Below are 112,877 nucleotides of genomic sequence, written 5' to 3' on the forward strand. Positions count from 1 at the left end.
GCCCATCGCGCCGGCCCCCAGAGCAACGATGGAGTGAGGGAACCCGACGCAGTCGGGCCGGATGATGGGGCAAGTTTTTTGGTTCCTTTTCAACGATTGGAAAAGGGACTCGCCCGGGTGGGCGAAACCAGAAGCATCACCAGAACTCGGCAATCAGCTGGACTCAAATCCTCTAGCAACACTTAACGCAGACAGAGCGAATGAATTCGCCCCTACAGGTGCAACCAGCGACGGTGGCCTTGGTGCATGAACGGGATACGCCGCACACACAAAAACGCCGCCCGGACGCGGGGCCCGGGCGGCGTTTGTATGGCGCGCGAGTCAGTCCTGCAGCGATTCCACGCCCAGCTCGTCCCACACCGATTCGGCTAGGTGGAAGGTGGCATTGGCGGCTGGAATGCCGCAGTAGATGGCGCTCTGCATGATCACTTCCTTGATCTCGTCGCGGGTCACGCCGTTGTTCTTCGCCGCGCGCAGGTGCAGGCGCAGCTCGCCCTCGCGGTTCATGCCGATGAGCATGGCGATGGTCACCAGGCTGCGGGTGTGGCGCGGCAGGCCCGGGCGCGTCCAGATATCCCCCCAGGCGTGGCGGGTGATCATCTCCTGAAACTCTTCGTTGAAGGGCGTGAGGCTCTGCAGGCTGCGGTCGACATGGGCATCGCCCAGCACCGCGCGGCGCACCTGCATGCCGGCCTCGTAGCGTTCTTTTTCGTCCATCGGTGGTTCCTCGCTAACCCTGGGTCTTCAGGCGATCAGGAAGTCCAGCACCCGGCGGGTGAAGGCCTCGCCGGCCTGGACGTTGGACAGGTGCGCGACATGGAACTCCACAAGCTCCGCGCCAGCGATGTGCGCCTGCAGGAAACGGCCATGCTCGGGCGTGGTCACCGCATCGCCGCTGCCGCAGACGATCAGGGTCGGCGCGCGGATGGCGCCCAGTCGCTCGCGGAAGTCGGCGTCGCGCACCGCCGCGCAGTTGGCGGCGTAACCCTGGGGCGAGGTCTGCGCCAGCATGGCGATGATGGGCTCGACCTTGCCCGGTTGCGCCTCGGCGAAGTCCGCGGTGAACCAGCGGGCGATGGAAGCGTCACGCAGGGCCGCCATCGCCGCCGGGCCGTCGCGCAGCACCGTCTCGATACGCGGGTTCCATACATCCGGGGTGCCGATCTTGGCGGCGGTGTTGCACAGCACCAGGCGCTGGATGCGCTGCGGCGCCTCGATCGCCAGCCACTGGCCGATCAGCCCGCCCATGGACAGGCCGCAGAACGAAGCCTGGGCGATATCCAGCGCATCCAGCAAGGCCAGCACGTCGCGGCCGTTCTGCTCGATGCTGTAGGGGCCTTCGGTGACCAGGGACGCGCCATGGCCACGGGTGTCGTAGCGCAGCACGCAGACGTGTTCGGTGAAGGCCGGGATCTGCGCGTCCCACATGTGCAGGTCGGTGCCCAGGGAGTTGCTGAGTACCAGCACCGGCGCACCGGCCGGGCCTTCGAGCAGGTAATTCAGGTCGCCATCGGCGAGTCGTACGGCAGGCATGCAAAGGCTCCTAACGCGAGAAATTCTGATGCTCGGCCACGGCGCGGTCGACCCAGCGACGCGCCTGTCCGAGGTAATGAGCCGGGTCGAGCAGGCGGTCCAGCTCGTCGGCGGAGAGTTGCGCGGTGACCTCGGGGTTGGCGCCGAGCACGGCACGCAGGTGCGCGCCCTCCTTCACCGCCTGACGGCAGCATTGCTCAACCAGGTGGTGGGCGGCGTCGCGGCCGATGCGTTGGGCCAGGGCGATGCTCACCGCCTCGGCCAGCACCAGCCCCTGGGTCAGGTCCAGGTTGTGGCGCATGCGCGCAGCGTCCACCTCCAGGCCCGGCACCACCAGCAGCGCTTGCTGCAGGGCGCCGGACACCAGGCAGCAGAGCTCCGGCAGGGTTTCCCATTCGGCGTGCCACAGGCCCAGGCTGCGCTCGTGTTCCTGGGGCATGGCGGCCAGCAGGGTCGCCACCAGGCCCGGTGCGCGGGTGGCGGCGCCGATAAGCACGGCGGCGCTCACCGGGTTGCGCTTGTGCGGCATGGTGGACGAGCCGCCCTTGCCCGGCGCGGCGGGCTCGAAGACTTCGCCCGCCTCGGTCTGCATCAGCAGGCTGAGGTCGCGCCCCAGCTTGCCCAGGCTGCCGGCGACCAGCCCCAGCAGGCTGGCGAACTCCACCAGGCGGTCACGCTGGGTGTGCCAGGGCTGCTCGGGCAGGGTCAGGTCCAGTTCCTCCGCCAGGGCGCCGGCCACGGCGAAGGCCTTGTCGCCCAGTGCCGCGAGGCTGCCGGAGGCGCCACCGAACTGCAGGCACAGCAGGCGCGGTTTCAGCTCGGCCAGGCGCTGGCGGTGACGGGTCACCGCGCCCAGACAGCCGGCGATCTTCATGCCCAGGGTCACGGGCGTGGCGTGCTGCAGCCAGGTGCGCCCGGCCAACGGTGTATCGGCATGCAGGCGGGCCTGGCTAGCGAGTGCATCAGCCAGGGTGGCAAGGTCGTTTTCCAGCAGGGTGACGGCGGCGCGCAGCTGCAATACCAGGCCGCTGTCCATGGCGTCCTGGCTGGTGGCGCCCAGGTGCACATGGCGCTCGGCCTCGGCGTCGCTGGCGGCGATGCGCTTGCCCAGCGCCTTGACCAGCGGAATCGCCGAATTGCCGGCGCTGCCGATGGCCACGGCCAGGGCGGAGAAGTCATAGAGCTCGGCCTTGCAGGCCGCCTCGATGGCAGCCACCGCCTCGGCAGGGATCACCCCGACACGGGCCTCGGCGCGGGCCAGTGCGGCCTCGAAATCCAGCATGCCCTGCACCCGGCCGTGATCGCAGAAGATCGCGCGCATGGCCGGCGCGGTGAAATAGGCATCGAAGAGTTGGTTGCTCGGGCTGTTCAAGCCAGTGCTCCGGAAATCAGGAAGGTGAATCGTTTTATAGCAGCCGGCCCGTCACGACCAGCCTTTACGCACTCAACAGGCATAGTGAGCACAAACCGCTTCGCAGGATGGGTCATGGTGGGCTGAAGCCCACCCTACGACTGCATCACACCGACCAGCCGTAGGATGGGTAGAGCGGAGCGAAACCCATCATGTGCCTCGCAGCTCCACGGAACGTCCCTACAGCTGCGCCGCGCACAGCAGACGTAGCGAGCGCAGTAGCCTGTCACACCCGTTCTATGACGAGGGCGAGCCCTTGCCCTACCCCCACACACATCGTGGCCAAACCCAGCTTGCCGCCGGACTTTTCCAACTGGTGCAACGCGGTCTGCACCAGGCGCGCGCCGCTGGCGCCCAGGGGGTGGCCGAGGGCGATGGCGCCGCCGTTGGGATTGACCCGGGCGTCGTCGTCAGCGAGGCCGAGGTCACGGGTGACTGCCAGCCCTTGGGCGGCGAAGGCTTCGTTGAGCTCAATGACGTCGAACTGGTCGATGCCCAGGTTGAGGCGCTCCAGCAGCTTGCGCACCGCCGGCACCGGGCCAATGCCCATGACACGGGGTGCCACGCCGGCACTGGCCATGCCCAGCACCCTGGCGCGCGGGGTCAGGCCGTGTTTCTTCACCGCCTCGGCGCTGGCGAGGATCAGCGCCACGGCACCGTCGTTGACGCCCGAGGCGTTGCCAGCGGTGACGGTCTTGCCTTCCCCGTTGACCGGCTTCAGCTTGGCCAGGGCCTCTAGGGTGGTGTCCGGGCGCAGGTGCTCGTCCTGGTCGATCACCGTGTCGCCCTTCTTGCCCTTGATCACCACCGGGACGATCTCCTCGGCGAAGAAACCCGCGGCCTGGGCGGCACCGGCGCGCTGCTGGCTGCGCAGGGCGAAGGCGTCCTGGTCCTCGCGGCTGACCTGATGGTCGTCGGCGACGTTGTCGGCGGTCTGTGGCATGGCATCGACGCCGTATTGCGCCTTCATCAGCGGGTTGATGAAGCGCCAGCCGATGGTGGTGTCTTCGATCTTCTGGCTGCGGCCGAAGGCGCTGTCGGCCTTGCCCATCACATAGGGCGCGCGGGACATGGACTCGACGCCGCCGGCCAGGGCCAGCTCCATTTCCCCGGCAGCGATGGCGCGGAAGGCGGTGCCCACCGCGTCCATGCCCGAGGCGCAGAGGCGGTTGAGGGTGACGCCGGGAACGCTTTCCGGCAGGCCCGCCAGCAGCAGCGCCATGCGCGCGACGTTGCGGTTGTCCTCGCCGGCCTGGTTGGCGCAGCCGAGGAACACCTCGTCGACTTCGTCCCAGCGCACCTGCGGGTTGCGCTCGATCAGTGCCTTGAGCGGGATGGCCGCCAGGTCGTCGGCACGCACCGGCGCCAGGCCACCGCCGAAGCGGCCGATGGGCGTGCGCACGGCATCGCAGATGAATACGTCGCGGCTCATTCCTCACCTCCCTGCTGGCCGTGGGCGGCGGCGGTGCGGGCCTCCAGGGCACGCAGCGCGGCCAGTTCCTCGGCATTGGGGGCGAGGGTTTCGCTGACGCTGTCGGCGAAGCGGATCGCCCAGCCGGTGGCCTCGACCACCTGCTCGCGGGTCACCCCCGGGTGCAGCGAGTTGACGATGAATTCGTGGGTGCCGGCTTCCGGCTCCATGATGCACAGGTCGGTGATGATGCCCACCGGGCCCTTGCCGGGCAGGCCCAGGCGCTGACGCGAGTCGCCGCCTTCGCCATGGCCGACCGAAGTGACGAAGGCCAGCTTGTCGACGAAGGTGCGGTGGGACTGCTTGAGGATGATCAGCACTTCCTTGGCGGAGCCGGCGATCTCCGGCGCGCCACCGGCACCGGGCAGGCGCACCTTGGGCTTGTGGTAGTCGCCGATCACGGTGGTGTTGATGTTGCCGAAGCGGTCGACCTGGGCGGCGCCGAGGAAGCCGACGTCGATGCGCCCGCCCTGCAGCCAGTAGCGGAAGATTTCGCCAGTGGGCACCACGGTGTCGGCGGTCTCGGCCAGCTCGCCGTCACCGATGGACAGCGGCAGCACCGTGGGCTTGGCACCGATGGGGCCGGATTCGTAGATCAGCACCACGTCCGGGGACGAGGTCAGGCGCGCCAGGTTGGCGGCCTTGGACGGCAGGCCGATGCCGACGAAGCAGACCGCGCCGTTCTTCAGGCGGCGGGCGGCGGCGACGGTCATCATTTCATTGGTGCTGTAGCCGGTGGATTGGGCGCTCATTGCTTGGCCTCCGCAATTTTCTGCTGGAACTGGGCGAAGTCCTCGGTGCCACGGATGTAGTCGTCGATCCAGGCGCTGAAGGTCTCGCGGTCGCGGGCGATGGGGTCCCAGGCCTGGTAGAAGCGGTTGTCGCGCTCGTAGTAGCCGTGGGCGTAGGACGGGTGCGCGCCGCCGGGCACGTGGCAGACGGCGGTCAGGGCCCAGGTGGGCAGCACGCAGGCGTTCATCGGGGCGTTGAGGTCGTCGACGATCTCTTCCACCGTGACGATGCAGCGCTTGGCCGCCAGGGCCGCTTCCTTCTGCACGCCGAGGATGCCCCAGAGCAGCACGTTGCCCTTGCGGTCGGCCTTCTGTGCGTGGATCACGGTCACGTCCGGGCGCACCGAGGGCACGGCGGCCAGCACTTCGCCGGTGAAGGGGCAGGTCACGCTCTTGATCAGCGGGTTGACCTTGGGCAGGTCGGAGCCGGCATAGGCGCGCAGCACCGCGAACGGCAGCCCGGAAGCGCCGGCCACATAGGCGTTGGCCAGGTCGGCGTGGCTGTGTTCTTCGATCTCCAGCTCGCGGGGCCAGCCCTTCTCCACCGCGTCACGCAGGCGGTGCAGCGAGCCCACGCCCGGGTTGCCGCCCCAGGAGAACACCAGTTTCTTCGCGCAGCCGGCACCGATCAGCAGGTCGTAGACCAGGTCGGGCGTCATGCGCACCAGGGTCAGGTCGCGCTTGTTCTGGCGGATCAGCTCGTGGGAAGCGGCCGTGGGAATCAAGTGGGTGAAGCCTTCGAGGGCGACGGTGTCGCCGTCGTTGACGAAGCGCTCGACCGCTTCGCGCAGGGAGATGATTTCAGCCATGTCGATCTCGTTTTGTTATCCAGGGCGGAAGGTTCGCCGGGTGATGGAAAGCTACCCCCGGCCCAGCCGAGGAACAATCCGATAATCGACTATCCGTTCGATAATCGAACAACTCTATACCTTGCTAAGCATTTCTCTCGGCACCGGGAGCCTGCCGACGGATTTCCCCCGGGCGCGTAGGCGCGGCCTCCTCGTCCAGGGCCAGAAGCCCAGGCCGGGCTTGGGCCCGCGGTCGATGCACGCCCAGCAGCAGGTGCGCGGCCAGGCCGAAGATCAGCCCCCAGAAGGCCGCCGACAGCCCGAGCAGGGACATGCCGGACGCCGTGACCAGGAAGGTGATCAGCGCCGCTTCGCGGTCCTCCGGCACCACCATGGACCCGGCCAGCGCACCGGCGATGGCGGCGAACAACGCCAACCCGGCCAAGGCCGCGACCAGCTCCCGGGGGAAGGCGCTGAACAACGACACCAGGGTGGCGCCGAAGATGCCCAGCAGCAGGTAGAACAGGCCGCCGACCACGCCGGCCACGTAGCGCCGGCCCGGGTCCTCGTGGGATTCGCGGCCGCTGCAGATGGCGGCGGTGATGGCCGCCAGGTTGAGGCCGTGGCAACCGAAGGGGGCCAGCAGCACGGTGCCCAGTGCACTGCTGGCGATGATCGGGCTGGCGGGCGTGCCGTAGCCGTCGTTGCGCAACACGGCGATGCCCGGCACGAATTGCCCGGTCAGCGCCACCATCACCAGCGGCAGGGCGATGTTCAGCGTGGCGTGCCAGCTGAATTCCGGGGTGATCCACACCGGGGTGGCGAAGCCGATCACCAGGGCCGAGGCGTTCATCTCCCCGGTCGCCAGGGCGATGCTGCAGCCGGTCACCAGCACCGCCATCACCGCATAGCGCGGCAGCAGCCGCTTGCCCAGTAGGTAGGCGGCGAACATCGCCAGCACCAGCAGCGGTTTTTCCTTCACCGAGACGAACAGCTGGGTGCCGAAGCTGAACAGGATGCCGGCCAGCATCGCCGCAGAGATGGCCGCGGGCAGCCGGCCGATGATGCGATCGAAGGCGCCGGACAGCCCCACCAGCAGGATGAGCAGGCTGGAGAGCAGGTACGCGCCCACTGCCTGGTTGAGGCTGACGCCCGGCAGCGAGGCCACCAGCAGCGCCGAGCCGGGCGCGGACCAGGCGATCACCAGCGGCACCTTGAAGCGCAGGCTGAGGACGATGCCCAGCACGCCACTGCCGATGGAGATAGCCCAGACCCAGGACGACAGCACCGCGTCGGGCAGGTTCGCGGCCTTGGCCGCCTGGAAGATGATCACCAGCGGCCCGGCATAGGAAATGACCGTGGCGATGAAGCCTGCCACGGCCGCCGACAGCGAGAAATCACGGATCAGGGTGCGCAGGAAGGTTGCCTGTCGCGTGGCCATGGCCAGCTCTCCTGTTTGTCTTTCCGGGTCAGGCGGGGCGTCGCCGACGCCCCGCGCGCTTCAGAGCCTGGCGCCCGCCAACGGGGCAGCCTGGGGCGCTCGCAGCGAGACGAAGCACATGGCCAGTGCGGCGATGGCGCCGGGGATGGCGAAGGCCATGAAGTTCAGCTGCAGCGGCAGGTTGATGCCCAGCAGCGCACCGCCCAGCAACGGCCCGACGATGGCACCGTTGCGGCCGATGCCGGAGGCCCAGCCAAGGCCGGTGGAGCGGATGGCCAAACCGTAGAACTGCGCCGCCGTGGCGTAGAGGAGAATCTGCGTGCCGATGGTGGTGGCACCGGCGATGCCGATCAGCAGGTAGAGCAGCGGTGTCGGGCTCTTGAAGCCGAGCAGGCTGATGGACAGCGCTGCGACGATGAAGAAGGCCGCTACCACCCGAGGCAGGTTGAAGCGATCACCGAGGAAGCCGCCGGCGATGGCGCCGAACATGCCGCCCAGGTTCAGCGCCAGCAGGAAGGACAGGCTCGAACCCAGGCTGTAGCCGGCGTTGGCCATCAGTTTCGGCAGCCAGGAGCTGAGCGCGTAGACCATCAGTAGGCAGCAGAAGAAGGCGATCCACAGCATCAGCGTGCGCAGGGCGCGGCCTTCGCGGAACAGCTCCAGCACCGGTGCGCCCTGGGCCTTCACCTCCACCAGCTCGAGCAGGTCGTCATCGCGCAGCTCCCGCTGCGGGTCGACCTTGCGCAGGATGGCCCGCGCCTGTTCGGTGCGACCCTGGCGCAGCAGGAAGCCGACGGACTCGGGCAGGTACCAGAGGATCAGCGGCAGCAACAGCAGCGGTACCGCAGCGGCGAAGAACATCGCCTCCCAGCCGAAACGCGGCAGCATGTAGATGCCGACGCCGGCGGAGAGCATGCCGCCCAGGGAATAGCCGCTGAACATGATGGCGACCAGGGTGCTGCGCAGCCGTTTCGGCGCGTACTCGTTCATCAGCGCCACCACGTTGGGCATCAGCCCGCCGATGCCCAGCCCGGCCATGAAGCGGCAGATGCCGAATTCGGTGGGGTTGCGCGCCAGGCCGTTGAGCACGGTGAAGCCGGAGAACAGCACGAAGCAGATGGCGATGCCGCGCTTGCGCCCAATGCGGTCGGCCAGGGGGCCGAAGAACAGCGCCCCGAACATCATGCCGAACAGCGCGTAGCTGCCCAGGGCGCCCGCTTCCAGGGGCGTCAGCCCCCACTCCTTCATCAGTACCGGCAAGACCACGCCGTAGATGAACAGGTCATAGCCGTCGAAGATCAGCAGCAGGGCGCACCAGCCCATCACCATCCAGTGGAAGGGCGTGAAGCGCGCGTCGTCGATGATCGCGTGTACGTCGAGTTTTCGCATGGCATTCGTCTCTTGTTCTTGTTGTCGAGAAAGCGTTGCGGGTGGAACCGCGGCTCGGGTTTCAGCCCAGGTCGCCACCGCCTACCGGCAGGGTCACGCCGGTGATGTAGGAGGCTTCGTCGGAAGCCAGGAAGAGGATCGCGCCGGCCTGTTCGTCGATGCTGCCGTAGCGTTTCATCAGGCTGCTGTCGAGGGTCTGGTCGACGATCTGCTGGTACCAGATCTTCTCCTGTGCGCTCTGCTCCGCCGTGTTGCGCGGGATGCGCCGGGGCGGCGCCTCGGTGCCACCGGGCGCGGTGGCGTTGACGCGGATGCCGCGCCCGGCGTTCTCGAAGGCCAGGCAGGCGGTGAGCGCGTTGACGCCGCCCTTGGCCGCGCCGTAGGGCACGCGGTTGAGGCTGCGGGTGGCGATGGAGGAAACGTTGACGATGGCCCCCGCGCCCCGCTCCAGCATGTAGCGCAGCGCCGCATGGCAGCACCAGAGCGTGGGGAACAGCGAGCGCCGCACCTCGGCCTCGATCTCGTGCGCCTGGTAGTGCTCGAACGGCTTGGCCCAAATGGTGCCGCCGACGTTGTTAACCAGTACATCGAGGCGCCCGAAGCGTGCCACCGCCGCCTCCATCACCCGGCTGCATTCGGCGTATTGCTCGAGGTCGGCGGTCAGCGCCAGCACACGGCCTTCCCCCAGCTGCTCGCGCAGCTCGAAGACCAGCTCGGAGCGGTCCACCGCCACCAGGCGGGCGCCCTCTTCCACCAGGCGCTCGGCCACACGGCGGCCGATGCCCTGCGCCGCGCCGGTGACCAGCGCGACCTTGTCGTTGAATCTGTTGCTCATGACTGCCCTCTGCCGTTGCCGGCCACCAGGAGGTTCACGGGTTGGAGTGGTACTCAGGCGGCGCTGGCGGCGAACTTCTCGTAGTAGAAATTCGCCGGCTGCACGCCCTGCTCGCGGATGAACCGGCTCACCGCCTCCACCATCGGCGGCGGGCCGCAGAGGTAGATGTCGACGTCGCCGTCGTTGAGGTGGCGCGGTTCGATGTGCTGGGTGACGTAGCCCTTGTGCGGGTAGCCGCTCTCGGGATTGGCCACACAGGCGCTGAAGCTGAAGGTGGGGATGCGCGCGGCGAAGGCCTCCAGGCGATCCAGCTCCACCAGGTCGAAATCGTTGGTCACGCCGTAGATCAGGTGCAGGGGGTGCTCGCTGCCCTGCTCGGCGACCTTCTCCAGCATCGCGGTGAAGGGCGCCAGGCCGGTGCCACCGGCCAGCAACAGCAGCGGCCGGCGGATGTCGCGCAGGTAGAAGCTGCCCAGCGGCCCCACCAGGCTCATGCTGTCGCCGGCCTTGGCCAGCCCGGTGAGGAAGCTGCTCATCAGGCCGCCGGGCACGTTGCGGATCAGGAAGCTGACCTCGCCGTCCTTCTGCAGCGAGCTGAAGGAGTAGGCGCGGGACTGTTCGCTGCCCGGCACCCTGAGGTTGACGTACTGCCCCGGCAGGAAGGCCAGGCGGCTCAGGGACTCGCCCTTGATCGACAGCGAGATGGTGCTGTCGGACAGCTGGCGCACGGCGCTGATGGCCGCGTCGAAGCTGGCCTGCTGGGTCTTGCACAGCGCGGACGAGGCCGGCACCCGCACCACGCAATCGCTGGCTGCGCGCATCTGGCAGGTGAGCACATAGCCCTGCTCGGCCTCCTCCGCGCTCAGGGCGTCGTCGATGTAGTCCTGGCCCAGGTCGTAGCGGCCCGCCTCGGCGAAGCACTTGCAGGTGCCGCAGGCGCCGTCACGGCAATCCAGCGGGATGTTGATGCCCTGGCGATAGGCCGCGTCGGCCACGGTCTCGTCGGGGCTGGCGTCGATGAAACGGGTGACGCCGTCTTCGAAGGTCAATGCGATGTGATGAGTCATGTCGGGCTCCACGGAGCGCGGCCTCGGGGTGGCCGGGCCGGGTGTTCAGATGTGGTAGATGTCGATGACCTGGCGCACGTAGTCGTTCTTCAGGACCACCTTCTTGGCCTTGATCAGCGGCTGCTCGCCGCGCACGTCGAGGCTGTAGAAACTGGTACCGAAGTAGCTGTCCACGGTCTTGTAGCGGTAGCTCAGGGTGTGCCAGTTGAAGCGCACCCGGCACTCGCCGGCGGCCTGGTCGAGGAGCTCGATGTTGCTGATGTTGTGGGAGGTGCGGGTGTCCGGCATGGTCGCGCTGGAGCGGTCGGTCTTGATGCGGAACACGCGGTCCTCCAGGCCGCCCCGGTTGCCGTACCAGATCAGCGAGATCTCGGTCTGCGGGTTCTCGGTCAATTCGTCGCGGTCGTCCCAGGCCGGCATCCAGAAGCTGGCATCGGCGGCATAGAGCTCCAGCCAGCTGTCCCAATCCTTGTCGTCCAGGTAGCGCGCCTCGCGGTAGAGGAAGTCGCGCACGGCGTCATGGGAGATGCTCATTGCACGGCCTCCACGGGGATCAGTCGCTGCTCGGCCGCGGCGGCCTCGAGCAGGGTTGCCTGCCAGTACTTGTGCTGCAGCACGAACAGGCCCTCATCCTCGGTGCGCACGCCGGACAGCAGCGGGTGCAGGGCGATCTCGCGGGCGGCCTCGTCGGCGCCTTCCACCCAGTGCGCGGCGCCGCGGGACATGTCGTTCCAGCCACGGTTGCCCTGGTAGCCGAGCTGGCAGGAGCGGAACTCCTCCAGGTCGTCCGGGGTAGCCATGCCGCTGACGTTGAAGAAGTCCTCGTACTGGCGGATGCGCCTGGCGCGCGCTTCGGCGCTCTCACCCCGTGGCGCGATGCAGTAGATGGTGATTTCCGTCTGGTTGACGGAGAGAGGTCGGGCGATGCGGATCTGCGAGCTGAACTGGTCCATCAGGTAGACGTTGGGGTACAGGCAGAGGTTGCGCGAGTTCTCGATCATCCAGTCGGCACGGGCACGGCCGAAGTCCCGGGCCAGCTCGTCGCGGCGCTCGTAGAGGGGGCGGTCCTCGGGGTTGGCCCAGCGCGTCCAGAGCAGCAGGTGGCCCTTGTCGAAGGAGTAGAAGCCGCCGCCGTTCTTGGCCCAGCTGCCGGCGCTCATGGTCCTGATCTCCTCCCCCGCTTCGCGCTGCTTGCGCTGGTTCTGGGTGGCGGCGTAGTTCCAGTGCACGGAGCTGACGTGGTAGCCATCGGCGCCGTTCTCGGCGGTCAGCTTCCAGTTGCCTTCGTAGATGTAGCTGCTGGAGCCGCGCAGCACTTCCAGGCCCTCGGGGGACTGGTCGACGATCATGTCGATGATCTTCGCCGACTCGCCCAGGTGCTCGGCCAGCGGCACCACGTCCGGGTTGAGGCTGCCGAAAAGGAAGCCGCGGTAGGACTCGAAGCGGGCGACGCGGGTCAGGTCGTGGGAGCCTTCGCAGTTGAAGCTCGTCGGGTAGCCCGCCTCGGCCGGGTCCTTGACCTTGAGCAGCTTGCCGCTGTTGTTGAAGGTCCAGCCGTGGAAGGGACAGGTGTAGGACGCGCGGTTGCCGCTCTTGTGCCGGCACAGCTGCGCACCGCGATGGCTGCAGGCATTGAGGAAGGCGTTGAGCTCCCCGTCCTTGTTGCGCGCGATGAAGACCGGCTGCCGCCCCATGGTCAGGGTGAGGTAGTCGTTCTTCTCGGGAATCTGGCTCTCGTGGGCGAGGTACAGCCAGTTGCCTTCGAAGATGTGCTTCATCTCCAGTTCGAACAGACGCGGATCGGTGAACATCTCCCGCTTGCAGCGGTAGACGCCCTTCTCCTTGTCTTCCTCTAGCAGCGAATGCAGGAACTCGAATCCCAGGGACATGGCCAGGGCCTCCATTGTTATTGTTCAGGCAGGCTCAGGTTAGGGAGGCGCGGGCGACGGCAATATCCGCTTTGTGCAGATCGCTATCCGTTTTGTGCAGAGGGGTTACGGGGTGTTGCGGATAGCGGGCGTGGCGGCCGCTTCAAGACAGAGATGCGCTTTTTGTAGGGGCGAATTCATTGGCTCTGTCTGCGTTAGCTGTTGTGGTTTTAATGCAGGCGCTCAAGCACGGCCCTTTCCGGGCGCCCGAAGGTTTGTGCCACCTCCACCGCATAGGTTTCGCTTCGCTCTACACCATCCTACGAAAGCCCGTGCGCACCACTTGGTGATGCGCTGGACGAAGAAAGTTGGAGCAGCCGCCAACGCCCCTCCAGGAGGCCGAACGCAGTCGTTGCGCCGGGGGACGAGCGGCATGGATGCCGCGAGAGGCGCGCCAGGCCATGGATGGCCCATCGCGCCGGCCCCCAGAGCGGCGATGGAGTGAGGGAACCCGACGCAGTCGGGCCGGATGATGGGGCAAGCGTTTTTGGTTCCTTTTTTGGCGATTGAAAAAAGGGACTCGCCCGGGGGGCGAAACCAGAAACATCACCAGAGCTCGGCAATCAGCTGGACTCAAATCCTCTAGCAAAACTTAACGCAGACAGAGCCAATGAATTCGCTCCCACGACTCGGGCCTGGCAACCGGACCCCCGCGCAAGGGCCGCTCAGAAGCGGTATTCCCCGCTCTGGATCGCCTGGTGCAGCACGTTGTCCAGCGGGCGGAAGGCGGTTTCGCCGGGCAGGCGCACGAACAGCGGCTCGCTGATCTGGCCCGGGTCGAAGCCGCTCTTCTTCAGATCGGTCTTCTTGTATTTGAAGGTGCCGGTGGTCTCGATCTCCGCCAGCAGGCGGATGAACAGCGGGGCCGCATAAGGCGGCAGCTCGCGGTCCAGGTGCTCGGCCACCGCCTGGGCGTCCAGCTCAGCCCCGGTGCCCAGGCGCAGCGCAGCCATGCCGCAGCGGCCGTTGGTGCCGGGAATCTCCACCCCATAGACCACCGCATCCTCCACGCCGCCGAAGGCGCCCAGCACGCTTTCCACCTCGGTGGTGGAGACGTTCTCGCCCTTCCAGCGGAAGGTGTCGCCGAGGCGGTCGACGAACTGCGCGTGCTTGCAGCCGATGTCGCGCATCAGGTCGCCGGTGTTGAACCAGGCATCGCCCTTCTTGAACACGTCCCGCAGGATCACCGACTCGCTCTTGGCCGGGTCGGTGTAGCCGTCGAACGGCCATTTGGGGCTGATCTCGCTGATCAGCAGGCCCGGCTCGCCGGTGGCGACCTTCTCCAGGTAGCCCTTGTGGTCACGCACCGGGCGATCGCTTTCCAGGTCGTAGCGCACGATGGCGTAGGTGGCCGGGGAGAAGCCCACGGTGTTGTCGAAGTTGAACACGTTGGTGAAGCCGATGTTGCCTTCGCTGGAGGCATAGAACTCGGTGATGCGCTCGATGCCGAAGCGCTCCTTGAACTCGGCCCAGATGGCCGGACGCAGGCCGTTGCCGATCATGCAGGTGAGGCTGTTGTTGCGTTCTTCCTCGCTCGGCGCCTGGTTCAGCAGGTAACGGCACAGCTCGCCGATGTAGCCGAAGCAGGTGGCCTGGTACTGGGCCACGTCCTTCCAGAAGCTGCTGGCGGAGAACTTGCGGCGCAGGGCGATGGCGGCGCCGCCGGCCAGCACCGAGGCCCAGCTCACGGTGACCGCGTTGTTGTGGTAGCAGGGCAGGGTCAGGTAGAAGACGTCGGTGTCCTTCAGCCCCAGGCCGGAGTGGCCGAAGCCGCCATAGGCCTTGATCCACTTGCCGTGGCTGAGGATCGACGCCTTGGGCAGCCCCGTGGTGCCCGAGGTGTAGATGTAGAAGCACGGGTCCTTGAGGCGCACCTTGGCGGTTTCCACCGGGTTGTCGGCGCTGTGCTCGCCGGCCAGGCGCATCAGGTTGGCCCAGCCCCGTGGGGCCTGGCCCGGGTCGCGGCGGGTGTCGGCGTCGGCTATCCAGTAGCGGTGCCCGGCGCTGTTGCCCAGCTCCTCCTCGACTTCCTCGAAGGTATCCCGCAGCTCCTCGCCCACCACGTAATGGCTGGCCTTGACCAGGGTCAGGCTGTGGGCCAGCACCTTGCCGCGCTGGGTGGTGTTGACCAGTGCGGCGATGGCGCCGAGCTTGGCCAGGGCCGCCAGCACCGCCAGCACCTCGATACGGTTCTCCAGCATCACCGCCACCACCTTGCCGTGGGCCACGCCCTCGGACTTGAGCGCGTGGGCCAGGCGGTTGGCCCAGGCGTTGAACTCGGTGTAGGTCAGGCGGCGGGTCTCGTCGATCACCGCCGGGCGCTGGGGGAATTTCTGCGCGGCGCGTTCCAGCGCCCAGCCCAGCGACAGCGTTTTCTCGCGGTTGCGGATGCCGGTGTAGTACAGGCCCAGCAGCATGCGCGGTACACGTGGCAGGTTGCCCGGCAGGCGGGCGAGAAAGCGGAACGGGGAAATCAGATCGGCCTGGGTCATGGCTCTCGCACTTTGTCGTTGTTGTGGGCAGGCAATGGCGCTTTCACGACTGTAGAAGCCGTTCGGGCAAAACGGTATGACCGTGGCGCGGGGAAGGGCGGGCAGATGGGCAAATAGAGGGCGCCCGTACCGGCGCGGAAACACTGCGAGGGTACGGGCGTAGCCCGGGCTTCAGCCCGGGAGGGGCGATCAGTCGAGGAACAGGTCCGGCACCAGGCTGCCGCCTTCGGGATCGAAGCGGTAGTGCTCGAACTCGGTCTGGCCCTGCTCGCGGAGGATTTCCTCGTCGATCAGCAGGCGCCCGGTGATGCTGCGGCCGGTGCTGGAGAGGATGGCGTAGGCGGCGTCGGCCATGATCGCCGGGGTGCGCGAGCGCTTGAAGGCGTCGCGGCTGCCCAGCTCGAACTCGATGGCGGCGGTGGCGATCATGGTTTGCGGCCACAGCGAGTTGACGCTGATGCCGTACTTCTTGAACTCCTCGCTCATGCCCAGGGTGAGCATGCTCATGCCGTATTTGGTGACGGTGTAGGGGCCGTGCTGGGCGAACCACTTGGGCGCCAGGTTGAGGGGCGGCGACAGGTTGAGGATGTGCCCCGCCGCGCTCTTCTTCAGGAAGGGCAGGGCGGCCTGGCTGCAAACCATCACCGCGCGGGTATTGATCTGGTACAGCAGGTCGAAGCGCTTGGGCTCCAGGTGCTCGACCCCCACCAGTTTGATGGCCCCGGCGTTGTTCACCAGCGCATCGATACCGCCGAAGTGCTCGGCGGCCTGGGCCATGGCGTCCCGCACGGCGGCCTCGTTGCGCACGTCCAGCTGCAGGGCCAGGGCCTTGCCACCGGCGGCCTCCACTTCCTCGGCAACGCTGAAAATGGTGCCCGGCAGCTTGGCATGGGGCTCGGCGCTCTTCGCCGCGATGACGATATTGGCGCCATCGGCCGCCGCGCGCAGTGCGATCTCACGGCCGATGCCCCGGCTCGCGCCGGTGATGAACAGGGTTTTGGCAGATAGGCTCATTGCAGTGCTCCTGATTGTTGTTATCGGTCCCAGCTGAAAGCCTGAAGCTAGAAGCTAGAAGCTAGAAGCTAGAAGCTAGAAGCTAGAAGCTAGAAGCTAGAAGCCCGCACCCGCCTGCTCTTGTCTTCCAGCTTCAGGCTTCAAGCTTCCAGCTTCCAGCTGCTTTTCAAGCTTCCAACTGCTCTTCCACTTCCACCAACACCTGGCGGTTCTTCACCTGGTCGCCAGCGGTGACCTGCACCCGACGGATGACGCCGTCGATGCCGGCCTTGAGCGGGTGTTCCATCTTCATCGCCTCCAGCACCACCAGCAGTTGGCCCTTGGCGACGCGTTCGCCTTCGCCCACCAGCACGTCGACGATGGCGCCGTCCATGGGGGCCTTTACCGTGCCCGAGCTGGCGGCGTTCAGGCCGCCGGCGGGTTCGTGGGTGACGTCGAGCAGTTCCAGGTTGCCGTGCTGGCCATAGAGCCACAGACGCCCGGCGGAATGATGGTAGGCCACGCGGCGGCGCACGCCGTCCAGCTCCAGGGTGGCCCAGCGGCCATCGGCGCGCAGCAGGGCGATGGCCACCTCGCTGTCACCGACGCGTGCCAGCAGGCGCGGGCGCACACCGGCTTCCAGCACGCTCAGCTCCACCGCCAGCTTCTGCTCGCCGTGGCGCAGCACGAAGCGCCACGGCGCGCTACCGGCGCTGCGCCAGCCGGCGAGGCCAGCCTGGTGGGCACGGGATTCGGCCGAGGCCTGGTAGAGCAGGGCGGCGGCGGTGGCCAGCTCCGTGGCGCTGGGCGCATGGGCGCGCAGGCTCGGGTCGTCGCTGAAGTGTTCGCCGATGAAGGCGGTGGTGGCATGGCCGGCGGCGAACTCGGGGTGCGCCAGCAGGTTGGCGAGAAAACGCTGGTTGCCGTTGACGCCCAGCAGCACGCAATCCTCCACGGCGCGCACCAGCTTGCGCCGGGCCTCGTCGCGGGTGGCGCCCCAGGCGATCACCTTGGCCAGCATCGGGTCGTAGAAGGGCGTTACCGGCTGGCCTTCCACCAGGCCGTGGTCGATGCGGATGCCGGGCGGCTCGGACGGCTCCCAGCGCAGCACCTCGCCGGTTTGCGGAAGGAAGTTGCTGGCCGGGTCCTCGGCGTACAGGCGCACTTCCATGGCGTGGCCGTCGAGGCGGATCTCGTCCTGCGCCAGCGGCAGCGGCTGCCCCCCGGCCACGCGGATCTGCCAGGCCACCAGGTCCTGCCCGGTGATCAGCTCGGTCACCGGGTGTTCCACCTGCAGGCGGGTGTTCATCTCCAGGAAGTAGAAGTCGCCGCTGGCATCGAGGAGGAATTCCACGGTGCCGGCACCGACGTAGTTCACCGTGCGCGCGGCCTTCACTGCCGCCTCGCCCATGGCGCGGCGCAGCTCCGGGGTCATCACCGGGCAGGGCGCTTCCTCCACCACCTTTTGGTGGCGGCGCTGCACCGAGCAGTCGCGCTCGCCGAGGTAGACGATGTTGCCGTGCTGGTCGCCGAAGACCTGGATCTCCACATGGCGCGGGCGGATCACCGCGCGTTCGATAATCAGCTCGCCGGAGCCGAAGGCGTTCTGCGCTTCGGAGCGCGCGGTGCGGATCTGCGCGGCCAGCTCGGCGGCTTCGTGCACCAGGCGCATGCCACGGCCGCCACCACCGGCGCTGGCCTTGATCATCAGCGGGTAGCCGATGCGCTCGGCTTCCCGGGCCAGGGTCGCGTCGTCCTGCTCGGCGCCTTCGTAGCCGGGGATGCAGGGCACCTGGGCGTCGAGCATGGCGATCTTCGACAGGCGCTTGCTGCCCATCAGGTGGATGGCCTCCACCGTGGGGCCGATGAAGACGATGCCGGCGGCCTCGCAGGCCCGGGCGAACTCGGCGTTCTCGGAAAGGAAGCCGTAGCCGGGGTGCACCGCGTCGGCACCGGTGCGCCGTGCCGCGGCGATGATCGCCTCAATGCTGAGGTAGGACTGGGCGACCTGGGCCGGGCCGATGCACACGGCCTCGTCGGCCAGTTGCACGTGGCGCGCCTCGCTGTCGGCCTCGCTGTAGACCGCAACGGTGCGGTAGCCGAGCTGCTGCGCGGTGCGCATCACCCGGCAGGCGATTTCACCGCGGTTGGCGATCAGGATCTTGTTGAAGCTGGGCATCGTTGGCTGCTCCTGCCGTACTCGGGATGTGCGCTCATTGCGCCCAGTTGGGTTTGCGTTTCTGCACGAAGGCCATGGTGCCCTCGGCGCCTTCCGCGCCGGTTACCGCCTCGGCGAACCAGCCGGCGGCATCGTCCAGCAGGGCACCCAGCTCGCGCTCGCCGGTGGCCAGCAGCAAGGCCTTGGTGCGGGCGTTGGCGCCGGGGGCGCAGCGACGAACCTGTTCCAGGGTGGCGGCCAGGCGCGCGTTCACCGCCGCGTCATCGGCCTCGGCGAAGTGCACCAGGCCCAGGCGCAGGGCCTCGGCACCGTCGAAGCGGGCGGCGGTGAGAGCCAGGCGGCGGGCCTGGGTCAGGCCGATGCGTTTCACCACGAAGGGGGCGATCTGCGCCGGCAGGATGCCCAGGCCGGTTTCCGGCAGGCCGAACTGCGCGCCCTGGTGGGCGATGGCGATATCGGAGATGCACGCCAGGCCGAAGCCGCCGCCCAGCACTGCGCCTTCCAGCACCGCGACCATCACCTGGGGCGTGGCCTGGGCCTCTTCCAGCAGGCTGCCGAAGGCGCGGTTCAGTTCGCGGTAGGCATCGGCCCCGGCGGCGCGCGCCGAGGCCATGTCCTTGATGTCGCCGCCGGCGCAGAAGTGCCCGTCGGCACCGCGCAGCACCAGGGCGCGCACGCTGCGGTCATCGCGCACCGCGGCCAGCACCGCGCGCAGTTCGCCGACCATGGCCAGGCTCATGGCGTTGCGGCTGTCCGGGCGGTTGAGGGTGATGTGCAGCACGCCGGCGGCGGGCTCCAGCAGCAGGGTTTCGCAGTTCGGCAGGTCGCTCATGCCGGCTTCCTCATCATGCTTGGGTCAGGGCGCTGGGCGCGGGTGCGCCCAGCGGACGGTCCGCTATCAGCCTTTCTTTTTGCCGGGCAGGATGCCCATCAGCTTGCAGATGATGCCGAGCATGATCTCGTCGGCGCCGCCGCCGATGCTCACCAGGCGCACGTCGCGATAGGCGCGGGAGACCGGGTTGTCCCACATGAAGCCCATGCCGCCCCAGTACTGCAGGCAGGCGTCGCTGACTTCGCGGCCCAGGCGGCCGGCCTTGAGCTTGGCCATGGAGGCCAGCTTGGTCACGTCCTTGCCGCTGACGTAGAGCTCGGTGGCCTGGTAGACCAGGGCGCGCAGGGCTTCGATCTCGGTGCTCAGCTCGGCCATGCGGAAGTGAATGACCTGGTTGTCGATCAGCGGGGTACCGAAGGTCTTGCGCTCCTTGCAGTACTCGATCGTGGCGTCGACGCAGTGCTCCAGGCCCTTGATCATGTTGGCCGCGCCGAACAGGCGTTCCTCCTGGAACTGCAGCATCTGCATCATGAAGCCGGCGCCTTCGTGGCCGATGCGGTAGCGCTGGGGCACGCGCACGTTGTCGAAGAACACCTGGGCGGTCTCCGAGCTGCGCATGCCGAGCTTGTCCAGGTGCGGGCTGACGCTGATGCCCGGGGTCTTCATCGGCACCACGATCAGCGATTTGTTGACGTGGGGCTTGTCGTCCGAGGTGTTGGCCAGTAGGCAGATGAAGTCGGCCGAGGGCGAGTTGGTGATCCACATCTTGCTGCCGTTGATCACGTAGTCGTCGCCGTCCTTGCGGGCGGTGGTCTTGAGCCCGGCGACGTCGGAGCCGGCGCCGACCTCGGAAACGCCGATGCAGCCGACCATGTCGCCGCTGATGGCGGGGCGGAGGAATTCGTTGCGCAGGTCGTCGGAGCCGAAGCGGGCCAGGGCCGGGGTGCACATGTCGGTCTGCACGCCGATGGACATGGGGATGCCACCGCAGATGATGGTGCCGAACTCTTCGGCGGCGACCACGGAGTAGCTGTAGTCCAGGCCCATGCCGCCGAATTTCTCCGGCTTGGAGATGCCCAGCAGGCCCAGGTCGCCGGCCTTCTTGAAGATGTCATGGATGGGGAAGCGGCCTTCACGCTCCCACTGCTCGACATGGGGGTTGATCTCCCTGTCGACGAAATTGCGTACGGTGCGGCGGAGTTCTTCGTGTTCCTGGGTGAAGATCATTGTTGTTGTTCTCCTGGTGGGGTGCGCCCGGCGCACCGTCGATCGGGTTCGGGTGCGGCGCTTAGAAGCGGGCCACGCCAAAGGTGGTGGATTTCAGGGGGCGCCCCTCGGCTTCGGCGCAGATGTCCAGCAGGTAGCCGAGCAGCTTGCGGGTGTCGCGCGGGTCGATGAGGCCGTCATCCCACAGGCTGGCGGTGCCGTACAGCGCGGTGGACTGGCTGTCGAGCTTCTGCGCGGTGACCTGTTCGAGCATGTCGAGCATCTTCGGGTCGGCTTCCTTGCCCTCCTTGGCGTGTTTTTCCTCGGTGACGATGCGCAGCACCTTGCCGGCCTGGGCGCCGCCCATCACGGCGGTGCGGCTGTTGGGCCAGGCGAAGATGAAGCGCGGGTCCAGGCCGCGGCCGCACATGGCGTAGTTGCCGGCGCCATAGGAGCCGCCGACGACGATGGTGAGCTTGGGCACGCGGGCGTTGGCCACCGCCTGGATCATCTTCGAGCCGTGCTTGATCACGCCGAGCTGTTCCGACTCGGTGCCGACCATGAAGCCGGTGGTGTTGTGGAAGAACAGGATCGGCGTGTTGCTCTGGTCGCACAGCTGGATGAACTGCGCCGCCTTGGCCGCGCCGCGCGGGGTGATCGGGCCGTTGTTGCCGATCAGGCCGCAGCGCTGGCCCTCGATCTGCAGGTGGCCGCAAACGGTCTGGCTGTCGAACTCGTTCTTGAAGTCGAGGAACTCCGAGCCATCGGCCAGGCGGGCGATGATCTCGCGCACGTCGTAGGGCTTCTTGGCGTCCGCCGGGACGATGCCCAGCAGCTCGTGGGCCGGGTACAGCGGTTCGCGCCAGGTCTTGGCCGGGCGTGCCGGCAACTGGGCGTTCCACGGCAGCATGGCGAGGATCTCGCGAGCGATGCGCACGCCGTCGGCGTCGTTCTCGGCCAGGTATTCGGCGGTGCCGGCGACCTGGGCGTGCATTTCGGCGCCGCCCAGTTCCTCGTCCGTCGCCACCTCGCCGGTGGCGGCCTTGAGCAGCGGCGGGCCGGCGAGGAACATCTTGGCCTTGCCGCGCACCACCACCACATAGTCCGACAGCCCGGGCTGGTAGGCCCCGCCGGCAGTGCTGGAGCCGTGCACCACGGTGATCTGCGGCAGGCCCATGGCCGACATGCGCGCCTGGTTGGCGAAGCCGCGCGCGCCTTCGACGAAGATGTCGGCGGCGTAGTTGAGGTTGGCACCGCCGCTTTCGGTCAGCGCCACCACCGGCAGCTTGTTCTCGAAGGCCACCTGCTGCAGGCGCAGGGTCTTCTTCAGGCCGGTGGGGGAGATGGTGCCGCCCTTGATCGCGCTGTTGCTGGCGGTGACCAGGCAGCGCACGCCGGCGATGTAGCCGATGCCGGAGATGATGCCGCCGCCGGCCTGGGTGCCGTCCTTGTCGTCGTGCAGCTTGTAGCCGGCCAGGGACGACAGCTCGAGGAAGGGCGCGCCGGCGTCGAGCAGCAGGTTGAGGCGTTCACGGGGCAGCAACTGGCCGCGCTTGTCGAACTTGGGTTTGGCTTCGGCCGCCTTGTCGAGCACCTTCTGCTCGATCTCGCGGAAGCTGGCGACGGCAGCGAGCATGGCGTCGCGGTTGCGGGCGAAATCTTCGCCGTGCACGTCGAGTTCGGAGTGGATGACGGCCATGGCTTACTCCTCGTCCTTGAACACGGCGGGCATATAGGCCCGGTGGAAACCGTCGTAGGACTCGCTGGCGCGGGCCTTGCCCAGGGTCCAGGCGCGGGTGCCCTGGCTGGCGGCGCCATCGATGCGGATGGTGTTGCCGCTGATGAAGTTGGCGCCGGGGGAGAGCAGGAAGACGATGGCGGCCGCCACCTCGGACTCGGTGCCGATGCGCTGCAGCGGGACGTGGTCCTTGAGGGAACGGATCATCGATTTCATGGATTCGGGGTAGGTGTCCATGCCGCTGGAGGCGATCCAGCCCGGCGCCACCGCGTTGACCCGCACCCCGGCGTGGCCCCATTCATAGGCGGCGGTCTTGGTGAAGTTCTCCATGCCGGCGCGGGCGGCGCCGGAGTGGCCCATGCCGGGCATGCCGCCCCACATGTCGGCGAGCATGTTGACGATGCTGCCGCCGGTCTTGCTCATGCTCTGCAGGAAGACCTCCTTGGCCACCAGGAAGCCGCCCACCAGGTTGGTGCGCACCACGGTCTCGAAGCCCTTCTGGTTGATGCCGATGAGCGGCGCGGGGAACTGGCCGCCGGCGTTGTTGACCAGGTGGTGGATGGGGCCGCGCTCGGCCACCACGGCCTTGACCATGGCCTTGACCGCTTCTTCGTCGCGGATGTCGCAGGCCTGCCAGCTGGCGCTGCCGCCGTCTTCGATGATTTCGCCGGCAGTGGCTTCGAGCTTTTCCGCCTTGCGCCCCACCAGCACCACGTGGGCGCCGAGGTGGGCGAGCTCGTGGGCCACGCAGCGGCCGATGCCGCTGCCGCCGCCGGTGACGAGGATGGTCTGGCCGCTGAACAGGCCGGGTTTGAACACGGAATCGTAGGCCATCGCGTGCTTATCCTTTCAGGCTGTCGACCAGGGCGCGGGGCACCGGCACGGGGAATTCGAGGAGTTGCTGGGCGAAGGCCTTGCCTTGCGGGTCGATGCGCAGGCTGGCGACGCCGCCGCCGCCCAGGGCGTTCTCCAGGAGGAAGTTGAGGCTGTGGGTGCCGGGCAGGTACCAGCGCTGCACTTGCCCGGTCTGCGGGTCGAGCACATGGCTCATCCAGTCCACCACCGCTTCGCGGGTCAGCGCCTCGGCGATCCAGGGCAGGTAGTCGGGGTGGCGCGCCATGACGCCGATGTTGCTGTGGTTGCCCTTGTCGCCGGAGCGGGCCACCGCCAGTTTCACCAGCGGCACGCTGACATCCGCCTGGCCCTGGGGCGCGGGCGGGGTGGCGGCCTCGGCCAGCGCGGCGGCGTCGAAGGCCTGCAGCGACGGCAGCTCGACACTCTGGCGTGCCTCGCCGAGGGTGACTTCCAGGGCGCAGGCCGATTTATCCACCAGGAAGGAAAACAGGCGGATCACCGGGTACACCGTGGGCCGGCCGCCGACGATGCCGGTCAGGCCCGGGGCCATGCCGGTGGCGGCCTGGGCGATCTCGCGGGAGAACAGGATCAGCGCTTCCTTCTTGGCATGGCGCACGCCCAGCTTGACCACGACTTCGCGGTTGTCCTTGCGCTGGCCGTGGGGCCCGTAGGTGGCCTCGCTGCCCAGCAGTTCGATGTTCACCTCGCGGTAGGGGCCCCAGCCGCGGGCGGCGAAGATTTCCTCGGTCTTGGCGATGATCGCGCGGCTCACGCGCTCGGCCTTCTTCACCGCATCGATGCCGGCGATCAGGCAGCTGGCGGTGCAGCGGAAGCCGTCCGGGTAGGTGGCGCTGACCTTGTACTGGTCGGTGGGCGCCAGGCCCCGGGCACCGGCGACGCTGACGCGGTGCTCGCCGGCCTGGGCCAGTTCGACGCCGGTGAAGTCGCAGATCACATCGGGCAACAGGTAGGCGCGCGGGTCGCCGATCTCGTAGAGCATCTGCTCGCCGACGGTGAAGGGGCTGACCAGGCCGCCGGTACCGGGGGCCTTGGTGACGATGAAGCGGCCATCGGCCTCGACTTCGACGATGGGGAAGCCGATGTGCTCGTAGTCGGGCACCTGTTCCCAATCGGTGAAGTTGCCGCCGGTGCATTGGGCGCCGCACTCGATGATGTGGCCGGCGAGGGCGGCCTGGGCGAGCTTGTCGTAGTCGTTCCAGGCCCACTTGAACTCATGCACCAGGGCGGCGCTGACCACGGCGCTGTCCACCACGCGACCGGTGATGACGATGTCGGCGTCCTGCTCCAGGGCGGCGACTATGCCTGGCGCCCCCAGGTAGGCGTTGACCGAGACGCACATGGGCGGCAGCGGCGCGCCGCTGAACATCTCGCTGACGCCGGCCTTGCCCAGGGCGGAGAGCTGGGGTTGCAGGTTGTCGCCGTGGAGCACGGCGATCTTCAGCTGCACGCCGGCCTTTTCGCAGGCCGCCGCCAGGGCCGCCGCGCAGGCCTGGGGGTTGACCCCGCCGGCGTTGCTGATGACGCGGATCTTCTTCTCCGCCAGGGTCGGCAGCAGGGGCGCCAGCACCTCGACGAAGTCGGTGGCGTAGCCCTCGTCGGGCTTCTTCATGCGCGCCCCGGCGAGGATCGACATGGTGATCTCGGCCAGGTAATCGAACACCAGGTAATCGAGCGGTGCGCCATGCACCAGCTGGGCGGCGGCGGTGGAGGTGTCGCCCCAGAAAGCGGAGGCGCAGCCGATGCGTACGGTTTTAGTCATTGTCTTGTCCGCAACACACGAGGAATGTGTTGCGGACATTACCAAGCAAGCGCTTGGTTGAAAAGTGCCGTGTCGACGATTTTTACCCAAGCGCTTGCTTGGGCGTCTGGTGCAGCATAGATTTCACGAATCAAGACAAATACTTGCGGCCCATTCTTAAGTTGGATGGGCAGGCGCAGTGCAGCCGAGGTAGTGGGAACAGATGAGCCTGGACGATCAAAAAGCCCAAGAGGTGATGCGCGAACTGGTGGCCAGCGGCCAGATCACCGACCCGGAAAGCGCCCGTGGCAAGCTGCTGCAGACCGCCGCGCACCTGTTCCGCAGCAAGGGCTACGAGCGCACCACGGTACGCGACCTGGCCAGCGCCGTGGGCATCCAGTCCGGCAGCATCTTTCATCACTTCAAGAGCAAGGACGAGATACTGCGTTCGGTGATGGAGGAGACCATTCTCTATAACACCGCGCTCATGCATGCCTCGCTGGCGGAGGCGACGACCCTGCGCGAGCGGGTGCTGGCGCTGATCCGCTGCGAGCTGCAGTCGATCATGGGCGGCACCGGCGAGGCCATGGCGGTGCTGGTCTACGAATGGCGTTCGTTGTCGGAGGAGGGCCAGCGCTACATCCTCGAACTGCGCGACACCTACGAGCTGCTCTGGCTGGAGGTGCTCGGCGAGGCCAAGGTCCAGGGTTACTTCAATGCCGACCCCTTCATCCTGCGGCGCTTCCTCACCGGTGCGCTGTCCTGGACCACCACCTGGTTCCGTCCCGAAGGGCCGATGACCCTCGACCAGCTCTGCGAGGAAGCCCTGTCACTGGTGATCAAGGAAGTCTGAGGGCCCTTGAGCTAGTCTTGCCCTCGTGCCGGTTTCCTCTTGTACGGGGCGTCGATGTCTGCCGTTCGGCTTGTTTTCTCGGGTGTTCTGCTGCTCGCGCTGTGCCTGTCATGCAGCAGCGCGTCCGCGGCGCGACCCCGAGAAATCCTCGTTGGCGGCTATCACTTCCCGCCCTACCTGATAAAGCCCGAAGAGCAGGAACAGGGCCTGACCCCCGACCTGGTGGCGCAGCTCAACCGGCTCCAGGCGCGTTTCCATTTCAGCATCGTGCCGACTTCGGCCGCGCGCCGTTACCGCGACCTGGAACAGGGCCGCTATGACCTGATGCTGTTCGAGGACCCGGACTGGGGCTGGAACGGCGTGCGCTACCAGGGCATCGACATGCGCACCTCCGACGCCGAGGTCTACATCGCACGCACACAGCCGGGGCGCGGGCAGGCTTTTTTCGATGACCTGGCCGGCAAGCGCCTGGCGCTCTACAACGGCTATCACTACGGTTTCGCCGGCTTCAATGCCGACCCCGAGTACCTCTTCAAGCGCTTCTCCGCCACGCTGACCTACTCCCACGACAGCAATCTGCTAATGGTTTTGCACGGTCGTGCCGATATAGCCGTGGTCACGCGCTCCTACCTGGATCTGTTGTTCACCAGGGAGCCGGCGCTGCGCGACAACCTGCTGGTTTCCCGACGGATCGATCAGGAATACCATCTGTACGCAATGCTGCGTCCGGATGCGCCGATCACCCGCGATGAGATGGCCGGTTTGCTCCAGAACTTGCAGGACGACGAGGCATTCCAACGGCTGCTGGCCAAGTACCGGCTGACGTTCAAGAAAAACGACCGACGATGAACGAGCGGCGCGATATCGGGGACACCATGGTTTTTGCATCAGCCTGCCCGGCAGGCCTTCGCTACGGATCGGCGAGATGGGGATTTATGGATTCTCTCTGCCATGCACTGTTGGCCGTGCTGTTTCTGGCCGCTTGTGGCAGCGCCCAGGCCACTGAGCTGGTGCGGGTCGGCGGCGCGCACTTTCCCCCTTACGTGATCAAGCCCGAGTCGGAGGCCGCCACCGGCCTGCTGCCAGAGCTGCTGGCCGCGTTGAACCGCGCCCAGGGCGAGTACGAGTTCGTCATGCTGCCGACGGCGATCCCCCGGCGCTTCCGCGACTTCCAAACCGGCCGCATCGACATGGCGGTGTTCGAGAACCCTGACTGGGGCTGGCAGGACATCCCCGGCGCGCGCATCGACATGGGCCTGGAGGATGCCGAGGTGTTCGTCGCCCAGTCCCAGCCGACCCGCAGCCAGGACTACTTCCGCACCCTGGCCGGCAAGCGCCTGGCGCTCTACAGCGGCTATCACTACGGTTTCGCCGGCTTCGATGCCGACCCGGAATACCTGGTGCGCGAATTCAATGCGCTGATGACCTATTCCCACGACAGCAACCTGCTGATGGTGCTGCGCGGGCGGGCGGATATCGCGCTGGTGACCCGTTCCTACCTGGGCATGTACCTGGAGCGGAACCCCGAGCAGAAGGCTCAGTTCCTCGTTTCCACCCGGGTCGACCAGAACTACCGCCACTACGCCTTGTTGCGGCCCGGCGCGGCCATCACCCCCGAGCGCTTCACTGTGCTGCTGGACCTGCTGCGGGCCAGCGGCGAGCTGCAGCGCATCTTCGGGCGCTACCAGATCCAGGTCACCCCAGCTTCACTGGATAGCTCAGTAATGCCAGATGGCAGAGATTGACCGCCAGGTGCAGCGCCATCGCCACCCCTAGCCGCCCGCTGAAATGGAAGGCCAGCCCGTAGCCGAGGCCGGCCACCGTCGCCACCGCCGCGAACAGCGGGCTGAACGGCAGGTGCACCGCGCCGAACAGCAGCGCGGTGAGCCCGACTCCGGCCCAGGCACCCAGGCGTGAAACCAGCGCGCCCTGCAACAGGCCGCGGAACACCAGCTCCTCCGCCAGCACCACCGCCAGCAGGTTCACCGGCAGCCAGCGCCACACCAGCTCCGGCCATTTCGGCATCCAGTCCACGAGGTCCAGCCCCAGGGCCAGCGCCGGCACCGCCAGCAGGGTGGCGGCGGTCGTCACGGCGGTGGCCCGCCAGCGCGGGGCGATGGTGGGTGCCGTGCGCCCCAGCCACCAGGCCAGCAGCGCCATGCCCACCAGCGTCTTGTCCCAGGACAGGCGCAGGGCATAGGGCGGCGCGTCGGGGCTCAGGCGCAGCGGTTCTGCCAGGGGCAGGGGCGAAAAGCCGGGCACCAGGTGCGCGGCGAAGGCGATGCTGGCCAGCAGGGTGACGGGGAACCACAGGCGCGCGGGGAGTTTCGGCGCGGCGAGGACCCAGAAGGCATACACCAGCCCGAAGGCCAGGCCGGTATAGGACACCTGCCCGAAGCCGTGGCCCAGAGCGAGGGTGAACAGGGGCAGCAGGATCTGCAGATGGAGCGGCATGGCACCTCCTTGTATCGGTGCCGCACTTTACCCGCGTGTGCGGGCGGGTGTCAGCGCTCCCTGGCTTCCTTGGCGTCCATCTCGGCGTTGCGTTCATGGATGCGCTTGAGCTGCTCCTCGGTCAGGGGCAGTTTCTTCGCCGTATCGCGCAGCATCATCAGGCCGCCGACTATGGAGCCGAGGGCGAGGATCAGGATCAGCCAGGCGTACCAGGGCATGGGAATCTCCTTTCGAGGTGGGCCGCTACTGTAATTCGAACGCGCCGCGCTTGCCGCGTTCCCTTGGCGACCGATGATTGCTTGCACGACCGATCGCGAATGAATTCCCACGAAGAGCGGGCGAATGAATTCGCCCCTACAAGGTTCCGTAGCCCGGACTTCAGTCCGGGGCCGTCGACCACGCGGTTCCCCGGGGTGAAGCGCGGGCTACCCATGCTACGAAGCGTTAGAGCCTGCCGGCTGCCTCAATCCAGCTGCGCCACCGGCTGCAGGTTGCTGTCGTCCTTCAGGCTCACTCCGGAGAGCTGCAGGCGCAGCGCCTCGCGGGCCAGGTAGTCGAGCTTGATGGCCGCCAGGGCATAGGGCAGCCCCTCGGGGCGTACGTTGGAGATGCAGTTGCGTTCGCTGTCCATGCGCCCGACGCGGGGCTGGTAGGTGAGGTACAGGCCCAGGCTGTCGGGGGAGGTGAGGCCCGGGCGTTCGCCGATCAGCATCACCACCAGTTGTGCTCGCAGGGCTTCGCCGATGCCGTCGCCGATGGCCACCCGGCCCTGTTCGGCGAGCACCACCGGGGTGTTCGCCCAGTCGGTGGCGAAGCGTTCGCGGAACAGCTCCAGCAGCGGCAGGGCGTGGCGTTGCACGGCGATGGAGGAGAGCCCGTCGGCGATCACCACCGCCAGCTCCGGTGCCGGGGCCTCGGCCTGCAGGCGGGCCTGGCAATCGTCGTGCAGGCGGCGGCCGCGGTCCGGGCGCAGCAGGTAGGCCTGACGGTCCTCGGCGTCGCTGCGCACCTGCAGGGTGCGGAAGCCGGCGGCCTTGAGCTGTTCGTCCAGGGCGGCGAAGTCCAGCGGGTGGTGCACCGCGTCGCGGGCCTGGGCGTGGGCCAGGCCGAAGCGCAGCACCTCGGCGGTGGGCAGGCTGGAGCCGACCCGGCCGAGGGCGATGCGGGCGGAGGTGTGGGCGCGGAGTTCGTCCCAGGGGTTGTGCTGCACCAGTTTCATCAGGCGGCTCCCAGTCGTGGCAGGTCCTTGAGCAGAGCGTGGCCCTTGCCGATCTCGCGCAGGCGCCCGGAGGGCTCGGTGATGGCCATGCGCAGCAGCCAGTCCTCGTACTCCGGCGCGCGCTTCAGGCCCAGCACGGAGCGCAGGTAGAGGGCGTCGTGGAAGGAGGTGCTCTGGTAGTTGAGCATGATGTCGTCGGCACCGGGGATGCCCATGATGAAGGTGATGCCCGCCGCGCCCAGCAGGGTGAGCAGGGTGTCCATGTCGTCCTGGTCGGCTTCGGCGTGGTTGGTGTAGCAGACGTCGCAGCCCATGGGCACGCCGAGGAGCTTGGCGCAGAAATGGTCCTCCAGCCCGGCGCGGATGATCTGCTTGCCGTCGTAGAGGTATTCCGGGCCGATGAAACCGACCACGGTGTTGGTCAGCAGCGGGCGGAACTCACGGGCCACGGCATAGGCGCGCACTTCGCAGGTCTGCTGGTCGACGCCGTGGTGGCCACCGGCGGAGAGGGCGCTGCCCTGGCCGGTCTCGAAGTACATGACGTTGTCGCCGAGGCTGCCGCGCCCCAGCGAAAGAGCCGCTTCGTGGGCTTCCTTGAGGATGGCCAGGGAGACGCCGAAGCTGGCGTTGGTCTTCTCGGTGCCGGCGATGGACTGGAACACCAGGTCGATGGGCGCGCCGGCCTCGATGGCCTGGATCTGCGTGGTGACGTGGGTGAGCACGCAGCTCTGCATGGGAATGGCGAAGTGCTCGCGCACCTCGTCCATCATCTGCCACAGGCGCATCAGGGTCGGCAGCGAGTCACTGGCCGGGTTGATGCCCACCACCGCATCGCCCGAGCCGTAGAGCAGGCCGTCGAGCATGCTGGCGGCGATGCCGCGCACGTCGTCCGTGGGGTGGTTGGGCTGCAGGCGCACCGAGAGATGGCCCGGCAGGCCGATGGTGTTGCGGAAGCGGGTGATCACACGGCATTTCTTCGCCACCAGGATCAGGTCCTGGTTGCGCATCAGCTTGCTCACCGCGGCGACCATCTCCGGGGTCAGGCCCCAGCGTACGGCCTCCAGGGTGGCGGAATCGGTGCTGTCCAGCAGCAGCCAGTCGCGCAGGTCGCCCACGGTCAGGTGGCTGATGGGGGCGAAGGCGAGGGCGTCGTGGCGATCGATGATCAGCCGGGTGACCTCGTCTTCCTCGTAGGGGATCAGCGCCTCGTCGAGGAAGCGCTTGAGCGGCACCTCGGCCAGGGCCAGCTTGGCGGCCATGCGCTCTTCATAGGTGGCAGCGGCGACCCCGGCCAGGTAGTCGCCCGAGCGGGCGGGGCTGGCCTTGGCCAGCAGGGTCTTGAGGTCGGCGAAGCGGTAGACCTGGGCGCCAACGGTGGTCTGGTAAGGCATCACGGCCTCCGGCAGGGAACAGGCGGCAGAAAAGACGAGGCCCGGCGGACCGGGCCTCGTGGCTTGAGCATAGAGCCTTTGTCAGGCGGCATCACCTGTCAGCAGCGCATCGGCCGGGGCGCTGGCGCGATGGTGGGCGGTGAACTGGAACCAGACGAAGCCCACCGCCATGAAGCCGAGGAAGATCAGGCCGATGGTGGTGTTGAACCAGGCCATGGCGATCAGGCAGACCACCGCCAGCACCAGGGCGATGCCCGGGACTATGGGATAGCCCGGCGCGCGGAAGCTGCGCTCCAGGTTCGGCTCGCTCTTACGCAGCTTGAACAGGCTGAGCATGCTCATGATGTACATGACGATGGCACCGAACACGCTCATGGTGATCATCGCGGCGGTCAGGCTCATGCCCTGCAGGTTGATCAGGCCGTCGCTGTAGATCGCGGCGATGCCCACCAGGCCACCGGCGATGATGGCGCGGTGCGGGGTTTGGAAGCGCGACAGCTTGGCCAGGCCGCGGGGCAGGTAGCCGGCGCGGGCCAGGGCGAAGAACTGCCGCGAGTAGCCGAGGATGATGCCGTGGAAGCTCGCCACCAGGCCGAACAGGCCGATCCACACCAGCATGTGCAGCCAGCCGGAGTTCTCGCCGACCACGGCCTTCATGGCCTGGGGCAGCGGATCGTTGATGTTCGACAGTTGGGTCCAGTCGCCCACGCCACCGGCGAAGACCATCACCCCGAGGGCCAGGGTCACCAGGGTGAGGATGCCGGCGATATAGGCCTTGGGAATCGTGCGTTTCGGGTCCTTGGCTTCCTCGGCGGCCATGGCCGCGCCCTCGATGGCGAGGAAGAACCAGATGGCGAAGGGGATGGCGGCGAAGATGCCGGAGATGGCCGCGCCGCCGAACTCGTTGCTGCCGGCCCAGCCATTGAGCACGAAGTTGCTGAAGCTGAAGCCCGGCGCCACCACGCCCATGAACACCAGCAGCTCCGCCACGGCGAGCACGGTGACGACCAGTTCGAAGGTGGCGGCGATGCTGACGCCGAGGATGTTCAGGGTCATGAACACGAAGTAGGCACCGACCGCCGCGTGCTTGGGATCGAGCCCGGGGAACTGCACGTTGAGGTAGGCGCCGATGGCCATGGCGATGGCCGGCGGGGCGAAGACGAATTCGATCAGGGTGGCGAGGCCGGCCACCAGCCCGCCTTTCTCGCCGAAGGCGCGACGGCTGTAGGCGAAGGGGCCGCCGGCGTGGGGGATGGCGGTGGTCAGCTCGGTGAAGCTGAAGATGAAGCAGGTGTACATGGCCGCGACGATTAGCGCGGTCACCAGGAACCCGAGGGTCCCCGCCACGCCCCAGCCGTAGCTCCAGCCGAAATATTCGCCGGAAATCACCAGGCCCACCGCGATGCCCCACAGGTGCAGGGTGCCGAGGGTCGGCTTGAGTTGCAGGGTCATAAAGCCTCCGAGAATGGAATGAACGCAGACGGGGCTGTATTTGCAGTGGCCATGCCAGTTCGCCCCATCAGGTCGCAAAGGCCCGCGACACGTCGTTTGCGGGATGCTTCGGCACCTGATCGCCGCCGTTCGTGACTCGCAATGGTGCGCGCAAGGGTTGTAACCAATCGTTTCGGTGCACTGGTCTAGGCCAGTGTGACGGTTGTGTGACCGCTATATGGCCGCTATCCGGTAACCCTGTAGGGATGAATTCATTCGCCCGAGGGGTACGGAGCGATCCTTTGGCTGGGAGGTGTTTGCAGGGGCCGCATGGGTTTCGTTTCACTCTACCCATCCTACGGACTCGCCATCATTCGTAGGATGGGTAGAGCTCCGCGAAACCCATCGATGCAGGCATGCCAGGTCCCCGGGAGACCAGGAAAATCGCGTTCTTTACGCTTTCTTTATGCCCCGCCCCCGGTCCCCGTCTCGTCCCTTTACGCCCCTCCTGCCGAGAATTCCTCCAAAGCGGCGCAGTCCGCATACCGGAGCAACAGTCATGAGCATTCTCGACGGGTTGTCCCTGGCAATGGCCACGGGGCTTTTCATCTACTTGCTGGTCGCGCTGCTGCGCGCCGAACGCAGCTAGGGGGCGTCATGCAAGTACAGGACTACGGGCTGATTCTGGCCTTCTTCGTGCTGGTGCTGGTGCCAGCGCCTTTCATCGGCCGCTTCATCCATCGCGCGATGGAGGGGCAGCGCACCTTCCTCACGCCGCTCTTCGCTCCCGTCGAGCGTTTCTGCTACCGCATCGCCGGGGTCGATCCCCATAGCGAGCAGGACTGGAAGACCTACACCGTCGCGCTGCTGCTGTTCAACGCAGCCGGCCTGGCGCTGCTGTTCTCCATCCTCATGCTGCAGGGCATGCTGCCGCTCAATCCGCAGAAGCTGCCGGGCCTGGAATGGACCCTGGCGTTCAACACTGCCGTCAGCTTCGTCACCAACACCAACTGGCAGGCCTACAGCGGCGAGGCGAGCCTGAGCTATTTCAGCCAGATGGTCGGCCTGGGTGTGCAGAACTTCGTCAGCGCCGCCGTCGGCCTCTGCGTGCTGGTGGCCCTGGCCCGTGGCATCAGCCGTCGCAGCACCGACAAGCTCGGCAACTTCTGGGTCGACCTGACCCGCGGCACCCTCTACGCGCTGCTGCCGCTGTGCCTGTTGCTGGCGCTGTTCCTGGTCTGGCAGGGCGTGCCGCAGACCTTCCTCGACTACGTCAGCGTCCACACCCTGGCCGGCACCGACCAGGTGGTCCCGCTCGGCCCGGCGGCCAGCCAGATCGCCATCAAGCAACTGGGCACGAACGGTGGTGGTTTCTTCGGCGTCAACTCCGCGCACCCGTTCGAGAACCCCAGCGCCTGGAGCAACCTGCTGGAAATGGCGTCGATCATCCTGATCCCCGCCGCCCTGGTGTTCACCTTCGGCCACTACGTCAAGGATCTGCGCCAGAGCCGCGCGCTGCTGGCGACCATGCTGATCCTGTTCGTCATCGGCCTGGGCGTGACCCTGTACAGCGAGTTCCAGCCCAACCCGGCCCTGGCCGCGCTGCCCATCGAGCAGTCCGGTTCCTTGGAGGGCAAGGAGAGCCGCCTCGGCATCACCGCCTCGGCACTCTGGGCGGTGACCACCACGGCTGCGTCCAACGGCTCGGTGAACTCGATGCACGACAGCTTCAGCGCCATCGGCGGGATGATCCCGATGTTCAACATGATGCTCGGCGAGGTGATCTTCGGCGGCGTCGGCGCGGGCCTCTACGGCATGCTGCTGTTCGTGCTGATCGCCGTGTTCCTCGCCGGCCTGATGATCGGTCGCACCCCTGAATACCTCGGCAAGAAGCTGGAGGCCCGCGAGGTGCGCCTGCTGGTGGCGACCCTGCTGGTGATGCCGATCGGCGTGCTGGTGTTCTGCTCCCTGGCGGTGAGCCTGCCAGGCCCGGCAGCCTCCATCACCAACCCCGGCGCGCACGGTTTCAGCCAGGCGCTGTACGCCTACACCTCGGGCTCTGCCAACAACGGCTCGGCCTTCGCCGGCTTCGGCGCCAACACGCCGTTCCATAACGTCATGATCGGCCTGGCGATGCTGCTCGGCCGCTTCGGCTACATCCTCCCGGTACTGGCCATCGCCGGCAGCCTGGCGGCCAAGCAGCGCGCGCCGGTGGGTGGCAACAGCTTCCCCACCCACGGCCCGCTGTTCGTCACCCTGCTGACCCTGACCATCCTCCTGGTCGGTGGCCTGACCTTCCTCCCGGCATTGGCCCTGGGGCCGATTGCCGAACACCTCGCGCTGATCGGCCTTTAAGGGAGACCCGCATGAACGCCCCTATCCAGGCGCCGAAGAATGGCGCCAAGCAGCAACAACCCCGTACAGCCATTGCCGCGCTGTGGAAGCCGGCGCTGGTGCAGGCCTTCGCCAAGCTCGACCCGCGCCAGCTCAAGCGCTCGCCGGTGATGCTGGTGGTGGAACTGACCGCCGTGGTCACCACGGTGCTGTGCTTCATCCCCAACCCGGCGGTGTCCACCGGCCTGGCGGTGCAGATCGCCCTGTGGCTGTGGTTCACCGTGCTCTTCGCCAACTTCGCCGAGGCCCTCGCCGAAGGCCGTGGCAAGGCCCGCGCCGACAGCCTCAAGGCCGGTAGTCAGGGCCTCAGCGCCCGCCGTCGTGCTGCCTCCGGGCAGTTCGAGACGGTGGCCGCCAGCAGCCTGCGTCGTGGTGACGTGGTGCGCGTCGAGGCCGGTGAGCTGATCCCCGGCGACGGCGAGGTGGTCGAAGGCATCGCCGCGGTCAACGAGGCCGCCATCACCGGCGAATCCGCGCCGGTGATCCGCGAGTCCGGCGGTGACCGCTCGGCGGTCACCGGCAACACCCGCGTGGTCTCCGACTGGCTGCTGGTGAAGATCACCGCCAACCCGGGCGAGTCGACCCTGGACCGGATGATCGCCCTGGTGGAGGGCGCCAAGCGCCAGAAGACCCCCAATGAGGTGGCGCTGGACATCCTGCTGATCGGCCTGACGCTGATCTTCCTGCTGGTGGTCGCCACCCTGCAGCCCTTCGCCCGCTTCGCCGGTGGTGACCTGCCGCTGGTGTACCTGGTGGCGCTGCTGGTGACCCTGATCCCCACCACCATCGGCGGCCTGCTTTCGGCCATCGGCATCGCCGGCATGGACCGCCTGGTGCGCCTCAACGTCATCGCCAAGTCCGGCCGTGCCGTGGAGGCGGCGGGCGACGTGCACGTGCTGCTGCTGGACAAGACCGGCACCATCACCTTCGGCAACCGCCGTTGCAGTGCGCTGGTCAAGGCACCGGGCGTGAGCGGCAAGGAACTGTCCGACGCCGCACTGCTGGCATCGCTGGCCGACGACACGCCGGAAGGCAAATCCATCGTCGAGTACCTGCGCGCCCTCAGTGCCATGGTCGAGCCGGCTCGCGATGAGGTCACCGCCATCGCCTTCAGTGCCGAGACCCGCCTCTCCGGGGTGGACTGGAACGGCCGCAGCTACCGCAAGGGTGCGGTGGACGCGGTGCTGGCCTGGGTCGGCATGAGCCGTGCCGAGATGCCCGAGCAGCTGTCCCGCGAGATCGACCGGATCGCCCAGAGCGGCGGCACCCCGCTGCTGGTGGCGGCCGACGGCAAGTTGCTGGGCGGCATCCACCTCAAGGACGTGGTCAAGCCCGGCATCCGCGAGCGCTTCGCCGAGCTGCGGCAGATGGGCATCCGCACCGTGATGGTCACCGGCGACAACCCGCTGACCGCCGCCGCCATCGCCGCCGAGGCCGGGGTGGACGACGTGATCGCCGAAGCCACGCCGGAGAAGAAGCTGGCGCGCATCCGCCAGGAGCAGGGCGAGGGCAAGATGGTCGCCATGTGCGGTGACGGCGCCAACGACGCCCCGGCGCTGGCCCAGGCCGACGTCGGCCTGGCGATGAACGACGGCACCCAGGCCGCCCGCGAGGCCGCCAACCTGGTGGACCTGGATTCCGACCCGACCAAGCTGCTGGACGTGGTGCAGGTGGGCAAGGAGCTGCTGGTGACCCGTGGGGCACTGACGACCTTCTCGGTGGCCAACGACGTGGCCAAGTACTTCGCCATCCTCCCGGCGCTGTTCGCCGGCATCTACCCGCAACTGGGCGTGCTCAACCTGATGCAGCTGCACAGCCCGCAGAGCGCCATCCTCTCGGCCATTGTGTTCAACGCGCTGATCATCATCGCGCTGATCCCCCTGGCCCTGCGCGGGGTGCGCGTGCAAGCCGCCGACGCCGCCAGCCTGCTGCGCCGCAACCTGCTGATCTACGGCCTGGGCGGGCTGGTGGCGCCCTTCATCGGCATCAAGCTGATCGACATCCTGCTCACCGCCCTGCACCTGGTCTGACGCCTTTCCCCTCTCCACGGAGAGGGGACTTAATCCGAGGAACTGAATATGCTTACGCAACTCCGTCCCGCCCTGAGCCTGCTGGCCCTGATGACCCTGATAACCGGCGTTGCCTACCCGCTGTCCGTCACCGCTGTCGCGCAACTGGCCTTCCCGGCGCAGGCCAACGGCAGCCTGGTGCGCGACGCCAAGGGCGATGCACGCGGCAGCCTGCTGCTGGCGCAGCAGGTGGAGGGGGCCCAGTGGTTCCAGCCACGCCCCTCGGCCGGTGGCTATGCCACGGTCGCCAGCGGTGCCAGCAACCTGGCGCCGAGCAACCCGGCGCTGGCCGAGCGCATTGCCAAGGACGCCGCCGAGCTGGGCGCGCTGGGGCAGGGCCCGGTGCCCGTGGCCCTGGTCACCACTTCCGGCAGCGGCCTCGATCCGCACCTGCCGCTGGCCGCTGCGCGCTACCAGATCCCGCGCATCGCCGAGGCGCGGGGCATTCCCGCCGCGACCCTGGAGCGCCTGGTGGAACAGCAGGCCGAGCGCCCGCTGATCGGGCCAGCGGTGGTCAACGTGTTCGCCCTCAACCTGCGACTGAACGAGATGCCTGAATGAGTGATGCCGGCCGTGCCGATGCGTTGTTGGCCGAACTGCCGCGCGAGGGGCGCGGCCGGCTGAAGGTCTTCCTCGGCGCCGCACCGGGCGTGGGCAAGACCTTCGCCATGTTGCAAGCCGCCCAGGCGCAGTTGCGCCAGGGCGTCGACCTGCGTGTCGGCGTGGTCGAGACACACGGCCGCGCCGAGACCGAGGCGATGCTCACCGGGCTGCCCCAGCAGCCGCTGCGGCGCCTGGAATATCGGGGCGTGCCGCTAACCGAGATGGACCTGGACGGCATCCTCGCCGCGCCGCCGAAGCTGGTGCTGGTGGACGAGCTGGCCCACAGCAACGCCCCCGGCAGCCGCCACGCCAAGCGCTGGCAGGACGTGCAGGAGCTGCTCGCGGCCGGCATCGACGTCTACACCACCGTCAACGTCCAGCACCTGGAAGCGCTCAACGACCAGGTGTTCGACATCACCGGCGTGCAGGTGCGCGAGACCCTGCCGGACTGGGTGCTGCAGGAGTCCGACGAGATCCTCCTCGTCGACCTGCCGCCCCGCGAGCTGCTGGAGCGCCTGCGCGAGGGCAAGGTCTACGTGCCCGAGCAGGCCCGCGCGGCCATCGACGCCTTCTTCTCCCAGACCAACCTAACCGCCTTGCGCGAGCTGGCCATGCAGACCGCTGCCGCGCGGGTCGATGCCGATCTCAACCGCCGTTACCGCCAGCAGGGCCAGGAGGCGCCGACGGTGCGTGGCCGCCTGCTGGTGGGCGTGGACGGCAGCGAGCAGGCCGAGCGCCTGGTGCGCCACGCCTGCCGCGTGGCCGAGCGCCGCCACCTGCCCTGGAGCCTGGTGCACGTGGACACCGGCGGCACCCAGAGCGAGGAGGCCCGTACGCGCCTGCAGGCGGCCCAGCAACTGGCCGAGCGCCTGGGCGGCGAAGTGGTGACCCTGCGCGCCGAGGGCGTGGCCAGTACCCTGATCGAACACGCCAACGAGCGCCGCGCCAGCTTGCTGCTGGTGGGCCGCAGCCGCCAGCGCCTGCGCCGTCGCTGGCTCGGGCGTGGCGTGGCGGAGCGCCTGCTGCGCCAGGCCGAGGGGCTGGAGATCAGCGTGCTGGACACGGACGCCGACGCGAGCGCCCCCAGCGCCCGGTCGCGTCACCCGGTGCCACTGGCCGACTACGGCATGGCCCTGGGCGCCGCGCTGGCGGCCACTGCCCTGGCCTGGGGCGCCTACCAGGTGCTGGCGCTGCCGAACATCTCCCTGGTGTTCCTCGCCGCCGTATTGCTGGTGGCGGTGCGCAGCAGCCTGGGCCCGGCACTGCTCTGTGCCGGTGTATCGTTCCTGGCCTACGACTTCCTGTTCATCCCACCGACCTTCTCCCTGACCATCGCCCGCCAGGAAGACGTGCTGACCCTGCTGTTCTTCCTGCTGATGGCCGGGCTCACCGGCAACCTGGCCTCGCGCCAGCGCCGCCAGTTGCAGGCCCTGCGTGCCACCCAGACGGAAACCACCGCGCTGCTCGACCTCTCGCGCAAGCTCACCGCCGCCACCGACCGCCAGGCCGTGCTCAGCGTCGCGGCACAGCAGTTCATCCCCTGGACCGACGTCGAGGTGTGCCTGCTGGCGCGCAGCCGTGACGGCGTGTGGAAGGTCGAGGCCGGCGTGCAGCGCCTGCTGGCCGACCAGGAGCGTGCGGCAGCGGAGTGGTCCTGGCAGCACGATCAGGTGGCCGGGCTCGGCACCGGCACCCTGCCCAGCGGGCGCTGGTGGTGGCTGCCGTTGTCCGGCGAGGAGGGCCCGCTGGCGTTGCTCGGGGTCAGCCCGCGCGACGGTGCACCGTTGCCCGCCGAACGCCGCCGATTGCTGTCCGCCCTTGGCCAGCCCCTGGCCCAGGCGCTGGCACGCGCACAGCTCGCCGAGGACCTGGAGGCTGCGCGCCTGCATGGCGAGACCGAACAGCTGCGCAGCGCGCTGCTGGCCTCCGTGTCCCACGACCTGCGCACGCCGCTGACCGCCATGCGCGGCTCCATCGACAGCCTGTTGGCCCTGGGCGAGGCGATCCCCCTGGAGGACCGCCGCGAGCTGCTGGAAGGCACACGGGATGAGGCCGAGCGCCTCGACCGCTACATCCAGAACCTGCTGGACATGACCCGGCTCGGCCACGGCGGCCTGAAGCTGGCCCGCGACTGGGTCGCCCCGGTGGACATCGTCGCCAGCGCGCTGCAGCGCCTGCGTCCGGTGCTGGCGCCGCTGAAGGTGGAGACCGAACTACCCACCGAGTTGCCCCTGCTCTACGTCCACGCCGCACTGATCGAGCAGGCGCTGGTCAATGTGCTGGAGAACGCCGCGCGCTTCTCGCCGACCCAGGGCCGCCTGCGCGTGGCGGTGACGGCCGACACCGAGGAGCTGCGCTTCGCCGTCAGCGACCAGGGGCCCGGCATCCCGGCCGCGGAGCGGGAGAAGATCTTCGACATGTTCTACACCGCCGCCCGTGGCGATCGGGGCGGGCAGGGCACCGGCCTGGGCCTGGCCATCTGCCAGGGGATGGTCGGCGCCCACGGTGGCCGGGTGACGGTGGGCGAGGGGCTGGACGGCAAGGGCACCACGCTCACCCTGCACCTGCCGCTGCACCCGCAGCCGGTGCTGGAGGAGGAGGCGGGTGATGGCCCGCTGTAGGGGCGAATTCATTCGCCATGCGGACCGCAGGACCGCCGCGTGCGACCCGGTGCGGCGTTGCCGCCCTGGGCGAATGAGTTCGCCCCAACACGATGCGGTAGCCAACGGATTTCGAAGGACAAGATGACGACCAACCAACCAACCCTCCTGGTCATCGACGACGAGGCGCAGATCCGCAAGTTCCTGCGCATCAGCCTCGCGGCCCAGGGCTACAAGGTGCTGGAAGCGGCCAACGGCGCCGAGGGCCTGGCCCAGGCGGCGCTGGCGCGGCCGGACCTGGTGGTGCTCGACCTGGGCCTGCCGGACATGGACGGCAAGACGGTGCTGGCCGAACTGCGCGAGTGGTCGACGGTTCCGGTGCTGGTGCTCTCGGTGCGCGCCAGCGAAGGCGAGAAGGTGCTGGCCCTGGACGGTGGCGCCAACGACTACGTGACCAAGCCCTTCAGCGTGCAGGAGTTCCTCGCCCGGGTGCGCGTGCTGCTGCGCCAGGCCGGTGGCGGCGAGCAGCAGGAAGCGGTGGTCGAGAGCGGCCCGCTGAGCGTCGACTTCGCCTACCGCCGGGTGACCCTGGACGGCGCCGAGGTGGCGCTGACCCGCAAGGAGTACGCGGTGCTCGCCCAACTGGCGCGGCACCTGGGGCGGGTGGTGACCCAGCAGCAACTGCTCAAGGACATCTGGGGCCCGACCCATGTCGAGGACACCCACTACCTGCGGGTGGTGGTCGGCCACCTGCGGCAGAAGCTCGGCGACGACCCGACCGAGCCGCGCTTCATCGTCACCGAGGCCGGGGTCGGCTATCGCCTGCGCGAGGGCTAGCAGGATTCACTTCATGGGTTGGCGCCGAGCCTGCAAGGCCCAACGCCGCCAGGCGGTGCCCTCACCAATGAGGCCCCACTTTCGTAGGAGCGAGCTCTGCTCGCGAAGCTTCACGACGGGCGTGATGGCGGACGCTGCGTAGGGTGGATGGCGCTTCCTGCATCCACCAATCGGTGCCTCACCTCACGCATTCCCTGAGGGCGAACGCCTTGTCGAGCGTGCTTCAGCCCACTGCTCTGCTTCGACGGTGCCTTTGCCGCCTGGCCCACCTTCACCCCCCATTGCGAGCTGCACCTCATCTGCCTGTGTTGCGCAACGCGAATCCGTCGTCTAGCGCTTAATCCAGGCGCCTGGCGCCATTCGTTGCCGGAAGGAAGACATGCAACAACTGCTCGACGAAATCCTCGATGAGGTCCGCCCGCTGATCGGGCAGGGCAAGGTCGCCAGCTATATCCCGGCGCTGGCCGGCGTGCCGGCGAACCAGCTGGGCATTGCGGTGTACAGCAATGAGGGCCAGCTCTATTGCGCCGGTGACGGGCACACGCCGTTCTCAATCCAGAGTATTTCCAAGGTGTTCAGCCTGGTGCAGGCGATCCAGCATTCCGGCGAGGACATCTGGCAGCGCCTGGGCCACGAGCCCTCCGGCCAGCCGTTCAACTCCCTGGTGCAGCTGGAGTTCGAGCGGGGCGTGCCGCGCAACCCCTTCATCAACGCCGGGGCGCTGGTGATCTGCGACATCAACCAATCGCGCTTCGCCGCACCGGCGTTGTCCATGCGGGACTTCGCCCGGCGCCTGAGCGGCAACCACTACCTGGTGGCCGACGAGGTGGTGGCGCGCTCGGAGTACCAGCACCGCGCGCGCAACGCCGCAGCGGCCTACCTGATGCAGTCCTTCGGCAACTTCCACAACGATGTGGAGGCGGTGCTGCGCAGCTACTTCCACCACTGCGCGTTGCGCATGAACTGCGTGGACCTGGCCCTGGCCTTCAGCTTCCTGGCCAACGACGGCGTCAGCCCCCACAGCGGCGAAACGGTGCTCAGCGCGCGGCAGACCAAGCAGGTCAACGCGCTGATGGCCACCAGCGGGCTGTACGACGAGGCGGGCAACTTCGCCTACCGCGTCGGCCTGCCGGGCAAGAGTGGGGTAGGGGGCGGCATAGTCGCGGTGGTGCCGGGGCGCTTCACCGTTTGCGTGTGGTCGCCGGAGCTCAATGAGTCCGGCAACTCGGTGGCGGGGATGGCGGCGCTGGAGAAACTCTCCGAGCGCATTGACTGGTCGATCTTCTGACTCAGTCCTGCTCGTACTTCTCCAGGGTGTCGCGGGCGATCTGGCGGCCCAGCTGGATCAGCTCCGGCGCCTTGTAGAACTCGAAGAAGCGGCACACGCGCTTGGGCACGTTGATCAGGACGTCCGGCGGGTAGCCGGCGATCTTGTACTGCGCCAGGGACGTCTGCATCACCTCGAAGCTCTGGTTGACCAGGTCCAGCAGCGAGGCCGGGCCGACGCTGGCGACCACCTGCGAGCCGCTGGCCGAGCTCGGCGCGCCTTCCTTCTGCGGTGCCGCTGCGGGCTGCTGGGCGCCGGGCTCCGCCGAGTCCTCCACCCAGGGATTGGCGATGGGCGCGGTAGCGCCTTCGAGCAGCAGTTCCTCGTCGATGCCGCGCTTGCGGAAGGGCAGGCGCTCGCCGAGGGAGCTCATCATCTGGTCGATGCGCCCCTTGAAGGCCGGCGGGCGCTCGATCACCGGCAGCTGGTACTGCTTCTGGTTGGTGGAGTTGAGGTTGACGGCGATGATCAGGTCGCAGTGGCTGGAGACCACCGGCACGATCGGCAGCGGGTTGAGCAGGCCGCCGTCCACCAGCATGCGCGAGCCCTGCATCACCGGGGTGAACAGGCTGGGGATGGCCGCCGAGGCGCGCATGGCCTGGTGCAGGCAGCCTTCCTGGAACCAGATCTCCTGCTGGTTGGTGAGGTCGGTGGCGACCGCGGTGTAGGGGATCGACAGGTCTTCGATGTCGATGTCGCCGACGATTTCGCGGATGCGCCCGAATACCTTCTCGCCCCGGATGGCGCCGAGGCGGAAGCTGACGTCGAGCAGGCGCAGCACGTCGAGGTAGTCCAGGCTTTCGGTCCACTCGCGGTACTCGCGCAGCTTACCGGCGGCGTAGATGCCACCGACCACCGCGCCCATGGAGCAGCCGGCGATGCAGGCGATCTCGTAGCCCCGCGCTTCGATCTCCTCGATCACGCCGATATGGGCGTAGCCCCGGGCTCCCCCGGAGCCGAGGACCAGTGCGACACGCTTACTCATGGCTTCACCTTTTCCTACATAAGGCGCAGACGATACCTGTGGGAAAGGGCGAGGCCAAGTGAGTGCGGGCGCCGCTGTAGCCGTAATGCAACGGCGGGCTGCAAAGCTGCTGAGCAGGGCACGGCGCGGAATTTTTCCGGTTCCGTACCGTCTTAACCAGCATTAGACTCATGGCCATTTCACATCCCGAGGAGAACCCCCATGAAAGCCTGGATCAGCCTGCCCCTGATCGTCCTCATGCTTGCAGGTTGCGCCGCCAAGACGGCTTACCGCGACAGCTGCGCCAACCAGCTGGACGCGGCCTGGAAGGAACTCGACCTGGCCAAGGCCGAGGGCTTCTCCGGCACCGTCAGCTACTCCAAGGCGCTGAGCCTGCTGACCGCCGCCAAGACCCAGCAGCAGTTCGAGGGTTTCCAGGGCTGCACCGAGAAAGCCGACAAGGCGCGCTTCTACATCCGTGAGTCCCGCGCCGGGCGCTGATTCGCCAGGCCGTGCAGAAGCCGGGGCATGCCCCGGCTTTTTTGTGGGCGCTCGCAGGGCGGGTCTGTCACAGGGGCCGTTCATGAATCGTCATGCCCACTAGCCTGGGTCATTCCGCCCCCCGTAGCCCGGGCTTCAGCCCGGGAACCCCGGTGTGCTCGCCCTGAGAGCGACACCTGGATAGCCAATCCTTATCCCCTTTATCAAAGAAATTTCTTGTTTAATTGGCCGTTGCGCTCCTAATATCCAAGCTGTTTCTTGCATAAATAAATCCGGAGAGATGCCTGATGGACACCACTGCCTCCCTCGATTCCCTGCCCACTGCCAGCTGGGGCGAACTGTTCAGCGGGCGCAACGGCCTGATGGCGGTGGCGCTCACCGGCGGCGTCGCCTTGCACGCCATCAACGTGCACATCGTCACCACGGTGCTGCCGTCGGTGGTGCGCGAAATCGGCGGGCTCGACTGGTACGCCTGGAACACCACGTTGTTCGTGGTGGCCTCCATCGTCGGCGCGGCACTGGCCTCGCGCCTGCTCGCCGGTGGCGGCCCGCGCGGTGCCTGCCTGGCGGCGCTGGCGTTGTTCGCCCTGGGTTCGGTGGGCTGCGCGGCGGCGCAATCGATGCCCTGGATGCTCGGCGCCCGGGCGGTGCAGGGGCTGGGCGGCGGCCTGCTGGCGGCCCTGAGCTATGCCTTGATCCGCGTGGTGTTCGCGCCCCCGCTGTGGCCCCGCGCCGTGGCGCTGGTATCCGGCATGTGGGGCGTGGCGACGCTGTGCGGCCCGGCCGTGGGTGGCCTGTTCGCCGAAGCCGGGCACTGGCGCTGGGCCTTCTGGTCGTTGCTGCCGGTGGCGCTGGCCCAGGCGCTGTTGGTGCTGGTGCAGCTGCGCCCGCGTGCCGATGCCGCCGAGGCCGGTGCGGTGCCGGGAATTCCCTTCGTGCAGATCGGCCTGTTGGCCGCCTCGGTGCTGGCGGTGGCGGCGGGCAGCCTGTCGCCGCTGCTGCCGTTGCAGGCGCTGGGCGTGGCCCTGGGGCTGGCGCTCGGCGCGGCGGCCCTGGTCTGGGATCGCCGCGCCAGCGTTCGCCTGCTGCCGTCCGGCGGCGCTTCCCTGGCCACCGCGCTGGGCGCCGTGTACGCCTGCGTGGCATTGCTGCTGGCGGGTACCACCACTGAAATCTTCGTGCCCTATTTTCTCCAGGTGCTGCATGGCCAGTCACCGCTGGTGGCGGGTTACCTGACGGCGGCCATGGCCGGCGGCTGGAGCCTGGGGTCGCTGCTGTCCTCAGGGCGCAGCGGTGGCGATGCGGCGCGCCTGTTGCGCGGTGGGCCGGTGCTTTGCGTGGTCGGCCTGCTGGCCCTGGCGGGGCTGATCCCGCTGGCCGGTGAGCTGGACTATGGGCTGCGCACCCTGCTGGTGGGCCTGGCGCTGGCGGCGGTGGGCGCGGGTGTGGGCATCGGCTGGCCGCACCTGCTGACCCGGGTGCTGGAACTGGCCCCGCGCGGCGAGGAGAACGCCGCCTCAACCGCCATCACCACCGTGCAGCTGTATGGCATGGCCGTCGGTGCGGCCCTTGCCGGCCTGGTGGCCAACGCCGCCGGGCTCAGCGTGCCGGGTGGCGTGGCCGGTGCACAGTCGGCGGCGATCTGGCTGTTCGCCGGGTTCGCCCTGGCACCGCTGCTGGCCGCCCTGTTGGCGCGTCGCGTGATCGGGGGCGCCCATTAGACGATCGCCGACTTTCCACGCGGGGGAGGGCACGGGGCATAATCCGCCCATCCCCCTCCCGCTTCCCGGAGCCACCGATGCAGCTCGACTTCACCACCCTCAGCCCCCTCGACGCCTACCGCTGGCTGGCCTCCACCGTGACGCCGCGCCCCATCGCCTGGGTGTCCAGCCAGGCGGCGGACGGCACCCAGAATCTGGCGCCGTTCAGCTTCTTCCAGGTGATCAGCGATGCGCCGCCAACGCTTATGGTGAACGTCAACAACCGTGCCGATGGCAGCCTCAAGGACACCCTGCGCAACGTCCAGGAAACCGGGCAACTGGTGATCCAGCTGGTGTCCCAGGCCTTCGCCGAAGCGATGAACGCCAGCTCCGCACAGCTGCCGAGCGAGGTCAGCGAGTTCGAGGCCTGCGGCATCGCCACCGAGCCGTCGCTGCGGGTGGCGCCGCCCCGGGTCAAGGGCGTGCCGGTGGCCTTCGAGTGCGAGCTGGTGGAGGTACAGCCCTACCCGCGGGAGAACCCCAACTGCCACCTGATCTTCGCCCGCGTGCTGCTGGCCCATATCGACGAGGCGGTGCTCAACGAGCAGGGCCGGGCCGACCCGCACAAGCTCGACCTGGTGGGGCGCCTGGGCGGCAGCGCCTACGTGCGCACCCAGGACACCTTCAACCTGGTGCGCCCGACCTGACCCAGGGGGGATTCTGGCGCCGGCTCCCCGGCGCCTGCTCTGAAAGCGACCTCCGCATAGCTAAAACCTCCATTCGGCCGACCCCTGGCAGGGTTATGGCTTGTCGCCAGTACCGTCTCACTCCTAAGTTCGCGCTGTTGTTCCGGCGACGCGTGGCGCGCCGCTGGTCACCCGGTGAGGAGGAGTCCCCATGGCATCGGTTCTGCAACGTGGTATCGCCAGCCTCGGCACGGCGAAGAAGCTGACCTTGGGCTTCGGCGTGGTGCTGGCGCTCACCGCCGTGGTGGCCGCCACCGGCTTCTCCGCGCTGCGCGGTGTGGCCGCCGGCGCCAGCCTGCTGGAGCGTACCGATGCGCTGGAAGGCGAGGTGCTGCGCATCCGCCTGATCGAGAAGGATTACGCCCTGACCGGCGACGCCAAGCAGGCCGAGGCGTTGCACCAGGCGACCCAGGCCCTGCAGGAGCACGGCCAGGCGCTGGCGGCGGACCTCGGCGATGCCAGCCGGAAGGCCCTGGGCCAGGTGGACCAGGCGGTAACCACCTACCGCGCGGCCTTCGACCGCTACGTGGAACTGACCGACAACATGCGCCTGTCCCTGGAGGCGGCCAACTGGCTGGTGGTCAGTGCCTCCAACAGCCTCGACGTGCTGCAGTCGGGCCTCAACGAGGACGGCGTCGACCTGCTGAAGAGTTCCCAGGGCGCGGAAGGTGCCGAGATGGTCGCCCAGGGCGGCGAGATCAGCCGCGTCTACCAATCCCTGCTGCTGGCCCTGAACCAGGCCCGGGTGCGCCTGGAGCAGAGCCGCAGCAGCGGCGAGATCGACGAGAGCGCCATCCAGGAGGCGCTGGATGCGCAGAAGCTCGCCGGCGAGCTGCGCGAGAGCATGAAGGACCCGGGCTACGCCGCAGTGCTCACCGAGGTGATCGGCAATATCGATTCGTTCAACGAGCGCCTCAAGGAATACACCGGCCACCTGCGCCAGCAGAAGGTGGAGTACCAGGCGCTGGTCGGCGCCGCCGAGGTGATCGTCCAGGCCGTCGATCAGGCTTCCGCGCTGCAGAAGGAGGCGATGCTCGCCCAGCAGAAGGCCAGCTCGCTGCTGATCCTCATGGCCAGCGCCCTGGCCCTGGTCATCGGCCTGGCGGCCACGGTGCTGATCGCCCTGCTGATCGTGCGCCCGCTGCAACGGGTGATCGCGGTGGCGCGGCAGATTTCCGCCGGCGATCTCAGCGTCGAGATCGAGGTGGACCGCAGCGACGAAGTGGGCCAGCTGCTGGAGGCCATGCGCGGCATGTCGGCCAACCTGCGTGACATGGTCGGCCGGCTGCAGGGCGGGGTGATGCAGATTTCTTCCTCGGCCCAGGCGCTGTCCTCGGTCACCGAGCAGACCCGGGTCGGCGTCAACGGTCAGAAGCTGGAGACCGACCAGGTGGCCACCGCCATGAGCGAGATGACCGCCACCGTCCACGAAGTCGCGCGCAACGCCGAGGCGGCCGCGGCCTCCACCCAGAGCGCGGACAGCAAGGTCAGCAATGGCAGCGAAGTGGTGCGCCAGACCCTGGGGCGCATCAACCAGCTGGCCGCAGCCATGGAGGCGGCGACCCGGAGCATCGAGCACCTGAGCCACGAGACCCAGAGCATCGGTTCGGTGCTGGACGTGATCAAGAGCGTGGCCGAGCAGACCAACCTGCTGGCGCTGAACGCCGCCATCGAGGCGGCGCGCGCCGGCGACCAGGGCCGTGGTTTCGCCGTGGTGGCCGACGAGGTGCGCGCGCTGGCCAAGCGCACCCAGCAGTCCACCGCCGAGATCGAGCGGCTGATCGCCACCTTGCGCGACGGCGTGCGCCAATCCGTGGAGCGCATGCAGGAGAGCGGGGCGCTGGTGGATATGACGGTGCAGGACGCCAATCACACCGAGCAGGCCTTGAGCGGCATCGCCGAGGCGGTGGCGGTGATCCATCAGATGAACCAGCAGATTGCCGCCGCCGCCGAGCAGCAGAGCGCCGTGGCCGAAGAGATCAACCGCAGCGTCACCAGCATCCGCGACATCGCCGACCAGTCCGCCATGGCCATGGAGGAAACCGCCAGCTCCAGCACCCAGCTGGCCTCCTTGGGCCGCGACCTGCAGGCGATGGCGGGGCATTTCCGCTTGTAGTCCCCAGGCGGTTGGCTTTGAGGTGTTCAGGCGCTCTGGCGTGCCGTTGTGCTGGGGCGGACCTGGCGCACGGTTTCGTCAGCAAAAATTGCAGGGCGCTTTGCCATCTCCGTGCCCACCGGTAGCATCGGCCCATTGTTTCGGGAGCTTGCGATGCGAACCAGACTGGATGCCTGCCTCAACGCCGTTAACCAGGTTGTGCTGGGCAAGGAGCCCCAGGTGCGCCTGGCGCTGGCCTGCCTGCTGGCTCGGGGTCACCTGCTGATCGAAGACCTGCCCGGCATGGGCAAGACCACTCTCAGCCATGCCCTGGCGCGGGTGCTGGGGCTGAGCTTCCAGCGCATCCAGTTCACCTCCGACCTGTTGCCCGGCGACATCCTCGGTACCTCGGTGTTCGACAAGGATACCGGCCAGTTCGTCTTCCACCCCGGCCCGGTGTTCGCCGAGCTGGTGCTGGCCGACGAGATCAACCGCGCCACACCCAAGAGCCAGAGCGCGCTGCTCGAAGCCATGGAGGAGGGCCAGGTGACCATCGAGGGCGCGACCCGGCCGCTGCCCGAACCCTTCTTCGTCATCGCCACGCAGAACCCGGTGAGCCAGGGCGGCACCTTCGCCCTGCCGGAATCGCAGCTGGACCGCTTCCTCATGCGCCTGTCCCTGGGCTACCCGGCCCGTGTGGCGGAGAAGGCCCTGCTGCTGGGCGAAGCGCGCCGGGAGATCCTGCCGCGCCTGGAGCCGGTGCTGGACAATGCCGAGCTGGCGCTGATCCAGGCCGAGGTGCCGAAGATCCGTGTCAGCGATGCACTGGTGGACTATGTGCTGCGCCTGGTGGAGGCGACCCGCTCCCACGCCCAGTTCGCCTGGGGCCTGTCGCCGCGTGCCAGCCTGGCACTGCTCGCTGCTGCCCGTGCCTGGGCGCTGCTGGCCGGGCGTGATTATGTGATCCCCGAGGACGTACAAGCCGTGCTGCCTTCGGTGGTCGGCCACCGCCTGCGGGAGCAGGCCGACCCGGCCGGCCACGGCGGCGGCGCCCTGGTGCAGTGGCTGCTGCGCGAAGTCCCGGCGCTCTGATGCTCAGGCAGCGCGTGCGGCCGCGCTGGAACCGCTGGCTGGCGAAACGGATTCCGCCCGCCGCCGAGGTGCGCCTCAACCAGCGGCGCATCTTCATCATCCCCACGCGCACCGGCCTGGCCTTCGGCATCGCCCTGGTGCTGATGCTGCTGGTGGCGATCAACTACCAGAACAGCCTGGCCTATGGCCTGACCTTCCTGCTGCTGTCGATGTTCATCCTGACCATCCTCCACACCTTCCGGAACCTCGCCGGCATGACCTTGCGCGCCGCCGGCGCCCCGGCGGTGTTCGTCGGCGAGCGGGCGCGCTTCCGGGTGCGCCTGGAGAGCGAGCGCCAGCCCCACCAGGCCATTGCCCTCGGCTGGCCGCCGGCCGAGTTGCAGGCCCAGGACGTGCCCGCCGCCGGTTCCTGCGATTGCGAGGTGGACCTGCCGGCCGAGCGCCGTGGCTGGTTACGCCCGGGGCGCCTGCGGGTGGAGAGCCGCTTCCCCCTCGGCTTGCTGGTGGCCTGGAGCTGGGTGGACCTGGACCAGGCGGCACTGGTCTACCCGCGCCCGCTGCCCGGCGACCTGCCCATGGGCACCGGTGGCCGCCGGGACGACGAGGAGGAGGGCGTACGCGTGCTCGGCCGTGGTGCAGACGACTACCAGGGGCTCAAGCCCTACCAGCCCGGCGACTCGCGGCGGCGCCTGCACTGGAAGGCCTATTCCCGGGGCCAGGGCCTGTTCATCAAGGATTTCGCCGCCCTCGCCGGTGCCGACCTGTGGCTCGACCTGGAGGGCCTGGAAGGCGAGCTGGAAAGCCGGCTGTCGTTGCTCTGCCACTGGGTGCTGACCTTCACCGAGCGCGGCCAGCCCTTCGGCCTGCGCCTGGGCGGCCAGGAGCTGCGCCCGGACGTCGGTGAGCCGCACCGCGATGCCTGCCTGCGCGCGCTGGCCCTCTATGGGGTGGCGCGATGAGTACGGTGCAGCCGATCCCGCGCATCGCCCTGACCTGGCTGCTGGTGGCCCAGGTATTGGTGATCCTGCCGCACCTGTTCCACCTGCCGCTGTGGATCATCGGCCTGTGGCTGGTGTGCGCCGGCTGGCGGGTGCAGGTGTTCCGCATGCGCGCGCGCTACCCCAGCGGCCTGGCCAAGGTGCTGATGATGGCCGGCGCTGGTGCGGGGGTGCTGCTGTCCCGGGGCAGCCTGATCGGCCTGGACGCCGGCGTGGTGCTGCTGGTGGCGGCCTTCATTCTCAAACTGGTGGAGATGCGCACCCGGCGCGATGCGCTGGTGCTGATCTTCCTCGGCTTCTTCACCGTGGTGACCGCCTACCTGTTCGACGATGGCATGCTCGCCGCCGTCTACAGCCTGTTGCCGGTGACCGCCTTGCTGGCCTCGTTGATCGGCCTGCAGCAGAGCGCCTTCGCCGCGCGCCCGCTGGCCACCCTGCGCCTGGCGGCGACCCTGCTGGCCCAGGCACTGCCGCTGATGCTGCTCTTGTTCCTGTTCTTCCCGCGCATGGGGCCGCTGTGGTCGCTGCCACTGCCCAGCGACAAGGGTGTGACCGGGCTTTCCGACAGCATGGCGCCGGCCGATATCGCCGAGCTCAGCCAGTCCGCCGAGCTGGCCTTCCGCGCCTCCTTCGACGGGCCACCGCCGCCGCGTCGTGAGCTGTACTGGCGTGCGCTGACCCTGGAGCGTTTCGATGGCCGCCGCTGGTCGCAGTCCGAAGCCAGCCAGTTCAACACCCCGGCACAGTGGGAGAAGCGCGGCGAGCCGCTGGACTACAGCGTGGTGATGCAGCCCAGCGCGCGGCCCTGGCTGTTCGCCCTGGACGTGGGCGAGACCAGCCTCGAAGACACCCGGCAGATGATCGACTTCCACCTGCAGCGGCGGCGCCCCGTGGACCGCTCGTTGCTGTACCGGGTGACCTCCTGGCCGGACGCGCTGCGTGACCCGGCGCTCGACGACCGCGTACGCCGGCGCACCCTGCAGTTGCCCGAGCAGGGCGACCCGCGCAGCCGCGCCTGGGCCGCCGAGCTCAAGGCCCGGCACCCGGTGACGGAGGACCTGGTGCAGGCGCTGCTGCAGCATTTCAACCGCGAGCCCTACGTCTACACGCTGAAGCCGCCGCCGGACGGGGCGAACAGCGTGGACGAGTTCCTCTTCGACAGCCGCCGGGGCTTCTGCGCCCACTACGCCGGGGCCATGACCTTCGTTCTGCGTTCGGCCGGGGTGCCGGCGCGGGTGGTGGCCGGCTACCAGGGCGGTGAGATCAACCCGGCGGGCAACTACGTGGCGGTGCGCCAGTTCGACGCCCACGCCTGGGTCGAGTACTGGACGCCGGAGAAGGGCTGGACCAGCGTCGACCCGACCTTCCAGGTGGCGCCCAACCGCATCGAGCAGGGGCTGGAGGAAGCGGTGGCCCAGGAGCAGAGCTTCCTCGAGAACTCGCCCTTCTCGCCGCTGCGCTACCGCCAGGTGGGCTGGGTGAACCAGCTGCGCCTGGCCTGGGACCAGCTCAACTACGGCTGGCAGCGCTGGGTCTTGGGCTACCAGGGCGAGTTGCAGATGCAGGTGCTGCAACGCTGGTTCGGTTCACTCGACGCCCGCACCTTCGCCCTGTTGCTGGTGGGCGGTGGCGGCATCCTGGTGGGCCTGGTGGCGTTGTTCATGTTCAAGCCCTGGCGCCGCGAGCGTGACCCGCAGCTGCGCCTGTTCCAGGGCTTCGAGCGGGCCCTGGGTCGCCAGGGCGTGCGTCGTGGCAAGGGCGAAGGCCCGCGCGACTATGCGGCCAGGGCGGCCCTCGCGTTGCCGGCGCAGGCGCCACTGATCGAGGAATTCGCCCGCCGCTACGAGGCGCTGCGGTATGCTGGCGAGCCTTTGCCACCGGCAGAGCTCGCGCAGGCATTGAAGGCCTTGCGCAGGGCCCTGCCCTGGCGTCTTACCCGCGTGGAGCGCTGATCGGAGCGCGCCCGCTCTCTCGGATGATCGTTCCATGCCCGCCATGCTCGACGACCTGATCGCCCAGGTCCTGACCCTCGAAATCAAGCTGCTGTCCTGCCGCGCACGCCTTGAGGCCGACACCGATGGCGAGGCGCTGCACGACCTGCGCATCAACATCCGTCGCCTGCGCAGCCTGCTGCGGCCCCTGCGCGACCTGCCCGCTGCCGACGTGCTCGATGCCGCCGCCCACGAGGTGGGGGCGCTGAGTACGCCGCTGCGTGACCTGGAGGTGCTGGTCGTCGAGCTGGAAAGCCACGGCCTGGTGCAACTGGCCGAGTTGCGCCGCCAGCGGGTGCGCGCGGGCTACACCGCGTTGCTGGCAGCGCCGGCCCTGGCGCAACTGTTCCGGGTGCTGGATGCCTGGCCGCAGTTGCTGCGCATTTCCCATCGCGAAGGGCTGCTGGTGAAGCCGCGCAAGGCCGTGCGCAAGCGCCTGGCCAAGGATTGGAAGCGCCTGGAGCAGGCCCTGGCCGATCCGGCCCATGACCGTCATCGCGTGCGCCTGCTGATCAAGCGCGTGCGCTACGGCGGCGATGCCTTCCCTGGGCAGGTGCAGGCCTCCACCAAGGCCCGGCGCCTGCTCAAGGGGGCACAGACCGCCCTGGGCAAATGGCACGATCGCCTGCAGTGGCTGCTGATCGCCGAGCGTGAGCCCGACCTCGCGCCCCGGGTGAAGGCCTGGAGCGTGGCCATGCACGGTGCCGAAGTGCGTTCGGACCGGGTGCTGGAGAAGTTGCAGGCGAGCCTGGGCTGATCCTGCCTCGCCGTCGATTCCGATGTAGGTCGGGTGCAACCCGACGATGCCGTGCAGGGTTGTTTCGTGGGTTCACCCGCCCGGCGGTGGGTGTTCCGCGAGGCTCCCATTGATGGGATTCGCTTCGCTCTTCCCATCCTACGGTGGGCGTGCGATCCCGAAGGGGCCATCAGCGCGCCTGATGGCCTGGCATTTTTCCCCTCCCCGTTGTCGCTACCCGCTTGAAGGTTGGCTTTCTAGCGCCGGGGCAATCCCCTAACATCCCCCCACTTTCGATTTCAGCGGGTGAGTTGAGCATGAAGTTTTCCCAGTTGATCCAGGCGGTGCGCAGCAACCCCGCAGCGGTGGTGGTGCCCAGCGCCTGGGCTCAGGGGCGAGCCAGCTTCGGTGGCCTGGTGGCCGCGCTGGCCTATGAGGCGATGAGCGCCAAGGTGAGCGACGGGCGCCCGGTGCGCTCGCTGGCGATCACCTTCGTCGGACCGATGGAAGCCGAGGTGCCGGCCAGCTTCGAGGCCGAGGTGCTGCGCGAGGGCAAGGCGGTGAGCCAGATGTTCTGCCGCGCGGTGCAGAACGGCCAGACCGTGGCTGTGGTGCAGGGCAGCTTCGGCGCCTCGCGGGAGTCGGCGATCGATGTGGCGGCCGAGCCGGCGCCGGTGATCAAGCCGGCGGAGGAATGCCAGGAGTTGCCCTTCCTGCGCGGCGTGACGCCGGAGTTCACACGCTTCCTGGCCATGCGCTGGGGCATCGGCAGCATGCCGTTCACCAACAACCCGGCCCGTGAAATGGGCGGCTGGGTGCGTTTCCGTGGTGATGTGGAAGACGAGCCCGTCGAGGTGGCGCACCTGCTGGCACTGGTGGATGCCTGGCCGCCGGCGGTGCTGCCGCACCTGCGCAGCCCGGTGCCGGGCAGCTCGCTGACCTGGACCATCGAGTTCGTGCAGCCATTGCCGGCCGTGGGCACCCTGGAGTGGTGCCTGTACCGCGCCGAGATCGAACACGCCCGTGATGGCTACGGCCATGTCTCGGCCCGCCTGTGGACACCCTCCGGCGAGCTGGTGGCGCTGAGCCGGCAGACGGTCACCGTCTTCGGTTGAGCCTTCAGACGGGCGCGACTTCCACGCGGTTGCGCCCGGCCTGCTTGGCCCCATAGAGCGCCGCATCGGCGCGGCCGAGCAGCGATTCGAGGCTTTCGCCGGGGCGTTTCTCGGCGATGCCCAGGCTCAGGGTGATCCGCAGTACATCACCGCTGGGCAAGTCCACGCGCAGGGCTTCGATGCCGGCGCGCAGGCGCTCGGCCACCAGCGCGGCCTTGCCGTCTCCCGTTTCCGGCAGGATCGCCGCGAACTCTTCGCCCCCCAGGCGCCCGAGTACGTCCACGCCACGCAGGCAGTCGCGCATCACCCGTGCGGTGGCGCGCAGCGCGTCGTCGCCGATGGCGTGGCCGTGGCCGTCGTTGACCGCCTTGAAGTGGTCGATGTCCATCATCAGCACCGAGCACGGGTGCCCGAAGCGTTCGGCCTGGCGCAGCATGTCTTCGGCGCGCTGCATGAAGGCGCGGCGGTTGTCGAGGCCGGTAAGGCCGTCGGTGGTGGCCAGGGTCAGCAGTTCGTGTTCCATGCGCTTGCGCAGGCTGATGTCGTAGCTCCAGACCAGGTGCGCAGGCTCGCCCTCGAGCTCGACGATACGGCCGAAGACCACGCCCCAGTAGGGCGCCGCCTTGCCCAGCAGGGCTTCCCAGTCGTCGATCTGGCGGCGCTCTTCGAGGGCGGCGCGGAAGCGATGGGCCTCGGACTCGGCGGCGAACAGCCGATCCAGGGAGAACAGCGAGCCCCGCTGCAGCCCCTGGCGGACGATCAGGCGCTGGTTGACGAAGTGCACCTTGCCGGACTCGGCGCCGATCAGGGCGACGTCGCTGGGGCTGGCTTCGAGGATGTGCTTGAGCAGTTCGCGGCCTTCGCTGAGGGCGAGCGTGCGGGCCTCGACACGGCTTTCCAGGGTGTGGGCGAGCTCGCCCAGGCTTTCGCTCAGCCGGCGGGCCTCGCGGAAGCTGTAGATCAGATGGGTGACCAGCAGGGCCCCGCCCAGCAGCAGCCCGAACAGGGCCCAGGCGAGCTTGCTGAAGTAGCCGTAGAGGCGCTGGCGCTCTTCGTCCAGCTCATTGGTGAGGGAGATGTTGGCCGCCACCATCACCTCGTGCATGGCGTGTTGCAGCGGCGGCAGTTCCTGGAGGATCTCGGCGCTGGTGGCGCGTGCAGAGGCCTGGTCGTTCCAGTCGACGCGGCTCAGCCAGCGCTGGCTGAGTTCGGCCACGCGCTGCAGGGTGCGGGTGTTCTCCGGGCGCGCGCTAGGCAGGAAGTCGAACAGATGATGGCCTTCGATGGGCCGGGACAGGCTGCGCAGCACGCCGAGGCGCACCACCAGCTGGGTGGCGCTGCTGTGCCCTTGCTCGATGCGTTGCGCTTCCTCGACCAGGCGGTCCATGCCGTTGCGGATCTGGTAGACCTGCCACAGCTCGCCGTGGGAGCCGGGGCGGCCGAGCTGCCGTGCTTCGTTGACCACCAGCCATAGCGAGCCACCGGCGGTGATCGCCATGACCAGCATGATGACCAGGAGGACCGCCATCACCAGCCGCTTGCGCGGCAGGGAAATACTGTCGGCAAAACTGTCGGGCATGGTCGCTACTCGATGTAGATATCACTCAGTTGCCAGATGGCACGGTTGTAGTACTTCTGCACGCGCAACTCGGCGTGGGCGTTGAAGGGGTACATGAGGAAGAGCGGGCCGTAGGCTTCCACCGCCATGGGCTGGCCGTCGCGGGAATAGGCGATCACCGGCTGGTAGCGCTCGATGTCGCTGGCGGGGATCACCACCGAGTAGTCGTTGAGGGCGCGCAGGTGCAGTTCGGCGGGGTGCTGCAGGTTGGCCGGAAGCTGCTGGAGGAACTGGCTCAGGGGCACGCCGTACCAGTCGGAGACCTTGTCGTCGCTGGGGCCGCGTGCGCGCAGGTTGACGCCGGGCATCGCCTGGAGGTCGCGCAGGGTGAACACCAGGGGGCTGGCACCGGGCAGGTGCAGGCGCAGGGCGGGGATATCCAGGGGATAGCTGGACTGCTCGCCCTGAGCGAGGGAGTAGAGGACGAAAGTCAGAAAAATGGTGACAAGTATCTGTCGCTTTGACGGCATGCGACGTCCCTCATACAGCGTGGTGTCAGCATATCGTCATTTTTGCGGCCAGCTTGAGCCTTTCCGACGAAAGTAATGGCGCTTTGCTGGCAATGGCGTGGTGTCAGGGGCGGTTGCGCCAGTTGCGCCACCAGGCGCCGCTGAACAGGAAACGCGGGAAGGTGACGAACTGTTCGGTCAGCAGGCGGCCCACGGCGTCCTTGCGGTCCTGGAAGGGCTCGGGGGCTTCCGCTTCCAGCCGGTGCCCGTGGGATTGCAGGCCCAGGGAGGCAGCCAGGCCGATCACCCCGAGGACGACAGGCAGGAAGCGCCAGGTGAACAGGCCGTTGAGCAGCACCAGGGTGGCGACGATGAACAGCGGCACGGCCAGCAGGTGCAGCACCAGGTTGGTGGGGTTGCGGTGGTTCCTGGCGTAGGTCTTCCACTGCCAGGTGCGGAGGTTGGGGTGACGTTTGCCCATGGTGCGGATTCCTTGAAGGATTGCGGGCAAGTCTAGGCCGGCCCCGGGAGGGCCGGCGAATGGGTTCTGACTATGGGCGGGATAGTCCGCTCAGAGCTTGAGCTGGCGGATGGCGCGAGACAGTTCGCTGGCGAGGTTGGCCAGCTCGGCGCTGGTGGAGGCTGAGCCAACGGTCTGGCTGACGGTGAGTTCGGTGACGTCGCGGATGCCGACCACGGCACGGGTCATTTCCTCGGCCACATGGCTTTGCTGCTCCGCCGCCACGGCGATCTGCGTGTTGCTCTGGCGCATCTGCGCCACGGCGCCGGTGATGGCGGCCAGGGCTTCGCCGGCTTCATGGGCCTGCTGCACGCAGCTGTCGGCCTTGAACGAGCTTTCCTGCATGAATTCCACGGCGTCGCGAGTGCCGGATTGCAGGGCGAGGATCATGCTGGTGATTTCGTCGGTGCTGTCCTGGACGCGCTTGGCGAGGTTGCGCACCTCGTCGGCCACCACGGCGAAGCCACGGCCCATTTCACCGGCGCGGGCGGCCTCGATGGCGGCGTTGAGGGCGAGGAGGTTGGTCTGCTCGGCGATGCCGTGGATGACGCTGACCACGCTGCTGATCTTCTGGCTGTCTTCGGCCAGCTTCTCGATCATCTCGGCGGTCTGCTGCACGCCGCTGGAAAGCCCGGCGATGGACTCACCGACGCGGCTGACCACGCTCTGGCCGGCGCCGGCGAGCTGGTCGGCGGTCTGCGACTGGTCGCGGGTGTCGGCGGCGTGCTGGGCGATGTGGTGGACGGTGGCGGACATCTCGTTGATGGCGGTGGCGGCCTGGTCGGTCTCGCTCTGCTGGCCGAGCATGCCCTGGCGCACTTCGCCCATGCTCGAGGCCAGGCGCGCGGCCCCTTCGTCGAGGCGTTCGGTGACCTGGGCGACGGTGCCGACCACGCGCTGGAAGCCTGCCTGCATGGCATTGAAGGCGCTGGCCATCTGGCCCACCTCGTCGCGGCTGTCCAGCGGTACGCGGGCGGACAGGTCGCCGCTCTTCTCCACGTGCAGCATCACGTCCTTGAGGGTGTTGAGGTGGCTGAGGAGGAAGCGGATCAGCAGTTGCGAGGAGGCCAGCAGCGCCATCATCAGCAGGAACACGGTGACCGCGTAGTTGAACATGCGCGAGGCGAAGACTTCGGCGAGGCTCGGGGCGTGGGCCAATACGGCGATGCGCTGGCCGTCGGCGGCATCCTGCACCTGGGCGCCGATCACCGGGTCACTGCCGAACAGGGCGTCGTGATCCAGTTCGACCCAGCCGTTGGCACGGGTCAGTGCGGCGCTGTCGACACCCTGCACCTGCGGCGCGCTGCCGGCGGTGAAGCGGACCACGCCGTTGCCGCTGGGCAGGGCCTGCCCGGCGGGCCAGGCGCGCAGCAGGGCTGCCTGGGCCTGGGCCGACTCGCGGGCGCTTTCCACGCGGGCGTCACGCTCGAGGCTGATGGCGTGCAGCACCAGTAGCAGTGTGGTGATGAAGGCGACGGCGTTGACCGCCCAGAACTTGTACTTCAGGGAGAGATCGCGCATCCAGTTACCCATGTTCTGTTCTTTTTTCTCGGAGGCTAGGCAAGGTGCCAGCATTGTTTCGCAGCACTGTGACCTGATCGTTGATCCGTATCAATCCGCCTCTTTACAGGAACAGGTTAGGCGATGTTCGGTAGCCCGAAAAATGCGCGTGCACACGCGGTGGTGTGTGCGGCCAGTTGTTCGGGTGTTTCACCGCGGTGACGGGCCACTTCCATCAGCACTTCGGGCAGGAAGGCCGGCTCGTTGCGCCCGCTCTTGGGTTTCGGTCGCAGGCTGCGTGGCAGCAGGTAGGGCGCGTCGCTCTCCAGCATCAGCCGGCCCTGGGGAATCTCGCGCACCAGCGGGTGCAGGTGGGTGCCCCGGCGCTCGTCGCAGATCCAGCCGGTGATGCCGATGTGCAGGTCCAGGTCGAGGTAGGAGAAGAGGGCGCGCTGCTCGCCGGTGAAGCAGTGCACCACGGCCGCCGGCAGACGGTCGCGGAACTGCTTGAGGATGGCCAGCAGGCGCTCATTGGCGTCGCGCTCGTGGAGGAACACCGGCAGGCCCATTTCGACGGCCAGGGCCAGTTGCTCTTCCAGGGCCTTTTCCTGCTGCGGACGCGGGGAGAAGTCGCGGTTGAAGTCCAGGCCGCATTCACCCACGGCGCGTACTTCCGGCTCGGCCAGCAGGGCGCGCAGGTGGCGGGCGCTGTCGGCGTTCCACTGGCTGGCTTCGTGGGGGTGCAGGCCGGCGGTGCTGAACAGGCGGCCGCCTTCGGGGTCGAGCTGACGCACCAGGGCCAGGGCTGCTTCGGCATCGGCCACGCTGGTGCCGGTGAGGACCAGTTGCGCCACGCCGGCGGCGAAGGCGCGTTCGAGCAGTGCTTCACGCGCTGCGGCAAAGCTTGAGTGGGTCAGATTGACGCCAATGTCGATGAGTTGCATGGTGCTACCTCGGACGCGAGCGGAGCAGAATAGCAAAGCTTGTCGAATAGAAGAAAAGCCAATATTTACAATTGCTTAGGGGTGTTTGTTGAAGTTGTTACAGCGTTGTGGCTGGCGTCGACGGCCGAGCTGTGACACTCTCCGCGCCCCTCGCACGCCCGGAATTCCGTCCGGGCGTTGCGCTCTCAGACGGTCGGTTCGCACCCTGCAGCCTTGACCGGGAGATTCGATGACCCGACCGCTGCTGCTTCTGTTGTGCCTGCTCGCCCTGCTGCCGTTCCCGGCTGCAGCGCGCCTGGCTGGCCCGCCGGAAGCCTGGCAGCAGCCGAGCGAGGCCCGTGACCTGGCGCAGATCCGCCGCAGCGGCGTGCTGCGCGTGCTGGTGAACCAGAGCCGCAACAGCTCCGGCGAGATCAAGGGCGAAGCCATCGGCATCGAATACCACCGCATCCGCGCCTTCGAGCAGTACCTCAACCGCAATGCCCGCGACGGCCGTGAGCTGGAGGTGAAGATCATCCCCAGGGCCAAGGACCAGTTGCTGGCCGCCTTGCTGCGCGGCGAGGGCGACCTGGTCGCCCCCGGCGAGCTGGTGGACCCACGCAGCGGCGGCGAGGTCAGCGCCAGCGCCCCGATCCGCCGTCATGTGCCACTGCTGCTGGTGAGCCGCAGTGGCGACCGTCGCTACCAGCGCCTGGAGCAGCTCGCCGGGCGCAGCATCGCGTTGCCCGCCGGCAGCGCGGCGGCCGAGGCCCTGCGCCGGGTCAACCAGCAACTGGCACAACGCAAACTGGCGCCCATCGTCATCGAGTGGGTCGATTCGAGTCTGGCGGTGGAGGATGTGCTGGAGATGGTCCAGGCCGGCATCTTCCCGCTCACTGCCGTCGAGCAACCCATTGCCGAGCGCTGGGCCAAGGTGATGCCCAAGCTGCGTATAGAGAAGCACCTGGTGCTGGACAACCAGCGCGACATGACCTGGTTCGTGCGCCGCGACGCGCCGATGCTGCGGGCCAGCATCGACCGCTTCCTCGCCGGCTACAACGCGCCTTCCGACCAGGACGCCACCTTCCAGCGCGTCTACCGCCGCCTGTACAAGGTGCACAGCCCCCTGGCCCGCGCCGACCGGCAGCGCCTGGAGAAGGTGCGCCCGGTGCTGCAGCGCTTCGCCGACCAGCATGCCTTCGATTGGCTGAACCTGGCCGCCGTGGCCTTCAAGGAGTCCAGCCTCAACCCGGCCGCCCGCGGCGCCAGCGGTGCCACCGGGCTGATGCAGATCACCCCCGGCGCGGCGCGCACCGTGGGCGTGGGCAATATCCATGCGCTGGAGAACAACGTGCAGGCTTCGGCCAAGTACCTGGCGATGCTGCGCAAGGGCTTCTTCAACAGCGCCCAGCTCAATGAGCGCGAGCGCATGGCCTTCACCCTGGCGGCCTACAACGTCGGCCCGCAGCGGGTGCAAAGCCTGCGCGCGGAGGCCCGGCGCCGGGGGCTGAACCCCAACCAGTGGTTCTTCCAGGTGGAGCGCATCGCCGCTGAGCAACTGGGCATGGGGGTGGTCAGCTACGTCAGCGCGGTGAACAAGTACTACCTGGCCTATGACCGCGAGCGCTATCTGCTGGAGCCGCAGAAGAAAGTGGCGAGCAGAGGGAAATAATCGATTTTATCGATTTCAATGCTGCGTTTTTTGCGGTTTTAATATCGAAAAAATCAACTAAGATGGCTTCCGTCTGAACCCACACACTCCTCACACGAAAGGAAACGCGACATGAGCAACCCGATCAAACGCCTTCTCTCCACCAACGCCGGCATCGGCATCACCCTGCTGCGCGTGGTGACCGGCCTGACCTTCGCCGCCCACGGTTCGCAGAAGCTCTTCGGCCTCTTCGGCGGCTATGGCCTGGAAGGCACCGGCCAGTGGATGGAAAGCATCGGTCTGGCTCCTGGCTACCTGCTGGCCCTGATGGCAGGCAGCGCCGAGTTCTTCGGCGGCCTGGCCCTGGTGATCGGCCTGCTGGTTCGCCCTGCCGCCGCGTCGCTGATCGTCGCCATGGTGGTCGCCATCTTCAGCGTGCACTGGGCCAGCGGCTTCTTCATCACCAACGGTGGTTATGAGTACGCGCTGATCCTCGCCCTGATCTCCGGCACCCTGCTGATCGAAGGCGCCGGCCGCTTCTCCCTGGACCGCACGTTCAGCCAGTAACCCGCTGCGAACTCGAAGAAGGCCCGCCCTGTGCGGGCCTTCTGCATTTCAGGGCTGCTGCGCGCGGGCGGCGGCCAGTTCCAGGGCGGCATCCAGGCGCTGGCGCTCGCGTTCGTCGAACTTCTCCTCGGCCAGACGCTGGATGGCGGCGCGGCGGTCGCCGTCGCTGAGCCCCTGGTTGGCTTCGATGCGTGCCTTCTCCGCCTGGAAGGCGCCGATCCGCTGCTTCCAAGCCTGGCGCTGCTGGTCCAGTGCTTCCAGGCGCTGGGTGGCTTCGCCGCCGACCAGTTGTTGGCGCAGGCGACGGATCTCGGCGGGGGTGGCGCCCTTGGCCTGCAATTGCTCGGTCTGGACATGCAGCTCGGCCTGCAGCTGCGGCAGCACGCTGTCCTGCAGTTCTTCGGGCAGGCCCTGGCGCAGGCGGTCGACGGCGGCGGCCTTGGCGGCGTCGTCGAGGGCCGCGTCATGGACGATGGCCAGGCGTTCGAGGGTGAAGCGGTTGTAGGTTTCCTCGCTGGCGAAGAACACCTGGTGCACCTCGGCGCTGAACAGGCGGGCACGCAGGGCGTTCACCGCGGCTTCGCGCTGGCGCATGGCGTCGAGGTCCGCCAGTTGCGGCAGGTCCTTCTCCAGTTGCACCAGTTGCCGCTTGTAGTCCAGGTATTGCTCCAGCAGCGCCAGGGCCTGGCCTTCGGCCGGCTCCTGCAACTGGGCGGTGATGTAGCCGCGCAGACGCTGGATGGAGATGCCGATGGGCTCTTCGCCTATGGCGCTGAGGAAGTAGTCGAAGATGCGGCGGATGTCTTCGGTGATCAGCAGGTTGCCGCTCGCATCCAGCTGGAAGCGCCCATCGACCTGGGTACCGGCGAAGGAGGCGGGCAGGGCGGGTACTTGCGCCGGCAGGGCAGGCGGCAGGTTGTCGGCGGACGTTGGGGCATCGGCGATGACGATGGGCTCATCACGGGCGAGCTGCTCGGCACCGCCCGGTGCACGGTGGGCGTTGCCATCGGAGGCGGATTGCAGGTAGAGGATCGCGGCCAGGCAGCCGGCGAAGACCAGGGGCAGGGACAGCAGGACTCTTTTCACGGTGGTCGCTCGCAGGTCGGCAGGAGGCGGGGCCCGCAGGCCCCGCCGGGGCGGCTTAGAGGCCGTCGTTCTTCAGGCGGTTGGCGTGCTGGCGGTAGACGGTCACCGGGTCGGTCTCGAACAGGCTGGTGAGGCCGAAGGTCTGGTTGACCTCGTCGAGGTGGTTCATCCGGTAGTTGTCACGCACCACCTTGCCCAGGTGGGAGCTGCAGCGGCCGACCAGGCCGTCGGTGGCTTCGCCCTTGAAGGTGAGGGCGGTGGCGCCGAGCAGCACGTCGCTGATGTCGAGCACGTTGGTCAGCGGGCTGGTGCCGCTCCAGGAGTAGTAGCGCACGCCATTGACCTGGTAGGCGCCCTCGCCACAGGCGCTGGTGGGAATGCCCTGGGGGAACTTGGCGTTGAACCGGGCGGCGCCCTGGCTGTTGAGCGATTCCAGCGAGCCAAGGCCGTTCTGCGGCAGGGTGCTCTTGCTGCCGGAGAGGAAGTTGATCAGCGAACCGAGGCCGTTGACGATGCCGGCGACGATCGCTTCGCTAGCGGAGCCGGGCGGGATCTGGCGCAGGAAGTCGGCGGTGGCCGAGCCCTTGTGCGGGCCGCCGACGCTGGTGGCGGAGGCGACCAGGTCCGGGCGCACGCCGGCCACGTAGCGGATGGTCGGGCCGCCGTGGCTGTGGCCGATCAGGTTCACCTTGCGTTTGCCGCTGATGGCGACGATTTCCTCGACCTGTTCCAGCAACTCTTCGCCGCGGGCTTCCGAGGTGTTCAGCTGGCTGACTTCTGTGACGTAGACCGAGGCGCCATCACGACGCAATGCCGAGGGGATTCCATACCAGTAGTCGATGCCGAGGATGCTATCGAAGCCAAGCATGCCGTGGGCGAGGACCACGGGGTACTTGGTCTGGGTGTAGCCGGTGGCGGCAAGGGCTTCGCCGGAGGCGGCGAGGCCGACTCCCAGGGCGAGGGCGAGCAGGATCTTGTTGTTGTTCATTGGTTGCTCTCGGTGATGGTGGAACAGGCAGTGGGTGCCTCCCTGCAAAGCCGCCGCGCCCATCCCGGACGCGTACAACAGCTGACGAGCACGGGGCAGGAACCATGCCAGGGGCGCCGTTCGCGCGGCGCCCTGTCTGGGCTGGGTGTTTCACCGTTGTTTACAGCCGTTCACCGAAAGTTGGCGGGCGTTTCCCTGTTACTGAGTGAAACGCTCGTTTGAGTCCTGGGGCAGCAGCGGCCAGTTCCCGAGGGCGCGGTAATGGGCGCCCGAGGCCGTATTTTCCGAGGCGAAGAGAGCGAACTGGTTCACAGGCCAATCGAAGGTTGGGGCCGCTGCGCCGGGCAGGTGTGGGCAGTGTCGAGCCAGGGTCAGGTGCGGGTGGAAGGGCCGCCGTTCGATGGCGAAGCCCGCTGCGCGCAGCCCATCCTGCAGGTTGGCGGCCAGGGCCAGGAGCGCCGGCGGCGGGTGGTCGGGTGCCAGGTGCAGCAGGCCGTTGTGCCAGCAGCGCAACTGGTCGAGGCGCAGGGTGAAGGGCTCGCCCGCCAGGTTTTCGGCGATGGCCTTCAGTTCGGCGACGCAGCCGCGTGGCTGCTGGCCGAGGAAGGCGAGGGTCAGGTGCAGGTTGCGGGTGGCCACGGCTTTGCCTTCGCAGCGAGCGGCTTCTCGCCACAGGGCTATGCTCGTTGCCAACGGCTCGGGACAGGGCAGGGCGAAGAACAGGCGCAAGGGAGGTGTGGACATGGTCGCGAAGGCTCCAGGACGACGTCTTGGTCGTATTGACAGTATTGCGGAGGCTTCTCTAGGATGCCGACCCATGCGCCGATTTAAGACAGCTACTTGCGGGGCGCGGAGATGGAATCCATCTCGAAATACCGCTAAAGCGCTGGTTCGGTGTCGCCTCTCACCGCTGCCCAGCGGGATCAACGAGGCGGAGACATGACACCATGACCTGTCCCCAACCGCTCATTCGCCTGGCCCCCATCACCACGGGCCTGGTTTTGCGCAACCCCAGGGTTCTTCTCAGCGGCCCCCACCAGCCGACCATGCTGCGTTATCTCGACGGCTGGCCGAAGCGTTGGGCCGGGCCACGCAACCTGCTTATCCAGTTCGCCCTCGATGCCGCGTCGTTGCAGCGCTATGCCGCTGACAGCTTCGATATGGCCGTGGTGCAGGCGCCCCCCCGTAACGAGGTGGCGCTGATGGTCCGCGAGCTGGTGCGCGTTTCGCGCCAGGGGCTGATCACCCTGCGCTGAGGCGCGGGGCTTCAGGGGTATTCGATCTCCACCACGTACCAGCTCTTCTCGCCCGTCGGGGTGTGCACCAGCACCTCGGCATCCAGCGCCTTGCCCACCAGGGCGCGGGCCAGGGGCGAGTCGATGCTGATGTGGTGCTGCTTCAGGTCGAGTTCGTCGGGGCCGACGATGCGGTAGCGCGACTGTTCGCCCTCATCATCTTCCAGGGTCACCCAGGCGCCGAAGTAGACCTTGTTCGGGTCGGACGGGCGTTCGCTGACCACCTTGAGGCTTTCCAGGCGCTTGGTGAGGAAGCGCACGCGGCTGTCGATCTCCCGCAGCATCTTCTTGCCGTAGGTGTACTCGGCGTTTTCCGAACGGTCGCCCTGGGCGGCGGCCTCGCTCACCGATTGGGTGACCTTGGGGCGCTTCACGTGCCAGAGCTCGTGCAGTTCGGCGCGCAGGCGGGCTTCGCCTTCGGGGGTGATCAGCGGGGTGCCGGCAGAACGTGGGGGGCGATAGCGACTCATGGCGTGATGCGACAGGCTCTAGGCGGGCGAAGAGGGGCGGAGTCTAGCAAGAGGTCGGCCCGCCTTGTACAGGCGGGCCGGGCGATCAGGCTTCGCGCAGCACCTGCAGCGGGCTGGCGTTGAGGGCACGACGGGTGCCGAGCACGCCGGCCCCACCCACCAGCAGCGCGCCCAGGGGCGGCAACAGCAGCAGCCAGAGGTGGGGGTGCCATTGCAGGTCGAAGGCCAGGGTGTAGAGCAGGGCGCTGACCAGCTCGCAACCCAGGGCGGCGAGCAGGCCGGCAGTGGCACCGAGCAGGGCGAATTCAGCGCGCCTGGCTTTCTGCAGCAGATTGCGTTCGGCACCCAGGGCCCGCAGCAACGCACCCTGGCGGATGCGTTCATCGAGGGTCGACTGCAGGCCGGCGAAGAGCACCGCGAGGCCGGCGGCGAGCACGAACAGCAGGACGAACTCCACCGCTACCGTGACCTGGGCGAGGATGCTGCGCAGCTGCGCGAGGATGGCTTCCACCTCCAGCAGCGTCACCGCCGGGAAGGCGCGGGCCAGCTCCACCAGCTCGCGGTCGTGCTGTGGTGGCAGGTAGAAGCTGGTGAGGTAGGTGGCCGGCAGGTCGGCGAGGGAGCCGGGGGCGAAGATCATGAAGAAGTTCGGCTGGAAGTTGTCCCAGTCGACTTCCCGCAGGCTGGTGACACGCACGTCGCGGCTGATGCCACCAACGCTGAAGCTGAGGCGGTCGCCCAGTTGCAGGCCGAGGTTGGTAGCGAGCTTGGCTTCCACAGAGACGCCGGGCAGGTCGCCGGCCGGCGCCTGGTCCCACCATTGCCCGGCCACCAGGCGGTTGCCGCTGGGCAGGTCGGCCGCCCAGGTGAGGCTGAGGTCGCGCTGCAGGGCACGTTCGCCCTGGGATTCCTTGCTGGCGTGCTCCTTCGCCGGTTCGCCGTTGATGGCGGTGAGGCGGCCGGGCACCACGGGGAACAGCGGCGCCGGGTGGGGCGAAAGCTGGGCGAGGCGCTCGGCGAAGGCGTCCTTCTCGCCGGGCAGCACGTTGAGCACGAAGTAGTTCGGTGCGTCGGCGGGGAGCTGGTCCTGCCAGGTGTCCAGCAGTTCGCCGCGCAGCAGGGCGATCAGCGCCATCGCCAGGAGGATCAGGCCGAAAGCCAGGGATTGCCCGGCGGCGGCCAGCGGGTGGCGCAGCAACTGGCCGAGGCCGAGGCGCCAGGGCAGGGCGGCGCGGGCCAGCAGGCGGCGCAGGGCGTTGAGGCCGAGGAGCATGAGGCCGCCGAGGATCAGGGTGGCGAGCAGGCCGCCGCCGAGCAGGGCGAGGGTGAGCGCCAGGTCCAGGCTCAGGCGCCACATGATCAGCCCGAGGGCGAGCAGGGCGGCGCCGTACACCAGCCAGGAACTGGGCGGCACCGGCAGCAGGTCGCGGCGCAGCACGCGCAAGGGCGGGACGCGGCCCAGGGCGGCCAGCGGCGGCAGGGCGAAACCGGCCAGGGCCACCAGGCCGGTGGCGATGCCGGCGAAGGCGGGCAGCACGCCGCCGGAGGGCACTTCCGCCGGCAACAATTCACGCAGCAGGTGGAACAGGCCGAGCTGGGCGAGCCAGCCGATCAGTGCGCCGAGAATGGCGGCGGCAAGGCCGAGCAGACCCAGTTGCAGGGTATAGAGGAGGAGCGCTTCGCGGCGCGACAAGCCCAGGCAGCGCAGCAGGGCGCTGGCGTCGAAGCGACGGGCGGCGAAGCGGGCCGCCGACAGGGCCACGGCGACACCGGCCAGGAGTACGGCGGCGAGGCTGGCAAGGTTGAGGTAGCGCTCGGCACGGCTGAGGGCGCCGCCGACCTGGCGGTTGCCGTCGCGGGCGTCTTCGATGCGCTGGTTGGCCGCCAGGGTGGGCTTGAGGGTGTCGCGGTAGCTTTTCAGTGCCTCTTCCGGGCCGCTCCAGAGTTCGCGGTAGCGCACCCGGCTGCCGGGCTGTACCACGCCTGTGGCGTCGAGGTCGGCATGGTTCATCAACAGGCGCGGGGTGAGGCTGTAGAAGTCGCCGGCGCGATCAGGCTCGTAGGTGAGCACGCGGGTGAGGCGCAAGGTCTGCTGGCCGACGTCCACGGTGTCGCCGGGCTTGAGGTTCAGCGCGGTGAACAGACGGGCCTCGGCCCAGGCCTCGCCGGGGGCGGGGCCGTTGCCGGGTTCTTCCGGGGCGTAGGGGGCCGGTGCGCTCTTCAGCTCGCCGCGCAATGGGTAGGGTTCGTCCACCGCCTTGACGCTGGCGAGCTGGATGCCGGCGTCACCGGCGATGACGCTGGAGAATTCGACGGCGCGGGCATGGCGCAGGCCGAGCTGTTCGCCTGCTGCGATCTGCTCCGGGGTGGCGGGTGAGGAGCCGCTGAGCAGCAGGTCGGCGCCAAGGAATTCGGTGGCGCGCAGGAGCATGGCACCGTTCAGGCGGGCACCGAAGTAGCCGATGGCGCTGCTGGCGGCCACGGCCACCACCAGGGCGAAGAACAGTACGCGCAGCTCGCCGGCACGGGCATCGCGGCGCAGTTGCCTGGCGGCCATGCCTAGCAGGCGCGAGAACGGCAGGCGCCCCATCAGGGTTCCACCCGGTCGACCAGGCGGCCGGACTCCAGGCGGATCAGGCGGCGGCAGCGATGGGCCAGGCGCTCGTCGTGGGTGACCAGGACCAGGGTGGTGCCGCGCTCCTGGTTGAGCTGGAACAGCAGGTCGCTGATACGCTCGCCGGTGTGGCTGTCGAGGTTGCCGGTGGGCTCGTCGGCGAACAGCACGTCGGGTTCGGCGGCGAAGGCGCGGGCGATGGCGACGCGCTGCTGCTCGCCCCCGGACAGCTGGCGCGGGTAGTGGCCGAGGCGCTGGCCCAGGCCGACGCGGTCGAGCAGGTGGCGGGCGCGTTCGCGGGCATCCGTGCGGCCTTCGAGCTCCAGGGGCAGCATGACGTTTTCCAGGGCGTTGAGGCTGTCGAGCAACTGGAAGGACTGGAAGACGAAGCCGACATGCTCGGCACGTACGCGGGCACGCTGGTCCTCGTCGAGGCGGGCGAGGGCGTGGCCGGCCAGGCTGATGTCGCCGGAGCTGGGCAGGTCGAGCCCGGCGAGCAGGCCGAGGAGGGTGGATTTGCCGGAGCCGGAGCTGCCGACGATGGCCAGGCTGTCGCCCTGGGCCAGGTCCAGGTCCAGATCGTGGAGGATGGTCAACTCGCCTTCCGCGCTGGGAACCACTTTGCTAAGGTTCCGCGCATTGAGAATGCTTGCGCTCATGGAGAATCCGATGCGTGCTTGGTTGTTGGGCAGTTGCCTGGCGTTGATGGTGATGGCCCAGGAGGCTGCGGCGGGGACCGTGCTGGTCGTCGGGGATAGTATCAGCGCCGCTTTGGGGCTGGAAACCAGCCAGGGCTGGGTCTCCCTGCTGCAGAAACGCCTGGATGACGAGGGTTTCGAACACCGCGTGGTGAACGCCTCCATCAGTGGCGACACCAGTGCCGGCGGTGCTTCCCGGCTGCCCGCGCTACTTGGCGAGCACAAGCCGGAGCTGGTGATTATCGAGCTCGGTGGCAACGATGGGTTGCGTGGTCAGCCCCCTGCACAATTGCAACATAATCTTGCCGGCATGGTGGAGCAGTCGCAGAAAGCGGGGGCCAAGGTGCTGCTGCTGGGCATGCGCCTGCCGCCCAACTACGGCAAGCGCTACACCGATGCCTTCGCCCAGGTCTATCAGGATCTGGCGAGTTCCCGGCAGGTGCCGCTGGTGCCTTTCTTTCTCGAGGGCGTGGGCGGTGTCGAGGGGATGATGCAGGCCGATGGCATCCATCCGGCGGCGAGTGCCCAGGGCAAGTTGCTGGATAACGTCTGGCCAACCCTGAAGCCGTTGCTCTGAGGCGCTTCGGGAGGCTTTTCCGGGGCACGCCTTTCGGCTAAGGTTGCGCACCCGTCCTGGAGTCCTTCATGCCGCGCCCCGCCTGGTCCCTGCATGCCTATAAGCTGATCGAGCCCGACGAGCAGCTCGACCTGTTCGCTTGCCGCGAGGTGCGCCTGCACCTGGTTGCTCGCCAGCTTGAACTCGGCGGCCATGCGGACAGGACCCTGTGCGGGGGATTGCTGCCGGCGAAGCCGCGCTGGTGCGTGCTGGAAAAACCGCAGTTGCAGGACCGCCGCCTGTGCCCGGCCTGCCGCGCCGAACTGGACTCCCAGCGGGACGGCCACCGGCCCGAATGGTCCGACGGCTGAGCCCTCCCGGCGCGCTGCGTGCCGGTGTACAATCCCGAGTCTTTTAATCAGCCACTTTTGCCAAGGATTACCGGATGTTGTCGCGCGTTCCCGCCGTCGCCCGTTCCCTGTCCCTGATCGCGCTCGCGCTGGCCGGTCACGCTGCAGCGCTGGAGCTGCCCCTGCCGCCCCCCGGCGAGGATATCGTCGGCCAGGTCCAGGTGATCAAGGCCAAGTACGAAGACACCTTCGCCGACATCGGCGTCGCCAATGACCTGGGTTACCTGGAGATGGTCGCGGCCAACCCGGGCGTCGATCCCTGGCTGCCGGGCACGGGCACCGAGATCCTCCTGCCGACCCGCTTCATCCTGCCGCCGGGCCCGCGCGAAGGCATCGTGATCAACCTGGCCGAGTACCGCATGTATTACTTCCCGAAAGGGCAGAACGTGGTGCACACCTTCCCGCTGGGGATCGGTCGCGAGGGTTGGGGTTCCCCGATCAACACCACCAAGATCACCGCCAAGACGCCGAACCCGGCCTGGTATCCGCCCAAGTCCATCCGTGAAGAGCACGCCGCCGATGGCGACCCGCTGCCCACCGTGGTGCCGGCGGGCCCGGACAACCCGCTGGGCCCGTTCAAGTTCACCCTGGGCCTGCCTGGCTACCTGATCCACGGTTCGAACAAGAAGTTCGGTATCGGCATGCGTGTCAGCCACGGTTGCTTCCGCATGCTCAACAACAACGTGCTGGCGCTGGCCAAGATGGCGCCGGTGGGCACGCCCGTACGCATCATCAACGAGCCCTACAAGTTCGGCGTGAGCGGCGGCAAGGTCTACATCGAGGCTCACACCCCGCTGAACGACCATGGCGACCCGTCGGTGGTGGACAAGCACACCGCCGTTATCAACGCGCTGCTCAAGCGTGAAGACCTGGTCAACAGCATCCGCCTGGATTGGGAAGTGGTGCGTGAAGTGGTCGCGGCCGAAGACGGCCTGCCGGTGGAAATCGCCGAGCCTTCCGCTGCCGTGGCCAACAGCGAGCCCGCTGCCCCCAGCTTCTAAGCGGCACTGAACAGAGCCCGCCTGCCCTTATGGGGCGGCGGGCTTTTTCATGCCTGTGGAAATGTGCCGGGGTGGAATCGCAGGCATAAAAAAACCGACCCAGTGAACTGGGTCGGTTCGAGTAAAAGCCTTGTGGGCTATTACTTGCGGCTGGCTTTTTCCAGCATACGCAGAGCGCGCTCGTTAGCCTCGTCAGCAGTTTGCTGGGCTTTCTGAGCGGCGGCCAGAGCTTCGTCAGCCTTGCGGTAGGCTTCATCGGCACGGGCTTGAGCGCGAGCGGCTGCATCTTCAGTTGCAGTCAGACGGGCTTCGGTTTCTTTGGAGACGCTGCTGCAACCGGTGGCCAGAACTGCTGCCAGAGCCAGAGCAGAGAATTTCAGAACGTTGTTCATCGTGTTCCCCTTAAGGTGGACATTTCCATAAAAGCAATTCCCCGAGCTTGGGAAATTAGCCGGCGTACATACTACCCATAACTTGTAGTAAGTAAACTGACGAGGTGCAAGGAGGGGTGTTTTTTTTCACCTTCCCAGCCATTTCCGACGGTGCCTGTTCAAAAAATATCCAGTTGGATAGTCCGTGAGCAGGTGAAGTTCAAAGTTTAGCCGAAGATGACGGAGATACCCTGTCGGCCCCGGCCTGGTTGGGTGGGGCTGTTTGTCGAGAAATGACAGGCGTGGGTCGCTTTTGCATGTTTGCTGCTATGCGCGGATGTAAAGACCACAACTTCCCGTTCGTTACAGTGAACTGGTTCTTCATATTGTGGGAAATGCCGTGGATGGCCCATGGGCGCACTGATAAGCTGCGCCGGTTTTCATCCCGCATTCCAGGACATCAAGGACGGCGTTATGGCAAGACTACTTAAGTGGGTGGTGCTCGCGGCGCTCGCGCTGGCGTTAATCATCAAACTATCCCTGTACCTTTCGGTCAGGTCGATCATGAATGATGCGATCCAGCAGCTTTCGCCGATCATGGACATCAGCTACGGCGGCATCACCTCGTCCTTCGACGGCCGCGTCGGCCTGGAGAACCTCAAGGTTCGTGTCCCCGCCCTGGGCGACAGCGTGCAGGTGACCCATGCCGAGCTGAAGTTCAATGGCCTGCGCGAGCTGCTCAGCTTCAAGGAGCGCCTGGACGAGGGCAAGTTTCCGAAGCAGATGGCCATGCGCCTGAAGGGCCTGATGCTGGACGTGCACGGTCCCTTCATGCAGCAGCTCTACGATGCGCCGACCGAACGCAGCATCTTCACCGCGATGAGCGAAGTGGCGTGCGGCAAGATCAACCATATCGGCACCAATGAGCTGCTCGACATGGGTTACCGCACCTTCGAGACCGACGCCGAGTTCTCCTACCTGTTCGAGCCCGGCGCGCAGAAGCTGACCTTCAATCTCACGTCCGATACCCGTGACATGGGCGAGACCCGCGTCAGCATGGCGCTGTCGAACATGTCCGAGAAGCCGGGCGACCTGCGGGTCAACCCGCCGCGTCTGTCCAGCGTCGTCTTCGAACTCAACGACAACCAGTACCAGCGCAAGGTGCAGGAATACTGCGCCGGTAAATTGGGCCAGCCCGCCGATGTCTATCCGAAGACCGCCGTGGAGCAGCTCGATCGCGTGCTGCGGGCGCAGAAGATCGCTCTCGAGCAGCCGTTGCTGGATGCCTACGGGCGCTACCTGAAGGACCCGCAATCGCTGCGCGTCGAGCTGACCCCGACCGAGGGCATGAGCTGGGACGGCCTGCAGTTCTTCGAGCCGAAGGATGTGGTCGGTATGCTGCGCCCGGTGCTGCTGGTCAACCAGCAGGCGGTGCAGCCGATTGCCTTCGCCTGGGTCGACCCGGGCAAGCGTCCGGAGATGGGGGTTAACGAGATGGTTTCGGTAACGTCGGAAAATACCGACGCCCCAGGTGCCTTGCCGAAGTACGAATTCGTCAAGGTATCCAGCCTGCAGGACTACGCAGGCAAGCGACTGCAGTTCATCACCTTCGATGGCGCCTATTACCAGGGTGTATTACATAAGGTGGAGAACGGTAAGGCTTTCCTGAGTGTCCAATTTGGCTCCGGCTCCGCCGAAATGTTTCTTCGGCTGGAAAAGATAGATAAGGTACGGGTGTTGTTCTAAAACCCCCTGAGGAGTTGCGATGAGCGAGGCGCTGTCCATCCACCATGACCAGGCAGGTCATCAGTTCGAGACCACCGTGGACGGTCATCGTGCTTACCTTGCCTACATGGACCTGGGCAAACAGACATTGGACATCTATCGCACCTTCGTGCCGAACGCGCTGCGTGGCAGGGGCATCGCCGCAGCGCTCACCGAGCGCGCGCTGGGCTTCGCTGAAGACCAGGGCTATACGGTGATCCCCTCCTGCTCCTATGTGGAGCGCTACATCGAGCGTCGCCAGCGTCACGCCCCCAAGGGCTGAGCTGAAGGCTGAAATGAAAACGCCGGGCAGATGCCCGGCGTTTTTCATTGCGCGGTCGATCAGCCGCGCTGGCGCTTGGGTAGCACGTCCTTGAGTTTGGCGTGCATGCTGCGCAGGGTCTTCTCGGTGGCTTCCCAGTCGATGCAGGCATCGGTGATCGATACACCGTACTTCAGCTGGTTCAGGTCCTTGGGAATGGACTGGCTGCCCCAGCCGAGGTGGCTTTCCACCATCAGGCCGACGATGGAGCCGTTGCCTTCGAGGATCTGGTTGGCGACGTTGTCCATCACCAGCGGCTGCAGGGCCGGGTCCTTGTTGGAGTTGGCGTGGCTGCAGTCGACCATGATGTTCGGCTTGATGCCGGCTTTGGTCAGTTCCTGCTCACAAATGGCAACGCTCACCGAGTCGTAGTTGGGCTTGCCGTTGCCGCCGCGCAGCACGACATGGCCATAGGCGTTGCCCTTGGTGGTGACGATGGAGACGCCACCTTCCTGGTTGATGCCGAGGAAGCGGTGCGGGCTGGAGACCGACTGCAGCGCGTTGATCGCCACGGTCAGGCTGCCGTCGGTGCCGTTCTTGAAGCCGACCGCCGAGGACAGGCCAGAGGCCATCTCGCGGTGGGTCTGGGATTCGGTGGTGCGGGCGCCGATGGCGGACCAGCTGATCAGGTCCTGCAGGTACTGCGGGGAGATCGGGTCCAGCGCCTCGGTGGCGGTGGGCAGGCCTTTCTCGGCCAGGTCGCGCAGCAGTTGGCGACCGATGTGCAGGCCATCCTGGATCTTGAAGGAGTCGTCAAGGTAGGGGTCGTTGATCAGGCCTTTCCAGCCGACGGTGGTGCGCGGCTTCTCGAAGTACACGCGCATGACCAGGAAGAGCGTGTCGGAGACCTCGGCTGCCAGGCCCTTGAGGCGATCGGCGTATTCGTGTGCGGCCTTGATGTCGTGGATCGAGCAGGGGCCGACCACCACGAACAGGCGATGATCCTTGCCATCGAGGATGTTGCGCACCACTTCGCGGCCATGGGCGACGGTGTGCAATGCGGCGTCGGTGAGCGGAATCTCGCGTTTCAGCTGCTCCGGCGTGATCAGGGTCTCGTTGGAGGCAACGTTAAGGTCGTCGATCGGTAAATCAGCCATCGTGCTAGTCATCAGGTCAGTCGTCAGGTCACAGGTGCGGGCCGCCAGCCATCCCGGAGCGGCGGGGCACGGCATTTGAGTGCGCGTCGGGGACGCGGAACCTTAACGCGTTACACGCTGGCTCGACAATGGCGCGAAGGGAGCAAATAGGCGGAAAATGCTCAGTTCAGGCTGGCAGCGGAGAACTCGGCGGCGTGCCGGGCGATCCATTCCTGGGCGATGCGCTCGATCGGCAGTTCCTCACCGGCCTCCAGTTCGCGCTGCTTGCGGTAGACCTCGATCTGGCAGACCTGCTCGACCATGCGGGCGCGGAACAGGGTTTCCTCGTCGGTGAAGCAGATGCCCACCAGGTAGTCGTCGGGTTGCTTGCGGCACCAGGCGACGATGCCCGCATAGCGCGCCTCGTCGCCCAGCAGGGGGATGCGCAGCTCGATCGCGGTGCCCTTGCGAAAGCCCCGCAGCGAGTTGCAGGCAACGCCGCCGAGGCTGATATTGTGCAGCCGCTGTCGCGGCAGGAAGCTGTGCTTGCGCAGTACCAGCTCTACAGGCAGATCGCTGGGGTGACGCAGGAATCGACGCATTTTTTGTGAACTCCGGATGCCATTATTCTGGCATCTCCTAGGGGCAGTATAGTGCGCGAACTGGAACTGACTGATTTCGATGCGGACCAGCAACTGCTGGGGCTGCCGGGCACCTCCCTGGTGATATTCACCAGCATAGGTTGTGCCAGTTGCCGCTGGGCGCGGCGCCATCTGTCGCAGATGCCCCTGGGCGTCGACAGATTGTGCTGGATAGACGCCGGCAATAATGGTGGCCTGGTGCAGCGCTACGAGGTATTCCACCTGCCTGCACTGTTTGTGGTGCGGGATGGACAATTTCTTGGCGCCCTGCGCAGCACGCTGCAGGGCGACGACCTGAACCGCAACCTGGACGAGGCCCTGGCCCGCCAGGCAGAGGAGCTTCCCTGATGACCCAAACCCAGCAACCGCGCATCGGCATCATCGGTACCGGTGCCATCGGCGGCTTCTACGGCTTGCTGCTGGCCCGCGCGGGCTTCGACGTGCACTTCCTGCTGCGCAGCGAATACGAGGCCGTGCGTGCCAATGGTTTGCAGCTCAACAGCGCTGTGCACGGCGCCCTGACCCTGAGCCCCGTGCAGGCCTACCGCGACGTGGCCGAGATGCCGTCCTGCGACTGGCTGCTGGTGGGCGCCAAGACCACCAGCAACGCCGACCTGGCGCCGCTGATCGCCCGTGCCGCAGCTCCGGGCGCCAAGGTGGTGCTGCTGCAGAACGGCCTGGCTGTCGAGGACGCGTTGCGCCCGCTGCTGCCGGATTCGCTGCACCTGCTGGGCGGGCTCTGCTACATCTGCGTCCACCGCGATGCGCCGGGCGTCATCGAACACCAGTCCCTGGGGGCGGTGAACCTCGGCTACCACTCCGGCCCGGCCAGCGATGATGGCGCGCGCCAGGCGCTGCTGGAGGAGGGCGTCGGGCTGTTCCGCGCGGCGGGGCTCGATTCCACCGGCATGCCCAACCTCGACCAGGCGCGCTGGCAGAAGCTGGTGTGGAACGTGCCCTACAACGGTCTTTCGGTGCTGCTCGATGCCGGCACCACGGCCTTGATGCGCAACGCCGACGCCCGCGAGCTGATCCAGGCGATCATGCAGGAAGTGGTGGAGGGCGCACTGGCCTGTGGCCACAGCCTGCCGGAAGGGTTCGCCGGCAAGCTGCTGGCTTCCACCGACCGCATGCCCGACTACCTGCCCAGCATGTACCACGACTTCGCCCAGCGCCGGCCGCTGGAGCTGGAGGCCATCTATGCTGCACCCCTGGCAGCGGCCGCTGCGGCCGGCAAGGAATTGCCGCGCATCCGTGCGCTTTACCAGGCCCTGCGTTTCATCGACGCGCGCAACCAGCAATAAGGAGAGGGGCATGGCGGGAGGATTGGCGGACAAACTGGTGCTGGCGATTTCCTCACGGGCGCTCTTCGACCTCAATGAAAGCCACCGGGTCTATGAATCCGAAGGCATCGAAGCCTACCGCCAATACCAGATCGACCATGAGGAAGAAGTGCTCGAGCCGGGCGATGCCTTCCCCCTGGTGGAGAAGCTGCTCGGCCTCAACAGCGCACTCGGGCAGGCGCGGGTCGAGGTGATCCTGGTGTCGCGCAACAGCGCCGATACCGGGCTGCGCGCGTTCAACTCGATCCAGCAGCATGGCCTGGCCATCTCCCGCGCGGCCTTTTCCGGCGGCCGCAGCCCGGGGCCTTATCTCAAGGCGTTCGGTTGCCACCTGTTCCTCTCCACCCATGTGGACGACGTGCGCGCTGCGCTGCAAAGCGGCTTCGCCGCGGCGACCATCCTGTCCGGTGGGCCGCGCCGGGCCGCCAGCAACGAACTGCGCATCGCCTTCGACGGTGACGCGGTGCTGTTTTCCGACGACTCCGAGCGCGTCTACCAGCGCGGCGGGCTCGAAGCCTTCCAGGCCTACGAGCGCGAAGCTGCCTTGACGCCGCTGGACGGCGGTCCCTTCAAGCCCTTCCTCTCGGCGCTCAACCGCCTGCAGCAGGAGTTCCCTGCCGACGCCTGTCCCATCCGCACGGCCCTGGTCACCGCGCGCTCGGCGCCGGCCCATGAGCGGGTCATCCGTACCCTGCGCGAGTGGGACATCCGTCTCGATGAATCCTTCTTCCTCGGCGGGCTGGAAAAGTCCTCGATCCTTGATGCCTTTGGCGCCGACGTGTTCTTCGACGACCAGGCCGGGCACTGTGAAAAAGCCCGTGACGTGGTCGCTACGGGCCATGTGCCGCACGGTGTAAGCAACGAACCGCAGATCTGACTAAGCTGAGACGAGGCCCGCCACCCAGGCAGTAGGAGGCCTCATGATCCGTTCGATTCTTTACGCCACCGACCTTGGCCTCTATGCCCCCTACGTGCTGCAGCACGCCCTCTCGCTCGCCCGGGTCTACCAGGCCGAGCTCTACGTGGTGCACGCGGTGGAGCCCCTCGGGTTGTTCGCCGAGTCGGTCCTGCAGACCTACCTGGATGAGGAGCGCCTTGCCGACCTGCGCAGCAAGGGCCTGGGAACCGTCATGGCCAGCATCGAACAGCGTGTGCTGGAAGGGTTCCGCGACGAGATGGGTGACGCCCAGAGCGAACTGGGGATGATCCGCGCGGTGCGCGTGGTGCAGGGCGACCCGGCCCAGGTGATTCTCGAAGAGGCGCAGAAACTCGGGGTGGATTTGCTGGTCGTAGGCAGTCATAGCCATGGCGCTGCGCTCGATACGCCCCTGGGGAGGACGTCGGCGCGGCTGGTGCAGTTATCCGATGTGCCGGTGTACCTGGTGCCCATGCTGCAGCACCGGGGCAGGGGAGAGCTGTGACGGCGATTACGAATGACGTGCAAAACTGAAAAAAACGTCTAGTTTTATCCATCAAACCATTAATATGGTTATAAACGTCGCCGACCATCCATTGCGTCGTCATTTGCTTTGAGGGACATCTATGAAGCTTCAGCAACTGCGCTACATCTGGGAAGTGGCGCACCACGACCTCAACGTGTCGGCCACCGCGCAAAGCCTGTACACCTCGCAACCAGGTATCAGCAAGCAAATCCGCCTGCTCGAGGATGAACTGGGCGTCGAAGTATTCGCCCGCAGCGGCAAGCACCTCACCCGCGTCACTCCGGCGGGCGAGCGCATCATCACCACCGCCGGGGAAATCCTGCGCAAGGTGGAAAGCATCAAGCAGATCGCCCAGGAATTCTCCAACGAGAAGAAGGGCACCCTGTCCATCGCCACCACCCACACCCAGGCGCGCTACGCGTTGCCGCCGGTGATCAGCAACTTTATCCGCCAGTACCCGGACGTGGCCCTGCACATGCACCAGGGCACGCCGATGCAGATCGCCGAGATGGCCGCCGACGGCACCGTCGACTTCGCCATCGCCACCGAGGCCCTGGAGCTGTTCGGTGACCTGGTGATGATGCCCTGCTACCGCTGGAACCGCTGCGTGATCGTGCCCCAGGGCCACCCGCTGACCAAACTGCCGAAGCTGACCCTGGAAGCGCTCGCCGAGCACCCCATCGTCACCTACGTGTTCGGTTTCACCGGCCGTTCGAAGCTGGACGAAGCCTTCAGCCATCGCGGCCTGACGCCGAAGGTGGTATTCACCGCGGCCGACGCCGACGTGATCAAGACCTATGTGCGCCTGGGCCTGGGCGTGGGCATCGTCGCCAAGATGGCGGTGGACCCCAAGCTCGACAGCGACCTCGTGGTGCTGGACGCCGGCGAGCTGTTCGAATCCAGCGTGACCAAGATCGGCTTCCGTCGTGGCACCTTCCTGCGCGGCTTCATGTGCGACTTCATCGAGAAGTTCGCCCCGCACCTGACTCGCGACATGCTGGCCAAGGCGGTGCAGTGCCATAACAAGGCCGAACTGGATGACCTGTTCCACGACGTCGAGCTGCCGACCTACTGAGTCGACGCCCGCAAACGAAAAGCCCGGCATCTGCCGGGCTTTTTCATTCTGCTTCGAGCACCTGGTGCAGGAACTCATGGAACACGGTGTAGACCTGCTCGCTGCCGTCGTCGCGACGCACGACGAAGAAGGGCGCGGTGTCGATGCCGTAGTGCTGGGCGACCATCCAGCCGCTGCTGGCCGGGTTGCGCTCGTCCGCCACCATCACCCGGTCGATGCGCCCCATGTAGCCGCCACGTTCCAGCAGGCGCTGCACATCCTTGCACTTGTCGCAGTCCTCGCCATCGGCCAGGACCTTCTTCACCAGGGTGATCTTCATCGGTTCAGTTCTTCGCGATCAGGTTGCCGGCGTGCAGCCCGCACTCCTTCTGCGTGGCTTCTTCCCACCACCAGCGGCCTTCGCGTTCGTGCTGGTTGGGCAGCACGGGGCGGGTGCAGGGCTCGCAGCCGATGCTGATGAAACCGCGCTCGTGCAGCGGGTTGTAGGGAATCTCCAGCATGCGGATGTAGGCCCAGACTTCGTCGCTGGGCATCTGCGCCAGGGGGTTGAACTTGTACAGCGGGTTGTCGGGTGTGGAGAAGGCGCCATCCAGTTCTACCGCCGCCACCTTGCTGCGGGTGCCGGGGCTCTGGTCGCGGCGCTGGCCGGTGGCCCATGCGCGCACGGTGGACAGCTTGCGCCGCAGCGGCTCGATCTTGCGGATGCCGCAGCACTCCTCGTGGCCGTCCTTGTAGAAGCTGAACAGGCCTTTCTCGCGAACGAAGGGCTCCAGCTTGGTGGCGTCGGGGGAGAGCAGTTCGATGGCGATGCCGTAGTGCTCGCGGACCTTCTCGATGAAGCGATAGGTTTCCGGGTGCAGGCGACCGGTATCCAGGCTGAACACCTTGACGTTCTTGTTGAGCTTCCAGGCCATGTCCACCAGCACCACGTCCTCGGCACCGCTGAAGGACAGCCACAGGTCGTCGCCGAAGTGTTCGAAGGCGAGCTTGAGGATGTCCTGGGGGGATTTGCTGGCGTAGGCCGCGGCGATCTCGGCGACGTCGAAGGGTTGGCTCATCAGGCGGTTTTCCTAGTTGAAATGGCGCTACGCGCTCTGTGGCGCGGATGGTAGCAAAAGCAACTTATGCGCCTAAATAACCATAAGGCAGGGGGACTGCCCTGTTTGGGTATAAGTGCCGCGTTGCGTGGCTGCGGGTGAAAAGCTAGAGTGCCGCCTCCCTAACAATTCAATAACCGAGGAATGTCTCGTGGAAATCGCCTGTCTCGACCTGGAAGGTGTGCTGGTTCCGGAAATCTGGATCGCCTTCGCCGAAAAAACTGGAATCGACGCGCTCAAGGCCACGACCCGCGATATTCCCGACTATGACGTGCTGATGAAGCAGCGCCTGCGTATCCTCGATGAGCACGGCCTCAAGCTGTCCGACATCCAGGAAGTGATCGCCACCCTCAAGCCGCTGGAAGGCGCGGTGGAGTTCGTCGACTGGCTGCGCGAGCGCTTCCAGGTGGTGATCCTCTCCGACACCTTCTACGAGTTCTCCCAGCCGCTGATGCGCCAGCTCGGCTTCCCGGCCCTGCTGTGCCACAAGCTGATCACCGACGACACCGACCGCGTCGTGGGCTACCAGCTGCGCCAGAAGGACCCGAAGCGCCAATCGGTGATCGCCTTCAAGAGCCTCTACTACCGTGTGATCGCTGCTGGCGACTCCTACAACGACACCACCATGCTCGCCGAGGCCCACGCCGGCATCCTGTTCCATGCGCCGGAAAACGTGATCCGCGAGTTCCCGCAGTTCCCGGCGGTGCACACCTACGAGGACCTCAAGCGTGAGTTCCTCAAGGCGTCCGATCGCCAGCTGAGCCTCTGAGCCCAGCCATGAAAAAGCCCGCGAAAGCGGGCTTTTTCGTTTCTGCGTCTGCGTGGCGCTGGGCGAATGGAGCCCCTACAAGCCTTCCAGGGTGCGCAACAGCACCTGCACCTTGGTGATGGATTCGCAGTACTCCTCTTCCCATTGGGAGTCGGCGACGATGCCCCCACCGCCCCAGCAACTGGCGACGCCGTCCTTCACCAGCAGGGTGCGGATGGCGATGGAGCTGTCCATCTCCCCACGCACGTCGAGGTAGACCAGCGAGCCGCAGTAGATGGCGCGGCGGGTGGGCTCCAGCTCGTCGATGATCTGCATGGCGCGGATCTTCGGCGCACCGGTGATGGAGCCGCCGGGGAAGCTGCCGAGCAGCAGGTCCAGCGCGTCCTTGCCGGCAGCCAGGGTGCCGCTCACGGCGCTGACCAGGTGGTGCACGTTGGGGTAGCTCTCCAGGGCGAACAGCTCGGGCACCTTCACGCTGCCGGTGGCGCAGCTGCGCCCCAGGTCGTTGCGCAGCAGGTCGACGATCATCAGGTTTTCCGCCCGGTCCTTGGGGCTCGCCAGCAGCTCTGCGGCCTGTTCGGCGTCCTCTTCCGGCGTGCGGCCCCGTGGGCGGGTGCCCTTGATCGGGCGGGTTTCCACCTGGCCCTGGCTCAGCTTGATGAAGCGCTCCGGCGACAGGCTGAGGATGGCGCCGCCACCGGCCAGGGCCTGGTAGGCGGAGAAGGGCGTGGAGCAGGCCTCGCGCAGCGCCAGGTAGGCCGCCCAGGGATCGCCCTGGCAGGGTGCCTGGAAGCGCTGGGCGAAATTCACCTGGTAGCAGTCACCGGCAGCGATGTACGACTGGATGCGCTCGATGGCCGTTCTGTAAGCCGTTTGCGACAGATCGGCCTGAAAGGCGCGGGTAAGACGAAATTCCTCGACGTTGTCGGGATTTTCCGTGTGCTCGAACAGGTCTATCAGTCTCAGTCGCTCGCTTTCGGCGAGGCTCGGGTGGAACACCAGCTGGCTGGTGCGGCACTGGTGGTCGCTGACCAGGGCCCAGGCATAGAGGCCGAGTTGGGCGTCCGGCAGGTGGCGGTCATCCAGGGCCTGCTCGGGCAGTTGCTCCAGCCGGCGACCGAAGTCATAGGAAAAATATCCCATCAATCCGCCCGTGAATGGCAGTTCCACGGTATCGGGGGAATCCGCCGGGCCCAGCTGCTGCAAGGTCCCGCGAAGGCGGCAAATAAAGTCGTTGGCCGATTCGTCGGGTCCCGGCGCCAGTTCTGCCAATGGCCAGGCGCTGAATAGGTCATAGCGTCCACGACTGGCAATGGGCCGGCCGGCGTCGAGCAGCACCGCTCCGGGTGCATGGCGGACGAGGGCGAAACGCTGTCCCGGGTGTTTGTGGTAGGGCAGAGGGTGTAGGAGGCAGTTGGGCATGATGGACGCAAAGAGGGCGCGAGTGAGGATTCTAGACCGCCTAAATTGTCGATCCTAGAGCCGTTTCTTAAGTTTACGCAGGAAATGCATTCTGATAATTATGGATAAATCCCGCGGGGTCATATCCCCGTCCCACAATGATAAAGATACAGGGATACAGGCCGTGGATGCAGTTCTCGACCCCGCAGCCGGCAGCCTACTGCGCTCAAAACTGATGACGCCCCAAGCGTCTGCCGACTCTTTGCCACGACCGCAGGTGCAGGCGGTCCTGGCTGCACACCCTCACGCGCGCCTTTTGCTGTTCTCGGCGCCCGCAGGCTTTGGCAAGACCACCGCCCTGGCGACCCTCGCAGAACAACGGCGTGAGGCCGGTTCCGCTGTCGCCTGGTTCTCCCTCGGCAGCGAGGACGACAACCCCTCGCGCTTCTTCCAGCAACTGATCAAGACCCTGGGTGCCGCCGTGCCCGGCATCGGTGCCCATGCGGCCGGCTTCCTGCAGAACACCATGCAGGTGCCGGTCGCTGCCGTGCTGGAAAGCCTGCTGGTGGAACTGACCGCCCTGGAAGGGCCGCTGCTGCTGGTGCTGGATGACTTGCACCTGCTCAGCGACGCGGAGATCTTCACCGCCCTCGGCCGCCTGGTGAAGATGGCGCCTGCCAATTTCACCCTCGCCATCGGCAGCCGCTCCCTGCCGCCGATGAACCTCGCCACCCTGCGTGCCAAGGGCTGGTTGCTGGAGATCGGCCTGGACGAGCTGCGCCTGACCGAGGACGAGACCCGCGACTACCTGGACCGCAGCGGCCTGGAGTTGGACGAGGCGACCCTCGCCGCGCTGCACAGCCAGACCGAAGGCTGGCTGATCGGCGTGCACCTCGCCAGCCTCTGGCTGCGCCACCAGCCCCAGGCCTCCGACCAGGTGCTGGCCATGGGCGGCGACCAGGCGGCCGTGGGCGACTACCTGCTGACCACCGTTTTCGAGCAGTTGCCGGCGGACCTGCAGGACGCCCTGCTGGCCCTCGGCATCGCCAGCCAGTTGAGCGGCGACCTGGCCAACGCCCTGACCGGGCGCAACGACGGCCAGGCCCTGCTGGAGCAGCTGGAAACCATGCAGCTGTTCCTCCTGCCCCTGGACCGCGAGCGCCAGTGGTACCGCTTCCATCACCTGTTCGCCGACTTCCTCCGGGCCCGCCTGGTGGCCCAGGAGCCGGAACGCTTCAAGCAGCTGCACTTCAATGCCAGCCTGTGGTTCACCAATCACCACATGCAGAACCTCGCCATCGAGCACGCCTGCCTGGCCGAAGACCCGGAAATGCTCGCCGCGCTGGTGGACGGTTGCGGCCTGGAGCTGATCAACCGTGGCCAGCTGAACCAGATCTACCGCTGGCGCCAGTTCGTGCCCGACGACATCGCCGAGCGCTACCCGACGCTGATCCTCGCCGATGTGTGGAACCGCGCCACCGAGCTGGCCCTGCCCGAAGCCAACCAGATGCTCGACGAGTTGCTGGCGCGCTGGGGTGGTACCGGCGCCCAGGCGCCGCTCAGCGAGAAGTACCTGGCCGCGCTGGCGGTGAAGGCCGCCATCGCGCTGCAGAAGGACGACCTCGACCTCTGCGTGAGCCTGGCGCGCAAGGTGGAGGGCCTGCTCGGCCAGCACGAGGCCTTCCTCGAAGTGGCCATGCTGGTGATCGGTGCCCTGGCCCTGGTGATCCTCGCCCAGCCCGAACAGGCGCGACGCCTGCTGGCCCTGGCGCAGCAGCGCAACCATTTCCTCGAGGGTCGCTACCTCGACATGCAACTGGGTAACGTGGAGGTGCTTCTCTCGCTGGAGCAGGGCCAGGTCAAGCAGGCCCAGTTGCTGCACGAGCAGATGCGCGCCCAGCTGATGCCGCTGTTCGGCGAGAAGTCCCGGGCCCTGGCCCTGCCGGTGATCATCGAATCGCTGATCGCCTACCAGCAGGGGCGCCTGGACGGCCTGGAGGAGCGCCTGCGCTGGGCGCTCAACCATGTCGACGTGATCAAGCCCATCGATATCTATGCCCAGGGCATGCTCTTCCTCGCGCGCATCCAGCGCATGCAGGACAAGCCCAAGGAAGCCCTGGCCAGCCTGGTGCTGATGCAGAACCTGGCGGCGCGCAACCACTCCTGGCGCTTCTACGTGCAGGCGGTGGCCGACGAGGTGACCCTGATCCTCCAGGAGCCGGCGACCGACCGCATCAAGCGGGCCGAGCTGCGCCTGAAGGCGGTGGACTGGACCAAGCTCGCCGCCGACTACGCCAAGCGCGGCTTCAACCCGGTGCTCTGGACCCAGGGGCTGATCCGCGTACGCCTGCAGCAGGCGCGTGGGCATTACAGCGAGGCGCTGCACGAGATCAACCAGTTGCGTGCCCAGCTGCAACCCGGCTGGCATGGCCTGCAACGCCTGCGCCTCGACCTGCTGGCCGCCCTCAGCTACCAGCGCCTGGGCTACCAGGAACGGGCCCAGAGCCTGCTGGTGCAGTGCCTGCTCAGTGCCGAGCGCGAGGATGTGCGCAGCCTCTTCGTGGAGGAGGGCGATGCCATCCGCCTGCTGCTGCAGCAACTGGAAGCCGCCGAGCGCCAGCCAGCGCTGCAGGGGTTCATTCGCAGCCTGCTGGCCATCTGGCCGGGACAGGACGTACGCAAGTCACAGGATGTGCTGGAAGAAGGGCTCACCGACCGCGAACGCGAGGTGGTCCTGCTGGCGGCCAAGGGACTTTCCAACGAGGAAATCGGCCAGCAGCTCTCGCTGGCCCTGGGGACCGTGAAATGGCACCTGCACAACATCTACGAGAAGCTCAAGGTGCGCAATCGCACCCAGGCGATACGTCGGGCGCGGGAACTGGGGCTGCTGGAAGCATGAGCGCCCCGTCCAACGATGCGCTGCCCTTCCCGATGCTGCGTACCAAGCTCTTCCCGCCGGATTCCGGCGGCCGTCCACGCCTGGCGCGCAAGGCCCTGATCGACCGTCTGTTCGAGGCCCGCAGCCAGCGCGTGATGGTGCTCAGCGCCCCCGCAGGGTTCGGCAAGAGCACCGTGCTCAGCCTGTTCCGCGAGAAGCTGCAGCAAGCCGGTGCACGGGTCGCCTGGCTGTCCTGCGATGATTCCGACAGCGAGCCCCAGCGCCTGCTGCAATACCTGGTCGCTGCGGTCGAGGCGGTGAAGCCGGGCTTCGGCAGCAACACCGCCGGGCTGCTGCGGGGTGAGGTGAACTGGCCGGTGGAGGCGATCATCGACGCCTTCGTCAGTGACCTGCAGCGCCTCGACGGCGAGCTCTACGTGATGCTCGACGACTTCCATCGCATCCGTCACGCCAGCCTGGAGCAGGGCGCCCGCCACCTGGTCGAGCGCCTGCCGCGCAACGTGCACCTGGTCAGCGCCACCCGCTTCACCCCGCGCAGCCTGTTCATCGAGGGCGAGGCCTTCACGCTGCAGGCCGAAGACCTGCGCCTGTCCCTTGAGGAAACCGAGGCGTACTTCCGCGAGGTCCGCGAACTGGAGCTGAGCCGCAGCGAGCTGAAGCAGCTGCATGCCCGTACCGAGGGCTGGATCACCGCGCTGCACCTGGCCAGCCTGGCCCTGGCGCGGCACCCGGACCGCAAGGCCTTCCTCGCCAGCCTCACCGGCACCGAGCGCAATATCGCCGACTACCTGGCCGAGGACGTGGTCAACAGCCTGCCCCTGGCCCTGCAGCAGTTCCTTGACCAGACCTCGGTGCTCGACGAGTTCTGCGCCGACCTGTGCAACGCGTTGACCGGCCGCCGCGACGGCCTGGACATGCTGATGCGCCTGCAGCGCGAGCAGCTCTTCGTCATCGCCCTGGACGAGCAGGGCGAGTGGTTCCGCTACCACCACCTGTTCGCCGAATTCCTCCAGGGCCGCCTGCAGCGTCATACCGACAGCGCCACCTTGCTGCATGCCGCCGCGCGCTGGTGCGAGAGCCACGACCTGCCGGACCGCGCCATCAAGTACGCCCTGCGCGGTCGTGACTACGGCTTCGCCGCCGAGTTGCTGGAGCGCCAGGGCGCTCGTCTGATCGCCGGCAACCGCGTCTACGGCATCCTCTCGATGCTCAAGGAAGTGCCCGCCGATGTGATCCGCGAGCACCCGGTGTTCCAGATCTTCTACGCCTGGCAGCTGGCCTTCGAGCAGAAGTTCGCCGAGTCCGAGGCGCTGATCGAAGAGGTCAGCACCCGCCTGCTGCAGGGGCGCGGCAAGGTCATTCACTTCGGCCTCGGCGAGCTGCTGGCCGCCTCCCAGGTGCTCAAGGCGCTGGTGCTGCTGTACCAGGACAAACTGGAAAGCTGCCTCAAGGTCGCCCGCCAGTGGCTGGCCATGGTCCCGGACAACCAGCCAGTGTTCCGCGCCAGCCTGTCCTGCGTGCAGGCGGCGGCCTATGCGTTGCTGGGGGAGTTCGGCGACGCGTCGAAATCCATCGCCACCGCACGGGATTGCCTGCGCATCGTCGACAGCGAATACCTGCATGTGATGACCAGCCTGATCGAGTCGCTGATCTGCAAGGAGAGCGGCGAGCTGGAACGCGGCCGCTCCATCGCCGAGATTGTCCGTGGCCGTGTCGAGCGGGTCTTCGGTCGCCGCAGCCGCGTGGGTGGGCCACTGGTGCTGGCGTACGCCGACTTGCTTTACGAGCAGGATCGCCATGCGGCGGTGCTCGCCGAACTGCCCCTGGCCACCACCTGGCGCGACGTGGCGACGCCGGTGGAGCTGATCAGCCGTGGGCAGCTGGTGATGGCGCGGGCGCGCTTCTTCGCCGGTGAGCCGGAGCAGGCGCTCAATCAATTGGATGACTGGCTCGCCGGCCTCCAGGGGCCGGGTTACGAGCGGGTATTCGCCCATGGCATGGGTTGCAAGGTGCAGTTCCTGCTGTGGCTGCGTCGCCCCAATGAAGCCGAACGCGTGTGCCTGCAGTTGGAGCGTCACCTGGCGGCTTTGCCGCTGGCGCGCTATGCCGATGCCCATACGGCGCTGGCCTTGTCCGTCGCTCGCCTGGCCCTGACCGAGCGGCGCCCGGAGAAGGCGCAGAGCGCGCTGGAAACCTGCCTCGCCCGCCAGGGCGCCGAGCACCAGCGCGACCGGCGCCTGCGCCTGTCCCTGTTACTTTCCGTGGCCTACTGGCGCAAAGGTAACAGCGACAAGGCCTTCGCCCTGTTCCTGCCCACCATCGAGGAGGCCTGGAACCGCGGCTACCGGCGCCTGTTCCAGGACGACGCCCTGTGGCTGCTGCCGCTGTGGGAAGCCTGGCGTGCCGCCGAGCCCAAGAAGGCCGGGGCCTGGCAGGGTATCGCCGAGACGCTGCGCGAGCAGTGCCGGCGCCTGGCGGTGGACCCGGAGACCTTCGACGAGAACCAGGATGTGAGCCACCGCGAGCGGGAAATCCTGCGTTTCGTCGCGGCCGGCCTGTCCAATCGGGACATCGCCCAGGCGGTGCACCTGTCGGAAGCGACCATCAAATGGCACCTGCACAACCTGTTCGCCAAGCTGGGCGTGCGCAGCCGTACCCAGGCGGTGCTCAAGGGCAAGAGCCTGGGCCTGCTCAGCGAGGCCTGATGCCACTAAAAAAACAGCAAGTTGCCATCCTCCATCCCTTGGATGGGCTGGCAGCGGAGCGGGGGCTCAGTAACGTGAGAACCAGGTCGAGAAGCCCAGTGCTTCACGAGTCCAGACCGGCGCGCATAGGGAAGCAGCGCTCGTGCTGGAGGTCGGTGCAAACCGACCCGACTGCCGCTGACAGGAGGTAGGCGGCAGGCCCCCGGGGCAACCCACCTGTGAACCTTGGAGATAACAACAATGAAAAGCTTCAAACAACTGGCTCTCGCCGCTGCTGTGCTCGCTGCTCCCTTCATGGCCCAAGCCGATCTGAAAGCCATGGATGACTCCGCTCTTTCCAGCGTTACCGGTCAGGATGGCATCAGCATCTCCGGTAACTTCAACGGCACCATCGGCAGCGTGGTTTACAACGACAAGGAAGGCAGCGCCACCGGCAGCCTGCGCCTTGAAACCATTGCCTTCTCCGGCTTCAACATCTCCGACAGCGCGCCGATCCTGGTTGACGTGATCGACGGTGGCAGCGGTGCCGGTGCCAGCGACAAACTGCAGATCACCCTGCCGACCATCACTGGCGAGCTGAGCGTCGGTGCCATCCGCATGGGCGACGCCTCTGCCGCCAGCATCGGTTCCCTGGCCGTCAGCGACCTGAACCTGGCCGGTACCACCATCAAGGTCTGGGGCCACTGATAGGTCGCTCCACCCTGTGATGCGGAAGGTCCCGCCGGCTCCGGCCGGCGGGCCTTTCTTTCGTAAGCCCTGTATTCGGAACGGCAATGATCGAGATCCTGGTCGGCAGTCTGCTGGGGTTGTTCGGATTCACCCAGGCCGTGGACACCAAGCCACAGCCCAAGGGCTCCGTGAACATCACCCAGGCCATGGTGCCCAACGGTCCCTACCGGGAGACCGTCAATCCGGAGCCCATGAGCCAGCTGCAGTTCCGCAACGTCATCCGCCAGGCCTATGACTACAGCTGCGGTTCCGCCGCGCTGACCGGGCTGCTGGACTACTACCTCGGGCGCAACCTCGAGGAGCGCCAGGTGATGGAAGGGCTGTTGCGTTATGGCGAGGCCGACAAGATCGTCGAACGACGCGGTTTCTCGCTGCTGGACATGAAACGCTTCGTGGGGGCGCTGGGCTACAAGAGCGGAGGATTCCGGGCCGAGTTCGAGGACCTCGACCAACTGGAACACCCCGCGCTGGTGCCTATTCACTACGGTGGTTTCAAGCATTTCGTAGTGGTGCGCGACGTCTACAACGATCACGTGTTCATCGCTGATCCCGCCCTGGGAAACATCAGCTTCACCCGCACCCGGTTCGAGGAGGTGTGGGATGGGAACGTGCTGTTCGTGATCTACCCGACAGGCAACGAACCGCCAAACGCCATGGCCTTGACCGAGCGCGACCTGCGCCTGGTGGACGATCGCACCGTCAGCCTGCTGGCATTCCAGCAGTTCCCGCAGATCACCAAATTCACCGAGAACCAGATCGACCAGCTGGGCTCGGGAGGCGACATCCAGTACATAAGACGCAAATAAGAAAACCCGCATAAGTAAGAATAAAACCAGGGGTAAAGGTGCCATGGGAGTGAGGGGATACGCATGGCTGGCCGTGCTGGCGCTTGGCGCCTGTGGGTCGCTGTGGGCCGAGGAGAGCTCGGTGGACGATGCGCGTGAGGCGCTGACCAAGAAAGAAGGGGATGCCGACAGCGCCAAGGCGCTGGAGCAGGTATTCCAGGCCTCGGAGAAGAGCTACACCCTGCTGAAGAAAGGCGAGCGCACGCTCACCTACGGCTTCGATTATTCATTGGTGCGTGATGTGCAGATCGAACAGGTCCGCACCGGCACCAACGTCTACAGCGTGATTCCCCGCAGCGAAGCCCAGCACACCTTCACCAACTCCTTCACCTTCGACTACGGCATCTGGGACAACCTGACCTTCAGCGTGCGCCTGCCCTTCGTGGCCAAGTACGACACCGAGCGCGACGTCAACGTCTACAGCCTCGGCGACGTCTCCGGCAGCCTGCGCTGGCAACCCTGGTCCGCCACCCGCGGGCGCCCGGTCACCACCCTGTTCGCCACCCTCGGCCTGCCCACCGGCGAGAGCCCCTTCGACATCAACAACGAGACGGACCTGTCCACCGGCAACGGCTACTACAGCCTGGGCGTGGGGGCCAACACCTCCTACGTGATCGACCCGGTCGTGCTGTTCGGCTCGGTCGGATACACCTACAACATGCCGGTGCACAACATCCACCAGAACCGCGGCGGCCGCCTGCTGGAGGATGTGGACCCGGGCAACACCCTGTCCCTGAGCATGGGCTTCGCCTACGCGCTGTCCTACGACGTGTCCCTGGCCACCTCCTACCAGATGGCCTACAGCACCAAGCCGACCTACACCTTCGGCGACACCGAGGTCGAAGGCACCGAGCAGACCAGCGCGATCATGAACTTCTCGCTCGGCCTGCGGACCTCTCCCGACTACATCGTCAACATCAACGCCGGCTTCGGCATGACCGAGGACTCCCCGGACGTGATGCTGGGGTTCTCCGTTCCTCTGGACATAAAAGGCCTGAAGGCCCAGTAACCGGCGAGGCGACGACATGACGATGCGAATTTCGCCGCTGGCCTTGGCGCTGGCGGGGTTGGGGGCCGGTTGGGCGGGTGGCGTGCAGGCGCAGCTGGCCAACGACCTGACCATTGGCAACCCCAAGGCGATGGCCATGGCCAACGCCGTGACCGCCGACTCCACCGGGATCGACGCGGTGCACTACAACCCGGCGGCACTGACCAAGCTCAAGGGCCGCCAGACCACGGTGAAGATGATCGCCGGGGTGATGGATATCCGCGCTGAGTTCGACGCGCCGGAAGGCTATGACGTCATGGGCTTCACCGACGATCCGGTGGCCGGCGCCAGCAGCCGCACCCTGACGCCGGCCATGTACCTGCCCGGCATGGGCGGCATGACCGACATGCCGCTGCTGGTGGCACCCCTGGCGGGCCTGTCGATCAACCCACCGGGCTCCAAGTTCACCTTCGCCACCAACGTCTATGCGCCCATGGCTCTGGGCTATTCGCGGGACTCGGACAGCGACCCGGCGCGCTTCCAGGGGCGTGAAGTGGCGATCCAGCGCATCACCTATTTCTCGCCCTCCGTGGGCTACCAGGTCAATGACGAACTGTCCCTGGGGCTGTCGGTGGGTTTCTCCCACCAGGCCCTCGCGCTGAACGAGGACTTCCGTAACCCGAGCATGCTCACCGGCCTCGCCCGCATGCTCAACGAGGTGCTTTGCCAGCCTGGCCTGGAGGAAATGATCGGGCCGATCTTCAACGTCTGCGGCGGCCGTATCGGCCCCTACGACAGCCTAGCCAATATCGACCTGGACCTGCAGCAGTCGCTGTCGCCCACCTGGAACATCGGCGTGCTCTGGGAGCCCACCGACTGGTTCGCCTGGGGCGCCACCTACCAGAGCGAGGCGCGCATGCACCTCCAGGGCAAGTACCGGGTGGATTACTCCAAGGACTGGCAGGGCTTCTGGACCGGCTTCCAGGGGGCGGTGTTCGGCGCCATCCTCAGCCCGCTGTTCCCCTACGGCAATGTCGACGAGGAAGTGGGCAATGCCAGCATGACCATGACCTACCCCGACAACTTCTCCACCGGGATCAAGATCCGGCCCTTCGAGCGCTGGCAGTTCAACGCCGACCTGAAGTGGAGCGACTACAGCGACTGGAACGAATTCGAGATCGAGTTCGACCGCGAGCTGGACGTGCTGCGCATCGCCAAGATCTTCGGCGGCGGCAACGCCACCGCCACCACCCTGACCCTGGATCGCGGCTACCGCGCGACCTGGAGCTGGGCGGTGGGCGCGCAGTACGACGTCACCGACCGCCTGGCCCTGCGCGCGGGCTACGAGTGGCGCCCCTCGGCCATTCCCGACGACAAGGCCGACGTGCTGGCGCCCATCGGCGATGCCCAGCTCTACGGCCTGGGCCTGGGCTATCGCTGGGACAAGGACACCACCATCGATGTGGGCTTCAACTACTTCGTCACCTCGCAGAGCACCAAGGCGGACACCAGCTGCAACCTCAACTGCACCGGCATCGACAACCTGGTCTACAACCCCTACGCCGGCCAGGACGTTAAGACCTCGGTGAAGGCCTACATCGTGGCCATGACCTACACGACGACATTCTGATGAAGACCCGTGCCGCGCTTTTCCTCATCACCGCCCTGGCGATCCAGCCCCAGGTCCAGGCCGCCAGCGGGCGCTACCTGACCTGGATCGACGACAACGGCCGGGTGCACAACAGCTTCGTCGGCGAGCGCTACGGCGAGCAGCAGCGCCAGGCGGCCCAGCGCATCAGCCGCAGCGACCTGGCGCGCCTGCAGGAGCAGGGCGCTACGGGCTGGCCGGGCAGCAACAGCGGTGGCGAGCAGAAGCGCCGTTATTTCACCTGGGTGGATGCCAGCGGCAACCTGCAGAACAGCTTCTACGCGGCAGGCCAGGTGCCGGCGGGGCAGCGCGACTACCTGCTGCCCAGCGGCGCCCGCTCCACCGAATACATCGACGCCGATGTGCTGGAAGGGCGCGGTTATTCGCGACCGGAGAACGGTGCGGGCTATTTCACCTGGGTGGACGAGCAGGGCCGTACCCACAACTCCAGGGTGCCGGCCAAGGGGGACGAGCCCCAGGCGGAGGAGGGCGCCGGGCAACCGGTGGCCTACACCGAAAGCCGGCAGGTGGAGTTCGAGCGCAAGGCGGCCATCCTGCCGTCGCTGGACGGCCAGCCCAGCGAGGCGATGAAGGCCTTGCTGGAGGGCAGCGAGGAGCGGGACAAGTCGCTCTACCAGGGGCTGGTCGACCAATGCTGCGGGCAGTTGCCCGAGGGCGATTTCACCGAGCTTTCCGCCGAGGAGCCGCGCTACGAGGAACTCAACCGCTTCTCCCCCAGCTTCGCCTTCCCCATGGGCCGCAGTTACTACGCGGCCCTCAAGTTGCCGCGCTCCGGGCGCGCCTATGGCCTGCGCATCCGCAGCTTCGCCAATCGTCAGGTGGTCTATCCTTCGATCCTCTTCCTCGACGAGGCCAAGCGCCCGACGCGCCTGGTGAGCGACGCCGTCTACCAGCTGCATGGCGAGACCTGGTACCGCTACGCCTACATCGAAGGCACCGTCCAGGTCCGCGCCAACCAGGGCGAGCGCTACGCGCTGCTGCTCACCACCGACGAGGACCGCAGCCTCAACACCCTCGACAACAAGCCCTTCAAGCGCCCGATGCAGGACCTGGCCGTCAGTGAGGCCGGCATGCAGGTGCACGAGCACGTGGACGAGGGCGCATTCGAGCTGGCGATCGTCAGGTAGTGGGGGCTGAGGGGGATGGCGTAGGTCGGTGCAACCCGACGATCCCGTGCATCGAGCCTTCGCGGGTTTCACCCGCCCTACATCTCGGCGCACCTCCACCCCGAATCCCTGGCATGAAAAAGCCCGGCACATGGCCGGGCTTTTTTGTTGCCGCAGGGCGGATCAGAGTTCGGCGGGGTGCACGTGGCCGAACAGTTCCTGGGAGAAGCGCACGCGCTCCTCGGGTGTTTCCACGATGCCCTTTTCCTGCAGCTCGGCGATGCGGGCTTCCACCGCGTGGGCGCGATGGGTGAGGCCGCAGTCGTTGGCGATCTGGATGTTCAGGCCAGGGCGGGCGTTGAGCTCGAGGATCAGCGGACCCTTCTCCTGGTCCAGCACCATGTCGACACCGATGTAGCCCAGGCCGCACAGCTCGTAGCAACCGGCCGCCAGCTTCATGAAGCCGTCCCAGTTGGGCAGTTGCACGCCGTCCACCGCGTTGGTGGTGTCAGGGTGCTTGGCGATCTTGTTGTTCAGCCAGGTGCCGCGCAGGGTGACGCCGGTGGCGAGATCGACGCCCACGCCGATGGCACCCTGGTGCAGGTTGGCCTTGCCGTTGGACTGGCGCGTGGGCAGGCGCAGCATCGCCATCACGGGGTAGCCCATGAGCACGATGATGCGAATGTCCGGTACGCCCTCGTAGCTGATGCTCTTGAAGATCTGGTCAGGCGTCACGCGGTACTCGATCAGCGCGCGGTCACGGTGCCCGCCGAGGGAGTAGAGGCCGGTGAGGATCGAGGAGATCTGATGCTCGATCTCCTCGTGGCTGATGATCTTCCCGGAGACCGTCTTGTAACGGCCTTCGAAGCGGTCGGCGATCACCAGGATGCCGTCACCGCCGGCACCCTGGGCGGGCTTGATCACGAAATCGTTGCGCTCGCCGATGATCTCGTCGAGCTTGTCGATTTCCTTCTCGGTGGAAATGATCCCGTACATTTCCGGCACGTGGATGCCCGCTTCGATGGCGCGCATCTTGGTGATGATCTTGTCGTCGACGATCGGGTACAGGTGCCGTTTGTTGTACTTCAGCACGTAGTCCGCGTTGCGACGGTTGATGCCCATGATGCCTTTGGCTTCGAGGGCTTTCCACGTCTTGATCAGGCCGAACATGGCTCAGTCCTTCAGGAAGGCTTTGAAGCGGAACAGCTCCGTCAGGCGGTAGCCGCGGTAGCGACCCATCGCCAGCATGAAGCCCACCATGATCAGCAGCACGGCCGGGAAGGTGAAGATGAAGTAGGTCAGCTCCGGTACGGTCATCAGCAGGTGCGCCAGGGTGGCGGCGAACAGGGTGCCGATGGCGACCTTGAAGGCATGGCCACCGCCGCGCTCTTCCCAGGTGATGGACAGGCGTTCGATGGTCATGGTCAGGATCACCATCGGGAACAGCGCCACGGACAGGCCGCGCTCCAGGCCCAGCTTGTGGCTGAGCAGGCTGATGACCGCGATGAGGATCACCACAAACGTCAGCACCACCGATAGCCTGGGCAACATCTGTAGCTTCAGGTGTTCGAGGTAGGACCGCAGTGACAGGCCCAGCGCCGTGATGATGGTGAACAGCGCGATGCCGAAGCCCAGCTGCGTCTCGCGGAAGGCGAGGGCGATCAGCACCGGGGTGAAGGTACCCAGGGTCTGCAGGCCACCGAGGTTGCGCAGGATCAGGATCACCAGCACACCGATGGGGATCATGATCATGATCTGGTAGGTCTGCTGGGTCTGCAGCGGCAGGCCGTAGAGCGAGTATTCGAGGAAGTCGGCGTCGGTGTTCTCGTCGGTCAGCTTGGCCAGGCGGATGGCGTTCATCTCGCTGTTGTTCAGGCTGAAGGTCACCTGGGCCTTCTTGCCGCCGTCGACGGTGATCAGGTTGTCGTCACCGGTCCACCACACCAGGCGGTCGGCGGGCAGGCCCTGCTCGCCGGTATCCGGGTTGAAGTACAGCCAGTTCTCGCCGTTGAAGCTGCGCAGCCAGAGCTCGGGGCTCTGCGGCTGGTCGGCGGCGAGGCGGATGGTGTGCACGCGTTCCATCGGGACGTGGGCGATGGACAGCAGCAGCTCGATGGCCTTGGCCTTGTTCGAGGTGCTCTGGTCGCCGGCGAGCAGCAACTTGACGTTGTCGTCGTTCAGGTTGTTGGTGCGCTTGATGGTCTCGCTGATGAAGGTCTCGACGTCGGCCGAGTGCTGGCGGATGGGGGCCAGCAGGGCTTCGGCGGCGATCTTCTCGGCACCCTCGACCGGGATGCTGTCACGGAAGATCGGCCCCTTGTCCTTGGGCTTCTCGCCGCTGTAGCGCTTGGTCAGCACCAGACGGTAGTAGAGGGTCTGGTTGCCGCTGGCGCGGCGGGCGGACCAGGTCACCTTGCGGTTGCCGTCCACGCGATTGATGCTCACGCCGTAGTTGTTGGAGATGAAGCTCTCGTTGAGGCTGACGTAATCCCGGTTCAGCGGCGGCACGAACATCTGCACCTTGATCGGGTCGCGCGGGCTGGCCTGGAATTCGACCTTGGCGTCGATGTTCCAGAGGTCGTCGGTCTCATCCTCGGTGATCGGGATGCCCTGAATGAAGATCTGGTAGGCCGTTATCAGAATGCCCAGGGTCACCAGCAGGGTGATCAGGACTTTCAGATGCAGGGTAAGAGAGCGCATGTGAGTTACTCGGCAGAGTTTGCGTCAGTGGCACAGCCGGGTTGGCCGGCAGCGTATTTAAGGCTCGGGTCGACCAGTGCATCGAAGCGCTTGAGCGCCTCGGAACCGATCAGAAGCGGGTATTGGAAAGCACTACGGTCGGTGAGGTTCACTTCGATCGTGCGCAGGGCGCTGCCCATGCAGATGTCGAGCTCGATCACCGGGCGCGCCGTATAGGTCTTGTCTTCGTCCGGATCGTAGTCGCCGGCACGGCGCTTGATCTTGCTGATGCGCGCCAGCGGCCGCTCGATGGGGTGCGCGTGGGCGTCGTCGATGGCCAGGTAGAAGCGCACCCAGGTCTCGCCATCACGCTTGAAGCGCTTGATGTCGCGGGCACTGAGGGAGGCTGTCTTGGCGCCGGTGTCGAGCTTGGCGGCGACCACCAGGTCGAGGCCGGAGAGACGGGCGTATTCGTTCAGACCATAGATGGTCTTGTCGGCGGCGAGGCTGAGGCCTGGCAGTGCTAGCAGGCATATGAGCAATGCGAAGGGCTTGAGAGTCATGGGTCCTTGGAGAGTGTTCGAGGTCCTGATGCCCGATGCCTGGCCTGATGGCCTCGGCGCCTGGCGTACGAGTCTAGCAGCGCCCCGCCAGGCGCATGAGCGGCGCATTCTAACACGCAGGTTTTCCGGGGCGACAGACGCTTATGACGCTTTGTTAAGGCTGTGACGGGTTCAAATGAATTTTTTGCTATCTACGACGATTGTCGACAATGGGTGTTTTTTTGGTTTGACTGGTTGGCGCTGCAGCGTTAATTTTGCGGGGTGATTTTTAAATGTGTCGACAATCATGCTTGATGCAGCAGAAGCACCCGTCACCCAGGCCGAAGACTCGGAAACCCTCTCCGAGCACGTCTTCCGGCGCATCCAGGCGGCCATCGTCAAGGGCGAGATCGCGCCCGGCAGCAAGATTTCCGAGCCGGAGCTGGCCCGGGCCTATGGCATCAGCCGGGGCCCGCTGCGCGAGGCGATCCACCGCCTGGAAGGGCAGAAGCTGCTGGTTCGCGTGCCCCACGTCGGTGCACGGGTGGTCTCCCTCAGCCATGCCGAGCTGATCGAGCTCTACGAAATCCGCGAATCCCTCGAGGGCATGGCCTGCCGCCTCGCCGCCGAGCGCATGACCCAGGCGGAGATCGACGATCTGCGCGCCGTGCTGGAAACCCACGAGCGCGACGCCGCGTTCCAGGCCGGTGTCGGCTACTACCAGCAGGAAGGCGATTTCGACTTCCACTACCGGATCATCCAGGGCAGCGGCAACCAGACCCTGACCCGCATGCTCTGCGGCGAGCTCTACCAGCTCGTGCGCATGTACCGCCTGCAGTTCTCCAGCGTGCCCAACCGGCCGCGCCAGGCCTTCGCCGAGCACCACCGAATTCTCGATGCCATCGCCGACCGTGACGGCGAGCTGGCCGAGCTGCTGATGCGCCGTCACATCGGTGCTTCCAAGCGCAACATCGAGCGCCACTACCAGGGCGCCGTCGCCAAACTCCCAGAAGAACAACGAGGTGAGTCATGAGTCAGAAATCCGCCGGCCTGCGCTTCCGCGACGCCATTGCCGAGGAAAGCCCGCTGCAGGTCATCGGCGCCATCAACGCCAACCATGCGCTGCTGGCCAAGCGCGCCGGCTACAAGGCCATCTACCTCTCCGGTGGCGGCGTGGCCGCGGGCTCCCTGGGCCTGCCGGACCTGGGCATCAACACCCTGGATGACGTACTCACCGACGTGCGCCGCATCACCGACGTCTGCGACCTGCCGCTGCTGGTGGACATCGACACCGGCTTCGGCCCCAGCGCCTTCAACATCGAGCGCACCGTCAAGAACCTGATCAAGGCCGGCGCCGCCGCCGCCCACATCGAAGACCAGGTCGGCGCCAAGCGCTGCGGCCACCGCCCGGGCAAGGAGATCGTCTCCTGCGAGGAAATGGTCGACCGCGTGTGTGCCGCCGCCGACGCCAAGACCGACCCGGACTTCTTCCTCATCGCCCGCACCGACGCTATCCAGGCCGAAGGCGTGGACGCCGCCATCGAGCGTTGCCTGCGCTACGTGGAAGCCGGTGCCGACGGCATCTTCGCCGAGGCTGCCTATGACCTGCCGACCTACCAGCGCTTCGTCGACGCCCTGAAGGTGCCGGTGCTGGCCAACATCACCGAGTTCGGCGCCACCCCGCTGTTCACCCGTGACGAGCTGGCGTCGGTCGGCGTGGCCATCCAGCTCTACCCGCTGTCGGCCTTCCGTGCCGCCAACAAGGCCGCCGAAGCCGTCTACACCTCGATCCGCCAGAACGGCCACCAGAAGGACGTGATCGAGCTGATGCAGACCCGCGCGGAGCTCTACGACCGCATCGGCTACCACGCCTTCGAGCAGAAGCTCGACGCGTTGTTCGCCGCCGGCAAGAAGTAGAACCAGGTCGTAGGGTGGGCTTCAGCCCACCGTGTCAGCGCTGTTGGTGGGCTGAAGCGGATCGCCGCCCGGCCCACCCTACTCAGCGCATCAGAACAAAAAGACTCGAGGAGATACCAATGAGCACAACCGAAACCACCACTCCGGGCTTCAAGCCGAAGAAATCCGTGGCCCTGAGCGGCACCGCCGCCGGCAACACCGCCCTATGCACCGTCGGCCGCACCGGCAACGACCTGCACTACCGTGGCTATGACGTGCTGGACTTCGCCAACCGCTGCGAATTCGAAGAAATCGCCCACCTGCTGGTCCACGGCAAGCTGCCCAACGTGGCTGAGCTGGCCGGCTACAAGGCCAAGCTCAAGTCCCTGCGCGGCCTGCCGGCGGCGCTGAAAACCGCCCTAGAACAACTGCCGCCGTCGGCTCACCCGATGGACGTGATGCGCACCGCCGTGTCGGTGCTCGGCTGTGTGTCGCCCGAGAAGGGCGACCATAACCACCCCGGCGCCCGCGATATCGCCGACAAGCTGATGGCGTCCCTGGGCTCGGCCTTGCTGTACTGGTACCACTTCAGCCACAACGGCAAGCGCATCGAGGTGGAAACCGACGATGACTCCATCGGCGGCCATTTCCTCCACCTGCTGCACGGCGAAAAGCCCCGCGAGTCCTGGGTACGCGCCATGCACACCTCGCTGAACCTGTATGCCGAGCATGAATTCAATGCCTCCACCTTCACCTCGCGGGTGATCGCCGGTACCGGTTCCGACATGCATTCCTGCATCGCCGGCGCCATCGGCGCGCTGCGTGGCCCGAAACACGGTGGCGCCAACGAAGTGGCCTTCGAGATCCAGAAGCGCTACGACAACCCGGACGAAGCCGAGGCCGATATCCGCGCCCGCGTGGAGAAGAAGGAAGTGGTCATTGGCTTCGGCCACCCGGTCTACACCGTGGCCGACCCGCGCAACAAGGTGATCAAGGAAGTGGCCCGCGAGCTGTCCGCCGAGCAGGGCAACAGCAAGATGTTCGACATCGCCGAGCGCCTGGAAAGCGTGATGTGGGACATCAAGAAGATGTTCCCCAACCTCGATTGGTTCAGCGCCGTCAGCTACCACATGATGGGCGTGCCCACCGCGATGTTCACCCCGCTGTTCGTGATCGCCCGCACCTCGGGCTGGTCCAGCCACGTCATCGAGCAGCGCATCGACGGCAAGATCATCCGTCCGAGCGCCAACTACACGGGCCCCGAAGACCTGAAGTTCGTGCCGCTCAAAGACCGCACATAACCAATCATGGAAAACACCATGAACGACACCGTGAATAGCCAACACCGCAAACGCCTGCCCGGCACTGCGCTGGATTACTTCGATGCCCCCGAGGCGGTCGAGGCGATCCAGGCCGGCGCCTGGGCCAAGCTCCCCTACACCTCGCGCGTACTGGCCGAGCAGCTGGTGCGCCGCTGCGAGCCGGAGGAACTGGTCGCTGCCCTGGAGCAGCTGGTCTACCGCAAGCGCGACCTGGACTTCCCCTGGTACCCGGCTCGCGTGGTCTGCCACGACATCCTCGGGCAGACCGCCCTGGTGGACCTCGCCGGCCTGCGTGACGCCATCGCCGAGCAGGGCGGTGATCCGTCCAAGGTCAACCCGGTGGTGCCGACGCAGCTGATCGTCGACCACTCCCTGGCTGTTGAGGCGGCGGGCTTCGACCCGGACGCCTTCGAGAAGAACCGTGCCATCGAGGACCGCCGCAACGAGGACCGCTTCCACTTCATCGACTGGACCAAGACCGCGTTCAAGAACGTCGATGTGATCCCCGCCGGCAACGGGATCATGCACCAGATCAACCTGGAGAAGATGAGCCCGGTGATCCAGGCGCGTGGCGGTATCGCGTTCCCCGACACCTGCGTCGGCACCGACTCGCACACCCCGCACGTGGACGCCCTGGGCGTGATCGCCATCGGCGTCGGCGGCCTGGAAGCCGAGACCGTAATGCTTGGCCACCCCTCGATGATGCGCCTGCCCGACATCGTCGGCGTCGAGCTCACCGGCCAGCGCAAGCCCGGCATCACCGCCACCGACATCGTTCTGGCGATCACCGAGTTCCTGCGCAAGGAGCGCGTCGTGGGGGCCTACGTCGAGTTCTTCGGCGAGGGCGCGGACAGCCTGTCCATCGGTGACCGCGCGACCATCTCCAACATGTGCCCCGAGTACGGCGCCACGGCCTCGATGTTCTACATCGACGAGCAGACCATCGACTACCTCAAGCTCACCGGCCGCGAGCCGGAGCAGGTGGCGCTGGTGGAGCACTACGCCAAGACCCTGGGCCTGTGGAGCAGCGCGCTGAAAACCGCCGAGTACGAGCGGGTGCTGAGCTTCGACCTGGGCAGTGTGGTGCGCAACATGGCCGGCCCCAGCAACCCGCACCGTCGCCTGCCGACCTCGGCACTGGCCGAGCGTGGCATCGCCGACGAAGCCAAGCTCGAAGCGGGCCGTGGCGAGGAAGCCCAGGGCCTGATGCCCGATGGCGCGGTGATCATCGCCGCCATCACCAGCTGCACCAACACGTCCAACCCGCGCAACGTCATCGCCGCCGGCCTGGTGGCGAAGAAGGCCAATGCCCTCGGCCTGCTGCGCAAGCCTTGGGTGAAGACCTCCTTCGCGCCGGGCTCCAAGGTCGCCAAGCTGTACCTGGAGGAAGCCGGGCTGCTGCCGGAGCTGGAGAAGCTGGGCTTCGGCATCGTCGCCTACGCCTGCACCACCTGTAACGGCATGTCCGGCGCGCTGGACCCGGTGATCCAGAAAGAGATCATCGACCGCGACCTCTACGCCACCGCCGTGCTCTCGGGTAACCGCAACTTCGACGGGCGCATCCACCCCTACGCCAAGCAGGCCTTCCTCGCCTCGCCGCCGCTGGTGGTCGCCTATGCCATCGCCGGCACCGTGCGTTTCGATATCGAGCAGGACCCGCTGGGCACCGATGCCCAGGGCAACCCGGTCACCCTGAAGGACCTGTGGCCGAGCGACGAGGAAATCGACGCCATAGTCGCCGCCTCGGTGAAGCCCGAGCAGTTCAAGCAGGTCTACATCCCGATGTTCGACCTGGGCAGTGTGGAGGAGGCGGAAAGCCCGCTGTACGACTGGCGCCCGATGTCCACCTACATCCGTCGTCCCCCGTACTGGGAAGGCGCGCTGGCCGGCGAGCGCACGCTCAAGGGCATGCTGCCGCTGGCGATCCTGCCGGACAACATCACCACTGACCACCTGTCGCCGTCCAACGCCATCCTGCTGGACAGCGCCGCTGGCGAGTACCTGGCGAAAATGGGCCTGCCAGAGGAGGACTTCAACTCCTACGCCACCCACCGTGGCGACCACCTCACCGCCCAGCGCGCCACCTTCGCCAACCCGCAGCTGGTGAACGAGATGGTCGTGGTCGATGGCCAGGTGAAGAAGGGTTCGCTGGCCCGCGTGGAGCCGGAAGGCCAGGTGATGCGCATGTGGGAAGCCATCGAAACCTACATGAACCGCAAGCAGAACCTGATCATCGTCGCCGGTGCCGACTACGGGCAGGGCTCGTCCCGCGACTGGGCGGCCAAGGGTGTGCGCCTGGCGGGCGTGGAGGTGATAGTCGCCGAGGGTTTCGAGCGCATCCATCGCACCAACCTGGTGGGCATGGGCGTGCTGCCGGTGGAGTTCAAGGCGGGCACCACGCGCCTGACCCTGGGCCTGGACGGCACCGAGACCTACGACGTCGAAGGCGACATTTCGCCGCGCTGCGACCTGACCCTGGTGGTCAATCGCCGCAACGGCGAGGTGGTGCGGGTGCCGGTCACCTGCCGCCTGGACACTGCCGCCGATGTCAGTGTGTACAAGGCTGGCGGCGTGCTGCAGCGCTTCGCCAAGGACTTCCTCAAGGCGACCGCAGCCTGACGGGAACGCGGGGTGGGCGAGGCGGTGCCCTTTGGGTATTGCTTCGCCCGACCCAACCTGCGCAGCGCGTGCGGCCCTTGGGCTGCGCTGAGCGCGGCGATACCCAACAGATTCCAGGATGACGAAGCCATGGCTCATCTACCCCAAGTGAAAGTCCCTGCCACCTATATCCGTGGCGGCACCAGCAAGGGCGTGTTCTTCCGCCTGCAGGACCTGCCCGAGGCCTGCCAGGTGCCGGGTGCGGCCCGTGATCGGCTGTTCATGCGGGTGATCGGCAGCCCCGATCCCTACGCCGCGCATATCGACGGCATGGGCGGCGCCACCTCCAGCACCAGCAAGTGCGTGATCCTGTCGAAGAGCAGCCAGCCCGACCACGATGTCGACTACCTCTACGGCCAGGTCTCCATCGACAAGGCCTTCGTCGACTGGAGCGGCAACTGCGGGAATCTGTCCACGGCGGCGGGCTCCTTCGCCATTCACGCCGGGCTGGTTGACCCGTCGCGCATTCCGGATAACGGCACCTGCGTGGTGCGCATCTGGCAGGCCAATATCCAGAAAACCATCATCGCCCACGTACCGATTACCAACGGCCAGGTGCAGGAAACCGGCGACTTCGAGCTGGACGGGGTGACCTTCCCTGCGGCTGAGATCGTGCTGGAGTTCCTCGACCCGTCGGACGACGGCGAGGAGGGCGGCTCGATGTTCCCCACCGGCAACCTGGTGGATGACCTCGAAGTGCCGGGTGTCGGCACCTTCAAGGCGACCATGATCACTGCCGGCATCCCGACCATCTTCGTCAACGCCCAGGACATCGGCTACACCGGCGCCGAGCTGCGCGAAGCGATCAATGGCGACCCCGAACAGCTGGCGCGGTTCGAGAAACTGCGCATCGCCGGCGCTCTGCGCATGGGCCTGATCAAGACGCCGGAGGAAGCCGCGACCCGCCAGCACACGCCGAAGATCGCCTTCGTCGCGCCGGCGAAGAACTACGTCACCTCCAGTGGCAAGGAAGTGCAGGCCGGCGACATCGACCTGCTGGTGCGCGCGCTGTCCATGGGCAAGCTGCACCACGCGATGATGGGCACTGCCGCCGTCGCCATCGGCACGGCGGTCGCCATTCCCGGCACCCTGGTCAACCTCGCGGCCGGCGGCGGTGAGCGCAGCGCCGTGCGCTTCGGCCACCCCTCCGGCACCCTGCGCGTGGGCGCCGAAGCCCGCCAGGTGGACGGCCAGTGGCAGGTGACCAAGGCGATCATGAGCCGCAGTGCGCGGATATTGATGGAGGGAGTAGTAAGAGTTCCGGGGGAGGCGCTCTAGAGCATTAGCTTGAAGCTGGAAGCCTGAAGCTTGAAGTCGAATGCTTTCCAGCTTCCAGCTAAAAGACTTACTTGAGCCTCCGCTCCACGCCTTTCTCCACGAGAATCTTCGCCGAGATCTCTTCCACCGAGAAATGGGTGGAGTTGATGTAGGCGATGTTTTCCCGGCGGAACAGGTTTTCCACTTCGCGGACCTCGAACTCGCACTGGGCGAAGCTGGCGTAGCGGCTGTTGGGCTTGCGCTCGTGGCGGATCGCGGTGAGGCGGTCCGGGTCGATGGTCAGGCCGAACAGTTTGTCCTTGTACTTCTTCAGGGCGGCCGGCAGTTGCAGGCGCTCCATGTCTTCTTCGGTCAGCGGATAGTTTGCGGCACGAATTCCGTATTGCATTGCCATATACAGGCAGGTGGGCGTTTTGCCGCAGCGGGACACGCCGACGAGGATCAGATCGGCCTTGTCGTAGTAGTGGGTGCGGGCGCCGTCGTCGTTGTCGAGGGCGAAGTTCACCGCCTCGATGCGCTCCATGTAATTGGCGCTGTGGGCGATGGAGTGCGACTTGCCCACCGAGTAGGAAGAATGCGACGTAAGTTCCTGTTCCAGCGGGGAAAGGAAGGTCGAGAAGATGTCGATCATGAACCCGTTGGACGTCGCGAGAATGTCACGGATTTCCTGGTTGACGATGGTGTCGAAGATGATGGGCCGGGCCCCGTCTGCCTCGGCAGCTATATTGATTTGCTGTACCATGGCGCGCGCTTTTTCGACGCTGTCTATATAAGGCCGCGTGAGCTTCGCGAAGGTAATGGTCTCGAACTGCGCCAACAGGCTCTGCCCGAGGGTTTCAGCGGTTATGCCGGTACCGTCGGAGATGAAAAAAGCGGTTCGTTTCATGCGCCAAAGGCCTTAAGTCGGGATCGATTCTTGGCTATCATAGGCCCGTTTTTGCTGGCCCATCGCCGGCCTGCATTGTGACTTATTTTTCCGGCCTCGCGCCAGAACGCTGCGGACCACTCCGCATGAGCTTATCCAACAGATAGTGGAGATTCCCCTTGGTAGAGTACGTAGTTTCCCTCGATAAGCTCGGCGTCCATGATGTTGAGCATGTGGGGGGCAAGAACGCATCCCTCGGCGAGATGATCAGCAATCTGGCCGGCGCCGGGGTATCCGTTCCCGGTGGTTTCGCCACTACTGCGCAGGCCTATCGCGACTTCCTCGAACAGAGTGGCCTCAACGACAAGATCCACGCCGCGCTGGACGCCCTTGACGTCGATGACGTCGCCGCCCTGGCCAAGACCGGCGCGCAGATCCGCCAGTGGGTGATGGACGCCGAATTCCCGCAGCGCCTCGATGCCGAGATCCGCAGCGCCTTCGCCGCCATGGCCGGTGGCAACGACAACATGGCCGTGGCCGTGCGTTCCTCCGCCACTGCCGAAGACCTGCCGGACGCCTCCTTCGCCGGCCAGCAAGAGACCTTCCTCAACATCCGTGGCGTGGACAACGTGATCCGCGCGGCCAAGGAAGTCTTCGCCTCTCTCTTCAACGACCGTGCCATCGCCTACCGCGTGCACCAGGGCTTCGACCACAAACTGGTCGCCCTGTCCGCCGGCGTGCAGCGCATGGTGCGTTCGGAAACCGGCACCGCCGGCGTGCTGTTCACCCTGGACACCGAATCCGGTTTCCGTGACGTGGTGTTCATCACCGGCGCCTACGGCCTCGGCGAGACCGTGGTGCAGGGTGCGGTGAACCCCGACGAGTTCTACGTGCACAAGCACACCCTGGAAGCCGGCCGCCCTGCGATCCTGCGTCGCAACCTGGGCAGCAAGGCGATCAAGATGATCTACGGCGACGAAGCCAAGGCCGGCAAGTCGGTGAAAACCGTCGATGTCGACCGTGCTGACCGCGCCCGCTTCTGCATCACCGATGCCGAAGTCACCGAGCTGGCCAAGCAGGCCCTGATCATCGAAAAACACTACGGCCGCCCGATGGACATCGAGTGGGCCAAGGACGGCGACGATGGCAAGCTGTACATCGTGCAGGCCCGCCCCGAGACCGTGAAGAGCCGTGCCAGCGTTACCGTGATGGAGCGCTACCTGCTGAAGGAAAAGGGCACCGTCCTGGTAGAAGGCCGTGCCATTGGCCAGCGCATCGGCGCCGGCCCGGTGAAGGTGATCCACGACGTTTCCGAGATGGACAAGGTCCAGCCGGGCGACGTGCTGGTCTCCGACATGACCGATCCGGACTGGGAACCGGTGATGAAGCGCGCCAGCGCCATCGTCACCAACCGTGGCGGCCGTACCTGCCACGCCGCGATCATCGCCCGTGAGCTGGGCATCCCGGCTGTAGTCGGCTGCGGCAACGCCACCCAGGTGCTGAAGGACGGCATGGGCGTGACCGTTTCCTGCGCCGAGGGCGATACCGGCTTCATCTTCGAAGGCGAGCTGGGCTTCGACATCCGCAAGAACTCGGTCGACGCCATGCCCGAGCTGCCGTTCAAGATCATGATGAACGTCGGCAACCCGGACCGCGCCTTCGACTTCGCCCAGCTGCCCAACGAAGGCGTAGGCCTGGCGCGCCTGGAATTCATCATCAACCGCATGATCGGCGTGCACCCCAAGGCGCTGCTGAACTTCGCCGGCCTGCCCGCCGAGATCAAGGACAGCGTCGAGAAGCGCATCGCCGGCTACGACGACCCGGTCGGCTTCTACGTCGAGAAGCTGGTGGAGGGCATCAGCACCCTGGCCGCGGCCTTCTGGCCGAAAAAGGTCATCGTGCGCCTGTCGGACTTCAAGTCCAACGAGTACGCCAACCTGATCGGCGGCAAGCTCTACGAGCCGGAAGAAGAGAACCCGATGCTCGGCTTCCGTGGCGCCTCGCGCTACATCAGCGAATCCTTCCGTGACTGCTTCGAGCTGGAATGCCGTGCGCTGAAGAAAGTGCGCAACGACATGGGCCTGACCAACGTCGAGATCATGGTGCCCTTCGTCCGTACCCTGGGCGAAGCCAGCCAGGTGGTCGATCTGCTGGCCAGCAATGGCCTGAAGCGCGGCGAGAACGGCCTCAAGGTCATCATGATGTGCGAGCTGCCGTCCAACGCCCTGCTGGCCGATGAGTTCCTCGAATTCTTCGACGGCTTCTCCATCGGCTCCAACGACCTGACCCAGCTGACCCTGGGCCTGGACCGTGACTCCGGCATCGTCGCCCACCTGTTCGACGAGCGTAATCCGGCGGTCAAGAAGCTGCTGGCCAATGCCATTGCCGCGTGCAACAAGGCCGGCAAGTACATCGGCATCTGCGGCCAGGGCCCGTCCGACCACCCGGACCTGGCCAAGTGGCTCATGGAGCAGGGCATCGAGAGCGTGTCGCTGAACCCCGACTCGGTACTCGACACCTGGTTCTTCCTGGCCGAAGGCCAGGCGTGATCCTCTAACCGCAACCAGAAGAAGGGCGGGCTGCAAACCCGCCCTTTTTCATGCAAGTAGCATTCATGCAAAGCAGCAGTGATCTATTCCCCGTCGCGCTGATCAGCGCGGAACTCCGTGGCGACATCACGGAGGACGTCTATCGCCTCAAGCCCGGCAACAGCCCCGACTCCAGCGTCGAACTGGTCCTCACCCGCCTGGGCCTGGTCGGCCATGAGGAGCAGCGCGGCGTACCCGTGGTGCTCCTGCACGGCAGCTTCTCCAACCGTCGCTTCTGGTATTCGCCCAAGTGCCTGGGGCTCGGCCCGCACCTGGCTCGCGCCGGCTTCGATGTGTGGATCGCCGAGATGCGTGGCCACGGCCTGTCGCCGCGCAACCAGGATTACCGGCGCAACCGCGTCGCCGACTATGCCCGCTACGACCTGCCGGCCATCGCCGCCTTCGTCCACGAACAGGCAGGCCAGGTGCCCCACTGGATCGGTCATTCGCTCGGTGGCATCACCCTCGCGGCCGCCCTGGGCGGGCATTACTTGGGCGAGGAAGAGGCCGCCTCCGTGGCGCTGTTCGGCAGCCAGATCAGCCGCGTCTACTGGCCGCTGAAAGTGCCGCCGGTGGAGTGGGGCGGGCGCTTCCTGCTCAAGCGCCTGGCGGTGCTGTCCGGCCCCGGCCTCAAGCGTGGGCCTGAAGACGAACCCATCGGCATCGGCCTGGAAAGCCTGCGCTGGCACGGCCTGTTCGGCCGTTTCGGCGATGCCGAGCGTGACTGGTGGAAAGGCCTTGCCGAAGTGCGCGTGCCGGTGCTGGCGGTGGGTGCCGCCGGTGACCTGCAGGACCCCGCCTGGGCCTGCCGCAAGCTGCTGGAACAGTTCGGCAGCGAGACGCGGCAGTTCCTCTGCCTGTCCCGCGAGAACGGCTTCGCCGATGACTACGGCCATATCGAGATGCTGGTCAGCAAGCACGCCCAGCAGGAAGTCTGGCCGCTGGTGGAGCATTGGCTCGACCGCCTGGAGATTCCCGGCTCGTTCGGCCAGGCGGTTCCCGCCGCCTGACTGTCGCGCCTTTTGCCGGAAGCCCCATTCCAGGGGCTCCGGTGCTGTGCTAAAGATGCAGGGCCGCATCGATTCCGGAGGGCGCATGTTCATTGCGCTGGAGCGTCTGATCAATCTGCAGGATGGCTATCGCGGAACCTTTCAGGTGCAGGGACGGCAACTACTGCTGATCGTCGTTGATCAGCAGGCGATCCTCCTGGAAAACCGCTGCCCGCACCGTGGCGCGCCCTTGCACAACGGTACGCTCGAAGGTAGGGTGCTGCGCTGTTCCCGCCACGGGATCGCCTTCGATCTGGACAGTGGTCGCGCCCTCGATGCGGCCTGTTCGCCGCTGCTTCGGCTGACGCTGGCTTATGACGGTGATCGTGTCGGCCTCGACCTGTAAATCCATCAAGGAGCCTTGTCATGCAATACGTCACCCCTGATCTGTGCGATGCCTATCCGGACCTGGTGCAGGTCGTCGAGCCGATGTTCAGCAATTTCGGCGGCCGCGATTCCTTCGGTGGCGAAATCGTCACCATCAAGTGCTTCGAAGACAACTCGCTGGTCAAGGAGCAGGTCGACCTGCCCGGCCAGGGCAAGGTGCTGGTGGTGGACGGCGGTGGCTCCCTGCGTCGCGCCCTGCTGGGCGACATGCTGGCCGAGAAGGCGGCGAAGAATGGCTGGGAAGGCATAGTCGTGTACGGCTGCATCCGTGACGTGGACGTCATCGCCCAGACCGATCTCGGCGTCCAGGCCCTGGCCAGCCATCCGATGAAGACCGACAAGCGCGGCATCGGCGACCTCAACGTGGCTGTGACCTTCGGCGGCATCACCTTCCGCCCGGGCGAGTTCGTCTATGCCGACAACAACGGCATCATCGTCTCCCCGCAAGCCCTGAAAATGCCTGAATGACCGGACGGGGCGCTCGCTGAGGATGGTCGAGGAACGCAACGTACGCTGGGGGCTGGTGCATGCCTATGTCCTGGATGGGGAGGGCGGTGCACGCTCCGTCACCAAGGACGAGCTGGACGTCATCCAGCTGCAGGAGCGGGAAAGCCTGTGGCTGCACTGGGATCGTGGCCATGCCATGGCGCGCCAGTGGCTGCGCGAGGTCAGTGGGCTGAGCGAGTTCGCCTGCGACCTGCTGCTGGAGGAAAGCACCCGGCCACGCCTGGTGAACCTGCCGGAGCACCAACTGCTGCTGTTCCTGCGGGGTGTGAACCTCAATCCGGGCGCCCAACCCGAGGACATGGTCGCGGTGCGCATCTTCGCCGATGCGCAGCGCGTCATCTCATTGCGCCTGCGCCCCTTGCACGCCACTGATGAATTGATCGAGCAGTGGGGCAGCGGTACCGGGCCGAAGACCGCTTCCGAGGTGCTGCTGTACCTGGCCGAGCACCTGACCGACAAGGTCGATGCCCTGGTCGCCACGCTCTCCGAAGAGGTCGATGAACAGGAGGAGCTGCTGGATGCCAACGAGCGCTTCAATCCCGATCACGACCTGATGCTGCACATCCGCCGCCGCGCCGCCGGGCTCAAGCGTTTCCTCGCGCCACAGCGGGACATCTACGGCCAGCTGATGCGCAACCGCATGAGCTGGTTCGCCGCCGACGACACCGATTACTGGAGCGAGTTGAACAACCGCCTCACCCGCTACCTGGAAGAGCTGGAGCTGATCCGCGAGCGCGTCGGCCTGGTGCTGGAGTCGGAGAACCGGCGCATGAGCGAGCGCATGACCCGCACCATGTACCTGCTCGGCATCATCACCGGCTTCTTCCTGCCCATGAGCTTCATCACCGGCCTGCTGGGCATCAACGTCGGGGGTATCCCCGGTGCCGATGCGCCCTATGGCTTCGTCGTCGCCTGCCTGCTGATCCTCGGGGTGGCCACCTTCCAGTGGTGGCTTTTCCGTCGCCTGCGCTGGCTCTGATGTGACCTGTTGAACGCTGGCCTCGTCTAGCCGACATATCCACGCGAGGTGCGCATGCACGATCCGTTCGAAGAATCCCTGCGGGACCTGCTCAAGCGTTCGTCATCCGACCATGATGACAACGCTGCGCTGGGCCGCGTGCTCAAGACCGCCAACCGTCAGGTTGGCGTCGGCGATCTGTTCAGCCTGCTCGGCCATTGGGCCGAAGCCATGATGATCGCCCTCAACAACGGCTCGGCCCACGTGGCGCCGGTCTCTCGCCGCCCCTCATCGAAACGCTCTGCTGACAAGGCTGATTGAACATGGAATTCGACCCCTGGACCCAAGGTATCGTTAACGCCATGACCACGGTGTGGACACCGGTGGCCGGCTTCATCCCGCGCCTGTTCGGCGCCCTGGTAGTCGTCCTGCTGGGCTTCGTGGTGGCCAAGCTGCTCGACACTCTGCTGTCCAAACTGCTGGCCAAGCTCGGCCTCGACCGCCTGATGGGTGGCACCGGGCTGACCAAGATCCTCGCCCGCGTCGGCATCCAGGTGCCGGTCTCCACGCTGATCGGCAAGATCGTCTACTGGTTCGTGCTGCTGATCTTCCTGGTCTCCGCTGCCGAATCCCTGGGCCTCGACCGTGTTTCCGCCACCCTCGACATGCTCGCCCTGTACCTGCCCAAGGTGCTGGGTGCTGCCCTGGTGCTGCTGGCCGGCGTGCTTTTGGCGCAACTGGTCAGCGGCATCGTCCGTGGTGCCGCCGAAGGTGTCGGGCTGGACTACGCCCACGGCCTGGGGCGCATCGCCCAGGGCCTGGTGATCATCATCAGCATCTCGGTGGCCATCGGGCAGTTGGAGGTCAAGACCGACCTGCTGAACAACGTCATCGCCATCGTGCTCATCTCCATCGGCCTCGCTGCGGCGCTGGCGCTGGGGCTGGGCAGCCGGGACATCGCCGGGCAGATCATCGCCGGCATCTATGTGCGTGAGCTCTATCAGGTAGGACAGGACGTCAAGGTGGGCGATGTCGAAGGACAGATCGAGGAAATAGGCACGGTGAAGACCATCCTCCTCACCGATGAAGGCGAACTGGTCTCCGTGTCCAACCGGACATTGCTCGACCAGCGGGTAACGAGCCGCTAACACGGCGCGCCATCCCTGCTAATGTATGCCGCCATAGCGGAGCGCGTCCCCGCGCTCCAGCGGCTCCTGACCTGACTGTCGGCCCGACCTGTTTTGAACAAGCCCCAATCGCTGTCCCTGCGCTACGACCCCCGCGAGCTCTCCGATGAAGAGCTGGTGGAGCGCGCCCATGTGGAGCTGTTTCACGTCACGCGTGCCTATGAAGAGCTCATGCGTCGCTACCAGCGCACCCTGTTCAACGTTTGTGCTCGATATTTGGGGAACGAACGAGACGCTGACGATGTCTGTCAGGAGGTGATGCTGAAGGTGCTCTATGGATTGAAGAACTTCGAAGGAAAGTCCAAGTTCAAGACCTGGCTCTACAGCATCACGTATAACGAATGTATTACCCAATATCGGAAAGAGCGTCGTAAACGTCGTTTACTTGATGCCCTGAGTCTCGATCCTCTCGAGGAGGCCTCGGAGGAGAAGGCACCCAAGCTCGAAGAGCGCGGAGGCCTTGAGCGATGGCTGGTGCATGTGAACCCGATCGATCGTGAAATCCTGGTGCTGCGCTTTGTCGCAGAACTGGAATTTCAGGAAATTGCTGACATTATGCATATGGGTCTGAGCGCCACGAAGATGCGATACAAGCGTGCGCTGGACCGTTTGAGAGAAAAATTTTCAGGATTGACCGAAACTTAGTTGGGGAAAATTAATCTCTTAGATCAGCGAGTTCTGGTAAACTTGCGCACCAAGTTGTCCTCGAGATTGTTCGACAACTTACTGACAACCAAGATGGGGATTTACGGATGAAACTGAAAAACACCTTAGGCGTAGCCGTTGGCTCTATCGTCGCCGCACTTTCTCTGAACGCGCTGGCGCAAGGCCAAGGCGCTGTCGAGGTGGAGGCTTTCGGCAAGCGCTACTTCACCGACAGCTCGCGTGATCTGTCCAATGGCAACCTGTTCGGTGGCTCGGTTGGTTACTACCTGACCGACGACGTCGAACTGGCTCTGTCCTACGGCGAGTTTCACGACATTCGTTCCGAAAACGACACCGGTAACAAGAACATCAAGGGCAGCCAGACTGGCCTCGATGCCATCTACCACTTCGGCACCCCGGGTGTCGGCCTGCGTCCGTACGTCTCCGCTGGCTTCGCTCACCAGAGCATCAGCAACGTTCCGGCGCGTACCGGTCGTGACCACAGCACCTTCGCCAACATCGGCACCGGCCTGAAGTACTACTTCACCGAGAACTTCTACGCCAAAGCCGGCCTGGACGGCATGTACAACATCGATGTGGGTGAGTCCGAGTGGGCCGCTGGCGTGGGTGTTGGCGTGAACTTCGGTGGTGGCTCCAAGCCCGCTGCCGAGCCGGCCCCGGCTCCGGTTGCCGAAGTCTGCTCCGACAGCGACAACGACGGCGTCTGCGACAACGTCGACAAGTGCCCGGACACCCCGGCCAACGTCACCGTTGACGCCGATGGCTGCCCGGCCGTTGCCGAAGTCGTACGCGTTGAGCTGGACGTGAAGTTCGACTTCGACAAGTCCAAGGTCAAAGAAGAAAGCTACGGCGACATCAAGAACCTGGCTGACTTCATGAACCAGTACCCGTCGACCACCACCACCGTTGAAGGCCACACCGACTCCGTCGGCACCGACGCCTACAACCAGAAACTGTCCGAGCGTCGTGCCAACGCCGTTCGTGAAGTCCTGGTCAACCAGTACGGTGTAGGTTCCGAGCGCGTCAACTCGGTTGGTTACGGTGAGTCCCGCCCGGTTGCTGACAACGCTACCGACGCTGGCCGCGCTGTTAACCGTCGCGTAGAAGCTGAAGTAGAAGCCCAAGCCAAGTAATTGGTCTGAGCGCTGAAAAACCCGGCCTCGGCCGGGTTTTTCTTTGCCTGGAGAAAAGTGCCAGGAGATGAATCCCGTCGTGGGTCGGCAGCGCGCGTAGGTTGGGTAGAGGTACGAAACCCAACATTGCGATGTCGAGCCCTGGAATGCCGCCCGATCAGGCGCTCAACGCTACGGCCACCGCGACCGCCTCGCCCGCTACCTCACCGATCACCAGGATCGCCGGGCTCTTCAGCTGGAAGTCGCCGGCGTCGTCCTGCATCTGTGCCAGCGTGCTGCGGCATTCGCGTTGATAGGGCAGGGAGGCGTTCTCGATCATCGCCACCGGCATGTCCGCCGCCATGCCGCCGGCCAGCAGGCCTTCACGGACCGCTGCCAGGCGCGCCACGCCCATGTACACCACCAGCGTGGTGCCGCTGCGGGCCAGGGCCTGCCACTCGGGTTCGCTGTCATCCTGGGTGTGGGCGGTGACCAGGGTGACGCCCCGGCTGATGCCGCGCAGGGTCAGGGGAATGCCGCACTGGGTGGCGCCCGCCAGCCCGGCGGTGATGCCGTTGACCAGCTCGCTCTCCACCCCACGCTCGGCCAGCCACTGCGCCTCTTCGCCACCCCGGCCGAAGATGCACGGGTCGCCGCCCTTGAGGCGCACCACGCGCTTGCCCTGGCGTGCGTAGCGCAGCATCAGGCGATGGATGAAGGCCTGGGGCGTCGAGCGGCAGCCCCCGCGCTTGCCGACTCGGATCACCCGGG

Annotated in this window: 101 protein-coding genes and 2 pseudogenes (1 of these 103 running past the window's edge); 55 read left to right on the forward strand and 48 right to left on the reverse strand. The window is 66.6% G+C overall.

Annotated elements, in window-relative coordinates:
- Window positions 1-321: 321 nt before the first annotated feature.
- The 20 genes from pcaC to RTW82_RS06895 all read right to left on the reverse strand — a co-directional run bounded on the left by pcaC (window position 322) and on the right by RTW82_RS06895 (window position 24,729).
- Window positions 322-717: a 4-carboxymuconolactone decarboxylase gene (gene pcaC / locus RTW82_RS06800; protein ID WP_316924642.1), complete on the reverse strand. Its 396-nt coding sequence runs from the start codon at window positions 715-717 to the stop codon at window positions 322-324.
- 27 nt (window positions 718-744) lie between these two features.
- On the reverse strand, window positions 745-1,533 hold the full coding sequence (gene pcaD / locus RTW82_RS06805) for a 3-oxoadipate enol-lactonase (protein WP_316924643.1): 789 nt from the start codon (window positions 1,531-1,533) through the stop codon (window positions 745-747).
- A gap of 10 nt (window positions 1,534-1,543) precedes the next feature.
- Entirely contained in the window at window positions 1,544-2,905 is a 1,362-nt protein-coding gene (locus RTW82_RS06810; RefSeq protein WP_316924644.1) for a 3-carboxy-cis,cis-muconate cycloisomerase, read from the reverse strand.
- A 265-nt stretch (window positions 2,906-3,170) separates the two neighbouring features.
- Window positions 3,171-4,376, reverse strand: coding sequence for a 3-oxoadipyl-CoA thiolase (gene pcaF / locus RTW82_RS06815; RefSeq protein ID WP_316924645.1), 1,206 nt, complete (start codon window positions 4,374-4,376; stop codon window positions 3,171-3,173).
- Window positions 4,373-5,167: a CoA-transferase subunit beta gene (locus RTW82_RS06820; RefSeq protein WP_316924646.1), complete on the reverse strand. Its 795-nt coding sequence runs from the start codon at window positions 5,165-5,167 to the stop codon at window positions 4,373-4,375. Before RTW82_RS06820 ends, pcaF begins: the two co-directional genes overlap by 4 nt.
- A complete protein-coding gene (locus RTW82_RS06825; protein WP_021217571.1) occupies window positions 5,164-6,015 on the reverse strand; it encodes a CoA transferase subunit A in 852 nt (283 codons plus the stop codon). Before RTW82_RS06825 ends, RTW82_RS06820 begins: the two co-directional genes overlap by 4 nt.
- A gap of 124 nt (window positions 6,016-6,139) precedes the next feature.
- Window positions 6,140-7,411 (reverse strand): benzoate/H(+) symporter BenE family transporter, encoded by a 1,272-nt coding sequence (locus RTW82_RS06830; RefSeq protein ID WP_316924940.1) that lies wholly within the window; start codon window positions 7,409-7,411, stop codon window positions 6,140-6,142.
- 84 nt (window positions 7,412-7,495) lie between these two features.
- Window positions 7,496-8,824, reverse strand: a complete 1,329-nt coding sequence (locus RTW82_RS06835) for an MFS transporter (protein WP_271657785.1) — start codon at window positions 8,822-8,824, stop codon at window positions 7,496-7,498.
- A gap of 61 nt (window positions 8,825-8,885) precedes the next feature.
- Window positions 8,886-9,659, reverse strand: coding sequence for a 1,6-dihydroxycyclohexa-2,4-diene-1-carboxylate dehydrogenase (locus RTW82_RS06840; protein WP_316924647.1), 774 nt, complete (start codon window positions 9,657-9,659; stop codon window positions 8,886-8,888).
- Window positions 9,660-9,712: 53 nt separating this feature from the next.
- Window positions 9,713-10,726, reverse strand: coding sequence for a benzoate 1,2-dioxygenase electron transfer component BenC (gene benC / locus RTW82_RS06845; protein ID WP_316924648.1), 1,014 nt, complete (start codon window positions 10,724-10,726; stop codon window positions 9,713-9,715).
- Between the two features lie 45 nt (window positions 10,727-10,771).
- Window positions 10,772-11,260 (reverse strand): benzoate 1,2-dioxygenase small subunit, encoded by a 489-nt coding sequence (benB, locus tag RTW82_RS06850; RefSeq protein WP_021217576.1) that lies wholly within the window; start codon window positions 11,258-11,260, stop codon window positions 10,772-10,774.
- Window positions 11,257-12,615 carry a benzoate 1,2-dioxygenase large subunit gene (gene benA, locus RTW82_RS06855; protein WP_316924649.1) on the reverse strand — a complete coding sequence of 453 codons (1,359 nt, stop codon included), beginning with the start codon at window positions 12,613-12,615 and terminating at the stop codon, window positions 11,257-11,259. Before benA ends, benB begins: the two co-directional genes overlap by 4 nt.
- A 704-nt stretch (window positions 12,616-13,319) precedes the next feature.
- Window positions 13,320-15,146, reverse strand: coding sequence for a long-chain-acyl-CoA synthetase (locus RTW82_RS06860; RefSeq protein ID WP_316924650.1), 1,827 nt, complete (start codon window positions 15,144-15,146; stop codon window positions 13,320-13,322).
- Window positions 15,147-15,335: 189 nt separating this feature from the next.
- Window positions 15,336-16,160 (reverse strand): SDR family oxidoreductase, encoded by an 825-nt coding sequence (locus tag RTW82_RS06865; protein WP_043245881.1) that lies wholly within the window; start codon window positions 16,158-16,160, stop codon window positions 15,336-15,338.
- Window positions 16,161-16,326: 166 nt separating this feature from the next.
- Window positions 16,327-18,318: a geranyl-CoA carboxylase subunit apha gene (atuF, locus tag RTW82_RS06870; protein ID WP_316924651.1), complete on the reverse strand. Its 1,992-nt coding sequence runs from the start codon at window positions 18,316-18,318 to the stop codon at window positions 16,327-16,329.
- Window positions 18,319-18,352: 34 nt separating this feature from the next.
- The gene (gene atuE, locus RTW82_RS06875) at window positions 18,353-19,150 is read right to left on the reverse strand and encodes an isohexenylglutaconyl-CoA hydratase (RefSeq protein WP_316924652.1); all 798 of its coding nucleotides are present in this window, start codon (window positions 19,148-19,150) and stop codon (window positions 18,353-18,355) included.
- Window positions 19,151-19,216: 66 nt separating this feature from the next.
- Window positions 19,217-20,377 carry a citronellyl-CoA dehydrogenase gene (gene atuD / locus RTW82_RS06880; protein ID WP_265168030.1) on the reverse strand — a complete coding sequence of 387 codons (1,161 nt, stop codon included), beginning with the start codon at window positions 20,375-20,377 and terminating at the stop codon, window positions 19,217-19,219.
- A 61-nt stretch (window positions 20,378-20,438) separates the two neighbouring features.
- Window positions 20,439-22,055 (reverse strand): geranyl-CoA carboxylase subunit beta, encoded by a 1,617-nt coding sequence (atuC, locus tag RTW82_RS06885; RefSeq protein ID WP_316924653.1) that lies wholly within the window; start codon window positions 22,053-22,055, stop codon window positions 20,439-20,441.
- 3 nt (window positions 22,056-22,058) lie between these two features.
- The gene (locus RTW82_RS06890; RefSeq protein WP_021222862.1) at window positions 22,059-22,928 is read right to left on the reverse strand and encodes an SDR family oxidoreductase; all 870 of its coding nucleotides are present in this window, start codon (window positions 22,926-22,928) and stop codon (window positions 22,059-22,061) included.
- Window positions 22,929-22,935: 7 nt separating this feature from the next.
- Window positions 22,936-24,729, reverse strand: a complete 1,794-nt coding sequence (locus RTW82_RS06895) for an acyclic terpene utilization AtuA family protein (RefSeq protein ID WP_316924654.1) — start codon at window positions 24,727-24,729, stop codon at window positions 22,936-22,938.
- Between the two features lie 208 nt (window positions 24,730-24,937).
- On the opposite strand from RTW82_RS06895, the gene RTW82_RS06900 reads away from it, so the two are divergent.
- From RTW82_RS06900 to RTW82_RS06910, 3 genes are all read left to right on the forward strand, one after another.
- A complete protein-coding gene (locus RTW82_RS06900; protein WP_184489342.1) occupies window positions 24,938-25,561 on the forward strand; it encodes a TetR/AcrR family transcriptional regulator in 624 nt (207 codons plus the stop codon).
- Between the two features lie 54 nt (window positions 25,562-25,615).
- Window positions 25,616-26,410: a transporter substrate-binding domain-containing protein gene (locus tag RTW82_RS06905; RefSeq protein ID WP_316924655.1), complete on the forward strand. Its 795-nt coding sequence runs from the start codon at window positions 25,616-25,618 to the stop codon at window positions 26,408-26,410.
- An 86-nt stretch (window positions 26,411-26,496) separates the two neighbouring features.
- Window positions 26,497-27,306, forward strand: coding sequence for a substrate-binding periplasmic protein (locus RTW82_RS06910; protein WP_043245875.1), 810 nt, complete (start codon window positions 26,497-26,499; stop codon window positions 27,304-27,306).
- Here the strand turns inward: RTW82_RS06910 and RTW82_RS06915 are convergent.
- The 5 genes from RTW82_RS06915 to eat all read right to left on the reverse strand — a co-directional run bounded on the left by RTW82_RS06915 (window position 27,257) and on the right by eat (window position 32,077).
- Window positions 27,257-28,015 (reverse strand): CPBP family intramembrane glutamic endopeptidase, encoded by a 759-nt coding sequence (locus RTW82_RS06915; RefSeq protein ID WP_316924656.1) that lies wholly within the window; start codon window positions 28,013-28,015, stop codon window positions 27,257-27,259. The two genes, RTW82_RS06910 and RTW82_RS06915, sit on opposite strands and share 50 nt — an antisense overlap.
- Window positions 28,016-28,065: 50 nt before the next feature.
- On the reverse strand, window positions 28,066-28,233 hold the full coding sequence (locus tag RTW82_RS06920) for a DUF2897 family protein (protein WP_271660536.1): 168 nt from the start codon (window positions 28,231-28,233) through the stop codon (window positions 28,066-28,068).
- A 245-nt stretch (window positions 28,234-28,478) separates the two neighbouring features.
- Entirely contained in the window at window positions 28,479-29,234 is a 756-nt protein-coding gene (gene eutC / locus RTW82_RS06925) for an ethanolamine ammonia-lyase subunit EutC (RefSeq protein ID WP_184489273.1), read from the reverse strand.
- The gene (locus RTW82_RS06930; RefSeq protein ID WP_316924657.1) at window positions 29,234-30,625 is read right to left on the reverse strand and encodes an ethanolamine ammonia-lyase subunit EutB; all 1,392 of its coding nucleotides are present in this window, start codon (window positions 30,623-30,625) and stop codon (window positions 29,234-29,236) included. Before RTW82_RS06930 ends, eutC begins: the two co-directional genes overlap by 1 nt.
- An 81-nt stretch (window positions 30,626-30,706) precedes the next feature.
- Window positions 30,707-32,077 carry an ethanolamine permease gene (gene eat / locus RTW82_RS06935; RefSeq protein WP_316924658.1) on the reverse strand — a complete coding sequence of 457 codons (1,371 nt, stop codon included), beginning with the start codon at window positions 32,075-32,077 and terminating at the stop codon, window positions 30,707-30,709.
- Window positions 32,078-32,615: 538 nt separating this feature from the next.
- On the opposite strand from eat, the gene RTW82_RS06940 reads away from it, so the two are divergent.
- From RTW82_RS06940 to glsB, 7 genes are all read left to right on the forward strand, one after another.
- Window positions 32,616-32,705 (forward strand): K(+)-transporting ATPase subunit F, encoded by a 90-nt coding sequence (locus RTW82_RS06940; RefSeq protein ID WP_021220384.1) that lies wholly within the window; start codon window positions 32,616-32,618, stop codon window positions 32,703-32,705.
- Window positions 32,706-32,713: 8 nt separating this feature from the next.
- A complete protein-coding gene (gene kdpA / locus RTW82_RS06945) occupies window positions 32,714-34,411 on the forward strand; it encodes a potassium-transporting ATPase subunit KdpA (protein WP_043245872.1) in 1,698 nt (565 codons plus the stop codon).
- A gap of 11 nt (window positions 34,412-34,422) precedes the next feature.
- Window positions 34,423-36,480, forward strand: coding sequence for a potassium-transporting ATPase subunit KdpB (kdpB, locus tag RTW82_RS06950; protein ID WP_021220382.1), 2,058 nt, complete (start codon window positions 34,423-34,425; stop codon window positions 36,478-36,480).
- Between the two features lie 48 nt (window positions 36,481-36,528).
- Window positions 36,529-37,080 (forward strand): potassium-transporting ATPase subunit KdpC, encoded by a 552-nt coding sequence (gene kdpC / locus RTW82_RS06955; RefSeq protein ID WP_316924659.1) that lies wholly within the window; start codon window positions 36,529-36,531, stop codon window positions 37,078-37,080.
- The gene (locus RTW82_RS06960) at window positions 37,077-39,743 is read left to right on the forward strand and encodes a sensor histidine kinase KdpD (protein ID WP_316924660.1); all 2,667 of its coding nucleotides are present in this window, start codon (window positions 37,077-37,079) and stop codon (window positions 39,741-39,743) included. The genes kdpC and RTW82_RS06960 overlap by 4 nt, the downstream gene beginning before the upstream one ends.
- Window positions 39,744-39,866: 123 nt before the next feature.
- Complete coding sequence (locus tag RTW82_RS06965) at window positions 39,867-40,559, forward strand: response regulator (protein ID WP_021220379.1); 693 nt, start codon at window positions 39,867-39,869, stop codon at window positions 40,557-40,559.
- Window positions 40,560-40,938: 379 nt separating this feature from the next.
- Window positions 40,939-41,847 carry a glutaminase B gene (gene glsB, locus RTW82_RS06970; RefSeq protein ID WP_316924661.1) on the forward strand — a complete coding sequence of 303 codons (909 nt, stop codon included), beginning with the start codon at window positions 40,939-40,941 and terminating at the stop codon, window positions 41,845-41,847.
- 1 nt (window position 41,848) lies between these two features.
- Here the strand turns inward: glsB and RTW82_RS06975 are convergent, their stop codons facing one another.
- Entirely contained in the window at window positions 41,849-42,871 is a 1,023-nt protein-coding gene (locus RTW82_RS06975) for a patatin-like phospholipase family protein (protein WP_021220376.1), read from the reverse strand.
- A gap of 201 nt (window positions 42,872-43,072) precedes the next feature.
- Between RTW82_RS06975 and RTW82_RS06980 the strand changes: the two genes are divergently transcribed.
- The 10 genes and pseudogenes from RTW82_RS06980 to RTW82_RS07020 all read left to right on the forward strand — a co-directional run bounded on the left by RTW82_RS06980 (window position 43,073) and on the right by RTW82_RS07020 (window position 53,824).
- Complete coding sequence (locus tag RTW82_RS06980; protein WP_021220375.1) at window positions 43,073-43,351, forward strand: hypothetical protein; 279 nt, start codon at window positions 43,073-43,075, stop codon at window positions 43,349-43,351.
- Window positions 43,352-43,638: 287 nt separating this feature from the next.
- Window positions 43,639-45,072 carry an MFS transporter gene (locus tag RTW82_RS06985; RefSeq protein WP_316924662.1) on the forward strand — a complete coding sequence of 478 codons (1,434 nt, stop codon included), beginning with the start codon at window positions 43,639-43,641 and terminating at the stop codon, window positions 45,070-45,072.
- A 77-nt stretch (window positions 45,073-45,149) separates the two neighbouring features.
- The gene (locus RTW82_RS06990; protein ID WP_043243263.1) at window positions 45,150-45,758 is read left to right on the forward strand and encodes a flavin reductase family protein; all 609 of its coding nucleotides are present in this window, start codon (window positions 45,150-45,152) and stop codon (window positions 45,756-45,758) included.
- Between the two features lie 1,108 nt (window positions 45,759-46,866).
- Window positions 46,867-47,010 (forward strand): annotated as a pseudogene (locus tag RTW82_RS31650) (HAMP domain-containing protein); the annotation flags it as partial.
- A gap of 393 nt (window positions 47,011-47,403) precedes the next feature.
- A pseudogene (locus tag RTW82_RS31655) lies at window positions 47,404-47,913 on the forward strand (methyl-accepting chemotaxis protein); the annotation flags it as partial.
- Between the two features lie 153 nt (window positions 47,914-48,066).
- Entirely contained in the window at window positions 48,067-48,984 is a 918-nt protein-coding gene (locus tag RTW82_RS07000; protein ID WP_316924664.1) for an AAA family ATPase, read from the forward strand.
- Entirely contained in the window at window positions 48,984-49,943 is a 960-nt protein-coding gene (locus tag RTW82_RS07005) for a DUF58 domain-containing protein (protein ID WP_316924665.1), read from the forward strand. The genes RTW82_RS07000 and RTW82_RS07005 overlap by 1 nt, the downstream gene beginning before the upstream one ends.
- The gene (locus RTW82_RS07010) at window positions 49,940-51,934 is read left to right on the forward strand and encodes a DUF3488 and transglutaminase-like domain-containing protein (RefSeq protein ID WP_316924666.1); all 1,995 of its coding nucleotides are present in this window, start codon (window positions 49,940-49,942) and stop codon (window positions 51,932-51,934) included. The genes RTW82_RS07005 and RTW82_RS07010 overlap by 4 nt, the downstream gene beginning before the upstream one ends.
- Window positions 51,935-51,968: 34 nt before the next feature.
- Window positions 51,969-52,730, forward strand: a complete 762-nt coding sequence (locus RTW82_RS07015) for a CHAD domain-containing protein (protein ID WP_316924667.1) — start codon at window positions 51,969-51,971, stop codon at window positions 52,728-52,730.
- Between the two features lie 296 nt (window positions 52,731-53,026).
- Entirely contained in the window at window positions 53,027-53,824 is a 798-nt protein-coding gene (locus tag RTW82_RS07020) for an acyl-CoA thioesterase (protein WP_021220367.1), read from the forward strand.
- A gap of 4 nt (window positions 53,825-53,828) precedes the next feature.
- Here the strand turns inward: RTW82_RS07020 and RTW82_RS07025 are convergent, their stop codons facing one another.
- The 5 genes from RTW82_RS07025 to RTW82_RS07045 all read right to left on the reverse strand — a co-directional run bounded on the left by RTW82_RS07025 (window position 53,829) and on the right by RTW82_RS07045 (window position 58,855).
- Window positions 53,829-55,403: a GGDEF domain-containing protein gene (locus RTW82_RS07025; RefSeq protein ID WP_316924668.1), complete on the reverse strand. Its 1,575-nt coding sequence runs from the start codon at window positions 55,401-55,403 to the stop codon at window positions 53,829-53,831.
- Between the two features lie 5 nt (window positions 55,404-55,408).
- On the reverse strand, window positions 55,409-55,912 hold the full coding sequence (locus RTW82_RS07030; RefSeq protein ID WP_316924669.1) for an oxidoreductase: 504 nt from the start codon (window positions 55,910-55,912) through the stop codon (window positions 55,409-55,411).
- 103 nt (window positions 55,913-56,015) lie between these two features.
- Window positions 56,016-56,372 (reverse strand): Mpo1-like protein, encoded by a 357-nt coding sequence (locus tag RTW82_RS07035; RefSeq protein ID WP_316924670.1) that lies wholly within the window; start codon window positions 56,370-56,372, stop codon window positions 56,016-56,018.
- A gap of 90 nt (window positions 56,373-56,462) precedes the next feature.
- On the reverse strand, window positions 56,463-57,944 hold the full coding sequence (locus RTW82_RS07040) for a methyl-accepting chemotaxis protein (RefSeq protein WP_316924671.1): 1,482 nt from the start codon (window positions 57,942-57,944) through the stop codon (window positions 56,463-56,465).
- A gap of 104 nt (window positions 57,945-58,048) precedes the next feature.
- On the reverse strand, window positions 58,049-58,855 hold the full coding sequence (locus RTW82_RS07045) for a TatD family hydrolase (protein ID WP_316924672.1): 807 nt from the start codon (window positions 58,853-58,855) through the stop codon (window positions 58,049-58,051).
- A gap of 229 nt (window positions 58,856-59,084) precedes the next feature.
- Between RTW82_RS07045 and RTW82_RS07050 the strand changes: the two genes are divergently transcribed.
- Together RTW82_RS07050 and RTW82_RS07055 are read left to right on the forward strand one after the other, a co-directional pair.
- Window positions 59,085-60,506: a transglycosylase SLT domain-containing protein gene (locus RTW82_RS07050; protein ID WP_316924673.1), complete on the forward strand. Its 1,422-nt coding sequence runs from the start codon at window positions 59,085-59,087 to the stop codon at window positions 60,504-60,506.
- 111 nt (window positions 60,507-60,617) lie between these two features.
- Window positions 60,618-61,052: a DoxX family protein gene (locus tag RTW82_RS07055; protein WP_316924674.1), complete on the forward strand. Its 435-nt coding sequence runs from the start codon at window positions 60,618-60,620 to the stop codon at window positions 61,050-61,052.
- A gap of 48 nt (window positions 61,053-61,100) precedes the next feature.
- Here the strand turns inward: RTW82_RS07055 and RTW82_RS07060 are convergent, their stop codons facing one another.
- The 3 genes from RTW82_RS07060 to thpR form a co-directional block, all read right to left on the reverse strand.
- Window positions 61,101-62,138, reverse strand: coding sequence for a lipase secretion chaperone (locus RTW82_RS07060; RefSeq protein WP_316924675.1), 1,038 nt, complete (start codon window positions 62,136-62,138; stop codon window positions 61,101-61,103).
- A 55-nt stretch (window positions 62,139-62,193) separates the two neighbouring features.
- Entirely contained in the window at window positions 62,194-63,126 is a 933-nt protein-coding gene (locus RTW82_RS07065) for a triacylglycerol lipase (RefSeq protein WP_021220358.1), read from the reverse strand.
- A 198-nt stretch (window positions 63,127-63,324) separates the two neighbouring features.
- Window positions 63,325-63,870: an RNA 2',3'-cyclic phosphodiesterase gene (gene thpR / locus RTW82_RS07070; protein ID WP_184489292.1), complete on the reverse strand. Its 546-nt coding sequence runs from the start codon at window positions 63,868-63,870 to the stop codon at window positions 63,325-63,327.
- Between the two features lie 203 nt (window positions 63,871-64,073).
- Here thpR and RTW82_RS07075 point away from each other — a divergent pair, with 203 nt between their 5' ends.
- On the forward strand, window positions 64,074-64,382 hold the full coding sequence (locus RTW82_RS07075; protein ID WP_316924676.1) for a class I SAM-dependent methyltransferase: 309 nt from the start codon (window positions 64,074-64,076) through the stop codon (window positions 64,380-64,382).
- Window positions 64,383-64,393: 11 nt separating this feature from the next.
- Here the strand turns inward: RTW82_RS07075 and greB are convergent, their stop codons facing one another.
- From greB to RTW82_RS07090, 3 genes are all read right to left on the reverse strand, one after another.
- A complete protein-coding gene (greB, locus tag RTW82_RS07080) occupies window positions 64,394-64,891 on the reverse strand; it encodes a transcription elongation factor GreB (protein WP_263403387.1) in 498 nt (165 codons plus the stop codon).
- An 85-nt stretch (window positions 64,892-64,976) separates the two neighbouring features.
- Window positions 64,977-67,481: an ABC transporter permease gene (locus RTW82_RS07085; RefSeq protein ID WP_316924677.1), complete on the reverse strand. Its 2,505-nt coding sequence runs from the start codon at window positions 67,479-67,481 to the stop codon at window positions 64,977-64,979.
- Window positions 67,481-68,164 carry an ABC transporter ATP-binding protein gene (locus tag RTW82_RS07090; RefSeq protein ID WP_263403385.1) on the reverse strand — a complete coding sequence of 228 codons (684 nt, stop codon included), beginning with the start codon at window positions 68,162-68,164 and terminating at the stop codon, window positions 67,481-67,483. The genes RTW82_RS07085 and RTW82_RS07090 overlap by 1 nt, the downstream gene beginning before the upstream one ends.
- A gap of 10 nt (window positions 68,165-68,174) precedes the next feature.
- Here RTW82_RS07090 and RTW82_RS07095 point away from each other — a divergent pair, with 10 nt between their 5' ends.
- The 3 genes from RTW82_RS07095 (at window position 68,175) to RTW82_RS07105 (ending at window position 70,170) form a co-directional block, all read left to right on the forward strand.
- Entirely contained in the window at window positions 68,175-68,780 is a 606-nt protein-coding gene (locus tag RTW82_RS07095; protein WP_316924678.1) for an arylesterase, read from the forward strand.
- 68 nt (window positions 68,781-68,848) lie between these two features.
- Entirely contained in the window at window positions 68,849-69,130 is a 282-nt protein-coding gene (locus RTW82_RS07100) for a hypothetical protein (protein ID WP_021220351.1), read from the forward strand.
- Window positions 69,131-69,204: 74 nt separating this feature from the next.
- Entirely contained in the window at window positions 69,205-70,170 is a 966-nt protein-coding gene (locus RTW82_RS07105) for a L,D-transpeptidase family protein (protein WP_021220350.1), read from the forward strand.
- A gap of 140 nt (window positions 70,171-70,310) precedes the next feature.
- On the opposite strand, the gene oprI is transcribed toward RTW82_RS07105, so the two are convergent.
- On the reverse strand, window positions 70,311-70,562 hold the full coding sequence (oprI, locus tag RTW82_RS07110) for an outer membrane lipoprotei OprI (protein ID WP_003448337.1): 252 nt from the start codon (window positions 70,560-70,562) through the stop codon (window positions 70,311-70,313).
- Between the two features lie 453 nt (window positions 70,563-71,015).
- Between oprI and RTW82_RS07115 the strand changes: the two genes are divergently transcribed.
- A complete protein-coding gene (locus tag RTW82_RS07115; RefSeq protein ID WP_410478763.1) occupies window positions 71,016-72,287 on the forward strand; it encodes a hypothetical protein in 1,272 nt (423 codons plus the stop codon).
- A gap of 19 nt (window positions 72,288-72,306) precedes the next feature.
- Window positions 72,307-72,588 (forward strand): GNAT family N-acetyltransferase, encoded by a 282-nt coding sequence (locus RTW82_RS07120; protein ID WP_021220347.1) that lies wholly within the window; start codon window positions 72,307-72,309, stop codon window positions 72,586-72,588.
- A gap of 59 nt (window positions 72,589-72,647) precedes the next feature.
- On the opposite strand, the gene RTW82_RS07125 is transcribed toward RTW82_RS07120, so the two are convergent.
- Entirely contained in the window at window positions 72,648-73,724 is a 1,077-nt protein-coding gene (locus RTW82_RS07125) for a 3-deoxy-7-phosphoheptulonate synthase (RefSeq protein WP_271660557.1), read from the reverse strand.
- A 161-nt stretch (window positions 73,725-73,885) separates the two neighbouring features.
- The gene (locus RTW82_RS07130; protein ID WP_021220345.1) at window positions 73,886-74,305 is read right to left on the reverse strand and encodes a PilZ domain-containing protein; all 420 of its coding nucleotides are present in this window, start codon (window positions 74,303-74,305) and stop codon (window positions 73,886-73,888) included.
- A 51-nt stretch (window positions 74,306-74,356) separates the two neighbouring features.
- On the opposite strand from RTW82_RS07130, the gene RTW82_RS07135 reads away from it, so the two are divergent.
- From RTW82_RS07135 to cysB, 5 genes are all read left to right on the forward strand, one after another.
- A complete protein-coding gene (locus tag RTW82_RS07135; protein ID WP_316924680.1) occupies window positions 74,357-74,692 on the forward strand; it encodes a thioredoxin family protein in 336 nt (111 codons plus the stop codon).
- Window positions 74,692-75,648, forward strand: a complete 957-nt coding sequence (locus RTW82_RS07140) for a putative 2-dehydropantoate 2-reductase (RefSeq protein ID WP_316924681.1) — start codon at window positions 74,692-74,694, stop codon at window positions 75,646-75,648. Before RTW82_RS07135 ends, RTW82_RS07140 begins: the two co-directional genes overlap by 1 nt.
- Before the next feature lie 10 nt (window positions 75,649-75,658).
- Entirely contained in the window at window positions 75,659-76,564 is a 906-nt protein-coding gene (locus RTW82_RS07145; protein ID WP_316924682.1) for a 5'-nucleotidase, read from the forward strand.
- 43 nt (window positions 76,565-76,607) lie between these two features.
- Complete coding sequence (locus RTW82_RS07150) at window positions 76,608-77,108, forward strand: universal stress protein (protein ID WP_021220341.1); 501 nt, start codon at window positions 76,608-76,610, stop codon at window positions 77,106-77,108.
- Between the two features lie 121 nt (window positions 77,109-77,229).
- A complete protein-coding gene (gene cysB, locus RTW82_RS07155) occupies window positions 77,230-78,204 on the forward strand; it encodes an HTH-type transcriptional regulator CysB (protein WP_021220340.1) in 975 nt (324 codons plus the stop codon).
- 43 nt (window positions 78,205-78,247) lie between these two features.
- Here cysB and RTW82_RS07160 read toward each other — a convergent pair whose 3' ends face one another.
- Window positions 78,248-78,523 (reverse strand): hypothetical protein, encoded by a 276-nt coding sequence (locus RTW82_RS07160; protein WP_021220339.1) that lies wholly within the window; start codon window positions 78,521-78,523, stop codon window positions 78,248-78,250.
- Window positions 78,524-78,527: 4 nt separating this feature from the next.
- Window positions 78,528-79,262 (reverse strand): phosphoadenylyl-sulfate reductase, encoded by a 735-nt coding sequence (locus RTW82_RS07165; RefSeq protein ID WP_021220338.1) that lies wholly within the window; start codon window positions 79,260-79,262, stop codon window positions 78,528-78,530.
- A gap of 190 nt (window positions 79,263-79,452) precedes the next feature.
- Between RTW82_RS07165 and thrH the strand changes: the two genes are divergently transcribed.
- A complete protein-coding gene (gene thrH / locus RTW82_RS07170) occupies window positions 79,453-80,070 on the forward strand; it encodes a bifunctional phosphoserine phosphatase/homoserine phosphotransferase ThrH (protein ID WP_021220337.1) in 618 nt (205 codons plus the stop codon).
- A gap of 75 nt (window positions 80,071-80,145) precedes the next feature.
- Here the strand turns inward: thrH and pabB are convergent, their stop codons facing one another.
- Entirely contained in the window at window positions 80,146-81,492 is a 1,347-nt protein-coding gene (pabB, locus tag RTW82_RS07175; protein ID WP_316924683.1) for an aminodeoxychorismate synthase component I, read from the reverse strand.
- A gap of 163 nt (window positions 81,493-81,655) precedes the next feature.
- Between pabB and RTW82_RS07180 the strand changes: the two genes are divergently transcribed.
- The 7 genes from RTW82_RS07180 to RTW82_RS07210 all read left to right on the forward strand — a co-directional run bounded on the left by RTW82_RS07180 (window position 81,656) and on the right by RTW82_RS07210 (window position 92,433).
- Window positions 81,656-84,370: a LuxR C-terminal-related transcriptional regulator gene (locus tag RTW82_RS07180; protein WP_316924684.1), complete on the forward strand. Its 2,715-nt coding sequence runs from the start codon at window positions 81,656-81,658 to the stop codon at window positions 84,368-84,370.
- Complete coding sequence (locus RTW82_RS07185) at window positions 84,367-87,075, forward strand: helix-turn-helix transcriptional regulator (protein ID WP_316924685.1); 2,709 nt, start codon at window positions 84,367-84,369, stop codon at window positions 87,073-87,075. Before RTW82_RS07180 ends, RTW82_RS07185 begins: the two co-directional genes overlap by 4 nt.
- A gap of 240 nt (window positions 87,076-87,315) precedes the next feature.
- On the forward strand, window positions 87,316-87,762 hold the full coding sequence (locus RTW82_RS07190; protein ID WP_021220333.1) for a DUF6160 family protein: 447 nt from the start codon (window positions 87,316-87,318) through the stop codon (window positions 87,760-87,762).
- Window positions 87,763-87,848: 86 nt separating this feature from the next.
- Window positions 87,849-88,610: a C39 family peptidase gene (locus RTW82_RS07195; protein ID WP_021220332.1), complete on the forward strand. Its 762-nt coding sequence runs from the start codon at window positions 87,849-87,851 to the stop codon at window positions 88,608-88,610.
- Window positions 88,611-88,653: 43 nt separating this feature from the next.
- Entirely contained in the window at window positions 88,654-89,658 is a 1,005-nt protein-coding gene (locus tag RTW82_RS07200) for a flagellar protein FilC (RefSeq protein WP_031288060.1), read from the forward strand.
- Between the two features lie 16 nt (window positions 89,659-89,674).
- Entirely contained in the window at window positions 89,675-91,267 is a 1,593-nt protein-coding gene (locus RTW82_RS07205) for an outer membrane protein transport protein (RefSeq protein ID WP_316924686.1), read from the forward strand.
- Complete coding sequence (locus tag RTW82_RS07210; RefSeq protein ID WP_316924687.1) at window positions 91,267-92,433, forward strand: MalM family protein; 1,167 nt, start codon at window positions 91,267-91,269, stop codon at window positions 92,431-92,433. The genes RTW82_RS07205 and RTW82_RS07210 overlap by 1 nt, the downstream gene beginning before the upstream one ends.
- A 162-nt stretch (window positions 92,434-92,595) precedes the next feature.
- Here the strand turns inward: RTW82_RS07210 and RTW82_RS07215 are convergent, their stop codons facing one another.
- Genes RTW82_RS07215 through RTW82_RS07225 form a run of 3 tightly spaced genes read right to left on the reverse strand, consistent with a single transcriptional unit; the run spans window position 92,596 to window position 95,654 of the window.
- Window positions 92,596-93,582, reverse strand: coding sequence for an alpha-L-glutamate ligase-like protein (locus RTW82_RS07215; RefSeq protein ID WP_043243282.1), 987 nt, complete (start codon window positions 93,580-93,582; stop codon window positions 92,596-92,598).
- Window positions 93,583-93,585: 3 nt separating this feature from the next.
- The gene (locus RTW82_RS07220; RefSeq protein WP_021220327.1) at window positions 93,586-95,112 is read right to left on the reverse strand and encodes an inactive transglutaminase family protein; all 1,527 of its coding nucleotides are present in this window, start codon (window positions 95,110-95,112) and stop codon (window positions 93,586-93,588) included.
- Between the two features lie 5 nt (window positions 95,113-95,117).
- The gene (locus tag RTW82_RS07225; protein WP_236207147.1) at window positions 95,118-95,654 is read right to left on the reverse strand and encodes an ATP-dependent zinc protease; all 537 of its coding nucleotides are present in this window, start codon (window positions 95,652-95,654) and stop codon (window positions 95,118-95,120) included.
- Window positions 95,655-95,940: 286 nt separating this feature from the next.
- On the opposite strand from RTW82_RS07225, the gene RTW82_RS07230 reads away from it, so the two are divergent.
- The 5 genes from RTW82_RS07230 (at window position 95,941) to prpF (ending at window position 102,787) form a co-directional block, all read left to right on the forward strand.
- Window positions 95,941-96,666 carry a GntR family transcriptional regulator gene (locus RTW82_RS07230; protein WP_184489306.1) on the forward strand — a complete coding sequence of 242 codons (726 nt, stop codon included), beginning with the start codon at window positions 95,941-95,943 and terminating at the stop codon, window positions 96,664-96,666.
- A complete protein-coding gene (gene prpB, locus RTW82_RS07235) occupies window positions 96,663-97,550 on the forward strand; it encodes a methylisocitrate lyase (RefSeq protein WP_316924688.1) in 888 nt (295 codons plus the stop codon). The genes RTW82_RS07230 and prpB overlap by 4 nt, the downstream gene beginning before the upstream one ends.
- Before the next feature lie 119 nt (window positions 97,551-97,669).
- Window positions 97,670-98,830 (forward strand): 2-methylcitrate synthase, encoded by a 1,161-nt coding sequence (gene prpC, locus RTW82_RS07240; RefSeq protein ID WP_316924689.1) that lies wholly within the window; start codon window positions 97,670-97,672, stop codon window positions 98,828-98,830.
- Between the two features lie 30 nt (window positions 98,831-98,860).
- A complete protein-coding gene (gene acnD / locus RTW82_RS07245; RefSeq protein WP_316924941.1) occupies window positions 98,861-101,470 on the forward strand; it encodes a Fe/S-dependent 2-methylisocitrate dehydratase AcnD in 2,610 nt (869 codons plus the stop codon).
- 129 nt (window positions 101,471-101,599) lie between these two features.
- A complete protein-coding gene (gene prpF, locus RTW82_RS07250; protein WP_316924690.1) occupies window positions 101,600-102,787 on the forward strand; it encodes a 2-methylaconitate cis-trans isomerase PrpF in 1,188 nt (395 codons plus the stop codon).
- Between the two features lie 67 nt (window positions 102,788-102,854).
- Here prpF and RTW82_RS07255 read toward each other — a convergent pair whose 3' ends face one another.
- The gene (locus RTW82_RS07255) at window positions 102,855-103,673 is read right to left on the reverse strand and encodes a pyruvate, water dikinase regulatory protein (RefSeq protein ID WP_043243287.1); all 819 of its coding nucleotides are present in this window, start codon (window positions 103,671-103,673) and stop codon (window positions 102,855-102,857) included.
- A 158-nt stretch (window positions 103,674-103,831) separates the two neighbouring features.
- On the opposite strand from RTW82_RS07255, the gene ppsA reads away from it, so the two are divergent.
- From ppsA to RTW82_RS07300, 9 genes are all read left to right on the forward strand, one after another.
- Window positions 103,832-106,201, forward strand: coding sequence for a phosphoenolpyruvate synthase (ppsA, locus tag RTW82_RS07260; protein WP_031288051.1), 2,370 nt, complete (start codon window positions 103,832-103,834; stop codon window positions 106,199-106,201).
- A 65-nt stretch (window positions 106,202-106,266) separates the two neighbouring features.
- Window positions 106,267-107,250: an alpha/beta fold hydrolase gene (locus tag RTW82_RS07265; protein ID WP_316924691.1), complete on the forward strand. Its 984-nt coding sequence runs from the start codon at window positions 106,267-106,269 to the stop codon at window positions 107,248-107,250.
- A gap of 85 nt (window positions 107,251-107,335) precedes the next feature.
- The gene (locus RTW82_RS07270; protein ID WP_081711524.1) at window positions 107,336-107,635 is read left to right on the forward strand and encodes a Rieske (2Fe-2S) protein; all 300 of its coding nucleotides are present in this window, start codon (window positions 107,336-107,338) and stop codon (window positions 107,633-107,635) included.
- Between the two features lie 20 nt (window positions 107,636-107,655).
- Complete coding sequence (rraA, locus tag RTW82_RS07275; protein ID WP_021220316.1) at window positions 107,656-108,144, forward strand: ribonuclease E activity regulator RraA; 489 nt, start codon at window positions 107,656-107,658, stop codon at window positions 108,142-108,144.
- Window positions 108,145-108,166: 22 nt separating this feature from the next.
- Window positions 108,167-109,162, forward strand: coding sequence for a zinc transporter ZntB (locus RTW82_RS07280; RefSeq protein WP_316924692.1), 996 nt, complete (start codon window positions 108,167-108,169; stop codon window positions 109,160-109,162).
- Between the two features lie 54 nt (window positions 109,163-109,216).
- Entirely contained in the window at window positions 109,217-109,462 is a 246-nt protein-coding gene (locus RTW82_RS07285) for a hypothetical protein (RefSeq protein ID WP_021220314.1), read from the forward strand.
- A 2-nt stretch (window positions 109,463-109,464) separates the two neighbouring features.
- A complete protein-coding gene (locus RTW82_RS07290) occupies window positions 109,465-110,289 on the forward strand; it encodes a mechanosensitive ion channel family protein (RefSeq protein WP_021220313.1) in 825 nt (274 codons plus the stop codon).
- Window positions 110,290-110,382: 93 nt separating this feature from the next.
- Window positions 110,383-110,973 (forward strand): RNA polymerase sigma factor SigX, encoded by a 591-nt coding sequence (gene sigX / locus RTW82_RS07295; RefSeq protein ID WP_021220312.1) that lies wholly within the window; start codon window positions 110,383-110,385, stop codon window positions 110,971-110,973.
- 107 nt (window positions 110,974-111,080) lie between these two features.
- A complete protein-coding gene (locus RTW82_RS07300; protein ID WP_316924693.1) occupies window positions 111,081-112,127 on the forward strand; it encodes an OmpA family protein in 1,047 nt (348 codons plus the stop codon).
- Between the two features lie 157 nt (window positions 112,128-112,284).
- Here the strand turns inward: RTW82_RS07300 and cobA are convergent, their stop codons facing one another.
- Window positions 112,285-112,877, reverse strand: the 3' portion of a protein-coding gene (gene cobA, locus RTW82_RS07305; protein ID WP_316924694.1) for a uroporphyrinogen-III C-methyltransferase. 145 nt of this gene lie beyond the right edge of the window; 593 of the gene's 738 nt are visible here — the last part of the coding sequence; its start codon lies beyond the right edge, outside the window — the gene reads right to left on this strand; it ends in the stop codon at window positions 112,285-112,287.

It is taken from the genome of Pseudomonas sp. zfem005 (assembly GCF_032621735.1).
Classification (GTDB): domain Bacteria; phylum Pseudomonadota; class Gammaproteobacteria; order Pseudomonadales; family Pseudomonadaceae; genus Metapseudomonas; species Metapseudomonas solani.

What these genes read in the sequence shown, in the direction of transcription:
- RTW82_RS07220 (WP_021220327.1), bottom strand. Translation starts at nt 95,112, where the DNA reads ATGCGCTCTCTTACCCTGCATCTGAAAGTCCTGATCACCCTGCTGGTG.
- RTW82_RS06905 (WP_316924655.1), top strand. Translation starts at nt 25,616, where the DNA reads ATGTCTGCCGTTCGGCTTGTTTTCTCGGGTGTTCTGCTGCTCGCGCTG.
- RTW82_RS06960 (WP_316924660.1), top strand. Translation starts at nt 37,077, where the DNA reads ATGAGTGATGCCGGCCGTGCCGATGCGTTGTTGGCCGAACTGCCGCGC.
- RTW82_RS06990 (WP_043243263.1), top strand. Translation starts at nt 45,150, where the DNA reads ATGCAGCTCGACTTCACCACCCTCAGCCCCCTCGACGCCTACCGCTGG.
- atuF (WP_316924651.1), bottom strand. Translation starts at nt 18,318, where the DNA reads ATGCCCAGCTTCAACAAGATCCTGATCGCCAACCGCGGTGAAATCGCC.
- kdpC (WP_316924659.1), top strand. Translation starts at nt 36,529, where the DNA reads ATGCTTACGCAACTCCGTCCCGCCCTGAGCCTGCTGGCCCTGATGACC.
- pabB (WP_316924683.1), bottom strand. Translation starts at nt 81,492, where the DNA reads ATGCCCAACTGCCTCCTACACCCTCTGCCCTACCACAAACACCCGGGA.
- benA (WP_316924649.1), bottom strand. Translation starts at nt 12,615, where the DNA reads ATGTCCCTGGGATTCGAGTTCCTGCATTCGCTGCTAGAGGAAGACAAG.
- RTW82_RS07040 (WP_316924671.1), bottom strand. Translation starts at nt 57,944, where the DNA reads ATGGGTAACTGGATGCGCGATCTCTCCCTGAAGTACAAGTTCTGGGCG.
- RTW82_RS06860 (WP_316924650.1), bottom strand. Translation starts at nt 15,146, where the DNA reads ATGACCCAGGCCGATCTGATTTCCCCGTTCCGCTTTCTCGCCCGCCTG.
- RTW82_RS07215 (WP_043243282.1), bottom strand. Translation starts at nt 93,582, where the DNA reads ATGTTCGGCCTGATCAAGACGTGGAAAGCCCTCGAAGCCAAAGGCATC.
- RTW82_RS07005 (WP_316924665.1), top strand. Translation starts at nt 48,984, where the DNA reads ATGCTCAGGCAGCGCGTGCGGCCGCGCTGGAACCGCTGGCTGGCGAAA.
- RTW82_RS07195 (WP_021220332.1), top strand. Translation starts at nt 87,849, where the DNA reads ATGATCGAGATCCTGGTCGGCAGTCTGCTGGGGTTGTTCGGATTCACC.
- RTW82_RS07010 (WP_316924666.1), top strand. Translation starts at nt 49,940, where the DNA reads ATGAGTACGGTGCAGCCGATCCCGCGCATCGCCCTGACCTGGCTGCTG.
- RTW82_RS07290 (WP_021220313.1), top strand. Translation starts at nt 109,465, where the DNA reads ATGGAATTCGACCCCTGGACCCAAGGTATCGTTAACGCCATGACCACG.
- RTW82_RS07115 (WP_410478763.1), top strand. Translation starts at nt 71,016, where the DNA reads ATGGCAAGACTACTTAAGTGGGTGGTGCTCGCGGCGCTCGCGCTGGCG.
- RTW82_RS07030 (WP_316924669.1), bottom strand. Translation starts at nt 55,912, where the DNA reads ATGCCGTCAAAGCGACAGATACTTGTCACCATTTTTCTGACTTTCGTC.
- atuC (WP_316924653.1), bottom strand. Translation starts at nt 22,055, where the DNA reads ATGGCCGTCATCCACTCCGAACTCGACGTGCACGGCGAAGATTTCGCC.
- eutC (WP_184489273.1), bottom strand. Translation starts at nt 29,234, where the DNA reads ATGAAACTGGTGCAGCACAACCCCTGGGACGAACTCCGCGCCCACACC.
- RTW82_RS06940 (WP_021220384.1), top strand. Translation starts at nt 32,616, where the DNA reads ATGAGCATTCTCGACGGGTTGTCCCTGGCAATGGCCACGGGGCTTTTC.
- RTW82_RS06865 (WP_043245881.1), bottom strand. Translation starts at nt 16,160, where the DNA reads ATGAGCCTATCTGCCAAAACCCTGTTCATCACCGGCGCGAGCCGGGGC.
- RTW82_RS06930 (WP_316924657.1), bottom strand. Translation starts at nt 30,625, where the DNA reads ATGCCTTACCAGACCACCGTTGGCGCCCAGGTCTACCGCTTCGCCGAC.
- prpB (WP_316924688.1), top strand. Translation starts at nt 96,663, where the DNA reads ATGAGTCAGAAATCCGCCGGCCTGCGCTTCCGCGACGCCATTGCCGAG.
- RTW82_RS07145 (WP_316924682.1), top strand. Translation starts at nt 75,659, where the DNA reads ATGGCGGGAGGATTGGCGGACAAACTGGTGCTGGCGATTTCCTCACGG.
- RTW82_RS07150 (WP_021220341.1), top strand. Translation starts at nt 76,608, where the DNA reads ATGATCCGTTCGATTCTTTACGCCACCGACCTTGGCCTCTATGCCCCC.
- RTW82_RS07140 (WP_316924681.1), top strand. Translation starts at nt 74,692, where the DNA reads ATGACCCAAACCCAGCAACCGCGCATCGGCATCATCGGTACCGGTGCC.
- oprI (WP_003448337.1), bottom strand. Translation starts at nt 70,562, where the DNA reads ATGAACAACGTTCTGAAATTCTCTGCTCTGGCTCTGGCAGCAGTTCTG.
- RTW82_RS06890 (WP_021222862.1), bottom strand. Translation starts at nt 22,928, where the DNA reads ATGGCCTACGATTCCGTGTTCAAACCCGGCCTGTTCAGCGGCCAGACC.
- glsB (WP_316924661.1), top strand. Translation starts at nt 40,939, where the DNA reads ATGCAACAACTGCTCGACGAAATCCTCGATGAGGTCCGCCCGCTGATC.
- RTW82_RS07190 (WP_021220333.1), top strand. Translation starts at nt 87,316, where the DNA reads ATGAAAAGCTTCAAACAACTGGCTCTCGCCGCTGCTGTGCTCGCTGCT.
- RTW82_RS07125 (WP_271660557.1), bottom strand. Translation starts at nt 73,724, where the DNA reads ATGGCTGATTTACCGATCGACGACCTTAACGTTGCCTCCAACGAGACC.
- RTW82_RS07085 (WP_316924677.1), bottom strand. Translation starts at nt 67,481, where the DNA reads ATGGGGCGCCTGCCGTTCTCGCGCCTGCTAGGCATGGCCGCCAGGCAA.
- benB (WP_021217576.1), bottom strand. Translation starts at nt 11,260, where the DNA reads ATGAGCATCTCCCATGACGCCGTGCGCGACTTCCTCTACCGCGAGGCG.
- eat (WP_316924658.1), bottom strand. Translation starts at nt 32,077, where the DNA reads ATGACCCTGCAACTCAAGCCGACCCTCGGCACCCTGCACCTGTGGGGC.
- RTW82_RS06980 (WP_021220375.1), top strand. Translation starts at nt 43,073, where the DNA reads ATGAAAGCCTGGATCAGCCTGCCCCTGATCGTCCTCATGCTTGCAGGT.
- RTW82_RS07165 (WP_021220338.1), bottom strand. Translation starts at nt 79,262, where the DNA reads ATGAGCCAACCCTTCGACGTCGCCGAGATCGCCGCGGCCTACGCCAGC.
- atuD (WP_265168030.1), bottom strand. Translation starts at nt 20,377, where the DNA reads ATGATCTTCACCCAGGAACACGAAGAACTCCGCCGCACCGTACGCAAT.
- RTW82_RS06920 (WP_271660536.1), bottom strand. Translation starts at nt 28,233, where the DNA reads ATGCCCTGGTACGCCTGGCTGATCCTGATCCTCGCCCTCGGCTCCATA.
- RTW82_RS07300 (WP_316924693.1), top strand. Translation starts at nt 111,081, where the DNA reads ATGAAACTGAAAAACACCTTAGGCGTAGCCGTTGGCTCTATCGTCGCC.
- RTW82_RS07255 (WP_043243287.1), bottom strand. Translation starts at nt 103,673, where the DNA reads ATGAAACGAACCGCTTTTTTCATCTCCGACGGTACCGGCATAACCGCT.
- pcaC (WP_316924642.1), bottom strand. Translation starts at nt 717, where the DNA reads ATGGACGAAAAAGAACGCTACGAGGCCGGCATGCAGGTGCGCCGCGCG.
- prpC (WP_316924689.1), top strand. Translation starts at nt 97,670, where the DNA reads ATGAGCACAACCGAAACCACCACTCCGGGCTTCAAGCCGAAGAAATCC.
- RTW82_RS06895 (WP_316924654.1), bottom strand. Translation starts at nt 24,729, where the DNA reads ATGACTAAAACCGTACGCATCGGCTGCGCCTCCGCTTTCTGGGGCGAC.
- RTW82_RS07205 (WP_316924686.1), top strand. Translation starts at nt 89,675, where the DNA reads ATGACGATGCGAATTTCGCCGCTGGCCTTGGCGCTGGCGGGGTTGGGG.
- RTW82_RS07095 (WP_316924678.1), top strand. Translation starts at nt 68,175, where the DNA reads ATGCGTGCTTGGTTGTTGGGCAGTTGCCTGGCGTTGATGGTGATGGCC.
- RTW82_RS07280 (WP_316924692.1), top strand. Translation starts at nt 108,167, where the DNA reads ATGGTCGAGGAACGCAACGTACGCTGGGGGCTGGTGCATGCCTATGTC.
- RTW82_RS06910 (WP_043245875.1), top strand. Translation starts at nt 26,497, where the DNA reads ATGGATTCTCTCTGCCATGCACTGTTGGCCGTGCTGTTTCTGGCCGCT.
- RTW82_RS06820 (WP_316924646.1), bottom strand. Translation starts at nt 5,167, where the DNA reads ATGAGCGCCCAATCCACCGGCTACAGCACCAATGAAATGATGACCGTC.
- benC (WP_316924648.1), bottom strand. Translation starts at nt 10,726, where the DNA reads ATGACTCATCACATCGCATTGACCTTCGAAGACGGCGTCACCCGTTTC.
- atuE (WP_316924652.1), bottom strand. Translation starts at nt 19,150, where the DNA reads ATGAGCGACCTGCCGAACTGCGAAACCCTGCTGCTGGAGCCCGCCGCC.
- RTW82_RS07270 (WP_081711524.1), top strand. Translation starts at nt 107,336, where the DNA reads ATGTTCATTGCGCTGGAGCGTCTGATCAATCTGCAGGATGGCTATCGC.
- RTW82_RS07210 (WP_316924687.1), top strand. Translation starts at nt 91,267, where the DNA reads ATGAAGACCCGTGCCGCGCTTTTCCTCATCACCGCCCTGGCGATCCAG.
- RTW82_RS07105 (WP_021220350.1), top strand. Translation starts at nt 69,205, where the DNA reads ATGTTGTCGCGCGTTCCCGCCGTCGCCCGTTCCCTGTCCCTGATCGCG.
- RTW82_RS07045 (WP_316924672.1), bottom strand. Translation starts at nt 58,855, where the DNA reads ATGCAACTCATCGACATTGGCGTCAATCTGACCCACTCAAGCTTTGCC.
- RTW82_RS07050 (WP_316924673.1), top strand. Translation starts at nt 59,085, where the DNA reads ATGACCCGACCGCTGCTGCTTCTGTTGTGCCTGCTCGCCCTGCTGCCG.
- RTW82_RS06835 (WP_271657785.1), bottom strand. Translation starts at nt 8,824, where the DNA reads ATGCGAAAACTCGACGTACACGCGATCATCGACGACGCGCGCTTCACG.
- prpF (WP_316924690.1), top strand. Translation starts at nt 101,600, where the DNA reads ATGGCTCATCTACCCCAAGTGAAAGTCCCTGCCACCTATATCCGTGGC.
- RTW82_RS07185 (WP_316924685.1), top strand. Translation starts at nt 84,367, where the DNA reads ATGAGCGCCCCGTCCAACGATGCGCTGCCCTTCCCGATGCTGCGTACC.
- RTW82_RS07000 (WP_316924664.1), top strand. Translation starts at nt 48,067, where the DNA reads ATGCGAACCAGACTGGATGCCTGCCTCAACGCCGTTAACCAGGTTGTG.
- RTW82_RS07090 (WP_263403385.1), bottom strand. Translation starts at nt 68,164, where the DNA reads ATGAGCGCAAGCATTCTCAATGCGCGGAACCTTAGCAAAGTGGTTCCC.
- RTW82_RS07100 (WP_021220351.1), top strand. Translation starts at nt 68,849, where the DNA reads ATGCCGCGCCCCGCCTGGTCCCTGCATGCCTATAAGCTGATCGAGCCC.
- RTW82_RS07055 (WP_316924674.1), top strand. Translation starts at nt 60,618, where the DNA reads ATGAGCAACCCGATCAAACGCCTTCTCTCCACCAACGCCGGCATCGGC.
- RTW82_RS07285 (WP_021220314.1), top strand. Translation starts at nt 109,217, where the DNA reads ATGCACGATCCGTTCGAAGAATCCCTGCGGGACCTGCTCAAGCGTTCG.
- pcaF (WP_316924645.1), bottom strand. Translation starts at nt 4,376, where the DNA reads ATGAGCCGCGACGTATTCATCTGCGATGCCGTGCGCACGCCCATCGGC.
- RTW82_RS07065 (WP_021220358.1), bottom strand. Translation starts at nt 63,126, where the DNA reads ATGAACAACAACAAGATCCTGCTCGCCCTCGCCCTGGGAGTCGGCCTC.
- greB (WP_263403387.1), bottom strand. Translation starts at nt 64,891, where the DNA reads ATGAGTCGCTATCGCCCCCCACGTTCTGCCGGCACCCCGCTGATCACC.
- RTW82_RS07120 (WP_021220347.1), top strand. Translation starts at nt 72,307, where the DNA reads ATGAGCGAGGCGCTGTCCATCCACCATGACCAGGCAGGTCATCAGTTC.
- RTW82_RS06975 (WP_021220376.1), bottom strand. Translation starts at nt 42,871, where the DNA reads ATGAGTAAGCGTGTCGCACTGGTCCTCGGCTCCGGGGGAGCCCGGGGC.
- RTW82_RS06965 (WP_021220379.1), top strand. Translation starts at nt 39,867, where the DNA reads ATGACGACCAACCAACCAACCCTCCTGGTCATCGACGACGAGGCGCAG.
- rraA (WP_021220316.1), top strand. Translation starts at nt 107,656, where the DNA reads ATGCAATACGTCACCCCTGATCTGTGCGATGCCTATCCGGACCTGGTG.
- kdpB (WP_021220382.1), top strand. Translation starts at nt 34,423, where the DNA reads ATGAACGCCCCTATCCAGGCGCCGAAGAATGGCGCCAAGCAGCAACAA.
- RTW82_RS06825 (WP_021217571.1), bottom strand. Translation starts at nt 6,015, where the DNA reads ATGGCTGAAATCATCTCCCTGCGCGAAGCGGTCGAGCGCTTCGTCAAC.
- RTW82_RS07035 (WP_316924670.1), bottom strand. Translation starts at nt 56,372, where the DNA reads ATGGGCAAACGTCACCCCAACCTCCGCACCTGGCAGTGGAAGACCTAC.
- kdpA (WP_043245872.1), top strand. Translation starts at nt 32,714, where the DNA reads ATGCAAGTACAGGACTACGGGCTGATTCTGGCCTTCTTCGTGCTGGTG.
- RTW82_RS07015 (WP_316924667.1), top strand. Translation starts at nt 51,969, where the DNA reads ATGCCCGCCATGCTCGACGACCTGATCGCCCAGGTCCTGACCCTCGAA.
- RTW82_RS07265 (WP_316924691.1), top strand. Translation starts at nt 106,267, where the DNA reads ATGCAAAGCAGCAGTGATCTATTCCCCGTCGCGCTGATCAGCGCGGAA.
- RTW82_RS07025 (WP_316924668.1), bottom strand. Translation starts at nt 55,403, where the DNA reads ATGCCCGACAGTTTTGCCGACAGTATTTCCCTGCCGCGCAAGCGGCTG.
- pcaD (WP_316924643.1), bottom strand. Translation starts at nt 1,533, where the DNA reads ATGCCTGCCGTACGACTCGCCGATGGCGACCTGAATTACCTGCTCGAA.
- cysB (WP_021220340.1), top strand. Translation starts at nt 77,230, where the DNA reads ATGAAGCTTCAGCAACTGCGCTACATCTGGGAAGTGGCGCACCACGAC.
- RTW82_RS07200 (WP_031288060.1), top strand. Translation starts at nt 88,654, where the DNA reads ATGGGAGTGAGGGGATACGCATGGCTGGCCGTGCTGGCGCTTGGCGCC.
- thpR (WP_184489292.1), bottom strand. Translation starts at nt 63,870, where the DNA reads ATGTCCACACCTCCCTTGCGCCTGTTCTTCGCCCTGCCCTGTCCCGAG.
- RTW82_RS06915 (WP_316924656.1), bottom strand. Translation starts at nt 28,015, where the DNA reads ATGCCGCTCCATCTGCAGATCCTGCTGCCCCTGTTCACCCTCGCTCTG.
- RTW82_RS06985 (WP_316924662.1), top strand. Translation starts at nt 43,639, where the DNA reads ATGGACACCACTGCCTCCCTCGATTCCCTGCCCACTGCCAGCTGGGGC.
- RTW82_RS07130 (WP_021220345.1), bottom strand. Translation starts at nt 74,305, where the DNA reads ATGCGTCGATTCCTGCGTCACCCCAGCGATCTGCCTGTAGAGCTGGTA.
- RTW82_RS07160 (WP_021220339.1), bottom strand. Translation starts at nt 78,523, where the DNA reads ATGAAGATCACCCTGGTGAAGAAGGTCCTGGCCGATGGCGAGGACTGC.
- RTW82_RS07225 (WP_236207147.1), bottom strand. Translation starts at nt 95,654, where the DNA reads ATGACTCTCAAGCCCTTCGCATTGCTCATATGCCTGCTAGCACTGCCA.
- RTW82_RS06840 (WP_316924647.1), bottom strand. Translation starts at nt 9,659, where the DNA reads ATGAGCAACAGATTCAACGACAAGGTCGCGCTGGTCACCGGCGCGGCG.
- RTW82_RS07020 (WP_021220367.1), top strand. Translation starts at nt 53,027, where the DNA reads ATGAAGTTTTCCCAGTTGATCCAGGCGGTGCGCAGCAACCCCGCAGCG.
- RTW82_RS07075 (WP_316924676.1), top strand. Translation starts at nt 64,074, where the DNA reads ATGACCTGTCCCCAACCGCTCATTCGCCTGGCCCCCATCACCACGGGC.
- RTW82_RS07230 (WP_184489306.1), top strand. Translation starts at nt 95,941, where the DNA reads ATGCTTGATGCAGCAGAAGCACCCGTCACCCAGGCCGAAGACTCGGAA.